This window comes from Paenibacillus sp. GQ49 (assembly GCF_059759055.1).
In genome coordinates, this window is sequence record NZ_JCAXEL010000003.1 from 1 (window position 1) to 115,343 (window position 115,343).

General features: G+C 48.6%; 99 protein-coding genes and 1 pseudogene (1 of these 100 running past the window's edge). 81 read left to right on the plus strand and 19 right to left on the minus strand.

Going from position 1 to position 115,343, the window contains the following annotated elements; all coding sequences use genetic code 11:
- Positions 1-64 precede the first annotated feature (64 nt).
- On the minus strand, positions 65-832 hold the full coding sequence (locus tag AC6CIF_RS07190) for a class I SAM-dependent methyltransferase (protein WP_498198746.1): 768 nt from the start codon (positions 830-832) through the stop codon (positions 65-67).
- Between the two features lie 227 nt (positions 833-1,059).
- Here AC6CIF_RS07190 and AC6CIF_RS07195 point away from each other — a divergent pair, with 227 nt between their 5' ends.
- The 8 genes from AC6CIF_RS07195 (at position 1,060) to AC6CIF_RS07230 (ending at position 13,022) form a co-directional block, all read left to right on the plus strand.
- Positions 1,060-1,488, plus strand: coding sequence for an SRPBCC family protein (locus tag AC6CIF_RS07195; RefSeq protein ID WP_076213967.1), 429 nt, complete (start codon positions 1,060-1,062; stop codon positions 1,486-1,488).
- Between the two features lie 240 nt (positions 1,489-1,728).
- The gene (locus tag AC6CIF_RS07200) at positions 1,729-4,824 is read left to right on the plus strand and encodes a hybrid sensor histidine kinase/response regulator (protein WP_498198748.1); all 3,096 of its coding nucleotides are present in this window, start codon (positions 1,729-1,731) and stop codon (positions 4,822-4,824) included.
- Between the two features lie 99 nt (positions 4,825-4,923).
- Positions 4,924-6,087, plus strand: a complete 1,164-nt coding sequence (locus tag AC6CIF_RS07205) for a response regulator (protein ID WP_076213972.1) — start codon at positions 4,924-4,926, stop codon at positions 6,085-6,087.
- Positions 6,088-6,122: 35 nt separating this feature from the next.
- Positions 6,123-7,469 (plus strand): cryptochrome/photolyase family protein, encoded by a 1,347-nt coding sequence (locus tag AC6CIF_RS07210; RefSeq protein WP_498198750.1) that lies wholly within the window; start codon positions 6,123-6,125, stop codon positions 7,467-7,469.
- A 281-nt stretch (positions 7,470-7,750) separates the two neighbouring features.
- A complete protein-coding gene (locus AC6CIF_RS07215; protein ID WP_339306157.1) occupies positions 7,751-8,926 on the plus strand; it encodes an acyltransferase in 1,176 nt (391 codons plus the stop codon).
- 380 nt (positions 8,927-9,306) lie between these two features.
- Positions 9,307-10,950, plus strand: a complete 1,644-nt coding sequence (locus AC6CIF_RS07220; protein WP_498198753.1) for an HNH endonuclease — start codon at positions 9,307-9,309, stop codon at positions 10,948-10,950.
- 269 nt (positions 10,951-11,219) lie between these two features.
- Positions 11,220-11,879: a TVP38/TMEM64 family protein gene (locus AC6CIF_RS07225; RefSeq protein ID WP_315372540.1), complete on the plus strand. Its 660-nt coding sequence runs from the start codon at positions 11,220-11,222 to the stop codon at positions 11,877-11,879.
- 63 nt (positions 11,880-11,942) lie between these two features.
- On the plus strand, positions 11,943-13,022 hold the full coding sequence (locus tag AC6CIF_RS07230) for a DUF1835 domain-containing protein (protein ID WP_498198755.1): 1,080 nt from the start codon (positions 11,943-11,945) through the stop codon (positions 13,020-13,022).
- Positions 13,023-13,298: 276 nt separating this feature from the next.
- Here the strand turns inward: AC6CIF_RS07230 and AC6CIF_RS07235 are convergent, their stop codons facing one another.
- Positions 13,299-13,817, minus strand: a complete 519-nt coding sequence (locus AC6CIF_RS07235; RefSeq protein ID WP_498198757.1) for a cupin domain-containing protein — start codon at positions 13,815-13,817, stop codon at positions 13,299-13,301.
- Between the two features lie 152 nt (positions 13,818-13,969).
- Here AC6CIF_RS07235 and AC6CIF_RS07240 point away from each other — a divergent pair, with 152 nt between their 5' ends.
- On the plus strand, positions 13,970-14,971 hold the full coding sequence (locus AC6CIF_RS07240) for an NAD-dependent epimerase/dehydratase family protein (protein ID WP_498198759.1): 1,002 nt from the start codon (positions 13,970-13,972) through the stop codon (positions 14,969-14,971).
- A gap of 166 nt (positions 14,972-15,137) precedes the next feature.
- Here AC6CIF_RS07240 and AC6CIF_RS07245 read toward each other — a convergent pair whose 3' ends face one another.
- The gene (locus tag AC6CIF_RS07245; protein WP_498198761.1) at positions 15,138-15,314 is read right to left on the minus strand and encodes a CsbD family protein; all 177 of its coding nucleotides are present in this window, start codon (positions 15,312-15,314) and stop codon (positions 15,138-15,140) included.
- 192 nt (positions 15,315-15,506) lie between these two features.
- On the opposite strand from AC6CIF_RS07245, the gene AC6CIF_RS07250 reads away from it, so the two are divergent.
- The 13 genes from AC6CIF_RS07250 (at position 15,507) to AC6CIF_RS07310 (ending at position 30,361) form a co-directional block, all read left to right on the plus strand.
- Complete coding sequence (locus AC6CIF_RS07250; RefSeq protein WP_498198763.1) at positions 15,507-16,439, plus strand: YobF C-terminal domain-containing protein; 933 nt, start codon at positions 15,507-15,509, stop codon at positions 16,437-16,439.
- Between the two features lie 35 nt (positions 16,440-16,474).
- The gene (locus tag AC6CIF_RS07255; protein ID WP_498198765.1) at positions 16,475-18,274 is read left to right on the plus strand and encodes an RNA polymerase sigma factor; all 1,800 of its coding nucleotides are present in this window, start codon (positions 16,475-16,477) and stop codon (positions 18,272-18,274) included.
- Between the two features lie 688 nt (positions 18,275-18,962).
- On the plus strand, positions 18,963-19,409 hold the full coding sequence (locus tag AC6CIF_RS07260; protein WP_124116740.1) for a DUF1641 domain-containing protein: 447 nt from the start codon (positions 18,963-18,965) through the stop codon (positions 19,407-19,409).
- 24 nt (positions 19,410-19,433) lie between these two features.
- Entirely contained in the window at positions 19,434-20,615 is a 1,182-nt protein-coding gene (locus AC6CIF_RS07265; RefSeq protein ID WP_036606574.1) for an NAD(P)/FAD-dependent oxidoreductase, read from the plus strand.
- 317 nt (positions 20,616-20,932) lie between these two features.
- On the plus strand, positions 20,933-21,577 hold the full coding sequence (locus tag AC6CIF_RS07270) for an SDR family oxidoreductase (protein WP_498198768.1): 645 nt from the start codon (positions 20,933-20,935) through the stop codon (positions 21,575-21,577).
- A gap of 55 nt (positions 21,578-21,632) precedes the next feature.
- A complete protein-coding gene (locus tag AC6CIF_RS07275) occupies positions 21,633-22,388 on the plus strand; it encodes a response regulator transcription factor (RefSeq protein WP_498198770.1) in 756 nt (251 codons plus the stop codon).
- Positions 22,385-23,761 (plus strand): sensor histidine kinase, encoded by a 1,377-nt coding sequence (locus AC6CIF_RS07280; protein ID WP_498198771.1) that lies wholly within the window; start codon positions 22,385-22,387, stop codon positions 23,759-23,761. Before AC6CIF_RS07275 ends, AC6CIF_RS07280 begins: the two co-directional genes overlap by 4 nt.
- A 374-nt stretch (positions 23,762-24,135) precedes the next feature.
- Positions 24,136-24,936: a PepSY domain-containing protein gene (locus AC6CIF_RS07285; protein WP_498198773.1), complete on the plus strand. Its 801-nt coding sequence runs from the start codon at positions 24,136-24,138 to the stop codon at positions 24,934-24,936.
- Positions 24,937-25,172: 236 nt separating this feature from the next.
- A complete protein-coding gene (locus AC6CIF_RS07290; protein WP_307541344.1) occupies positions 25,173-25,802 on the plus strand; it encodes a PepSY domain-containing protein in 630 nt (209 codons plus the stop codon).
- A 138-nt stretch (positions 25,803-25,940) separates the two neighbouring features.
- The gene (locus AC6CIF_RS07295; protein ID WP_498198775.1) at positions 25,941-26,129 is read left to right on the plus strand and encodes a hypothetical protein; all 189 of its coding nucleotides are present in this window, start codon (positions 25,941-25,943) and stop codon (positions 26,127-26,129) included.
- Positions 26,130-26,269: 140 nt separating this feature from the next.
- Positions 26,270-27,673, plus strand: coding sequence for an RICIN domain-containing protein (locus tag AC6CIF_RS07300; RefSeq protein WP_498199189.1), 1,404 nt, complete (start codon positions 26,270-26,272; stop codon positions 27,671-27,673).
- 233 nt (positions 27,674-27,906) lie between these two features.
- Positions 27,907-28,692 carry an ABC transporter ATP-binding protein gene (locus AC6CIF_RS07305; RefSeq protein ID WP_036606587.1) on the plus strand — a complete coding sequence of 262 codons (786 nt, stop codon included), beginning with the start codon at positions 27,907-27,909 and terminating at the stop codon, positions 28,690-28,692.
- A gap of 1 nt (position 28,693) precedes the next feature.
- Positions 28,694-30,361, plus strand: coding sequence for a hypothetical protein (locus AC6CIF_RS07310; protein ID WP_498198777.1), 1,668 nt, complete (start codon positions 28,694-28,696; stop codon positions 30,359-30,361).
- A 438-nt stretch (positions 30,362-30,799) separates the two neighbouring features.
- Here AC6CIF_RS07310 and AC6CIF_RS07315 read toward each other — a convergent pair whose 3' ends face one another.
- A complete protein-coding gene (locus AC6CIF_RS07315; protein ID WP_498198779.1) occupies positions 30,800-32,014 on the minus strand; it encodes a Leu/Phe/Val dehydrogenase in 1,215 nt (404 codons plus the stop codon).
- Positions 32,015-32,360: 346 nt separating this feature from the next.
- Between AC6CIF_RS07315 and AC6CIF_RS07320 the strand changes: the two genes are divergently transcribed.
- From AC6CIF_RS07320 to AC6CIF_RS07330, 3 genes are all read left to right on the plus strand, one after another.
- Positions 32,361-32,876: a DUF2179 domain-containing protein gene (locus tag AC6CIF_RS07320; protein WP_036606590.1), complete on the plus strand. Its 516-nt coding sequence runs from the start codon at positions 32,361-32,363 to the stop codon at positions 32,874-32,876.
- A 256-nt stretch (positions 32,877-33,132) separates the two neighbouring features.
- Positions 33,133-34,593 carry a pectate lyase family protein gene (locus AC6CIF_RS07325; RefSeq protein WP_498198781.1) on the plus strand — a complete coding sequence of 487 codons (1,461 nt, stop codon included), beginning with the start codon at positions 33,133-33,135 and terminating at the stop codon, positions 34,591-34,593.
- 328 nt (positions 34,594-34,921) lie between these two features.
- The gene (locus AC6CIF_RS07330) at positions 34,922-35,599 is read left to right on the plus strand and encodes a hypothetical protein (protein ID WP_498198783.1); all 678 of its coding nucleotides are present in this window, start codon (positions 34,922-34,924) and stop codon (positions 35,597-35,599) included.
- A gap of 75 nt (positions 35,600-35,674) precedes the next feature.
- On the opposite strand, the gene AC6CIF_RS07335 is transcribed toward AC6CIF_RS07330, so the two are convergent.
- The 3 genes from AC6CIF_RS07335 to AC6CIF_RS07345 all read right to left on the minus strand — a co-directional run bounded on the left by AC6CIF_RS07335 (position 35,675) and on the right by AC6CIF_RS07345 (position 39,262).
- Positions 35,675-36,751, minus strand: a complete 1,077-nt coding sequence (locus tag AC6CIF_RS07335; RefSeq protein WP_498198785.1) for a substrate-binding domain-containing protein — start codon at positions 36,749-36,751, stop codon at positions 35,675-35,677.
- A gap of 139 nt (positions 36,752-36,890) precedes the next feature.
- Positions 36,891-38,075: a glycoside hydrolase family 130 protein gene (locus tag AC6CIF_RS07340; protein ID WP_498198787.1), complete on the minus strand. Its 1,185-nt coding sequence runs from the start codon at positions 38,073-38,075 to the stop codon at positions 36,891-36,893.
- A complete protein-coding gene (locus AC6CIF_RS07345) occupies positions 38,072-39,262 on the minus strand; it encodes an AGE family epimerase/isomerase (protein WP_498198789.1) in 1,191 nt (396 codons plus the stop codon). The genes AC6CIF_RS07340 and AC6CIF_RS07345 overlap by 4 nt, the downstream gene beginning before the upstream one ends.
- A gap of 451 nt (positions 39,263-39,713) precedes the next feature.
- Between AC6CIF_RS07345 and AC6CIF_RS07350 the strand changes: the two genes are divergently transcribed.
- The 10 genes and pseudogenes from AC6CIF_RS07350 to nikE all read left to right on the plus strand — a co-directional run bounded on the left by AC6CIF_RS07350 (position 39,714) and on the right by nikE (position 50,732).
- Positions 39,714-41,027, plus strand: coding sequence for an ABC transporter substrate-binding protein (locus tag AC6CIF_RS07350; protein ID WP_498198791.1), 1,314 nt, complete (start codon positions 39,714-39,716; stop codon positions 41,025-41,027).
- Between the two features lie 196 nt (positions 41,028-41,223).
- On the plus strand, positions 41,224-42,111 hold the full coding sequence (locus AC6CIF_RS07355) for a carbohydrate ABC transporter permease (protein ID WP_017691677.1): 888 nt from the start codon (positions 41,224-41,226) through the stop codon (positions 42,109-42,111).
- A gap of 2 nt (positions 42,112-42,113) precedes the next feature.
- Complete coding sequence (locus AC6CIF_RS07360) at positions 42,114-42,947, plus strand: carbohydrate ABC transporter permease (protein ID WP_498198792.1); 834 nt, start codon at positions 42,114-42,116, stop codon at positions 42,945-42,947.
- A 21-nt stretch (positions 42,948-42,968) separates the two neighbouring features.
- Positions 42,969-44,006, plus strand: a complete 1,038-nt coding sequence (locus tag AC6CIF_RS07365) for a glycoside hydrolase family 130 protein (protein WP_498198794.1) — start codon at positions 42,969-42,971, stop codon at positions 44,004-44,006.
- A gap of 201 nt (positions 44,007-44,207) precedes the next feature.
- Positions 44,208-45,148, plus strand: a pseudogene (locus AC6CIF_RS07370) (glycoside hydrolase family 113).
- Positions 45,149-45,443: 295 nt separating this feature from the next.
- Positions 45,444-47,078, plus strand: coding sequence for a nickel ABC transporter substrate-binding protein (nikA, locus tag AC6CIF_RS07375; RefSeq protein ID WP_498198796.1), 1,635 nt, complete (start codon positions 45,444-45,446; stop codon positions 47,076-47,078).
- A gap of 74 nt (positions 47,079-47,152) precedes the next feature.
- On the plus strand, positions 47,153-48,097 hold the full coding sequence (gene nikB, locus AC6CIF_RS07380; RefSeq protein WP_076212175.1) for a nickel ABC transporter permease subunit NikB: 945 nt from the start codon (positions 47,153-47,155) through the stop codon (positions 48,095-48,097).
- Positions 48,094-48,924, plus strand: a complete 831-nt coding sequence (gene nikC, locus AC6CIF_RS07385) for a nickel ABC transporter permease subunit NikC (protein ID WP_036606611.1) — start codon at positions 48,094-48,096, stop codon at positions 48,922-48,924. Before nikB ends, nikC begins: the two co-directional genes overlap by 4 nt.
- A 39-nt stretch (positions 48,925-48,963) precedes the next feature.
- Complete coding sequence (locus AC6CIF_RS07390) at positions 48,964-49,770, plus strand: ABC transporter ATP-binding protein (protein ID WP_498198799.1); 807 nt, start codon at positions 48,964-48,966, stop codon at positions 49,768-49,770.
- Between the two features lie 161 nt (positions 49,771-49,931).
- Entirely contained in the window at positions 49,932-50,732 is an 801-nt protein-coding gene (nikE, locus tag AC6CIF_RS07395) for a nickel import ATP-binding protein NikE (protein WP_498198801.1), read from the plus strand.
- Positions 50,733-50,849: 117 nt separating this feature from the next.
- On the opposite strand, the gene AC6CIF_RS07400 is transcribed toward nikE, so the two are convergent.
- Positions 50,850-51,428, minus strand: coding sequence for an NAD(P)H-dependent oxidoreductase (locus AC6CIF_RS07400; protein ID WP_498198802.1), 579 nt, complete (start codon positions 51,426-51,428; stop codon positions 50,850-50,852).
- A 188-nt stretch (positions 51,429-51,616) separates the two neighbouring features.
- Positions 51,617-52,207, minus strand: coding sequence for a TetR/AcrR family transcriptional regulator (locus tag AC6CIF_RS07405; RefSeq protein WP_253504069.1), 591 nt, complete (start codon positions 52,205-52,207; stop codon positions 51,617-51,619).
- 160 nt (positions 52,208-52,367) lie between these two features.
- Here AC6CIF_RS07405 and AC6CIF_RS07410 point away from each other — a divergent pair, with 160 nt between their 5' ends.
- The 12 genes from AC6CIF_RS07410 (at position 52,368) to AC6CIF_RS07465 (ending at position 62,646) form a co-directional block, all read left to right on the plus strand.
- Entirely contained in the window at positions 52,368-53,351 is a 984-nt protein-coding gene (locus AC6CIF_RS07410) for a phosphotransferase family protein (protein ID WP_498198804.1), read from the plus strand.
- Between the two features lie 18 nt (positions 53,352-53,369).
- The gene (locus tag AC6CIF_RS07415; protein WP_047840852.1) at positions 53,370-54,368 is read left to right on the plus strand and encodes a glycosyltransferase; all 999 of its coding nucleotides are present in this window, start codon (positions 53,370-53,372) and stop codon (positions 54,366-54,368) included.
- A gap of 53 nt (positions 54,369-54,421) precedes the next feature.
- Positions 54,422-54,706, plus strand: a complete 285-nt coding sequence (locus tag AC6CIF_RS07420) for a YesK family protein (protein WP_237177906.1) — start codon at positions 54,422-54,424, stop codon at positions 54,704-54,706.
- A gap of 114 nt (positions 54,707-54,820) precedes the next feature.
- Positions 54,821-54,982 carry a hypothetical protein gene (locus tag AC6CIF_RS07425; RefSeq protein WP_017691697.1) on the plus strand — a complete coding sequence of 54 codons (162 nt, stop codon included), beginning with the start codon at positions 54,821-54,823 and terminating at the stop codon, positions 54,980-54,982.
- 98 nt (positions 54,983-55,080) lie between these two features.
- The gene (gene abc-f / locus AC6CIF_RS07430) at positions 55,081-57,162 is read left to right on the plus strand and encodes a ribosomal protection-like ABC-F family protein (protein WP_498198807.1); all 2,082 of its coding nucleotides are present in this window, start codon (positions 55,081-55,083) and stop codon (positions 57,160-57,162) included.
- Between the two features lie 274 nt (positions 57,163-57,436).
- Positions 57,437-57,904, plus strand: coding sequence for a hypothetical protein (locus tag AC6CIF_RS07435; protein WP_083657402.1), 468 nt, complete (start codon positions 57,437-57,439; stop codon positions 57,902-57,904).
- Positions 57,904-58,188: a hypothetical protein gene (locus AC6CIF_RS07440; protein WP_076216812.1), complete on the plus strand. Its 285-nt coding sequence runs from the start codon at positions 57,904-57,906 to the stop codon at positions 58,186-58,188. The genes AC6CIF_RS07435 and AC6CIF_RS07440 overlap by 1 nt, the downstream gene beginning before the upstream one ends.
- Before the next feature lie 4 nt (positions 58,189-58,192).
- The gene (locus tag AC6CIF_RS07445) at positions 58,193-59,593 is read left to right on the plus strand and encodes a glutathionylspermidine synthase family protein (protein WP_498198808.1); all 1,401 of its coding nucleotides are present in this window, start codon (positions 58,193-58,195) and stop codon (positions 59,591-59,593) included.
- Positions 59,575-59,979 (plus strand): DUF350 domain-containing protein, encoded by a 405-nt coding sequence (locus tag AC6CIF_RS07450; RefSeq protein ID WP_498198810.1) that lies wholly within the window; start codon positions 59,575-59,577, stop codon positions 59,977-59,979. The genes AC6CIF_RS07445 and AC6CIF_RS07450 overlap by 19 nt, the downstream gene beginning before the upstream one ends.
- 245 nt (positions 59,980-60,224) lie before the next feature.
- Complete coding sequence (locus AC6CIF_RS07455) at positions 60,225-61,172, plus strand: nucleoside hydrolase (protein WP_498198812.1); 948 nt, start codon at positions 60,225-60,227, stop codon at positions 61,170-61,172.
- Positions 61,173-61,332: 160 nt separating this feature from the next.
- Complete coding sequence (locus AC6CIF_RS07460; RefSeq protein WP_017691704.1) at positions 61,333-61,662, plus strand: PadR family transcriptional regulator; 330 nt, start codon at positions 61,333-61,335, stop codon at positions 61,660-61,662.
- Between the two features lie 6 nt (positions 61,663-61,668).
- Entirely contained in the window at positions 61,669-62,646 is a 978-nt protein-coding gene (locus AC6CIF_RS07465; RefSeq protein WP_498198814.1) for a permease prefix domain 1-containing protein, read from the plus strand.
- A gap of 70 nt (positions 62,647-62,716) precedes the next feature.
- Here the strand turns inward: AC6CIF_RS07465 and AC6CIF_RS07470 are convergent, their stop codons facing one another.
- Positions 62,717-63,244, minus strand: a complete 528-nt coding sequence (locus AC6CIF_RS07470; RefSeq protein ID WP_498198816.1) for a heme-degrading domain-containing protein — start codon at positions 63,242-63,244, stop codon at positions 62,717-62,719.
- A 178-nt stretch (positions 63,245-63,422) separates the two neighbouring features.
- Between AC6CIF_RS07470 and lspA the strand changes: the two genes are divergently transcribed.
- From lspA to AC6CIF_RS07580, 22 genes are all read left to right on the plus strand, one after another.
- Positions 63,423-63,914 (plus strand): signal peptidase II, encoded by a 492-nt coding sequence (lspA, locus tag AC6CIF_RS07475; protein WP_036606631.1) that lies wholly within the window; start codon positions 63,423-63,425, stop codon positions 63,912-63,914.
- A 313-nt stretch (positions 63,915-64,227) separates the two neighbouring features.
- A complete protein-coding gene (locus tag AC6CIF_RS07480; protein WP_498199191.1) occupies positions 64,228-65,415 on the plus strand; it encodes an ABC transporter substrate-binding protein in 1,188 nt (395 codons plus the stop codon).
- 24 nt (positions 65,416-65,439) lie between these two features.
- Positions 65,440-66,306 carry a carbohydrate ABC transporter permease gene (locus tag AC6CIF_RS07485; protein WP_498198818.1) on the plus strand — a complete coding sequence of 289 codons (867 nt, stop codon included), beginning with the start codon at positions 65,440-65,442 and terminating at the stop codon, positions 66,304-66,306.
- A complete protein-coding gene (locus AC6CIF_RS07490; protein WP_036606635.1) occupies positions 66,306-67,133 on the plus strand; it encodes a carbohydrate ABC transporter permease in 828 nt (275 codons plus the stop codon). Before AC6CIF_RS07485 ends, AC6CIF_RS07490 begins: the two co-directional genes overlap by 1 nt.
- 351 nt (positions 67,134-67,484) lie before the next feature.
- Positions 67,485-69,257, plus strand: coding sequence for a cache domain-containing sensor histidine kinase (locus AC6CIF_RS07495; protein ID WP_498198820.1), 1,773 nt, complete (start codon positions 67,485-67,487; stop codon positions 69,255-69,257).
- A complete protein-coding gene (locus AC6CIF_RS07500) occupies positions 69,247-70,041 on the plus strand; it encodes a response regulator transcription factor (protein WP_498198821.1) in 795 nt (264 codons plus the stop codon). Before AC6CIF_RS07495 ends, AC6CIF_RS07500 begins: the two co-directional genes overlap by 11 nt.
- Positions 70,042-70,155: 114 nt before the next feature.
- Positions 70,156-71,475, plus strand: coding sequence for an extracellular solute-binding protein (locus AC6CIF_RS07505; protein WP_339788044.1), 1,320 nt, complete (start codon positions 70,156-70,158; stop codon positions 71,473-71,475).
- A gap of 38 nt (positions 71,476-71,513) precedes the next feature.
- A complete protein-coding gene (locus AC6CIF_RS07510) occupies positions 71,514-72,395 on the plus strand; it encodes a carbohydrate ABC transporter permease (RefSeq protein WP_307415700.1) in 882 nt (293 codons plus the stop codon).
- Positions 72,396-72,449: 54 nt separating this feature from the next.
- On the plus strand, positions 72,450-73,313 hold the full coding sequence (locus AC6CIF_RS07515; protein ID WP_498199193.1) for a carbohydrate ABC transporter permease: 864 nt from the start codon (positions 72,450-72,452) through the stop codon (positions 73,311-73,313).
- Positions 73,314-73,549: 236 nt separating this feature from the next.
- Positions 73,550-74,959, plus strand: coding sequence for an MATE family efflux transporter (locus AC6CIF_RS07520; protein WP_249913758.1), 1,410 nt, complete (start codon positions 73,550-73,552; stop codon positions 74,957-74,959).
- Between the two features lie 178 nt (positions 74,960-75,137).
- Positions 75,138-76,034 carry a helix-turn-helix transcriptional regulator gene (locus tag AC6CIF_RS07525; protein WP_498198822.1) on the plus strand — a complete coding sequence of 299 codons (897 nt, stop codon included), beginning with the start codon at positions 75,138-75,140 and terminating at the stop codon, positions 76,032-76,034.
- Between the two features lie 251 nt (positions 76,035-76,285).
- A complete protein-coding gene (locus tag AC6CIF_RS07530; protein WP_498198824.1) occupies positions 76,286-76,996 on the plus strand; it encodes a response regulator transcription factor in 711 nt (236 codons plus the stop codon).
- A complete protein-coding gene (locus AC6CIF_RS07535; RefSeq protein ID WP_498198825.1) occupies positions 76,993-78,498 on the plus strand; it encodes a sensor histidine kinase in 1,506 nt (501 codons plus the stop codon). Before AC6CIF_RS07530 ends, AC6CIF_RS07535 begins: the two co-directional genes overlap by 4 nt.
- 60 nt (positions 78,499-78,558) lie before the next feature.
- Positions 78,559-79,665, plus strand: coding sequence for a TolB family protein (locus tag AC6CIF_RS07540; RefSeq protein WP_498198827.1), 1,107 nt, complete (start codon positions 78,559-78,561; stop codon positions 79,663-79,665).
- A gap of 239 nt (positions 79,666-79,904) precedes the next feature.
- On the plus strand, positions 79,905-80,792 hold the full coding sequence (gene trhO, locus AC6CIF_RS07545; RefSeq protein ID WP_074092685.1) for an oxygen-dependent tRNA uridine(34) hydroxylase TrhO: 888 nt from the start codon (positions 79,905-79,907) through the stop codon (positions 80,790-80,792).
- A 12-nt stretch (positions 80,793-80,804) separates the two neighbouring features.
- On the plus strand, positions 80,805-81,452 hold the full coding sequence (locus AC6CIF_RS07550) for a helix-turn-helix transcriptional regulator (protein ID WP_498198829.1): 648 nt from the start codon (positions 80,805-80,807) through the stop codon (positions 81,450-81,452).
- 158 nt (positions 81,453-81,610) lie between these two features.
- On the plus strand, positions 81,611-81,943 hold the full coding sequence (locus tag AC6CIF_RS07555; RefSeq protein ID WP_498198831.1) for an Rpn/YhgA-type helix-turn-helix domain-containing protein: 333 nt from the start codon (positions 81,611-81,613) through the stop codon (positions 81,941-81,943).
- Positions 81,944-82,265: 322 nt separating this feature from the next.
- Positions 82,266-83,315 carry an ABC transporter substrate-binding protein gene (locus AC6CIF_RS07560; RefSeq protein ID WP_498198833.1) on the plus strand — a complete coding sequence of 350 codons (1,050 nt, stop codon included), beginning with the start codon at positions 82,266-82,268 and terminating at the stop codon, positions 83,313-83,315.
- A gap of 194 nt (positions 83,316-83,509) precedes the next feature.
- Positions 83,510-84,370, plus strand: coding sequence for an ABC transporter permease (locus AC6CIF_RS07565; protein ID WP_051154091.1), 861 nt, complete (start codon positions 83,510-83,512; stop codon positions 84,368-84,370).
- A 2-nt stretch (positions 84,371-84,372) separates the two neighbouring features.
- On the plus strand, positions 84,373-85,167 hold the full coding sequence (locus AC6CIF_RS07570) for an ABC transporter ATP-binding protein (RefSeq protein ID WP_036606660.1): 795 nt from the start codon (positions 84,373-84,375) through the stop codon (positions 85,165-85,167).
- A gap of 192 nt (positions 85,168-85,359) precedes the next feature.
- A complete protein-coding gene (locus tag AC6CIF_RS07575; protein ID WP_498198835.1) occupies positions 85,360-86,538 on the plus strand; it encodes a winged helix-turn-helix domain-containing protein in 1,179 nt (392 codons plus the stop codon).
- Positions 86,539-86,712: 174 nt separating this feature from the next.
- Positions 86,713-87,954: an MFS transporter gene (locus AC6CIF_RS07580; protein WP_498199195.1), complete on the plus strand. Its 1,242-nt coding sequence runs from the start codon at positions 86,713-86,715 to the stop codon at positions 87,952-87,954.
- A gap of 118 nt (positions 87,955-88,072) precedes the next feature.
- On the opposite strand, the gene AC6CIF_RS07585 is transcribed toward AC6CIF_RS07580, so the two are convergent.
- Positions 88,073-88,654 (minus strand): hypothetical protein, encoded by a 582-nt coding sequence (locus tag AC6CIF_RS07585; protein ID WP_133386209.1) that lies wholly within the window; start codon positions 88,652-88,654, stop codon positions 88,073-88,075.
- A gap of 30 nt (positions 88,655-88,684) precedes the next feature.
- Positions 88,685-89,218, minus strand: a complete 534-nt coding sequence (locus tag AC6CIF_RS07590; RefSeq protein WP_133386208.1) for a hypothetical protein — start codon at positions 89,216-89,218, stop codon at positions 88,685-88,687.
- 198 nt (positions 89,219-89,416) lie between these two features.
- Here AC6CIF_RS07590 and AC6CIF_RS07595 point away from each other — a divergent pair, with 198 nt between their 5' ends.
- The 5 genes from AC6CIF_RS07595 (at position 89,417) to AC6CIF_RS07615 (ending at position 97,567) form a co-directional block, all read left to right on the plus strand.
- A complete protein-coding gene (locus AC6CIF_RS07595; protein WP_133386207.1) occupies positions 89,417-89,914 on the plus strand; it encodes a DUF6385 domain-containing protein in 498 nt (165 codons plus the stop codon).
- Between the two features lie 46 nt (positions 89,915-89,960).
- Positions 89,961-91,100 (plus strand): DUF6385 domain-containing protein, encoded by a 1,140-nt coding sequence (locus AC6CIF_RS07600; protein ID WP_498198838.1) that lies wholly within the window; start codon positions 89,961-89,963, stop codon positions 91,098-91,100.
- Positions 91,101-91,178: 78 nt separating this feature from the next.
- Positions 91,179-93,461, plus strand: coding sequence for a glycosyltransferase (locus AC6CIF_RS07605; protein WP_498198839.1), 2,283 nt, complete (start codon positions 91,179-91,181; stop codon positions 93,459-93,461).
- Entirely contained in the window at positions 93,418-95,394 is a 1,977-nt protein-coding gene (locus tag AC6CIF_RS07610) for a glycosyltransferase (RefSeq protein ID WP_498198841.1), read from the plus strand. The genes AC6CIF_RS07605 and AC6CIF_RS07610 overlap by 44 nt, the downstream gene beginning before the upstream one ends.
- Positions 95,395-95,506: 112 nt before the next feature.
- Positions 95,507-97,567 carry a glycosyltransferase gene (locus tag AC6CIF_RS07615; RefSeq protein ID WP_498198843.1) on the plus strand — a complete coding sequence of 687 codons (2,061 nt, stop codon included), beginning with the start codon at positions 95,507-95,509 and terminating at the stop codon, positions 97,565-97,567.
- A gap of 282 nt (positions 97,568-97,849) precedes the next feature.
- On the opposite strand, the gene AC6CIF_RS07620 is transcribed toward AC6CIF_RS07615, so the two are convergent.
- The 4 genes from AC6CIF_RS07620 to AC6CIF_RS07635 are packed head-to-tail and all read right to left on the minus strand — an operon-like array spanning position 97,850 to position 102,345.
- Positions 97,850-98,521 carry a class I SAM-dependent methyltransferase gene (locus AC6CIF_RS07620; protein ID WP_498198845.1) on the minus strand — a complete coding sequence of 224 codons (672 nt, stop codon included), beginning with the start codon at positions 98,519-98,521 and terminating at the stop codon, positions 97,850-97,852.
- Positions 98,518-100,059 (minus strand): glycosyltransferase family 4 protein, encoded by a 1,542-nt coding sequence (locus AC6CIF_RS07625; RefSeq protein ID WP_498198847.1) that lies wholly within the window; start codon positions 100,057-100,059, stop codon positions 98,518-98,520. The genes AC6CIF_RS07620 and AC6CIF_RS07625 overlap by 4 nt, the downstream gene beginning before the upstream one ends.
- A gap of 1 nt (position 100,060) precedes the next feature.
- On the minus strand, positions 100,061-101,056 hold the full coding sequence (locus AC6CIF_RS07630) for a glycosyltransferase (protein WP_498198849.1): 996 nt from the start codon (positions 101,054-101,056) through the stop codon (positions 100,061-100,063).
- Positions 101,053-102,345, minus strand: coding sequence for a tetratricopeptide repeat protein (locus AC6CIF_RS07635; RefSeq protein ID WP_498198851.1), 1,293 nt, complete (start codon positions 102,343-102,345; stop codon positions 101,053-101,055). Before AC6CIF_RS07635 ends, AC6CIF_RS07630 begins: the two co-directional genes overlap by 4 nt.
- Positions 102,346-102,728: 383 nt before the next feature.
- Here AC6CIF_RS07635 and AC6CIF_RS07640 point away from each other — a divergent pair, with 383 nt between their 5' ends.
- From AC6CIF_RS07640 to cydC, 4 genes are read left to right on the plus strand one after another with little or no spacing between them, the layout of a single operon-like run.
- A complete protein-coding gene (locus tag AC6CIF_RS07640; RefSeq protein WP_047840834.1) occupies positions 102,729-104,144 on the plus strand; it encodes a cytochrome ubiquinol oxidase subunit I in 1,416 nt (471 codons plus the stop codon).
- On the plus strand, positions 104,089-105,144 hold the full coding sequence (gene cydB / locus AC6CIF_RS07645; protein WP_498198853.1) for a cytochrome d ubiquinol oxidase subunit II: 1,056 nt from the start codon (positions 104,089-104,091) through the stop codon (positions 105,142-105,144). The genes AC6CIF_RS07640 and cydB overlap by 56 nt, the downstream gene beginning before the upstream one ends.
- A 1-nt stretch (position 105,145) precedes the next feature.
- On the plus strand, positions 105,146-107,074 hold the full coding sequence (gene cydD, locus AC6CIF_RS07650; protein ID WP_498198855.1) for a thiol reductant ABC exporter subunit CydD: 1,929 nt from the start codon (positions 105,146-105,148) through the stop codon (positions 107,072-107,074).
- 1 nt (position 107,075) lies between these two features.
- Positions 107,076-109,013, plus strand: a complete 1,938-nt coding sequence (gene cydC / locus AC6CIF_RS07655) for a thiol reductant ABC exporter subunit CydC (protein ID WP_498198857.1) — start codon at positions 107,076-107,078, stop codon at positions 109,011-109,013.
- Between the two features lie 391 nt (positions 109,014-109,404).
- Here the strand turns inward: cydC and AC6CIF_RS07660 are convergent, their stop codons facing one another.
- A complete protein-coding gene (locus AC6CIF_RS07660; RefSeq protein WP_036667984.1) occupies positions 109,405-110,436 on the minus strand; it encodes a LacI family DNA-binding transcriptional regulator in 1,032 nt (343 codons plus the stop codon).
- A 472-nt stretch (positions 110,437-110,908) separates the two neighbouring features.
- Between AC6CIF_RS07660 and AC6CIF_RS07665 the strand changes: the two genes are divergently transcribed.
- From AC6CIF_RS07665 to AC6CIF_RS07675, 3 genes are all read left to right on the plus strand, one after another.
- The gene (locus AC6CIF_RS07665) at positions 110,909-112,252 is read left to right on the plus strand and encodes an ABC transporter substrate-binding protein (protein WP_498198860.1); all 1,344 of its coding nucleotides are present in this window, start codon (positions 110,909-110,911) and stop codon (positions 112,250-112,252) included.
- A gap of 138 nt (positions 112,253-112,390) precedes the next feature.
- A complete protein-coding gene (locus AC6CIF_RS07670) occupies positions 112,391-113,284 on the plus strand; it encodes a carbohydrate ABC transporter permease (protein ID WP_076320327.1) in 894 nt (297 codons plus the stop codon).
- The gene (locus tag AC6CIF_RS07675; protein ID WP_074092669.1) at positions 113,284-114,102 is read left to right on the plus strand and encodes a carbohydrate ABC transporter permease; all 819 of its coding nucleotides are present in this window, start codon (positions 113,284-113,286) and stop codon (positions 114,100-114,102) included. Before AC6CIF_RS07670 ends, AC6CIF_RS07675 begins: the two co-directional genes overlap by 1 nt.
- A 120-nt stretch (positions 114,103-114,222) precedes the next feature.
- Here AC6CIF_RS07675 and AC6CIF_RS07680 read toward each other — a convergent pair whose 3' ends face one another.
- Entirely contained in the window at positions 114,223-115,182 is a 960-nt protein-coding gene (locus AC6CIF_RS07680; RefSeq protein ID WP_237177487.1) for an MraY family glycosyltransferase, read from the minus strand.
- 124 nt (positions 115,183-115,306) lie between these two features.
- Positions 115,307-115,343, minus strand: the final stretch of a protein-coding gene (locus AC6CIF_RS07685) for a hypothetical protein (RefSeq protein ID WP_498198862.1). Its footprint extends 776 nt past the window's final position; only the last 37 of its 813 coding nucleotides appear in the window; its start codon lies off the right edge, out of view; the stop codon is at positions 115,307-115,309.

Here is a 115,343-nt window from a genome sequence, read left to right on the forward strand (position 1 = left end):
AAACCTCATGCTGTGGCCTTATCTTTGATGAGAAGCATCAGCATATCCATCCAATTACGGATGACTACGCTCTTCTAGTTGCTTCGTATACGAATTTTTGATTCGACTGCGTGGGTGGCTGATTCGGGTTAAAGTCAGCGTACACTTTAATATCGGAGAAACCAATGTGTTCGAGAATTAGGCGTAACTCTTCTATGCCGTACCAACGTAGGGTAAGTTGTTGCAGCTCCGTAGCAACAAGAGCACCCTGATGCCATTGCTCATAGCGAATGAGACTTACTTTGTACTGTTGAAGAAGGTTCACTTCAATGGTTTTCACTTCTACCGTGATCGTATCACCATCGGGTAATGAAACGGTTGATGTTTCTACGGAAAAGGGTTGTGTCACATCGGGCAGAAACAGATCAAACACGAGCTTGCCGCCAGGTTCCAAATGCTGAAATAGATTACGTAATACGTTAATCGACGCCTGTCTGTCTTGGATGAGGAGCAGAGAACCTCCGGGAATGATAATTGCCTCGTATCGATATGGAAGGTCAAGCTTCTCCAGATCGGCAACGAACAGCTCAGGCATGGGTAATGCTCGCTCCATACAACGAGAACGGCAGGAGTCAATCATATCCATTGAATAATCAATTCCATCCACCTTCAAGCCTGCTTCAAGCAAAGGAATGAGCACTCGGCCTGATCCCGACATGGCTTCAAGGATACGTCCTTTGCAGCGCTGAAGATAATGGCCATAGAATTCAATGTCTCCTCCCAAGGAGTGTCCCACAGGTTTTGTTAGATCATAAACGGCGGTGCATAATGGACCGTAATAACTGAATGACATAGTATAGGTGTCCCCCACATTTTGATATAATGAATTGCAAACGTGAAAGGGAACTCGTTAAGATTATCCCTTCCGGCAACGGTTGGAAATGGATTTTTCAGAGCAGACTATCATAGGATTCACGCACCTTTTATGGAATATGTTCCAATTATAGGGTGGGGATAAAGCGGAGGTCAACTTCTATTCGGGTAGTCATACGAAATGAAATGTATAAGGAGGTGATTCGAATGGATTCATCATCAAATTCATCAAGCGCACTGCCAGATATCCGGCAGGAACTGGTACTTCATGCACCTGTAGAGAAGGTGTGGGAAATGGTCTCGACCGAGCAGGGACTGAAAACCTGGTTCATGCCAGGCAATCTGGAACCCGTGGAAGGTCACGAGTTTATATTGGAAGCAGGCCCCTTCGGCCAATCACCATGTCAGGTGACGGAAGTTCATCCGCTGCACAAGCTGTCATTCCGCTGGGGTAAGGACTGGACGTTGACGTTCCAACTGAATGAACAGCCCGAAGGTACGGATTTCACACTGATTCACAGCGGTTGGGATGCGGATAAACTGACTGAGTTTGGACAGGCCCACGCTATCGTACGCGAACGTATGGAACAGGGATGGGCCGGAATCGTTCAGAAGCTTGCCCAAGTTGTTAAATAAATCTTCATTCAATCACCCCCAGGTCATTTCGCCCGTTCATTCCGGTGAAATTCGGCCTAGGGTTCTTTGGTGTACCAAGAACTGACGAAAACAGATAGAGATCCTTAAAATTATAAGGAAGTTGACCGATTTTGATACGGAAACTATTTCCGTGAGCACCAGAAACGTGTAACATGAATTATAGTGATAAATCGACAAAATTAGACGTCTCTCGCCATTGTGAATGGAAGGAATACATAGATGAGAAAACACTGGATTATGCTGACCATAAGTTTCATATGCATTGTCATTGTTCCGCTGGGTTGGATCGCCCAGACGTTAATTAGTGAGCGGAGTAACCCCCAGGCTGCGGATGGAAAAATTGACCTGACCGAATGGGACTTTGATCGCAAGGGGGCAGCGTCTCTAAAGGGTGTCTGGGATTTCTACCCTGGGCAGTTGCTGAGTCCGGCAGATATTGAAGCAAGTGTATCCGGTCGCAAGCCTTTGCCGGCTTCGTCTGGCACTCAAGTTCCTGCCCGATGGAACAAATCTTTGGGGCAGGCGCATGGGTATGGAACCTATCATTTGCAAGTCCAACTTACACCCCGGACGATGAAAAATGATTATGGTATACGCACACAGAATATACGCATGGCCCACCGGGTATTTATCGATGGTAAAGAGGTTGGCGGCAAAGGTCTGCCAGGAAAGACCAAGGCGACAGATATACAATTAAATCTGCCCTTTACAGGATTCACGTCCATTGAGGGCAACACGGCTGACATTATCATTCAGGTATCAAACTATAGTTATTCTTCCGGGGGCATAGTAGCGCCCATTTTGTTTGGAGACGAGCATAGTATTCTGAAAAGCCAGCAACAAGATTGGCTCAGGGATCTGATGGCCTTATTCGGTTTTATCTTGCCAGCCGCCTTTTTCCTACTTCTGTTCAGATTACGACGTACGGAGAAGGAGCTTCGTTTTCTCGGATTATTCAGCCTTTCTGGTGCGGTGTACGCTCTGACACATGGGGAGAAGTTACTGGGTACGTTTGTACCGTTCCTGACCAATAATGAGATACTTCGGATTCAGCTCCTTAGTTCAGCCTTTGCCTATTACTTTTTGCTTCGATATATGGATGCCCGTGTGCCAGGAGCAGTTCATCAGTGGTTTGTTCGTCTGGCTGTAGTGCTAATCATTACTCAGACCATTGTGGGTATTACGCTTCCTCCAACGCTTTTCTCGTCTCTTGAGCTTCCCATGTTACTGATCTCGCTTGTTGTCATGTTGTATACGCTGCGAGCCATGTTCTATTGGTTGAAAGGCCGGCCGAATGACAGCCACTTTGCATTGGTGAGTATGATGAGCATACTCATGGTTGTTGTGTTGTATACGCTTGGTGCGTTCACTACCCTAGACACAGCGTTCTTTGCGCTGATTGAACTTTTATTATTTGTATTTGCCCAGATGATAGTGACCGCAATCCGCTTCGCACAATCATTCCGAGACGTGGAAGCCCTGTCAGAGCGTTTGCTGGCCATCGACAGCCTGAAGGACGAGTTCATGGCAAATACGTCTCATGAGCTGCGAACTCCCCTCCATGGCATCATTAATATTGCGCAATCCATGCTGGAAGGGGCGGCTGGAGCAGTCACGCCCAAGCAAGCCAAAAATCTCTCCATGATTACTTCAACCGGCAAGCGCCTTTCACTGCTGGTTAACGATATTTTGGATTTTTCCAAATTAAAAAATAGTGAGATCGAGTTGAAACGGGTACCTGTTGATCTGGAATCCGTTGCTCATACTGTGGTTGAAGTCTCGGGTTTCACGTTTGAGGATAAGCCGGTTATATTGATTCAGCAATGGCCCCAGTCGTTGCCACTTGTTGAGGCAGATGAAGATCGCCTAAGGCAAGTTCTGTATAACTTGCTGGGTAACGCCTATAAGTACACTGAGCAGGGTGAGATTCGATTGTACGCCAGTGTTGAGGGGGATTGGGTGAAGGTATCGGTCGCTGATACAGGGGTAGGCATTGCCTTGGACAAACAGGAGGATATCTTCCAGGCGTATGAGCAGAGTAACGGCACGATCGAGCGATTAAGCAATGGAACCGGACTGGGTCTGAGTATTACGCGAAAACTCGTTGAGCTTGGCGGTGGTGAGATCTGGGTTGAATCGGCGCCGGGGCAAGGTTCGACCTTTCATTTCACCCTGCCTGTTATGAAGCTGCCTATGTTGCAATCTCATTCGAAACCAGTTGCCGCCCGATATGTTGCTGCACAGGGGGCAGGGGCGAAGGAGCTTGTGACAAGAGAGTCAGATGAGCCGGATGATCTTCCGGAAGCGGAGCATACGATTCTGATTGTAGACGATGACCCTGTGAATCGACAGGTATTGCTCAACCTATTGTCGACAGAACGATATCGCGTGATTGCAGCGGACAGCGGGTCCACTGCATTGAAACTCCGTGAGGAGTTCCCGTCCATTGATCTTGTTATTACGGACTGGATGATGCCTAAGATGTCCGGGCTTGAGTTATGTCGCAAACTGCGCGAGCACAGTTCCTTGTCGGAGTTACCGATTCTGATGCTGACCGCCCGTGGGTTGCCTGAGGATATCAAACACGGATTCCAGGCGGGAGCCAATGACTTCCTGAGCAAACCGGTGGATGCCGGTGAATTGCGTGCCCGGGTTCGGACGTTAATTGAGATGCGGAGTTCTGTGCAGGAGGCTATTCGGACCGAAATGGCCTTTTTGCAGGCCCAGATCAAGCCACACTTTCTATATAATGCACTCAATGTCATTATCGCGACCTGTGCAGTGAATCCGGACAAAGCAACCGATCTGCTGATTGAATTGAGTCATTACCTGCGCGGAAGTTTTGACTTCCAGAACAGGGAGCAGCTTGTTCCTTTGACCAAAGAGCTGGAATTGGTGGAGTCTTATGTGCATCTGGAACAGGCGAGATTTGAGGAAAGGCTGGTGGTTGAGTATGAGGTGGAATCGGACGTGCATCTGTATCTGCCACCTCTCAGTATTCAGCCCCTTGTGGAGAATGCCATTCGCCACGGCGTGATGGAGCGGGCAGCCGGCGGGACTGTTCATCTTAGGATTTTCCAAGAGAGCGAGCATGTAGTCGTCCAGGTCCAGGATGACGGTGTAGGTATCCCTCCTGAGCGTATGGCTCAGGTCAAGTCTGGGCGCACCGAAGGTCCGGGAGGTGTCGGGCTGCAAAATATAAACCGTCGCCTGATGTCTCTCTATGGTCAGGGACTGGAGATTCATAGCCATGTGGGTAAAGGCACGCAGATCCGATTCCGTATCCCTGTGCAAAAGGTGGATTATTCCAATTAGTGTGCCGAGTTAAGCAATTATGGTTAACAGACTAATAAGCGGATGCCGATAAAATCGGTATTCCTATTGAATCTTTCATGGCAGGAGGCTGAAAGAACGGTGAGAGCCATTGTGATCGATGATGAGAAGCCAGCGCAGCTTCATCTGGAGCGACTACTACGAACGGACGGACGAATTACACCCGTGCAATGTTTTTCAACAGCTCGTGATGGTCTTCATTTTCTGGCAAAGGAACGTGTAGATGTTGTATTTTTGGACATTGGAATGCCCGAGATGAATGGCCTGGAAGCGGCTGAATATATACAGCAATTGGATCAGAGTATTCGTATCATCTTTGTTACGGCTTATGCGGACCATGCAGTGGAAGCATTTGAGTTGCATGCACTGGATTATGTACTGAAACCGGTAAGTTCCGCCCGATTGGCCAAAACCATTGATCGAGTAGCGGGCATAATGTCGCATAATTCCCAAGTTGCAGCCACCGCCGAGGTGCAGGAATCGGAACCTGTATCTGTGGAGTTGGATACTGAAGTTCCGGGGCTGCTAACGTTCAAACATCTGGATATCTACAGAAGCTTGGATCAGGGAGCCAAGAAACATAAGTGGCGTACAACCAAATCACAGGAATTGTTTGCTTTTTTGTTTCATCACAGGGAAGAATGGGTAAGCAAGGAGATTCTGCTGGATAAGCTATGGGGTGATGTTTCCCAGGAAAAGGGATTAACCCATCTACATACTTCCGTGTACCAGATTCGAAAGCTGCTTAAGGAATGGAACATGACAGGCAAGCTTGAGTACAATATGAACCGCTATCGTCTGTTATCAGGCAATCTGGTAAGTGATGTGGATCAATTTGAAAAAGCCATGGTCTACAACGTCATCACATCAGACAATGTTGAAGACTTGAGACATATGATTCCGCTTTATCGTGGCGATTATCTGGAAGAGCATGATTATCATTGGGCACAGGCCAAAGCAAGGGAACTCAGACGCAAGTATACAGCGCTGGTTATGGATATCGCGAGATGGGATATGGAGCATGGTCGTGGCAAGGAAGCGATTGAGCAATTAACGATATTGCAGGAACGGGAGCCTTATTCGGAAGAGATCTGCCGACTCATGATGGAAGTGTATGCATCCATGGATGATCAGCAAGGCATACTTCGTTTATATCGTTCATTTACATTGACATTAAATGAGGATCTGGGATATCAGCCGGAGCCCGAAACAAGCAGGTTATATCAGAACCTGACGGATAAATAAACGTATGTAATGTAAGTTCAGACAGGAGGGTGAGCATGAAGCTATTCATACACCGCAAAGATTTGCGTACGGATGATTTGGCCGCATTCGATTATTTGCGGGAACACCAGGAAGAGAGTGTGCATGTTCTCATCTATGATTCATTCCTCCTGCGGCAAGGCCGAGAGAAGGAACACAGCGGTGTGAATTTCAGGCAGCACGCAGCGGAATTAGGCAGACAGTATCTTGAAGCCAAACGAAAACTGCATGTTGCTTATGGCAAACCGGCTGAAGTGGTTGATTTCATCCTGAACGAATTCGAAGGTGAGATTAACGAGATTGTGGTCCATCGGGACATGACGCCATATGCAATCGAGCGGGAAAGGGCCATACGCAAAGTTAGTGAGGCGCACGAGGTTTCGTTCACACAACTGACGGATCATCTGCTGATGGATCTGAATGGATTTTCCAATTTTACAGGCAAGTCGGAGCCTTATAAAGTATTTGCGGCTTTTCATCGGCGGTGGGTGGAATTCATGAATGAACATCCCAACCCTCCTTCGGCAACAACGGTTGCAGCGTTGAAGGTGAGTGATCGTCAGATTGAATGGCCGGATGCAATGCAGGTACCTCCAGAGTTGCTGGAGGGCAGTCTTTCGAATGACGAGGACCCACATCTGCTGTTGGATCAATTTTTGTCGGATCGAATTGCTGAATATGGGGATCATCGGGATGAATATGAGGCGTACGAGCCAAGTCATCTCAGTTCTTACGTAGCTGTGGGGGCTGTATCCATTCGCAAAATGTATGATGCGGCGAGTCGCACGGCTGAGGCTGGGGAATGGATCAGGCAGTTGTGCTTCCGCGACTTCTATCTGTATCGAGCGGTCTATGAGAGTCACTATTTTACATATGAAAAGGTGTACGATCTCTCGGCTCTCCATGATGATCACTTTGAACGGTGGTGCAAGGCGGAGACAGGCATTCCGATTATTGATGCAGCGATGACGGAACTGAATGAAACCGGACATATGCCAAACCGGCTGCGGATTCTCACGGCGATGTTTCTCACCAAAAACCTGCAATGCCCATTCACCTTGGGCGAAGCTTATTTCAGGCGCAAGCTGCGTGACTATGATAACATTCAAAACCGTGGTAACTGGTTATGGTGTGCCTCGCTTGGGGAGAATGCGGCTCCGTATTTTCGCGTGAACAATCCAGTAACGCAATCCGAGAAGTATGATCCGCAAGGTGATTATATTCGCAAGTGGTTGCCTGAATTGAAGGATCTGCATAGCAAGGACATCCATCAGCCGCGCAAGGATGCCATTGTTGATCTGAAGGCATCGAGACAGGCAGCGATTGACGTGTATAAACAGATTCTGGCGAGTCGTGGGAAGTAGACTCAGTCAGGGGCGTGATCATGCCCAAACCCAAATTTACCATTCTCATCCGGTTGATCCAATATTCATTTGGTTGAGAGCAGGATGTTCCACAGACCGTGTACTCGCGGTCTTTTTTACATATATAGACATGAAAATAGTGTGAAATGTGTTGAAAATTTAGGAATTGTTAAGAAAATGGACTATCCATCTTAAGCATTATGGCTTTTAATAGATAGAGAGCTTTATTGTATTAAGTCATATCTGACATATTGACGAACACATTAAGGAGAAACGTAAACATGAGTGAAACACTGAAAAGAGAGCGAATTCCAGAGCTGAATCTGGTGCGTGCCATGGCAATTATCGGCGTACTGTGCGTGCATTCCACGTCCTATGCGACGGTGGACATGACAGGTTCAGGCTACTACTGGCTGTACAACTTTATTAATATCTTTATGAAATATGGTACGCCAACCTTTATTTTTATGAGCAGTTTTGTACTGTTCTATAACTATTATTCCCGTCCGCTGGATAAGAAACTCGTGAGTAACTTCTACAAGAAAAGATTTGTGTATATTTTGCTTCCATACTTCCTGTTTTCATTAATGTATTTTGTATTGCTGCATTTCACACATTATCAGGGCCGACCTTTCGGCGAATCGGCAGTAAGTTTTATCACGAAATTGTTTACGGGCAAGGCCTATACCCATCTGTACTTTGTGTTTATTAACATGCAATTTTATCTATTATTCCCATTGGTGTTATGGTTGCTTAAGAAATATCCTTCTGTGGTGAAATGGTCTGTTCCGATTGGACTATTGATTCAATGGGCATTCATCGTAAGTAATAAATATGGATTCCAGGTACCCAACAAGGGAAGCTGGGCGTTCTCGTACTTCTCCTATTTCATGCTGGGTGCTTTTATCGGGGTGTATTTCCCTAAAATCAAGCAATGGTTTGTCATCAGTCGGGCCAATGCCACCAAAGGACGCGTAGCTTCATGGATTCTGCTCTGGGCGGTATGGATCATTGCCGGACTTGGCCATGTGTATATCTATTATCTGCTGCGTCTGAAGATCGCAACGTACAACACACTGTGGTATGAATTCTTCTGGAATGTGCATACCTTTGCTTGTGCGCTGGTACTTATCCAGGTCGCTTATCTGCTCTATCGCAAAGGACCATCACTGATCGTCAAGCCGCTGAATCGGCTGGGGGCATTGTCCTTTGGCATCTACCTGATTCATCCCTTCTTCCTGCTGGTGTATCGTGAATTTCCACCGCAAACAGGTGTTTCCTGGTTAGTGCATCTGTGGTATGCCGGAGGATTCGGTGTAGCTCTGATCGCTTCGTGGATTGTCGTTGGATTGACGGCAAGGTTCGTTCCATATGCATGGGTCATCTTTGGCAATCTGCCAAAACCGAAACCACGTCTCGCGCCACAACAGAACTCGGGACAATTGGACGTACGTTAAGATACATTTCCAATTAGAGGAATAATAAACCGTTTCTTGGTCGACCTTAGGGGAGAGCGGGGAGCGGTTTTTTCGTCTATATAGATATGCTAGATGTGGGGAACGAGTGTTTCTTTTTCATGTATAAGGGGTAATCATAAGGCGGAACGATAATACATTATGGATAACAGGATTAAGGTGAATATAATGACAACATGCGAAAAATGCGGGAGACCGATGCAGGATATATTGGAATATGTGGAACACATTCTTCACGAATGCAGTGAACAGACACAGGAGTACAACTCGAAAGATTATCAGGCCTATGGCCATGAGGGTGTTCACGAGCAGATGTGATACAATAGAAAGAAACCGGATTCATACGGAACCGAGGTGACAACATGGAGACGGGTCCAGCCCCTTTCCGGCAAGGAAAGACGGAACAAGAAGCGCGACTGAGCAAAACGTGTATGTATTGCGGACAACAGCGGCCAATGTCCGAATTCCGGCGCAGAACCGGAAAGCGGGCAGGTCCCGGAGCCAGGCGGGGAGCCTGCCGTAGCTGTCGCCAGCTTGGTGGACAGGCTGACCACGAGGCAGGTTCAAGTGTGAGCGGGCGAACGAATGAACGGATGGAGCGTCAACGGGATGGCTTGGAGACACGTGCTGTTACTGCCAGACCCTCTGCATCTGCAAGAAATGAGGCAAGTCATACCTCCCATGGTATGGAGCAGGGATCTGCTACGGTGTCTGAGTCTGAAAAAATTTTGGTGTCTCAACCGTCAGCAGGCTCGTCATCTTCGAATGACGATGAACATGCTGACTTGGTGACTTCCTCACCCTCTTCTTCGGGTATTCGGAAGAAGAGGAGAAGACGGAGGAAGAGCAAGCGTTCAGAGAGCATAACGGGCAATGAGCTGAGAGAGACGAGTCTGGAGCAGGATGGCTCGGCAGGTGAGGTAGGAGATGAGCCACAGCCAGGTGAGCGCTGGCGTGGGGTAGAAGGGCATTCGCAGGGGCATGCTGCTGCGAATGATAAGGGCACTGCACAGCGGGCTGGCGCGCGAGCAACCGCTGCAGTGCAGGCCGCCGAGCAGACCGCGGCGGCCCACCAAGCTCTGCTGCCGGCTGAGCCGCAAGGCCCGGCAGCAGAGCCCATGGCTGCGGATCAACCGACCGCAGCCAAACGCAAGCGCAAGCGGCGCCGCAAGCGTGCTGCCGCGCTCGCGCCCGGCGCAGGGCAGGCCCGCAGCGTAGCTGCTGAGGCCCATGCGCCGGCCCTGAGCGACCGTGGCGATGCCACCACGGTCGCTGCACCTACGGCGGCGGAGGCACAGCCTGCCGCCACCAGTCGCGAGCCCGGGCAAGCGCCGGGGGATGCTGCGGAGGCAGGGCCTCCTGCGCCCGTGCGCCAGCCTGGCTCGCCAGGGTCCAAGCCGCGCCAGGCGCGCAAGGAGCGTGCGCCCAAGGCGAGCGGCGAAGACGCTGCCCGCGGTGCATCCGGGCAGCGACCCGCGCACGCCAGCCGCAGTCACGGGGCTGGCACGGATGGCCGTCCCCGCCGCCAGACCCCATCGGCCCCGGTAGCCATTGACCCGGAGGATCCGGCTTCGCTCCGGACCAACCGGCAAGGAATGGTACGGATGCGAGGCAAGACGGACAAGGGCAGACGATGGCATCAGGAAGTGGACATGGAGCTTGCAGTCACACTGGTGAAGGAAAAAGCCGCTGTGGTGGTCAATCGGTACACGATTCGCCGATTGTTCAGCAACAAGGATTTCAAACGGTATATACTGACCCGGGATCACTACACCTGTCACTTCTGTGGATCGTATGGAGATACGATTGACCATCTGCTGCCGCGTGCCAAAGGTGGACATACCACCCCGCTCAACTGTGTCTGCGCCTGCAATCTGTGCAACCAGTCCAAAGCAGCGATGGATGCCGAAGAGTTCATGCGTTCCGGTATTCCCGAATGGAATGCTGCACATCAGGCAGAGTTGATTGAACTGGCCATGCAGGAAGCGCAGCTGGAAGAAGGATAAATACCCCCGAAGATGGAATCGGGGTTTTGATATAAAGAGCACACCAAGACCACAGAGGTCAAGGTGTGCTTTTTTTGATTTAATTTTGATTGGGGTGGGAAGTGAGTTTGCCGTGCAATAATTTCTTCAAATTGACATCGGTGTTCATCGAAGATGTACGTTATACTGGGAGGGAGTTGCTAAAGAAGCCTCATCATCCATAAGAATGATGAAATGTATAGTGAACATCAAGCCTGAGAACTTAGAATGTATAGATTGGATGGATGCAGATGACCCCGGCAGCATTGGACATTATGTCATATATTACGGAAGAAAATATTCGTTTCTGGCTGGAGAAGTTTCGCTCCCTGGGCCCGTTACCGGGAATTTTGCTTACGTTTATGAAATCATTTGTACCGCCACTTCCGACGCTATTAATTGTAGGCGTGAACGGTGCAGTATATGGTCTGTGGGCAGGATTTATATATTCATGGATTGGCATGGTGCTCGGTTGTACCGTTACGTTCCTGATCGTACGAGAGATCGGGAAATCCGCTTTTGTGGAACGATGGGCACGCAAACCTCGTGTGCAACGCAGCATGGTATGGATTCGAAGGAATGCATTCAGTTATGTTTTTCTGCTGAGTATCTTCCCGGTAGGTCCGTTTGTCATTATTAACGTGGCGGCAGGTATCGCGCGAATGCGATTGTTATCCTTCCTGCTTGCGGTAGGTTGTGGCAAAGCGATAATGATCTTCTCAGTTACGTATATCGGCTCCAATGTGGAACAATTTCTGGAGCACCCTGTACGCTGGGTAGGCGTATTGCTGTTTATTGCGGTATCCCTGTGGGCAAGCCGCAAACTGGAGCGACACTTTACCCGGTCATCGTCAGATGGAGAAGATCTGCATGATCTGAATCAACCAACTGGAAAATCGATTTCCTCTTAAAAGAATTATCAGTGAGCAGATATAGGATGTCAGTAATCTCGTTAGCTCGAAGGAGGACCTAGCATGAATGATAATATCTATGCATTCAGCCGAACGATAAATCGTATGAGTGAAGATGAACTTCGTTCAGTACTGCGTGTGCTCTATATGAAGTCAGGACATGTGGTCAAGCGGCAGGAAGAGCAAGGCGAAAAGGTGGATTTTGCGGAAGCGGTACAGTCACTGTTTCGTAATATGGATACCCCATTTGATCTGGGTCGTCTGGAACAACAAGCTCTCGCCGAGGTCGACAAGCCAAATGAAATTCATATTACGTTTGGAGAATCACCTCTAAGTAGTCTGAAAATGGGAATGAGTACATTGCCTGATCAGGAAAAACGGAGTTTTTTCTCTATAGATGATAATTATGCGGTAGGGCCGTTGGGTGATCTGACCCGGCGTGCAGACTTGCAACGCAGGCATCTCTGGCTGACCGAACGAATGTGTCTCAATGACCGTGAGGCATATGGCATGCATGAACTGGAATCATTATTTGAGCTCAACGCCACAATACAGTCCTTTGATTCCAAGACGTCGATCATTATCTGGTATGCGAATAATGCACGGGAGAAGACGGGACTGCTCTACGCCCTGTATCTATTGCGGAACAGCGAGAGCCCCATATATCTTATCGAGACGAGTGGCTTATATAAGCAATTATTTGATAGACCTGACGTTCAATACGATGTGCTCCACACAGGCGAGATTCTTCCGCAAAAGCTTCTGGCGATGTGGCACGTTTGCTCTGAGCAAGAGCCACTGTCCAAGCAAGAGCGCCGCCAACTGGAGCAGGATTGGCTGGAACTTTCGGTACAGCCTGGGCTATTACGTATGATGGAGAATGGCGTGATTCGGAGCTTAACTGAAGATGCGTTGGACGAGTACATTATGCAGAAGGTGAGGGAGCTGACACCGAACTGGGAGCCAGGCAAGTATATCCGAGCAGCTCGTATTGTGGGTGAAGTGATTGGTACAAGTAGCCAGCATATAAGTGATGCGTTCGTGGAGTACCGTCTACGGCAACTGGTGCTGCAAGGCCAACTTGAAATGGATGGAAAGCCACTTGCAATGAGGTATTACAGTATTCGGCTTACCGAGCGCTGAAAGGGACTAAGGCTGAAACGCATGGATAGAAAAACAAGCGACGAGATCACAAAATTTGAAATAAGACGGAAGATTTGAGCAGTTCCTTGCCCATATAGGAAGATGATCACGAAGTGCCTCCGTTACCACCTGTTCAGATTTAACACTTAAATAGACTGTTCCACCGGTGAGTAACTTCTACTTGTCCGGGGAACAGTCTATTTTTCTCGTTAAGTACCGAACCAGCTTCGCTTGTGCATTGTCCAATAACATGCTTCTTGATTATCTCCATATCTATTATGATTTCTTCCCATTCCAGATTTCTAGTAACGGTCCGTGCTGCCCATAGACCGGATCGGTATCCGGGATCGGAACCTCTCGGATTTCCTGAAGAGCCTTGGCACGATCGTCTTCTTCACCTGTGCGTGTGTTGTAACTCATGCCGCCCGGATAAGCTCCGGCAATACGAAAATCAGTGCTGGACTCCAGACGTTTATGCCCTGTTCCAGCAGGAAGAACGACAACGTCGCCTGTTTGAAGGTAAACTTTCTGACCGTTTTCTCCGCCTAAAATCAGTTTCACGAATCCACTCACCACAGCAAGAGCCTCATGAGCATTACTATGATAATGATGATAATTGAACACACCATTCAACCAGCTATTTCCCCATCCGTTACGGTTCAGCAACGATTCTGCATGAAGAGCCTCTTCAGCCCATACATTCTTATACAAAAGCACAGGCAGGGTCGGATGATTGGGAATTACACCGTCATCCTGAAAGAATAACGTCTCTATGTCCTTTTTCCGTTCGTTCATCTCACATCACCTCACTATAAATTACCCTATAACCTCAAGGACGAACAAAAAACAATTGTAAAATGATACAAAATGTATCATTTTAAGGTTATACTCAGTACATAAACTCTCTTCAGTGCACTCGTTGTATAAATCGCAAGGGGGAATCGTGTGTGAACATTGTTATTACAGGGGCTTCTGGATTTGTGGGATTTAATCTTTCACAGTTTTTGGCGCAAAAAGGGCATCGAATTACCCTTCTGGATCGGGATGATTATTGTCAGAGGCTGGTTCATATCTCTCCTCTGCATGAGATGCCGTTCATCTGTTGTAACCTTGCATCGGACCGGATTCATCTACCTCCAGGAACAGATTACATAATTCATCTGGCGGCCATGCCACACGTGGATTATTCGTATCATCAGCCAGGGGAAGTTTTCCGCAATAATACGCTCAGCACACAGGCCATCCTGCAATATGCTACGGAACATCACATTCCAGTCTTGCTGGCTTCATCCGTTGAAGTGTATGGCGGTGATTGGGGCATAGTCTATCACGAATCAGATCCGTATGCACCCGTCTCTCCTTATTCCGCGTCCAAAGTTGCGTGTGAAATGCTGGCTCACTCATACGCTCAATGTTACCAGCTTCCAGTCAAACTCTTTCGCTTGACCAACCTCTATGGACCTTGGCAATTACCAGACCGTATTATTCCCCGAAATTTTGGTCGGATGTTGGACGGACTGGCTCTGGATATTCAGGGATCGGCAGTGCGTGATTTCTTGTATGTAGATGATGCCCTCCGGGCCATTGAACAGATCATGCTGAAAGGCAAAGACGGACAGGTCTACAACATATCGACAGGGCTTGGAACAACCATGCAGGAAATAGGGGAGATATTGAAACCGATGGATCGATCCTTAGCCGCTGTAGAGATCCGGGAGCAGGAACCAACCCAGTCCAGAGGGTCCAGTCTGGTCGTACATTCAGGCAGATTGCGAGCGGAATTGGGATGGTTACCGCAAACCACGTTGGAAAAGGGATTGGAAAAAACCTTTCGTTGGTATCAGGAACATCCCGAATGGGTCAGACAGTTCAGCCGTGAATACCATAAAACAAGGGAAACGCGCAGTTTCATTATCGATATGGCAAGATACGCAGTTCCAGCAGTATAAAATACACAAAAAAAGCCAGGGAAGGGTGTATTGAGTAACACCTTCCTTGGCTTTTTTGCGCCTCCGTCTCACATTCGGATAACTTCCGAACACGGACGGTCAGGCTATTTTAAAACGATCTATTGCACGAAATCTTCGTGCTTTCTGAGTTTTACATCAAAAGGATCTAGTGATGATCTTTTTTAATGTCGGCAATTTTATCCTGTACAGCACCTTTGGCTTTGTCTTTTTTACCCTCAGCCTGAAGGGATCTGTTATTGGTTGCATTACCGATCTGATCCTTCACTTCGCCTTTGGCCTTGTTTACGCCTGCTTTGACTTTATCGCTAGTTGAATTACTCATATCGAACATCTCCTTCGTTTCTGGTGTAGTCCTTATTAACCGGGATGTCTCCATTCTAAACGTTCACAATTTCAGGGCGGTCAGAAATTTGTTCTTGATATTCTGTCAGAAATGATCTGTACGAAGAGTCAGTATAAGTATAGGCATTGCTTAATCGCGTGCTTCATTAAAGGAATGAGAGGATGTTATGATATGAGCAATTATATTGGAAATGGTGCGTATTGCTACGCCAACTCAGCTTCAATGCTGCTGTCGTCCATTGGAGAAAAGATAGATCCCGGTCTGATTGAAACCATCGGTGGCTTTTCACTAGGGGCCTTTCGAACGCAGGAAGATATGCTTTTTTTTGATAACTGTACCTCCAGTCCTGATCTGGCCATTAGCAAGGCGATGAGCATTCTGGGATTTAGTGTGCGCGAAAGTGTGCAAGCACGGGGTACGGAGATGCCTGTAGATGAGCTAAGAGAGGTTTTGAAGCAGGGCCCTGTGATGATGGGGCCGCTAGATATGGGCAAACTTGTCTACAATCCCAACTCTCCCAATCTGGGTGGTTGCGATCATTATGTAGTGGCGCTCAATATGAGTGGCGATGAAATATGCCTGCATGACCCGGCTGGATTTCCGAATGTCTTCCTGACACTGGATAAACTTGAGGAAGCATGGAAGTCTGAATTCCCATGGAGTAGCGGTGTGTATCGACGATGGTGGGGTCCTGAACGCATTGAACATCCTGATCGGGAGGAGATTAACCACCGGGCTTTCACTTGGTTCAAATCAACCCTGACAGAACAGACCCATGATATTGCTGCACAGGAAGGACGAACCGGAGCTTCAGCCATTCTGCATAAGGCGGAACAGGTTCGTACTGGAGCAATCGATGATAATGAGTGGGCTCATTATGTGTATTTTGCTCTGCCAGTAGGCGCACGTCGTGCCCATGATTATGGTTTGTTTTTTAACACAATCCATCCTGACCTTTCTGCTTTGAAATATGCACAATCCCGCCAATTCGGGGAATGCCAATCCCGTCTTGTCTCTCGGAACTGGGAGGCTGCTGCGACAATCATGGTGGCAATCGCGGAGACGGAAGCCATGATCGAAGCTTCTATTTTGAAGATGGAGTAATGAAAGTGTAGACGTTATAAGAAAGGGAGATATACATGGATGGATTAACTAACAATCGCCATATCAGGCCAGGGTTAGATGAGACATTAGAGGATGGGCAAAAGGAGCCCGATATCGCGCTTATCCAACGAGCCCAAACGGGGGATACAGAGGCCTTTGGAGAGTTGATTCACCGTTACCGTGGGCAATTGTTTCGTTATGTGCGAGCACTCACGTATGATTCTTATCTCGCAGAAGACATTTTACAAGATGGGCTTATTCGTGCGTTCATTCATATGGGACAGCTTCAGAATGCTGAGCGTTTTATGGCCTGGATGCAGCGCATTGTGCGTAATCAGGCATACTCACATATGCAGCGCCAAAAGCAGCAGCGGGAAGAACATTTTTCTTCGTTCTTTGCATTTGGATTTGGAGCCGATGATGCCTCATGGAGCGATCAAGACTCGCTCGACATGACGCTGAATCATCTTTTGAATGACACAGATCGGAGATCGCAGGATACAGGCTATGATCCGTATCAAGCTGTTGCTCAGCAGGAAATGAGGAACAATCTCCACAGGCTGTTGGGTTGTCTGAATGAAAGAGAACAACAGGTCTTCACATCATATTGGATGGAGCAGCTGTCACCGCAAGAAATAGCCTGCAAGTTCAATCTGACAAGTGCCAATGTGTATCAAATTCTGTCCCGTTCACGTAAAAAAGTGTCTCAGCTTCATATTCATTTATCTGTAGAAGAAATGCTGGCAGAGTGGAATACACTCGGGCAAAATCGAGTGACTCTGGAGGAACCCCTTTCGTTTCGGGCTCCCCAAACCTGGAACTCGGCAGCAGCATCCATTCACGAGATGTTAGGTTATATCGGTCCATCTCCGTCTCTCCCCATGGTTATGGGGATGAGTGGACTTTCTTTTCGTTTGACCATCCTGCCTCAGGACATACATATTGCTGGACCTACTGCCTATAACTTCAAAGAGGTGCTTACAAGAGGATTGCAACATATGGGTTATCGTTCCCATGCGGTTGAGGCTTTGGCGAGCGAAGCGGGACTCAATGCCAATCTGGTCGATCCTTCGATGCTAGAGGAGAAAGCGAAGGGGAAAAGGTTGCTTAATCCAAGACTTGTTCAGGCACTCTCCCTGATACGTTACGCCATTCATCGGGGAATTCCGGCCGTCGTGTGGGACCTGAATATTCCCGAATTCGGGTTGATCTATGGCTATGATGATGCAGCCCGGACCCTATACGGTACCGATTTCATTAAATCAGGAACAATTCCCTATGATCATGTAGGCCGGGGTGTGAATCAGGAAGTATTTGTACTGGCAGCCGAATCAGATGGCATGATACGAGAAATGAACTTGCACGCGGCACTGACAGCTGCGTTGGCTCATTATCGTGGAGAGGACCCGTATACCTTGCCGAACACAGTCAGTGGTGTGGCTGCCTATGCAGTCTGGAGAGAAGCCTTAAAATACAGACGGGTAGAACCGAACGGTCACGCCTATAACATTGCGGTTTTGTGGGATGCAAGACGTTATGCAAGTGAGTTTTTCAGAGAAATTTCTCTAAAGTGGGCTTCGACTGCCTGTTATTCCAACTTGATTCCATTCTGTCTTCAGGCAGAAGAGTTATATCGAAACATGTCCCAAAAGTTAAATACACTCACAGAATTATTTCCTTTTCCAGATGGAGGACTGCCTAATGAGAAGCTTCATGCCGATCAGGCTATCTCGATACTTCTGGAAGTGGAGGAATTGGAGCGAGCCGCCGTTGTTGTAATAAAAGTGTTGCTTGAAGGAATGGAACAGCATTCCCCAGAAATAGTTATGGTGTGACCTAATTGTAACAATCAGATTGGACATACAGTGAAAACAAATATCAGGAGGCAGGGCGATCCGTCAGGCCTTCTTTTTGTCTTTTTTGCATTCGTGACGCAAGAGGTTCATACTTGAAATAGAAAAGATGTCTCAATGATGGAATAAGGCTGAGCCCAACGCTGCATAATAACGACAGTGACCAATTTCGTTGCATGATTATCTTGATATTGGAAAACAATTCCTGAAATTTTCGATAAACGAATCCTTCCTTGTGTACATATCGCACATCTGGTCATATGTGATCTTGTCTTAATACCACATGTGGTAGGAATACGGATCTTGGACAGGAGGATCGGCGGCGTTAGCTTGCCTTCATGGGTTGACAAAAAAATCGATTTTGTTACAATGTTCACAATATCTTCACAAGTGTAAAAAATTTCTTTTTCATGTTCATGTGTAAGAGGTGTAATATAAGGGTATAGAGTTCGGTTTCGGCCTGCTTGTCGTTTTGTGCGTCAACACATGTTGTCCGCAATAGATCCAAGATACAATGCATGATATGGGAGTGGCCCTGAGCTACGCTCATCCTATTGTGTGAAATTTGGTACATTTAAATGTATTCGATGTATTTTGTGGTTCGGCTCTGCTTGACAGGCATCATGAAAGTCGCGGACTTCTATCCCAAAGTAAAGGAGGACTTTCTCTTATGTCACAATCGCCTACTCAACAAGAGGTGCCAGTTACAGAAGGTGCCAACGTTTCCGAGCGCCAGTCCTTGGACGTTCTGGATCAACTGATGAAGCCTGAGGTACAGGAGTCTTTAACCGTTCTGGTGGAGAACCTGCCTAAATTGGCTGAAATGGTTACTGCTATGACAAAAGCTTATGACTTTGCACAAAGTGTAGCAACAGACAAAGTTCTGATCAGCGACACAATGAGCGCAATGGGCGAGTTCGCTAAGCCTGTTGTAGACAAAGCTAAAGGTGTAGCTTCTGCTGCCATCGAAGCCAATGACCGTGCGCAAACAGAGCAAACTTCAGTTGGCTTGTTCGCTATGCTGAAAATGCTCAAAGATCCAAACGTACAACAATCGCTTCGTTTTGCTCAATCTTTCCTGAGCATCCTGAACGAGCGTCAACAACAGAAACGTTAAGACTTAGAAGAACGGAGGATGGATATGTCGAAGCAAATTTTGATCTTGGGTGGAGGATACGGCGGTCTGTTGACTGCATTGACTGCGCGTCAATACTTGTCTCCGGAAGAAGCGACAATTACTGTCGTGAACCGTTACCCTACACACCAAATTATCACGGAACTGCACCGTCTTGCAGCGGGAAGCATTGCTGAACAAGCAGTTGCTCTTCCACTCGAAAAATTGCTGCGTGGCAAAAACGTGAACTTGAAAATCGATACGGTGGATACAATCAAGCCGGACGAGAAAAAAGTTCTGATGACCAGCGGCTCCACATACTCTTACGATGCACTTGTCGTTGCCTTGGGCAGCGAAACTGCCTTCTTCGGAATTCCGGGATTGCAAGAGTACAGCTTCACGCTCAAATCGGTTAGCGATGCAAACCGTATTCGTGCACACGTTGAAGCACGTCTTGATGCTTACAAACAGTCCGGCAACAAAGCAGACGCTACGTTTGTTATTGGTGGCGGCGGCTTGACAGGTATTGAGCTTGTTGGCGAATTCGCTGACCTGCTTCCTGCTGTATGTCAAGAAAAAGGCATCGACTTCAAAGAAGTATCCCTGTACACAGTTGAAGCAGGTCCTTCCATCCTGGCAGGATTCCCGCCAGAGCTGGTTGAACGTGCTAAATCAAGTCTTGAGAAACGTGGCGTTAACTTCATCGTTGGCGTAGCGATTACCGAGATGAAAGAAAACGAAGTTCTGCTGAAAGACGGCAGCTCCATCCCTACGAACACACTCGTATGGACAGGTGGCGTACAAGGCAACGCTGTTGTTGCTAACAGCGGAATTGAAGTGGATCGTGGCCGTGCGAAAGTTACGGAAGTTCTGCAATCTACTTCTCACAAAGACGTGTTTGTTGCTGGTGACAGCGCAGTGGTCTTCCCTAGCGAAGGCGCTCGCCCTTACCCTCCAACAGCACAATTGGCTTGGCAAATGGGTGAGACTATTGGTCACAACTTGGGCGTTATGTTCAAAGGTGGCGCAATGGAATCCTTCACACCAGTATTCTCCGGTACGCTGGGAAGTCTGGGTCGTAAAGATGCTGTCGGCATGATCGGTGGTAACCAGACTCGTCTGAAAGGTCTGCCTGCAACCATGATGAAAGAAGCAAGTAACATCCGTTACCTGGCTCATATTCACGGTTTGTTTGCACTGGCTTACTAATCTTAATGCCATTCAAGGGCGCCCTTTTGGGCGTCCTTTTTGGTTGTCACGATTACAAAGGATAACAGATATTCAGATGGAAAAAAGGTGCGGCAGAAGTGGTCAAATGTGAGGTGGCGTATAAACCACCTAGGGTATATGGCATATTAATGGGACAACGGAAGAATTCACATTTCATAGATGTACTGAACGGGCATGGACATGAAGCCGGCGCTTAGAAGCGCCGGCTTTCGTTTAAATTATAGGATGAGTATCTTTAAATAAAAAGAACGGGGAGCAGCAACAAGCCATCCGTTCAACTGAGAGGAGAATGACGTATGAACGTTTTAGTTATAGGAGCAAATGGACAAATCGGAAAGTTTGTGGTGGAACAGCTGGCCCAGGAAGGCAAACATAAAGTAACGGCTATGATCCGCAAACCGGAGCAGGCGGATGCACTGAAGAAACTCGGTGCAGATGTGGTGATTGGTGACCTGGAGGGTAGTGTAGAGGATTTAGCTGAGGCAATGAAGGATCATAATGCGATTGTGTTTACGGCAGGTTCTGGCGGATCTACCGGTCAGGACAAAACACTGCTTATCGATCTCGACGGTGCGGTGAAAACGATGGAAGCCGCAGAGCAGCAAGGAATCTCCAGATATATTCTGGTCAGTGCGTATGGCGCAGATCAACGGGAGAAATGGTCAGAGTCCATTAAGCCTTATTACGTGGCGAAACATTATGCAGATCGTGCATTGTTTGCAAGTGATCTCAATTACACGATTATACGTCCAGGTGGTCTCAAGAATGAACCGGGCATAGGCAAGATTGCAGTTGGAACCGATCTGGAGCCGGGAAGTATCCCGCGTGAAGATGTAGCCCGCGTCATCGTGGCTTCTTTGCAGGAAGAGAAGACGTACCGAATGGCCTTTGATCTAATTGCCGGGGAGCATCCGGTTGAAGATGCCTTGGGCAAATTGTAGATGTTATTGTAAGATAACGGGAGAATGAAATGATGGGGATGAGGGGGAGCGCTGCATGAACGGAGCCGTGCTGGTCATAGAGGATGAGCCCAAAATAGCACGTCTGCTGGAACTGGAGCTACAGTATGAGGGATATCAGGTAGGCAAGGCAGGCAGTGGAACAGAAGGATTGGAGAAGTATGCAGACGGACAATGGGATCTGATTCTGCTGGATGTGATGTTGCCTGGTCTGAGTGGAATTGAAGTGTTGCGGCGAGTTCGGGCCAAAGATGCTACGGTTCCGATCATTATGCTCACTGCCAAAGATTCGGTAGAAGACAAAGTATCTGGCCTGGATCTCGGAGCCAATGACTACATCACCAAACCGTTCCAGATTGAAGAGCTGCTTGCCCGAGTTCGGGCTGCATTGCGGCTTAGTGCAGCGGCGTCTGTTGTTTCTTCCGCTTCTTCGTCTACACCTGCTGATCCGGGGAATGACTCTTCTGGGCATCAGGCTGAAGCTGAGGCAGGCTGGTTAACGGTTGCCGGGTTGAAACTGAATGAAGGAACGCGAGAGGTATCCCGGGATGGTGTGGCCATTGAGCTTACTCCACGTGAGTTCGACCTGCTCGTATATCTGCTGCAGAATCAACGTCAGGTGCTCAGTCGTGATCAAATTGTGCAGGCCGTGTGGGGATACGATTATTATGGAGATACCAATGTGGTGGATGTGTACATCCGTTATGTGCGCAAAAAGGTGGATAACGGATTCACACCGCCCTTAATACATACCGTACGGGGCGTTGGATACGTCCTGAAGGAACAGTTATGAGCCTGCGCAGTAAAATCTACGGATATTCGTCTGTATTATTTGCTGTGCTGTTAATCGCGGTGAACCTGTCCGTCTACATCGTGTTTGAACGGATGTCGATTGATAACGAGGTTAATCGGGTGGAAGCGGAAGCAGAGTCTATTGTCAAAGGAGTGCGTCAGTCTGCCGGCTCCATACCGCCGGATGACTTGCTGCGGGCCTATGCGCCTGTGAACGGCATGCTTCGGATCGTTAATGAAGACGGCACCAGTTCCCCGGTGACAACAACAGCAGCTTCCGAGCAGCTGAGCAAGCTGCCCTATAAGTACGAAAGTGAGAAGAAATCGGAGTATACCCAAGTTGAACAGATTGGTTATGTGTGGGTATCAGTTCCGGTCATCTGGCCTGATGGCGAGGTGGTGAATGTGCAGGTGACCGAGAGCATTGCAGAGACGGAGAATCGCCTGTCTGTACTGCGAACTGTGCTTGTGGCGGTCACGATTATTGCTCTCATTCCAGCCATTATCTCCAGCCGGATTCTGGCGAATCGGATGACCAGACCGATTCAGCAGATGACACGTACAATGAGTGACATTCAGTCCAGCGGCCAATTCAAGCGTCTTCCACTGGAGGAAGGGTCGAAGGATGAACTGAAAACAATGGGACAGACGTTTAACCGGATGATGGATCTGCTCGAATCCAACTTTGAACGACAGGAACGATTTGTATCTGATGCATCTCATGAGCTCAAAACTCCACTGACCATTATTGAGAGCTATGCCAGCCTGCTACAGCGGCGAGGAAAAGAGCGGCCCGAGGTATTTGATGAAGCGGTAGAGGCGATTCTGTCCGAATCGGTTCGTATGCGGGAGATGACCGAGCAACTGTTACTGCTTGCGAAGCAGCCAGAGCAGTGGAATGTGCAGTTGGAGCGTGTGGATATCACGAGACTGGCTACAGACTCCACACGTGCGTTTCGGGAAGCCTATCACCGTGAAGTCCGGTGTGAAGATCCAGATTCAATCTGGGCGATCAGCGATGAGAGCAAGCTGAAGCAGCTTTTGTTTATTTTGCTGGATAATGCCCGGAAGTATAGTGAAGATGCAATTGAAGTCAGGTTGGAAGCCAAGGGGCAAGAGTGCCGAATTCGGATTGTGGATACCGGGATTGGTATGCGGGAGGACGAGCTGGAGAAGGTATTTGACCGATTCTACCGGGTTGATCCGGCCAGAACACGCAGCTTAGGTGCAAGTGGTTCAGGTCTGGGATTGTCACTTGCCAAAGAGCTTGCAGGAGCAGTTGGAGCACGGATCGAACTGACCAGCACCGAGGGTGAAGGCACCGAGGCTTCGATTATTTTGCCTTTATCGGTTCAGAACGGGCCGCTCTCATGAAATTCTCATTCTTCTCTTATATACTATATAAACTGAACTAAAGATTGTTCACACTGACACTACGATGACAGAAGAACCTCCCAATCGCTGTTATCCCCAGATTTTTCGATCCCCTTTTCTCAAGGGGAAAATCCGGGGATAGCGTATGCTTCCGATGTAGCTTTCTTTCAGAAAGCTTTTAGGCGAAGTGTATGCTTTCGAAGTAGCTTTCTTGCAGAAAGCTTGTAGCTTCGCTTTTTCAGGTTATTTCTGTCCTCTCCGTTACTGTGTAAAAGATTAGTTCATTTTATGTAGTAGCCATTGGGAACTAAACTCAGACCGAATATATAACAGATGAACTTGGGCTATTGGGAGAGTTATAAGGGGGAAACGTGATGACAGAGCATGAGCAGCGACCACCGGAGATGAAACGGCATGAACAGACGAACAGTGGGTGGGCAAAATCGCGAAGATCACTTTGGTGGGGTGCAGGGCTTCTCGTTGTGCTGATTGTGGCAGTAGTTGCTTGGTGGAAGCCTTGGCAATCGACGGGTGCGGTACTTACGGCAGATGCGGCAGCCCAGTCCGTACTGGATCAATATCCAGGAGAGATTGTGAATTCCACGTTGAAGGACGGGACGTATATCATGCAGCTCCGTTCGGAGACCGGCCTATATGATGTGCAAGTGGATGCCGTTACAGCTGCTGTGAATTCCATTAAACGGCTGGAATCGAACCCGCAAGCGGAAGAGAAGACGTTATGGAGCCGCGAGCAGATCAAGACGGCGTTGTTAAAACAACAAGCAGATAACCAATTGGTCTCGCTTGAACTTGTGGAGCAGCAAGGCAGTCCGGTATACACCGCGGTATTAAAGGCGAAGGATAACAGCCGTGAAGAACTCACGATTGATCCATACACGGGAGAGACGATAGCTTCCAAAACAATAACAGCCCCGACAACTGAACCAACCAAGGATGATCCCAAACCTCAGTTTCTGAGCGAGAAGCAAGCCAAACAGAAGGCACTTGCGGAGGTTCCGGGGGAAGTGGACGACATCGAACTGCGTGGAACCAACAGTGGGAATCCGTATTATCTGGTTGAAATTGATCTGGAGGATGGCCGTGAGGCTATTGTACAGGTGAATGCCATCTCGGGAGCGATTCGTTCCGTGACTTGGGATGAGGACGATGATTAACATGTTGCAAGGAACACATTAAATATAGTGTTAAACTGCTTTAGAGAGATGATTCCTAGTTTAGGGGTCATCTTTTTCATTTAGTTTAGATTACATGCAGAATGAACACCTGTTATATGAGTACTCTCCTCATTTTCTCATCAAATTCTAATCTAACTCTCGCTGATCTCTCATTCCTGCAGGTTATTCTATAAATGTAGACGAGAACGAAAACAACAACAACGAGGAGATGGATAATGATGAACAAACATAAACTTTGGATTGGTAGCTTGTCAGCAGCAGTATTACTTGGTGGATCGGCCGTAGCGGCTAGCGGGAATGTGAACGGACAATCGGTGCAAACTACACCAACGTCAACAACACAATCTGCAACACAGAATCAGAACAGCACAGGTAAAATGCTGAATGCATCACAAGCGAAAGCGTTGGCGTTAAAAGCAGCCGATGGTAAAGTGGATGACGTGGATCTGGAGCGTAGAAACGGCCAAACGTTCTATGAAGTTGAGATTGACAGAAAAGGAACCCATGATGTTGTCGTTCGTCTGGATGCTTACACAGGCAAAATCCTTGCGGTCGTGAATGATGAAGACTACGATGATGACGACGATTATAAAGGTACTGCAACAGGCAACACGTCTAATAACTCTGCTTCCAAGCAGGTCAAATTGACGGCCTCCCAAGCTTCAAACATTGCGTTGAAACAAGTTACGGGTGGTAAAGTAACCAAAGTCGAGCTGGATCATGATGATGGTCGCTATGTGTATGAGATCGAACTGAGAACCGCTCAAGGTGAAGCAGATGTAGATATCGATGCCAACACAGGTAAAGTGTTATCGTTTGACCAGGATTTTGACGACCAAGATTAAGCAATAAGGGCGAGTATACGCCGATAAAACATCATATAAAAACCTGCCTATGAACAGCCTTACACAGCTAGAGATCGTTACATCATGGAGGGGTAGGGCAGGTATAGCAGAGGACGCTTCGGGGGAAGCGTCTTTTTGTTGTTGATCGAGAGAGCGGAGTATAAAATTGTACATCTTCCGCCGGATTGTTCACTATTCGAGCAGGAACGTGGCGGATACAATCGGAATCAGGGAGGTGAACGCCCAGCCAGTATTGCCAGGAATTCTAATGCTGAAATGCATCATCGATCGGAGGCAGATGAGACATATCGATTTTCTTTTATGTAAGCGCTCCACAAAAAAACATGGAGGTGCATTACGATATGGCTATGAACGATGGATGGTTGAAAAAGAATACACATTCACGTCGCTTTACCTGCCGCTTAAGTTATCTGCTTGCTTTGGTTTTGGCGCTGCAATCAATAGGTATGCTGCTCGCACCCGGACCGAATGCTTTAGCTGCTCCGCTCAGTGTAACGAACGGGGTACAGTTCAAGGATACTAATGGCAATGTCGTTCATGCTCATGGGGGCGGGATGATTAAGGCAAATGGGTATTATTACTGGTTTGGGGAGAACCGTAATACGAATGGAACGTTCAAGGCGGTATCGGTGTATCGTTCATCGGATCTGAAGAGCTGGGAGTATCGCAATGATGTGCTGACCAGCAGCTCGGCTACCGAGCTAAATATCTCCAACATTGAACGCCCAAAAGTCATCTACAACAGTGCTACCGGCAAATATGTGCTGTGGATGCACAAGGAGAATGGTCTGGATTATGGCGAGGCCCGAGTGGCGGTAGCTACTTCGAATACGGTGGATGGCAACTACACGTATGTGGGCAGTTATCGTCCACTTGGGTATGATTCCAGAGACATGACGGTATACAACGATAACGGAACCGCTTATCTGATCTCTGCGACCCGAGTGAATGCTGATCTGAATATATATAAGCTGACCCCGGATTTCCTGGGTGTGGAATCCCTAGTCACAACGCTGTGGCCCGGACAATATCGTGAAGCGCCTGCCCTATTCAAAAAAGACGGCGTCTACTTCCTGATTACTTCGGGTGCGACCGGCTGGAATCCAAATCAGGCCAAATATGCGACAGCCTCCAGCATTACAGGCACATGGAGCGGCCTAAGCAATTTTGGAGACAGCACAACGTATGGTTCCCAATCCACCTATGTTGTTCCTGTAGAAGGTTCACAGACCACATCCTATCTCTACATGGGTGACCGCTGGGCTGGTGCATGGAGCGGACCTGTACAGGATTCCAAGTATGTCTGGCTGCCACTTTCATTCCCAAGTGCAACCAGTCTGGCGATGAACTGGGCCAGCAGTATTACGATTGATACAGCAACAGGGACCGTGACCGGAGTGAGTACACCGGATGTCTGGGACCCGAATGCTTCATATCAGCTGATTAGCCGTAAAAGCAACAAATTGCTGAATGTCATTGGGGGTTCTTCCGCCAACGGTGCGGATCTGGAGCAGCGAGCAGATGGGGGGATGACAAGTCAACAGTGGCAGATTACCGATGCGGGTGGCGGTTATGTCAAAATCATCAACCGTTCCAGTGGCAAGTTAATTGGTGTGGAGAATGGTGCCACGACGGATGGGGCTGTCATTGAACAGTGGAATGATGGTGGCTGGGCCAGCCAGCAATGGCAGCTCGTCCATGTAGGTGGTGGTTATTATAAACTGAAAAACCGCAGTACAGGCAAGGTATTGGATATCTCCAGTCAATCCCTGGCAGATGGGGCTGCGGCCATCCAGTGGACAGATAATGGCGGCACGAATCAGCATTTTCAGATTGTTAAGGTGCAGTAAGACGTTTTAAATATTAGAAAATAAGGTTCAGCATAAAATGGAAGCCCTTGTCTCTTACCATAAGGTGGGACAGGGGCTTTGTGATGTATTCACGCATTTAAGTGATGCTTTTACTCGTAGGGGATGTCCAGACGATGGCTGATATCGTGACCTTTTTCCGATCATTACCATCCCAATCTGTGGTAAACTAGTAGAATTGTAGAAAAAGATAGAGACAGGAGCTGGATAACGAAGTGAGTGAACAACAAGTGCTATCAATTGAAAGCTTGCGTATGAGATACAACGGACGTTATGTGTTGAATGGCATCGATCTGGAAGTAAATCGCGGTGAGATGATTGGATATATTGGCCCAAACGGGGCTGGCAAAAGTACGACGGTTAAGATTTTACTCGGGCTGGTTGAAGGATATGTAGGCACGGTGCGAATCTTTGGTAAAGATATTGCGGATGGCGATGTAGAGTACAAACGCAGAATCGGCTATGTTCCGGAGGTGGCGGAATTGTATGAACAATTAACGCCTGCGGAGTATCTGACTTTTACAGGAGAGTTATACGGTATGTCCTATGAAGATGCGGATTACAAAGCCAAGCTATTGATGGATTGTTTTGGAATGGAAAAATCATATCATTCCCGCATTGCATCCTTTTCCAAAGGTATGCGTCAGAAAGTGCTGTTGATCTCTGCGCTGCTGCATGACCCGGATCTGTTGTTCCTGGATGAACCGCTCAGCGGATTGGATGCCAATAGTGTGATGGTAGTCAAAGAGATTTTGTCACAATTGTCAGCCAAAGGCACAACGATCTTCTATTCGTCACACATCATGGATGTGGTGGAGAAGATCAGCAGTCGAATTGTACTGATCGCTGAAGGGCGCGTAGTGGCAGACGGAACGTTCAAGCAGCTCCAACAGCAATCCATGGAAGGTACGCTGGAGGAAGTATTCAATCAATTGACGGGCTTTAATGAACATAAAGCCATTGCGGAGCGTTTTGTATCCATTGTGCAGGAGGTGTACTGATATGGAGGAATCCTCCGACTTCCGCACACTCAAGATTCTGGATCGCTTTCGTCCGCTCATCGCCAGAACAGGGGCGGATTATGATGTGCTGCGCCTGATTTTGCGAGTGAAGTTCCAGATGGATCAACGCAGAGTACCTACCATTTTATCCAACAATTCAGGGAAAAAGGAGCGCAAGGAAGGTAATCAGTTTCTTCGATCCCTGTGGTTGTATGGATTAATGGGACTGATGATGGTTCCCTTCATCGTCTGGGATACGGGGCATTTCATGCTTCAGATGGGCCTTGTGTTTGGCATCTTAATGTTTATGATCATGACGTCCATGATCTCGGATTTTTCCTCCGTACTGCTGGACATCCGGGATCGTAATATTATTATGACCAAGCCCGTTAATGGACGAACGGTGGGGATGGCCCGAGCCATCCATTCGGGCGTATATCTGCTATTGCTGACGGGTTCATTAACCGGTATACCGCTAATTGCCGCGTTGGTGACGCATGGGATCGGATTCTTTCTGATTTTCCTTGTGGAACTGATTCTGATCAATATGCTGATTCTGGTGACAACGTCTCTGATCTATCTGTTCATGATGAAGTTTCTGGATGGTGAGAAGCTGAAGGATATGATCAATATGGTGCAGATTCTGCTGTCTGTGGGGATTGCAATTGGTTATCAGCTGGTCATCCGTTCGTTCAGCATTATTGACTTTGGTATGGTATTTACCCCGGCATGGTGGCAGTTGCTGTTGCCTCCGTTATGGTATGCGGCCGCATATGAATGGTTATTTGCAGGGGGCGGGAATGTCTGGATCTATACGTTCACAGCACTTGCAGTCTTGGTTCCTGTGTTGAGTATGATCGTATATGTGAAGCTTATGCCTTCCTTTGAATTGTATTTGGAAAAAATGGCACATTCGGGTCAGTCCTCTGGACGTAGACGTGGAAGATGGGATCGGTTGATCTCCAAGGTGGTCAGTCGTTCGAGAGAGGAGCAGGCTTGCTTCCGTCTGTCAGCCAGCATGATGCGTAATGAACGGGAATTCAAGCTGAAGGTGTATCCATCGCTTGGTTTATCATTTGTCTTACCTTATGTATTTTGGTTTACTGAATTGCAATCCTCCTCCTGGGCGGAGTTTAGGCAAAGTTCGTTCGTATACACCTTTTACATCGTGCTGATGCTGGTTGTAACGGTGGTGGTCATGCTGAAATTTTCAGGACAATACAAGGCATTCTGGACCTTTCGCGCTGCACCGATGGCGAATGATAGCGCGTTATATAAAGGCGCTCTGAAGGCATTCTTGTGCAACATGTTCCTGCCTATATTTCTGGCAAATGCCGTTTTGTTCACCTGGACATTTGGATTACGGATACTGCCGGATATTGCGATTATTATGCTTACAGCTACGGCGCTTGTCCCACTGGCAGGCAAATTGTTGTTGCGTAAGCCGCCGTTCTCCCAATCCTTCAGTATGGCGCAGCAAAGTGATGGTTGGTATGTATTCGCCGCCCTTCCTGTACTTGCCATGTTATGGGGAGTCCATGTCTTTTTCCGCTCGGTATCGGGGGGAGTGTGGATCTATGGCGCGCTACTGATTGTAGCGAATGTATTGCTGTGGACGCTGCTGTATCGGGAGAAGAAGACAGCGAAGAAGAGGTCGGTTGCAGTTTGAAGTTGCAGCAGAGCTGAAGAATAAAAGAGTAAAAGAAGGAAATAAAAAGAGGGTGGATTACGTTGAGAGGGACGGTTTACAAGAAAACTCCATGTAATCCGTACAGAGAGCGATTGGAAAAAATGAGCCAAAGGGTCAACGTTCTAGAGAAGTAATAGATTAGAGTACAGTACACCATAGAAGCATGAATTAAACATCGAAGAACGAAGAGCTAAGAACCAAAGCGATAAGGGATTAGAGATGAGAAGGACGAAGTGATAAGAGCTTAGAAGAGTTATGAGTGCTAAGAAGAACTAAGAAGAACTAAGAAGAGCTTAAAGGAGCTAACCTAGACGCTGATGTCAGGGTTAGCTCTTTTTGTTAGGTGATGCTACCCCAAAGAAACTTCATCATAGCTAAATGGAGTGAAGCAGTGTAGGCTCCCCAGGAGGGGGCACCCTATCTCGTATGGCCTGCTCGGAGGATGGATTCCGCTAGCCGATCGGCTGCATCGGCTGTAGAGATTGCAGATTGCGCAGCTTCTGCGTATACCTTGCTCAGCGTGCCTGCAATCCCCGCCACCTTTTGGCGGATCAGGTCAGGCCCGGCGCCTTCCAGCTCGTAGGCGGTAGAGATGATTCCGCCTGCATTGAGCACATAATCAGGCGCGTACAGGATGCCGCGCGCCTGCATGCGGCCTGCAACCAGCTGTCGTTCACTCAGCTGGTTGTTGGCCGCCCCGGCAACGATGGAGCAGCGCAGCTCCTCCACCGTTGCCGGGGTCAGTACGCCCCCCAGGGCACAGGGGGCGAAGACCTTGCAGTCAGCGGCGTGGATATGGGCCGGATCGGCCGAGATGGCGCCGCTGAACTGCCCAAGGGCACGTTGTACACGCTCCGGTACAACGTCTGCCACATTGAGCCGTGCCCCGGCTGCATGCAGGTAACGGCACAGGGCATACCCGACCTTGCCCAGTCCCTGGACGGCAACGGGAATGCCCTGCAAAGATGCAATGCCTTGCTGGCGCAGCGAGGTCACAATGCCGATGTGTACGCCATAGGCGGTCATCTCGGCAGTAAAGTCATCCTGCGCCCCAAGCGAACCCGTGGTGTCCGTCACATGTGCGGTCTCCAGTCGGATCTGGTCCATGTCTGCCGCCGTGGTACCCAGATCAAGACCGGTCACGTATCGCCCGTTCAGCCGCTCCAGACAACGACCCAATGCACGAAAGCGCTGCGCCCGCTTGGATACATCCGTATCCAGACTTTTATCTTGTGAATGTGTCATCTCATCAGCGGCGACTTTCCGTTCAGCGGCAGCGCCCTTTTGCTGCTCTACCCCTAGATTTCCAACGACCTGCTTACCACTTTGAGACCCGCAACCATCCTCATCCGGTTTTGCATTCTTGGCAAAAGGTACATCCCATATGACCACTTTCCCGCCACCATACGGCAGTCCGGAGATTGCATTTTTGTACGTCATGCCTTTGGCAAGCTTCACAGCATCCCGAACAGCTTCTTCCTCGGATGCATACGTCCAGTAGCGGCATCCTCCGAGCGCAGGCCCAAGGACCGTGTTATGAATGGCAATGACCGCCCTCAATCCACTAACTGCATCATGGCAAAAAATGAGTTCCTCCATGCCTTCCCGCTCCATCTCCTGCCATAGCTGCATGACGGTACCCCCTTTTTGTTTTGACCCATCCATCCTCGTTTTGACCTGATACCCTGTGCCAGCGTGCTTGGCTTTATGATGATACAGCATATTCACAGGTACCGATTTTCGACCCTGGGACCTCCGCCGGGTTGATAATCGGTACAAACGGTTCTATAATGGCAGTTCCGGCATGCCAGAGAGCAGAAAATGCCTACGGATTTACATCCAACCGTTTAGAATGAGGGCATAACGTCCAATGATGGAGATAGAGCGAACATACAGGAAGCATAGATGATACGAAATCGTCGAGGATATGCAGCAAAGGGCCGATTCCGTTGCGAAGGCCAGGAAAGAGGGATTGTGATTGTTTAAAATATTGGTATTTATCTTTTTGATCCAGATTGTGTACGTATCCGCTTATACACTCCGGATGATTCTGACACTCAAAGGCCAGAAATACATCGCCGCACTGATCAGCATGGGTGAGATTGTGATCTATGTACTCGGTCTGAATCTGGTGCTCCAATACCTGACTCAGCCTTCGGCCCTGATCGTGTACGCGGTGGGTTATGGACTCGGTGTATTACTCGGGGCCTGGATTGAAGAGAAGATTGCCCTCGGTTACGTTACCGTTAAAGTCATCTGTAACCAGATGGGCAACAACGTCGCGAATGCCCTGCGAGATAAAGGATATGGTGTTACTGCATGGGTGGGCAGTGGACGTGATGGAGATCGGCTTGTGATGGAGATTCTGGCAAAACGTAAAAACCAGAAACTGCTCTATCAAACAATTCTCGATCTGGACCCCAAAGCATTTGTTATTACCGTGGAGCCCAAACAGTTCCATGGCGGCTTCTGGACACGTTCCATCAAAAAGTAAAATCGAGCAGGTCTGCGGCAGATGCAGTCCTGCTTTTTTAATTTCATCCCATCTGGAATGTTCTTGTTGCCACGATATATCCCTGAAACCTTACTCCCCAAGTTAACTCTGTACGATTCAAGGTTGCTTACAGTACAAACCCTTACCATACCAGCCTTTCCTAACCACATGTGAGATAGGGATTATTGTTGTAATCGCTCTCAACACTTACATTGAGAACATGTCCTTCGTAATTTGGCATGGCAGCGATGGACGAATGTTATCATCATATATTGGGAGGAATGGAATCGTGAAAACTAAATTTCGAAGCTTATGCAGCACAGCCCTGGCTCTAACGTTGGGGTTAACTTTATTGTCCGGCCCGGCAAGTGTGCAGGCGGCGGGTAACGCAGACTACAATCTTACAGGCTTCTCCCAAGGGAACGCGGGCGGCGGCATCATTAGCGAATCCAACACAGCGACGTATAAGAAAGTGTATAATGCGACCGATCTGGCACTGGCGCTGAAAAAGAAATCCGGCGTCAAAGTTGTTGAGATCATGAACGATCTGAATCTGGGATGGAATGAAATTCCGAGTGCAGCGAAGACATCTCCTTTTGCCAAGCATAATGATGCGCTGACGCATCCCGTATTAAAACAGACAGGTGTCAGCAAGCTCACCATTGATGGTTTCAATGGACTCACGATTTTCTCCGCCAACGGCTCCAAAATCAAACACGCAGCGATCAGCGTGAAACGAAGCTCCAATGTCATCATCCGCAACCTGGAATTCGATGAGTTATGGGAATGGGATGAATCCACCAAAGGTGATTACGACAAGAATGACTGGGATTACATCACCCTGGAGGAGAACAGCAACGTATGGATTGATCACTGCACATTTAATAAAGCCTATGACGGACTCGTCGATTCGAAAAAAGGAACCAGCGGCGTGACCATCTCCTGGTCCCTCTTCAAAGGGGATGACGGCAGCTCGAACAGCTGGGTTACCCAGCAGATTAACGAGTTGGAAGCAAACAAGGCTTCCTATCCCATGTACAACTACCTTCGCAGCAGTGCTGTAGGTCTCAGCAAAGCCGATATTATCGCCATCTCTGGACCGCAAAAGAAAGGACATCTGGTCGGTTCGACCAGCCTGGAATCAGCTAACGCCAACCTGTCCATGACCCTGCACCATAACGTGTACAAAGATATTCAGGATCGGATGCCACGCCTGCGTGGAGGCAACGCACATGCATACAACATCGTGATGGATTCGACAGGGGCGCGTGCCGCTAAAGCCAAAATTACAACGGGGATGGCAACAGCGATTGCGTCCAAAGGTTATAAGTTCGATATCATTGGCAATGGGGCAATCTCCACAGAGAGTGGAGCCGTATTGGTCGAGAAATCAGTCATCAAGGACGTGCTGTATCCTGTTCGCAACAATCAGACCGATCCGGCAGATCCAACCTATACCGGCAAAATCAGAGTGACCGATACTATGTATTCTTTGGATGGAAGCTCATTCCGTGGCAGCAGTGATACGTCTGGCAGTCCACTGGCGCCAATCCCGGCCGTGGTGAAATCGTTCTCCTGGAACGGCTTCTCGACACTTCCTTACAGCTATACCACGGATGATCCATCTACGTTGAATGCACGCCTCATTGCTTCCAATGGCGCGGGTTCAGGTAAATTAACCTGGTCCAAGGACAATTGGTTGAAGACAAGTTATTGATATCAGAGTACCCTGTTGCTTTTCATCTTCAAATAAGGAAAAGAGTGCTCCTGCAGCTACGATAGCCGGGAGTGCTCTTTTTATATAATTTAGCTCCAGATACAGTTTGGCGGGCCGCTTGAAAAGTGACTCCTTGTTAGGGTGGATCATCTCCAGCTAAAGCATGTGTTAGTCTCGCCGGTGATCGTTGTGAATCTTTATTTATTTATCTTCATTACCTTTGTGAGTAATTTATGACAAATTAACCATTTATACAAGTACGCCTTGTAATTTTACTTACCGGTAAATATAATTTATTAGAATTGACTCATAAGGATGGTGAAGCAGCTTGGATGTATGGATATATTCCGCACTTACGCTTGTTTATTTGATACTTGTTGTTTGGATGGCCGTCGATTTAACCCGGAGGAAGCAATGGCTCACGTATTGCAGTTTTCAGCTATTTGTAGCGTTCAGCCTGGCATATGATAATGGAATTATTGCTGTAGGTAATTTGATAGGGGAAGGGGAAGTGTTAATGGTTCTCAGTAGCCTTCGATTTTGGCTACATGCCTTTGCTACCCCTACCCTTATTCTTGTTGGCTACCATATCTTGCGCAGCTCAGGTGCCAGGTTTGCCAATAGAAGTATAACGAGTGTGGTGGCATGGCTGATAACTTTAGGTTTGGTTATCTACCAGATTGTAGGCTTTACTTTGTCCGAGGTTCAAAATCTCAAAGTTACAGAAGAGTATGGAGTACTGAGATATATGGCAGAAGGTCATGGAGGTCCGCCAATGATGGTGATCATCGTGGGGCTTGTACTCTTATTTGTTAGCCTGGTCGTTCTTTTCAAACATAAATGGGTTTGGCTGTTTGTTGGGACTGCATTATTGTTCGCAGGGCAGTTAATCTCCCTGCCAGTGGAAAGTGGAACTTTAACCAATGTGTATGAGCTGATCCTCATCCTCTCAATTTGGCGAACGACTACATTTTTGAAGAATTCAGCAGATCATCGCCGTCGTTAAGCTCCAATGCATCAGAAAAGACTGGCCCGTAAGATAAAGGCCAGTCATCTGTGTTCCTATATTTCATTTTTTAATTCACATATTCATGGTATCTGATGAGGCAGACACAGCACTCACCGAGTCGCGATAGATGATGTTGCCTTTCACGTGTACACGGCCGAAACTGCGGTTTGGGTTGTCGACCTTTTTGAGCATGGACTGAACTGCGGTACGCGCCATCTGTTCCACATCCACTTCAACAGTTGTGAGCTTGGGATCGGAGAGCATCGCATAGATATCATTATCAAAACCAACAACAGAGCATTGGCCAGGCACCTGAATATCCATGGAAGTCAGTTTTTGAACGAGCAGATGAGCGACCTGATCACAGTTGCATACAAAGGCTGTTGGCAGCTGCTCCGGCAGATCAATCTCAATAAACGTACCCCGTTCATCCCGATCATTCAGAACCAGATCCGGATTCATCGGCAACCGATGTTCCAGCAAGGATTTGTAATATCCGAGGAATCGGTCCTGAATACTGCTCGTGGAATACAGGTTCCCCACGTAAGCAATGTTACGGTGGCCCTGCTGAACCAGATAGTTTGTCAGCTCATAGGCAGCGTAAAAGTTATCGGTAACGACGGAATCGATATCGGAATGTTCATCGTAAAAGTCGAGAAACATTTTGGGAACTTCCATCGATCGCACCAGTTCAATATACTCTTTGCTGATCTGCCCGAGCACGATGAAACCATCGACCTTGTTGTCACTGTACAGCTTGGGCAACGTTAATTCTTCCTCATCCTCCACATTCAGAATGTGCAGAATGCCGTAGTAGCCCTGTTCCTCCAGATGTTTGGTGATGCGCTGGAACACGCGTACATAGAACGACTGCGTAGGTCCGGTAAAACGCTCCGGGATAATTACGCCAATATTATGGGTTAAGCCTTCCTTCATCGAACGGGCAGCGGCATTATACCGATAGCCCATTTCAACAGCAAGCACTTTAATTTTTTCCTTTAATTCGCCACTCACGCCATCTTTATCATTCAATGCTTTCGAGACGGTCACACTGCTGACCCCGAGCCTGTCGGCGATATCCCGCATGGTGATATTGTTCTTCAGTATGGTCGCCTCCTTCAAGCCGGTATAGGCACAATGTGCTGTCATTATGATGAGCGCTTTCTCCATACATAATAACAATCCATATCAGTATACATCGTTACCAACTTGGAATAAAGCCATTCTGACTGTTGTTTCGCTATTTTCGGCATTTTTCAGGTTTGCATGAAAGGTTGTTATAGCGATGTTATGTCAATTGTTTCTGTAAAAGCTTTTCATTCTGTTCTATCAGCTGACCCCGCTGGCTGGCACAGTCCAGTGAACGATATGGATCAGCCGGTGTATTGAACGTATAATCGACTAGTTTTTCCAGCGTGGTTGTTGCCACATGACAGCGGGTATCACTGGATGCGTAATAGATAAAGACTTCGTCCTTCTCATTGACCACAGCTCCGTTGCAGAAAATAACATTGGATACATCGCCTACACGCTCATCGTCATAAGGGGCAATGAAGTGGCCGCCCGGCTTGGCGATAATACGCGCCGGATCATTCAGATCCGTAGCGAAGGTGTATAACACATAACGAAGGCCTGCCGCGGTGTTCCGAACCCCGTGAGCAATGTGAATCCAGCCACGATCCGTCTTGAGCGGAGCAGGGCCCTGGCCGTTTTTGACCTCATATACCGTATGATATTGCCGTTCGTCGATAATGGTCTCTTCATGAATGACAGGGTTCAAGATATCCTCACACAGACCAAAGGCGATTCCGCCGCCGCTGCCTGTCGAGATGAATCCGTCCTGTGGACGGGTGTAGAAGGCATACTTTCCATCCACGAATTCCGGGTGCAATACGACATTGCGCTGTTGAGGGGAATTCGTTGTGATGTTGGGCAACCGTTCCCAGCTTGTAAGATCCCGTGTACGAACCAGTCCTGCCTGTGCGACTGCACTGGATGTATCAAATGCAGGAGCCTCAGGGTCTTTGCGTTCCGAGCAATAGATGCCATAGATCCAGCCATCTTCATGTTGAACGAGGCGCATATCATACTGATTGGTTTCATCCGCATCGATATCTTCCCAGACCAATGGTTTACCCGTGAAACGGAACCCGTCAATTCCATTGTCACTCTCCGCGAGCGCAAAGATCGATTTACGGTCCAATCCTTCCGTACGGATGACCATGACGTATTTGCCATTGAAATAGATGGCTCCTGGATTCAACGTCGCATTAATGCCCAGGCGTTCCATAAAATGCGGGTTCGTCGTCTCATCCAGATCGAATCTCCAATGCAGCGGTACATGATGGCGAGTGATTACCGGATATTGATACCGATCATATATGCCGTTGTAGAAGGAAGAATTGATCTCATTGGGGCGAGTAAGCAGCTGCTCCTGTTTCTCCAGTAACTCCTTGTATTTCGGGTGTATCATTCTGATCCCATCCTCTCGATTAATTCAATACAGAATCTGCTATTGTGATATGGGCATTTCCACGGTCCGGCAATTTCGCTCTGATCCGGTGTGCCGTTCCCGTCCACCGACCAGTACCATTCCCCGCCAGCACGCTGGTCAATGATGTTTTCTTGCGTATAGGTCCACAAGCGTTCCACTCTCTCCAGAAACAGTGGATCACCTGTACGCTGATACGCATTATAGAAACCGACCATCGCCTCAGCTTGAACCCACCAAATGCGCTTCTCATCGATATGTTCACCTTCTTGTTCATTTAACAGTGAACCATCCGCATTCACGGCTACATTGGAGATGTTATAGGCAATATCTGTGACCATCGCCGCATACTCTGGATGTTGTTCCATCCCCAGAACTTTCAGTGCTTCGTCGATCAGCCAGCTGGCTTCAATGTCATGTCCGAACGATCGCAGATCGATGATGGATTCCCACTGTTTGTTGAAAAATACCCCGAGAAACTTGGTGTCTTGGTCATACACCCGTTCATATAGAATTCCGAGCAGGCGTTCCAGCGCTGCCTTCACTTGTTGATCCGGCCACACGCGATAGAGCGTGGTGTAGGCCTCTAACACATGGATATGCGTGTTCATTGTGTAATCCGCAATCACCCCGTTTTCACTCAGCATTTCATTGGGCTGTTCCTTCCATGTACGATCAAATTGTTCCTTGTAAGCAGGTAGTTCGGCATCCAGACCTTTGTCCTCGATAAGAGCAAAAAGCGTTTTCGCAAGTTCTAATGCAGAAGCATCCCCGGTTGCACGATAGTACTCACTGAGTGAATACACACCGAATGATTGCGTATACACATGTTTGCTCGTGTCCAGCGCTTCCCCTGTGTAATCTACCATCCAGTACATACCGCCATATTCGGTGTCCATCACATGATCAGCGAGAAACCGATAGGCGTGCTCCGCGTGATCGCGCCATCTTTCGTTTCCGGTAACTCGATAGGCTGCTGCAAAAGACCAAAGTTGCCGTGCCGTGGCGATCCCGCCTTTGGGCGCCTGTTGATTCACTTGAAGATCATTGCCGACCCAACCGTAGAATCCACCGTAGGTTGTATCCTTAAGGTTGGACCAGAAGGGTAAAATTTGCTTTTCCCAATGCGCCTTAATTTCTGATTGAAGTTCGGTTGTTTTTGTATTCATAAGTGAGCGCTCCTTCAACGTGTTACATAAATCTTAATATATAAATTGAACTAAAGAATATTTACACTGGCCACTCCGATGACAGAATAACCTTCCGATCGCTGTTATCCCCAGATTTTTTTGATTCCCTTTTTCAAAGGTGAAATTCCGGTGATAGCGTATGCTTCCGATGTAGCTTTCTTTCAGAAAGCTTTTAGGCGAACGCTCCGCTTCTTCAGGTTCTTTCTGTCCTCTACGTTTTGTGTAAATGTTTAATCAATATATATAGTTAAGTTAACGATAACTTTATTAATCAATATTAGTGCTCTGAAAAACAGATGTCAACGAAATGCATCGCAATTTTTCTTGTTAAGTTATAAATAATTTAATTGACAGGTAAGCGTTACCATAATAGAATTCATTTTGTAACCTTAACGATAACTTAATTTATTTAAGAGAGGGGCCGAAACAATTGAGAAAAAACAAAGGTTGGATGATGTTGCTGACGATGCTGCTCATCACTTCACTACTTGCTGCATGTTCATCCGGAGGTGGATCTTCGCAGGCAGGGGAGGAGATCAGTACAGATCCGGCAGATATCAAAGGTGAAATAACCGTTCTGACGCAACGGACAGATATTGTGGATACCGTGTTCAAAGACTACGCTGCTGAGTTCAACAAGGAATATCCCGATGTGAAAGTAAATTTCCAGGCACTGGCCGACTACGAAGGACAAGTGAAGATCCGTATGAGCACCAAGGATTATGGTGATGTACTGATGATCCCGACCAGTGTTCCGATCGCAGATATCCCGGACTTTTTCGAGCCGCTCGGCACGTACGATGAATTGAAAGACAAATACACCGCCATTGAAGAACGCATGGTGGATGGTCAGGTCTACGGTATCCCTACCGTGATCACGTTCTCCGGAATCATTTATAACAAACAGGTGTTTAAAGAAGCAGGCATTATGGAAGTTCCCAAAACACCGGAGCAATTCCAGGCTGCGCTTCAACTGGTCAAAGACAATACAGATGCGGTTCCACTCTACACCAACTATGCATCCGGCTGGGCTCTCACCCAATGGGAATCGGATCTGCCAACCGTTGCAGGCAGTGTGGATTACGTTAACGTGGATCAACCGAATACAGATGAGAACTTTGTGCCTGGTCAGCCGCACTATGAACTATATAAGGTGCTCTATGATGCAGCCAAGAACGGTCTAATCGAGAAAGATCCAACGACAACGGACTGGGAAAGCTCCAAAGCGGATCTCGCCAAAGGCAAGATCGCTACGATGGCACTGGGCTCTTGGGCGATCACACAGATCCAAGGGATGACGGATACTCCGGACGACATCGGATTCTTACCTTTCCCAACCAATGCAAGTGAGGTTGTGGTTCCGCTCTCCGCAGACTATAACATCGGCATGAACGTGAACAGTGAGAACAAACCTGCTGCCAAAGCGTGGATCGACTGGTTCCTGGCGAAATCAAACTATGCAGTTGAACAGGGCGGCGGTATGGATGCAGACAAGAATGCTGAATTGCCACCGATTTTGGATCAATATAAAGATGTGAAATTTTCCACGCTTACACCTGCCAAAGAAGGTCAGGAAGGTCTGGTCGACAAGATTGATAACGAAGGCGAAATCGGTCTCTGGCAGCCTGACTTCAAGAAACGCATTATCGAAGCAGGTATTGGGAACCGCAAGGAATCGTATGACGACATCATGAAAGATCTGAACGACAAGTGGGTAAAAGCAAGAGCAGAACTCACGAAATAATTGGATTAACGTAAGTGGATCAGGTGATGAATGGACTGCGGGGATATAGGAATCCATATATGAATGGAGCATGGAGTATGTGGTATTTGAAAGCATGATACCCATGCTCTTCCCCCGGCAGTTATTCCGCAGGAATTCCATTGGACGGGAGTCTTTCGATATATAGGCGGGAGAACCGCTTGGAGGTGTGGAGAGCATGAAGTACTTAAAACTTTCGAATTGGGGCTACTCAGCGCAACGCATATTTATCATCTGTGCCTTCTCAATTATTCCGCTGGCGTTGCTATTCACGTTTGCATACTTACCGGTCATCAACATGTTCAAATACAGTTTCACCGATTGGAACGGATACAGTAAAAGGTTTGATTATGTTGGATTTGAGAACTATACGCGCATATTCAGTGATCCCGAATACTTCAAAGTATTTATTGTCAGCTTGTATTACTTCGTGGCCACGTTCTTACAGATGGGCTTGGCGCTTTACTTTGCCACCATTCTGAGTTTCAAAGTTCGAGGCAAAAACTTCTTCAAAGGCATACTGTTTTTCCCTTATTTGCTGAATGGGGTAGCCATCGGTTTTATTTTCCTCTTTTTCTTCAAACCGGACGGCACACTCGATATGCTCATGCATGCTGTCGGGCTGGGACAATACACACAGCTCTGGCTCGGTAACCCCAATATTATTAACGTGTCACTCGCAGGTGCATCGGTATGGAGATACATGGGCTTCAACTTTATCATTTTCCTGGGTGCAATCTCCTCCATTCCGAAGGACGTGTATGAAGCATCTGATATTGATGGCGCCAATCGCTGGCAGCAATTCCGCCACATCATCCTGCCAAGCATTACACGTATCCTGCAGCTCAACCTGATCTTGGCGATTAGCGGCGCAATTAGTGCGTTCGATATTCCATATATCATGACTGATGGTTCCAACGGCAGTATGACATTTGTAATCCAGACGGTTCATTTGGCGTTTAAATATGGCAAGCTGGGACTGGCATCCGCCATGGCTGTGGTGCTGCTCTTGATCGTTATTCTCGTTACGCTTGTGCAGCGCGTCACCATGAAAGGGGAGGAATAAACGTGACACAACTCAAATACACCCTTGCGAGCGTGGTTAAATATGCTTCCCTCATCCTTGCAGCGTTTATCGCACTGTTACCCATCGTGGTCATCCTGTTTGCATCTCTCAAAACGAATGCGGAATACGCTACCAGCAGCCCGCTTGCCCCGCCAGTCAACTGGCTGAACTTCGCGAACTATGCGCAGGCTTTTGTGGATGGCAACATGCTGGTTGGTTTCAAAAATACAATTATTATCCTGATCATCTCCATTATAGGTGCAACCTTAACGGGTTCCATGATCGCGTATGTACTGGATCGTTTCAAATTCAAAGGTAAGAAAATTATGGTCGCGGCATTTCTGCTCGCTACCCTGATTCCAAGTGTTACGACGCAGGTCGCCACCTTCCAGATCATCAACGCGCTCGACCTGTTCAACACACGCTGGGCGGCCATCGTGATGTACCTGGGTACAGATATCATCGCGGTGTATATTTTCCTGCAGTTCCTTGGCTCCATCTCAAGTGCACTGGATGAATCCGCCATGCTGGACGGCGCGTCGTACTTCACGATCTACTGGAAAATCATTCTGCCACTGCTGAAACCGGCCATTGTAACGGTCATTATCGTGAAGGGTGTGAACATCTATAACGACTTCTACACACCGTTCCTGTACATGCCAAAGACCGATCTACAGGTCATATCCACCGCCTTGTTCAAATTCAAGGGACCGTTCGGATCGCAGTGGGAAGTCATCAGCGCCGGCATCATGATCGCCATTATTCCAACCATGATCATCTTCCTGCTGCTACAGAAGTACATCTACAACGGCTTCGCGCAAGGCTCAGTTAAATAAAACCCGAAGGGAGAAATGAAAATGTCAGTTGCTGAAACGAAAAACGTACACATTGTTGGGGATGCTTTGCCAAATATGCCGTGGGAAGCCAAACCGGAGGGAACGGAAGGCCCGGTATGGAGACATTCGGCTAACCCGGTGGTTCCGCGTAACCCGGTCAAAGGTGTTGCCCGCATTTTCAACAGTGCTGTTGTACCGTATGAAGGAAAATTCATTGGGGTATTCCGCGCTGAAACTGTTAATGGACGTCCGCACCTCCACATGGGAGCGAGTGAGGATGGTCTGGAGTGGACGATTGAAGAGGAACGTATTGCATTTGTAGATGAAAATGGCGATCCGTTTATGCCGAACTATGCGTACGATCCACGTTTGGTCAAAGTCGAAGACACGTATTACATCATCTGGTGTACAGACTTCTACGGCGCAGCACTCGGTCTAGCAAAGACGGATGACTTCAAAACGTTTATCCGCCTCGAAAATCCAATGCTGCCGTTCAACCGTAATGGCGTGCTGTTCCCGCGCAAAATCAACGATAACTATGTAATGTTGTCCAGACCAAGTGACAGTGGACACACTCCATTCGGGGACATTTTCCTGAGTGAAAGCCCTGATCTTGTGTACTGGGGCAAGCACCGTCATGTGATGAGCAAAGGCGGTCAGGGCTGGTGGCAATCGGTCAAAATTGGTGGCGGTCCTGCTCCGATCGAAACGTCCGAAGGTTGGCTGATGTTCTACCACGGCGTCACGGGAACCTGTAACGGATTGGTATATAGCATGGGTGCGGTCATTCTGGATCTGGATGAGCCGTCCAAAGTCAAATATCGTTCCTCCAACTTTGTGCTGACACCGGAAAAATGGTATGAAGAACAAGGTTTCGTTGATAACGTCATCTTCCCATGCGCAACACTGCATGATGCTGATACCGGACGTATCGCCATCTATTACGGCGCTGCCGACACGTATGTGGGTGTGGCGTATACGACCATCGAAGAGATCGTGAACTATGTGATCGAGACGGACGAGGTTATTGCAGGTGACAGCGAGGAAGGCAAGCTGTAATTGTAGTAAAACCTAAAAAAGTTAATTCACACACTAACGGAGAGTGCAGAACCAATCTGAAGAAACGGAGTGTTCGCATTTATCAACGGATTTTACCCTTTTTAAAGGGAATCAGAAAATCTGGGGATAACGGCGATCGGAAGATGGTACTGCACTCGGAGTGACAGGAACGGTGAAAGGGGCTTTACAGTGCAAACATATATGGATTACATCAAAGGATTTACATTTGGCTGGATGAGTGGCAGGGGCGACTTCCGCAAGCCGGAAGCCAAAGAGTCTTTGCGCCTGATGGCCGAACGTACAGGCAGTTCACATGTTATTTTTGCACTGGCCGCACATCAGGGTCATCCGCAGGCGGTAGAAGTGAAGTATCGGGGTGAACATCTGGTCGAGGATGATGAACTGGTCGACATGATTCGTTATGCCCGTACACTTGGGCTGCGTGTCATTCTGAAACCAACCGTCAACTGCACCGATGGCACGTGGCGTGCACACATTAACTTTTTTGATATCGATGTGCCGTGTGAGCCAAAGTGGAAGGATTGGTTCCGCAGCTACACAGAATTTCAGAAGCATTATGCAGCGATTGCAGAGCAGGAAAAGTGTGAGATGTTCATTGTAGGCTGTGAGATGGTGCAATCCGAGCGTCGGGATGAAGAGTGGCGCGAGGTGATCAAAGGTGTGCGTGAAGTGTACACGGGACTGGTGTCATACAACACGGACAAATATCAGGAAGATCATGTGAAATGGTGGGATGCAGTGGACGTGATCTCTTCCAGTGGGTATTACCCCATCGGAGATTGGGAGGCGCAACTGGATCGTATTGAACAGGTGATTGCTCCCTATGGCAAACCCTTTTTCTTTGCGGAAGCAGGTTGTCCCAGCCGCAGTGGATCAGCCCAGGTACCGAACGATTGGGGACTGGAAGGTGAAGTGAGCGCGGAGGAACAAGAGCATTTCTATGAGACCATGTTCCGGCATGTTAGTCAGCGTGACTGGGTACGCGGATTCGGTCTATGGATTGGAGCGCACATCTGCATGCAGAGAAGGAGGCGCTGACCGATGATGGATATGGTGTTTACGGCAAGCCAGCAGAGCAGTTGATTCGTCGGTTCTATGAGGGCATCGCTGTAGACGTTTAAAATGAGAAACAAGAAGGCGTATGAAGATGGATTTCAGTAATATATCTGCATATGTACTTTCGTGATTTCCATGCTGTGAGCAAGGAATAACAGATTATTGTGGAACTTATTTTTGCAGTTGCGATTCATATTCAGGTCGAGAGGCTCTTCCTCCTATAGGAAGGGCTTTTTTGGCTATTTTAATAACAACACATACAATGTCGAATTATATTGACAAAAGGAGGTCTCCTGCCTATTCTTAATGGATGAATATGATAATCATTATCATAAAATAGAGAAAAGGGGTTCAACATCCATGTCTGTACAACATCGCAAATCTTCAGCCCTCACACTGGCAACTATGCTCTTGTTGTTATTCGTTATTGTGGGTTGCAGCAATACAGGAAGTGGAGATGAATCCTCATCTGCTGCTTCGGATCAAACATCTACGAAGTCGATTACGATGTCATGGCCACGTGATATCGGTACAATGAATCCGCACACGTACAATCCTTCGCAATTATTTGCCCAATCGATGCTCTATGAGCCGCTGATCAGTTACCAGAAGGACGGAAAACTGGAACCTGCCCTGGCAGAATCATGGACCATCTCCGATGACGGCAAAGTATATACATTCAAGCTTCGCCAAGGTGTGAAATTCTCAGATGGTACGCCATTTAATGCTGAGATTGTGAAAAAGAATTTTGACGCTGTAATGAAAAATAAAGACACACATAGCTGGCTGGGCATTGTAGGTGTGCTCGACAAGACGGAGGTTGTGGACGATCAGACTTTCCGCATGACACTCACAGAGCCGTATTATCCTGTTCTTCAGGACTTGTCGGTGGTTCGTCCTTTCCGCTTCTTGGGTGAAGCCGGATTCCCGGATGACGGAGATACATCCCAAGGCATCAAAGAGCCGGTTGGAACGGGCCCGTGGATGCTGGCTGAATACAAGCAGGACGAATATGCCGTCTTCAAGCGTAACCCGAATTATTGGGGAACAGCGCCGAAGGTAGATCAGATTACGGTTAAGATCATTCCTGATGGGGAGACCCGTGTCCTTGCTTTTGAAAAAGGCGATCTCGACTTGATCTATGGTGAAGGTATGATCAGTCTGGATGCATTCCAACAACTTCGTGACAACGATGAGTATGTAACCCAACTGTCTGATCCGGTAGGCACTCGCAGCTTGCTGTTGAATTCCTCCAATCCAAAGCTGTCCGATGTCAGAGTGCGGATGGCGCTCCAGCAAGGGTTTAACAAAAAGGCGATGGTGGAAGGCGTGACTTCCGGTTTGGAAGAACCAGCCGATACCGTATTGTCCAAAAACTATCCGTATACCAATGTAGACTTGGAACCGATCACGTATGACGTGGAGAAATCCAAAGCTTTACTGGATGAAGCGGGTTGGAAGTTACCGGCTGGTGGTACGGTTCGTGAGAAAGATGGTCAGCAGCTTGATTTCGAGATGATTTTTGATAAGACAGACCCGATTCAGAAAGCGATGGCTGAGACCATTCAGGCAGAATGGAGCGAGCTTGGGGTTAAAGTAAATCTCACTGGGCTGGAACTTACGGTTCAGATCAAACGTCTAAAAGCCAATGATTTCGACCTGTATTTCTGGTACAACTACGGCGCTCCATATGATCCACATTCCTTCATTAACGTTGTAGCGAGCCCTGGATTCGGGATTTCCGAGACCCTGAGTGCGTTGCCGATGAAAAAGGAACTGGACGATCAGGTGCATGCAGCCCTGTCATCTACAGACGAGACGAAACGCCAGGAGTTATATGGCTCCATCCTGAAAACACTTCAGGAGCAATCGGCGATCGTACCGATCTCTTATATTAAGAAAACGGCTGTTTATCAGAAGAAAATTTCCAACTTTATTTTCCCGGCAAACCGTGATGAAAATCCGTTTGTAGGCATTGAGTTGGGCAATCAATAAGTAGTAAATACTTTAATTTCGGAGTGGTAAGGCCTTGGTAAGGTCATGTAGCTTGATAAAGGGAGGAACGTTTGGTGATCGGTTATATTGGTAAACGAATGATCGCGATCATTCCTATCGTTTTTATCGCTACACTTGTTACCTTTGCGCTTATTCATATTTCACCGGTTGATCCGGCCGAGGCTTATCTGACAGCCGCTCATATCTATCCAACACCGGAGCTGCTTGCGCAAAAACGGCATGAGTTCGGTCTGGATCAGCCTTTATTAACCCAATATGTGCATACGATTCAGAAGATTGCCAAGCTCGACTTCGGAACTTCGTATCTCACCAACAAACCCGTATGGGATGAAGTGAAACTAAGGATTCCCGCTACGGCTGAACTAGCCTTCTGGAGTATGCTGTTATCAATTTTGGTGAGTATACCTTTGGGAATACTGGCGGCGGTGTATAAGAATAGCTGGATTGACATGGTCAGCCGTGCGATTTCCTATTTTGGAGCGTCGATTCCGCAATTCTGGCTCGGTTACCTGCTGATCTTCTTTTTCTCGGTGAAGCTGGACTGGCTGCCTGTGGAGGGACGTGGATCGTGGGAGAATCTGGTTCTGCCTACGATTACACTCTCCATGATCCTGATTGCGGTCTACACCCGATTGTTACGTTCCAGTGTACTGGAGCAATTGCAGGAGACATATGTACAGTACGCAAGAACACGCGGGATTCGCGAACGAGTGATTATGCTCAAGCATGTCCTGAAAATCGCCATATCGCCCCTTATTACGGGGATGGGGATGAGTATGGGCAAGCTGCTCACAGGCACCATTATTGTAGAGCAGGTGTTTTCCTGGCCGGGGTTCGGGCGTTATTTTGTCGATGCGATATTTAACCGGGATATTCCCGTTATTCAATGTTATGTCTTCCTGGCGGCCTGCCTGTTCATCGTATGCAATCTGCTCGTTGATCTGGTGCAGCTCGTTATGGACCCACGGATTTCAGCGAAAGGACGGGCAGAACATTGATAAACAAATGGCGTGCGGTATTTAAAGGACAGAGAGCCATCCAGATCTGCTCGGTGATCATATTGCTTTTCTTCGTGATTGCGTTATTAGCCCCATGGATTGCTCCTCATGACCCGGTGAAGGTGAATCTGTTGCAGAAGCTGGCGAGTCCATCGCTTGAGCATTGGCTGGGGACGGATCATCTGGGACGCGACAATCTCACCAGGCTAATGTATGGAGCGCGGGTGTCGCTTGGTTTTGCTACCCTGATCTTCCTGTCATCTTTACTCATTGGTGTCATTGTAGGTTCAATCTCCGGTTACCTTGGTGGCTGGGTGGACAGTCTGCTGATGCGCTTGTGTGAAGGCATTATGGCGTTTCCGAATCTGGTGCTGGTGCTCGGTATTGTAGGGATCTTTGGTCCAGGTTTGATGCAGGTGCTTCTAGCCCTCATGATGGTACAGTGGGTGTATTATGCACGTATCTGCCGGAATATGGTCGTTAGTCTGAAAGAACGGAACTTCATCGCAGCGGCGCGGATTAGCGGCTCCTCTTCATGGACGATTATCCGCAAACATATCATCCCCAACGTGCAGCGTCCCATCGTTGTAATGGGCACGCTGGAGATGGGATGGGCGATTATGGATATATCCGCTCTGTCCTTCCTGGGACTCGGTATTCAACCACCGAATGCAGAATGGGGAGCCATGATTCATGAAGGAACGGGTTATATTCGCAGTCATCCGGAGTTGATGATCTATCCGGGTGCATTGATTCTGCTGGTGGTCATTACGTTCAACATCTTGGGAGAAGCGTTATCCGAGCGTTATGGCATTGCAAAAAGGTAGTGGTTCGGAATCGAAGGCATATGAGGGGTGAACGTAACGATGGATGATGCAGCGAAGGTACTCGAAGTTCGTGGTCTGCAAGTGAATCTAAGAACAGCGGAGGGTTCAGTCCCGTTACTGGAGCCCATTGATTTTGAATTAAAAAAAGGTCGTGTCTTCGGTCTCGTCGGTGAGAGTGGCAGCGGTAAGACCGTTACATGTAACGCGTTGCTCCATCTGCTTGATCCGCGCAGGATGGAAGTGTCGGGCAGCATCCACCTGAATGGACGGGAGCTTGGCTCGTTGTCAGGTGAGGAGATGCGGCGCATCCGCGGCAAGGAAATCGGATTTATTATGCAGAATCCGATGAATGCTTTTACACCCGTATATACGATTGGATCTCAATTCATTGAAACTTTGCGTACGCATTCGGGAATGTCCAAAGTGGCGGCCCGAGAGCGGGCGATTGCAGCCTTGGCAGACATGAATTTGCCCGAACCAGCTAAACTGATGAAGCGATATCCCTTCCAACTGAGTGGCGGTATGTTGCAGCGTGTGATGATCGCCATATCGATGTGCCTGCGACCGGCTTTGGTTATTGCGGATGAACCAACGACGGCACTGGATGTCGTAAATCAATTGAAGGTGCTTCAGGAATTGGATCGTTTACGTACGGAATACGGCACATCCATCTTACTCATCTCTCACGATCTGGGTGTGATCTCGCAAATGGCAGATGAAGTGGCGGTTATGCAGAATGGACGGATTGTGGAGCAGGCAGATGTGTACCAACTGTTCGATCACCCGCAGCATGAGTATACACAGATGTTGTTAAATGCCAGACCCAGTATGTCTTTGAGACGATAGCGAATGGCAGATGAGATGAATCGTTCAGTGAATGTATGTGTAGAACGGGTATGAACTGTATTTTGAGTGGGTAGGCGTAGGGGTGGAATGGACATGGTAATGTGTAATTTCGTCTTCTTCGGAGATTACTTCTGCCAAGTACAAGAGAGGAGGATGACCTGATGCTTCAGGTACGGGAAGTAAGCCATAGCTATGGCAAACGCAATTGGCTTGATCGTTCGGGAGCGCGTCCTCCTGTGCTGACAGACATCTCACTTACGATTGAAAAGGGTGTTTGTCTGGGACTGCTGGGTACAAGTGGAGCGGGTAAAAGTACTTTGGGTAAAATCATCCTTGGTCTGGAGAAGCCCAGCCAGGGTCAGGTTTTATTTCAAGGTCAGGATATCTACCGCTCCAGCAAACCCGTCCTTAAGGGATTACGACGTGATCTGCAGGTCGTTTTCCAGGACTGTTATTCGGCTGTGAATCCACTCATGACTGCCGCGCAGATCATCGGGGAGCCGCTGGATAATTACGAGCATTTGTCGGCCAAAGAACAACTTCGTGTGATTGGACAACTGCTTGAGCAGGTCGGACTTACACCAGAGGATGCAAACAAGCTTCCGCACCAGTTCAGCGGTGGGCAATTACAGCGAATTAACATCGCACGAGCTATCGCGCTCAAGCCAAAGTTAATCGTACTGGACGAATCAATCAGCAGCCTAGACATGGTGCACCAGACGCAAATTCTATCCTTATTGGCGGAGCTCAGGGCGTCCTACGGGTTGTCGTACCTCTTTATCACGCATGATATTCGGGCTGCCATGACGATCTGTGACCGCATTGCGGTAATGGATCAGGGCAGGATTGTCTATAGCGGTGATGCGGGGGATTCGGTGATGAAGTCGGATCATCCGGCTGTGCAGCAGCTGGTTACAGCTATTTTGCCTGAGCATCCATCAGGTCGTATTTCGTTTGGGTAAATAATGTGCGCAAGGTTCGTTAGACTATAATAAACGCAACAAAGGGGTGTCCCGTCTTGAACATGACGTAGGGGACATCCCTTTTTTGTTTAGGATTAGGCAATTTTATCTTCTGTCTTACCCCATCTTCCGCCCAAGCTGTTCGATCTTATCCAACCAATTCTTTCTCTGTTCATCTGATTTCTTACCCACTTGATCTACAGTTGTTATCCGCACAGGTTTGATACCAGTCAGTCCAAATGTGGAGATTTTCATCATCTTGTGTGCAGGCTCACCTTGGAACCATTTGAAGTACCAGCTCGGACCATCCATCGTGGTGATCATGCGGGCGGTGCGGCCTTTGAGCAGTTGATCCGGGAAAGGTTTTCCTTTTTGATACTTGAAGGCGTAACCTGGCATGAAGATTCGGTCAACGAAACCTTTCAACAGGGCAGGTGGTCCTCCCCACCAGATTGGGAATACCCATACGAGATGTTCGGCCCACTTGATCGCTTCTTGGGTCTCTAGCAAATCTGGTTCAAGTGGAAGTTTATTACGATATCCTCCCTCCAGATTCATGTTGAATGCCAACTCGTTCAGGGTGATCATGCGGACGTCGGCACCCGCCTGCACCGCACCTTTACGGTAAGCTTCGGCTAGTGCGCCGTTGTAACTGGGGGAGACGGGATTGCCTTGAATAATTAATATTTTTTTCATGGAAGATGACACGTCCTGACTATTTTAGTTAATGAACACTAACCTCATGTGCAAAAAGAAAAGGTCACGTATGACCCGGTGATCCATCTGTATATCCTGATGGTATGCTGACGATTCTCTTTTTATAACGTGTAGCCCCAAACCTTACTTGGTTTTCTGCGAGGTCAAATGGCTACCACTCTCCCTCGCTACTCCTGAGGTACGTTTCCCAACATCGATGCAAGTCGGTGAACCGTCTCCCCAGTGTAGGGTACCAACAACTCCGGTAGCTCACCTTGCATACTGGAGACCGCCATGCGTGTAATTGCACCGATCACCAGAACGGCTGTAAGCCGTGAATCCTGCTGAGGCAGTTCACCCCGCATCATTCCCTGATCGATCAGATCCATTAACGCATCCAACGGCTGACGGTAATCCTCGCTGCTTCCGGCTTCAATGAATATTTCGTGATTCTGTGAAATTAGTAGCAGCCCGTAGGGATCTTCATCATGCAGATGGAGAACCTCGGTAACCAGTTGCTTGAAGCGTTCCAACACTGGACCTTCCTGTCGAACATACCCGTCAATCAGTGCAGTATAGTCGACACAGTATTGGGTGAAGGCTTCCAGGGCAACGGCATCCTTGTTTTTAAAATGTTTGTAGATCGCCGCGTCGGTTACTCCGGCGGCGTCACCGATCTCTTTGACGGATATGCCGTCAACGCCTTTGGTTGCGAACAAGCGCATCGCCGCTTGTAGGATATCTTTCTTTTTGCTGTCCACATGAGATTTGTTCTTCATGATTGTATAGTAAGTGATTACTAACCAAAATGCAATAAGCAATTTTGAAACTCTGAATGGAGACACTGAATAAGCGCTTACGACCAAAGCTTGCAGGCTTGTGAGCGGCAACGTATGATGAATAGAAATCAACATCGGAGTAGCAGGGAGAACGAAATGGATGGTGGGTAGCGTGAACGAAGAGTTGGATGCATACAGCTGGGTGACGCCCGAAGGAATGCTGAATGATCAATATATAACAAGCCGTGAACAGTTGTATAAAGGAATGAACGGACGATATGTGGAGCGATTCACTGTTCCTAGCGGTGAAAGTTATATTTTCAAACCGTTGACGAATCCTGTACAGCATGGACGGGAACGATGGATGTACGAGCGTGTGATGTCTGGCTTACCACCAATCTATCCGCAACTCATTGCAGCGTCGGATCTTACCATTGCTCCAGCACAGAGCTGGATGATCTACGAGGATCTGGGGCAACTGATGCATGATTCGCAAGAAGCGACGATGCTCGGCGCAGCGGCACATATGGCAGCATGGCATGCATTGTCTGTTACGAATTGGAGCGAACTGCCTCGCGTGGGCCAGAAACCGTCCATTCGCACAATGTTGGATGAGTTGCAAATGCATAGGCAATCTACCGATGAACTGTTATCCAGATTGGATATGCAGCTATCCGCATCCGATTGGGACAAGATCTCAAGGTTGATCCTCACGGCAGAGGAAGAACTTCCAACCGTTTTGTGTCACGGAGACCTGCATCCAGGTAACATGGCGGAGGTGGACGGCAGACTGGTCATCTTGGACTGGGAGCATGCCCATCTGAATACGCCACTGTGGGATATAGTTCACCTAGTTGATCTCTCGCATCCGCTGTTTCCCAGAACGGTTACGCCTGTATTGCGAGAGCGGGTCATGGATGTTTATTTGGACAAACTGGGGAGCCTGGGCATGCAGATTGAACGGGTTTCTTTTGCAGAATGGTACGACGCCTATGCTATTGTATTCTCACTCTGGATGCTGCGTTTGATTGATGGTGACCTGAGAAGTGAGGAATGTGTATGGCCGAAGGAACAGTTGCGTAACCAGTGGCATGAGACGGCAGCGACGCTGGAACAGTGCATGAGGCACATGCGTGAGGAATAGAAATGAGGGGTGAGAAGCTTGCGTAAAGTCGGACTTGTTATGCGTAAAATTCAATTCACGGAAGCACAGGGGCCACGCGTATTTGCGGATCGGCTGAAGCAGATTGGTCTGGAGCTGGGCGTGGATATTGTGTTCATCTCGCCGGAGCGTCATGTCAGCGGATATGACTGGTTGCCCGGTTACGAGCATGAGAAAGGCGACCTGGTGAATTACGATATCGTGCTGGATCAGATTCATAGCCAAAATATAGAACATGTCATCTACACCGTGTCCGGGTTTACGTTTTTGAAGATGTTCTTACCGAAGAGCGTGTTGTTCCCGCACAGTTTCCCCGATCCCGCGCTAACGGGATATGAGATGATGAAGCCATTTTATACGATGGTGGATAAAGCAATTGTACAGACGGAGTTTTTGAAAACAGAGCTGGGTCGCAATTTCGGTGTACATGACGTGAATGTTATTCCGATTGGCTTTAGCGAAGAGCTGGCGAACCGGCACTATGATCCGAGTCAGGTTGTGCATAATCGGGTGCTCTGGATCGGTCGGGATGAGGCGAACCGTCGCCCGGATCTAGTTTTGGAATACGCTCGGCAGAACCCGGACAAGGAAGTATATATGGTGTTTGGCGGTGTACGCTATAAGGAAACCATGAAGAAGTACGACATTCCTTCCAACGTGAAGCTGAAGTTTGCGCTCACGCAGGATGAGATATTTACGTTGATGAACTCATCCAAGGTGTATTGGAATTGTTCGGCCTTTGATACGTTTGCGATGCCGTTGACGGAAGCGATGGCGATGGGCAAAATGGTCGTGAAGCCGGAGCATGCCTGCTACGGTCACATTCGATCCACGCATGCCTTTGCAGGCAATGAGGATAACTGGTTTGAACTGGTGAACATGGCTGCGGCTGCGCCGCGCAGTGTGTCAGAAGACAACCGGGAGTATGCGTTTGGTGCTTTTTCGCGCACGAAAATGAAAGAAGGGTACCGGAACTTTTTCTCAGATTGGTTGAAGTAACGTAAGGTCTGTAACAAAGGGCTTAATCCATCCAGCAACAGGAGGGGAACCTTATGGAAGTACTGATCTTGTGGACATTGGGAATGTGGGCGGTGCAGCTGCTGATTGAATGGCTTATCTACCGGTTGCAAGGACGACGAATGACGTGGGTACAATATATATTGCCATGTGTGGCCCTGCTTGGCGGTGCCGTTGTAATCATGATCAGCATCGATATTGGCGGGTGGAACGGCATCGGATATGCCCTGCTCGGCGCATCACTGGGTACCTCGGGAATGTTAACACTTATTACGGTGGCGATCAGGGATGTAATGCTTCGGCGACAGGGCAGGAATTAAGCGTAAGAATGAAACTACTATACAGTAAGATTTGAATTGGGCGATGGGCTGGTTGCAGGGACACAGCCTTCTGTGATATATTGGCATTAATTATGACAAGGGAGGTGAAGACAGGTGAATCACGAGATGCTTAACAACCGTATTAGCCAGCTGCCGATTGCTATGGCTGGCATTGTTCATACTTTTCTGACCAACGGGAGAAGTCTGTCCAATTTTGAATATACGGAAGTTAACATTTGCGAGAAGATGCCTGCCTTGACCTCATTCGGACGATAAGCGATAGTGCTTGAATTCTGAAGGGCCGCGGAGCTAACCTCCTGCGGCTCTTTTTGTGTTGCGGTCAGGATCTTCCATACCATAGGAGGAACCTTATTATGATGATGATTAGCGCGCAACAACTGACTCAATACCACGGAGCACATCTGGTGCTGGACGGCATTACGTTTGAAATTATGGAAGGTGACAAGGTCGCCCTGATTGGCCGCAACGGAAGCGGCAAGACCACACTTATGCGCCTGATGGCAAGACTGAACAAGCCGGATGAAGGGCAATTGATGATCAAGAAAGATACACGAATGGGATATGTGGCTCAGGTTCCAGAAGGAATGGATGACCATACCGTACTGGATGTACTGAGTCTTGGATTCAAGGAGCTTATGATATGTCGCACGCAAATGAAGGAAATGGAGCAGCAGATGTCCGATCCGGCATGTGCAGCAGACCCTGATCAATTGGAGCGCCTGTTGAAACGCTACGCGGCACTGCAAGACCAGTTCGAGCGTGAGGGTGGATACGAAATGGATGCCCGGATCGATCAGGTGGCGGACGGTTTGGATATCGCCAAGGCACACTATGGTTGGCGCTTTGGTTCCCTGTCCGGTGGGGAGCAGACTCGGGTGGTGCTGGCTTCACAGCTAATTGTAAGACCAGACCTGTTATTGCTGGATGAGCCGACAAACCATCTTGATCTGGAGCGGGTTGAGTGGCTGGAAGGATTTTTACGTGAATATCTCGGTACCATTGTCCTGATCTCGCATGATCGCTATTTTTTGGATCGGGTCGTGAATCGAACACTGGAGCTGGAGGATGGGGAAGCGGAAACGTCTGCTGGCGGTTATACGGAATATATGAAAGTAAAGGAACAACGGCTGTTGCAGCAATTCGAGGAGTTCAAGGAGCAGCAGAAGGTTATCAAGAAAATGAAGGAAACGATCCGCCAGTTAGAGGAGTGGGGCCGGGTTGGTGGGAATGAAAAGTTCTTCCGGCGGGCCGCTTCCATGCGCAAGGCGCTGGAGCGGATGGAACAGGTGAAGCGTCCTGTACTGGAGCGCCGCAATGCCGAGTTCGATGTGCGTCCTACGGATCGAACGGGAAAGCGGGTAGCAATATTGGAACAGGTCGAGAAGAGCTATGGCGAGCGTGAAATCCTGCGCGGAATCTCGGGTCTGCTGGAATATGGGGATAAAATTGCACTCATTGGCCGGAATGGTTCTGGCAAGACGACCCTGTTCAAGCTGTTGCTTGGTGACGAGCAACCCAATGCGGGCAAGCTGGAGTGGGGGGCGCGTGTGGATGTCGGATATCTGGCTCAACAGGAGGAACCCACGAATCCAAAGCTGAACGTACTTGAATACTTCCGTCTGGAAGCGGGTGTGGAGGAAGGCGAGGCTCGCGGGATTCTGGCCCGATATCTGTTCTATGGAGCGGATGTATTCCGCTCTGTTGGGCAATTATCTGGTGGGGAATGGACGCGTCTGCGGCTAGCTCTTCTGGTGCAACGTAAACCCAATGTACTGCTGCTCGATGAGCCAACCAACCATCTGGATATCGCATCGAGAGAAGCGCTGGAAGAGTCGCTGGTTGATTTTGAAGGGACCGTACTTGCCATCTCACATGATCGGTACTTCGTCAATCGCCTCGCTTCCCGTGTCTGGGAACTGGAGGACGGACAGATGACCGCTTATCTGGGAGACTATGAGGCGTATCGTGAGAAGAAGCTTGATTTGCAAGCTCGTGCGGCGGTGACAACTCAGGCTACAGCAGGCGTGGGCGTTTCTTCTCGTGGGAATGCCAAGTCAGAGATGAAGTCAGGGTTAACGTCCGCGCCCGGCGGGACTGCCAGATCAGGAAAGAAACCAGAAACAAACTCGACAATGAACGGTTCCACTGTTGCGGCTCCCGATGGAAGTCGTGATTATGAAGTTTCCACAGGATCAAGCAAGGCGTTGACCCCTTCGGCAACAGCTGCATCGAATCATAGAAGTGGCAATGGCAACAAACCGTCTGCGGAGAAGCTGGAACAGACGTTGGCTCGTCTTGAGGCACAGATTCAGGTGCTGGACCAACAGCTGGAAACGGTGGAGAACAATCCGCTTGAACTGGAACAAATCTGGAATGAACGTGAGCAATTGTCCAATGAATACAATGATGTATTGGCCCAGTGGGCTGAGTTATAAGTCAGAATAGTATAAGCATAAGATTAAACAAGTGCGGTCGGAGAGTCTTCTCCGGCCTTTTTGAACTGGATTGCGTACCAAAACAAAAGTAGAAAACAGTATGTTATTTCCTGCTTCGTTAATCGGAGAACGAAGGTAGCCAACATGTTCTTTATTACATGTCATGGTGAATAGTGTAACTTTTTTCCTTCTGATGCGTTAAATACGTTTGTATGAATTGAAACGGCTCACCTAAGAGCTCGCAAAAAGGGAGGTTATCGGTATCTATTATTCATTGACTTATCGGAGTTGGTCGGATGATCGACAGGCGGAGACGGGGGTGCTGGAACAGACTTCAGTCACACGAGATGAACTGTTCATGCGCAAACTGGTGGATGCTACCTTGGTGAAAAACAAACTCTGGGCGCATCTGTCCAATGAATGCCAAGATGGGCGGGAACATGCAGTATATGTGACGGCGTATGACCAACAGATGCCGGACGAGTACGGTGCAGCCATTGCTGATGCTGCGCTGGCGATGTGCAAAATGTCTTCCATGTATAGCGCAGAGTATATGCTGTGGAATGGAAGTTCATTTCAGGAGTTGGAACTCACAGCGTCATCCACTTATACAATGGAGCTTGCCGAGCAACTGCTGGACCATTACATGGTTCGCGGTGGCAAGACGTATGAGTTCCTGTATTCTGTGCTAGATGCGGATCGTAAGAAAGTATTGTTTTATATGAAAGAGGTGGATCTGTGATGAGTGACCAAGAGCGGGGGCAAGCATCCAAACCCGGATCGAAAGCAAAGCTGGTTGCTTTCTCCCTGATGCTGGCGGTTCCTGCCGTGTTATCCGGTTGTGGCAGCAACAATGATGAATGTGACCCGGAGTATGATACCGGATGTGAATATGATTCCAGCAGTGGGCACTATTACTACGGTGGGTCGTCGTATCGAAGCAACAAGGACAGTAACAGCTCCTATAGCAAACCCAAGTCCAAATCAAGCGGCTTCGGTAGCTTCTTCCGCAGCTCGGGAGGATAACCGGATGAGGCAAGTGGTTCAACTGCCGTTAAGTCACGAAGAGGTATTTCAGGGTGAAACGGAACAACAGATTCCATATCATCGAATGTATGGGAAACAATATTGTGTGCCTGCATTAACGGTTTATTCTCCCTCGGAGGTACAAGAGCTGCGTACCGCAGCCGAGGCGGTAGACGGCATTTACTGTAAAGTGATGCAATTTATCCAGCAATATATGCCGGATTCTTTTTTGGAGCATCAGCTGGGTATCCATCCGGGGCTTATTCCGGCAGCACGTATGGAGTTGGTAACTGGAGGCATTACCCGTCAGGACTGGATTATTGGAGAAGCTGGGCCGAAGTGTATTGAAAATAATACGGACACTCCAACGGGCATACCGGAGGCTGCTGCATTGGAAAATATCCTGGTCGGTCTTGCTGAGGATGCTGCGCTAACTGCACCATCTGCCGAGATGGATACACTTATTCGGGAGTGTTTCAGGATATGGCTGGAATTCTATGCAGAGCAGGGATTACAGGGTCCGGTGACATTCACTTCTTTTGGCGAACATGTCGAAGATCGAACAAATACGGAATACCTGATGAAACGTTGTCAGGAAGCTGGATACGAAGTCTTCTATGCTGCACTTGAGGAACTGGAGATTGTTCCAGGGGAGGCGCTTTACCATCAGGGTCGGGAGATTAACCTACTGTATCGCCTTTATCCACTGGAGTATCTGATTGATGATCGGGATGAGACGACAGGGGTGGAGATTGGTGCTGAACTGCTTGAACTTGTACGTGATGGACGACTGGGCCTGATGAATCCGGTTCAGCATGTACTGATGCAGAGTAAAGGCTTCATGGCGGCAATCTGGTCGCTCTACGAGCGGAACGAGCAAACTCCGGAATATTGCGGGTTTACCCTCTTTGATGAAGCAGAGATGGACGTGATTTCCCGATATCTGCTGCCCACCTATTTTTCTGCTGAGCCTTTCGAACTGAACGTCATACCATATGTAGCCAAAAGCTATTGGGGGCGCGAAGGTAGAGGAACGCTTTTACTGGATGGAGGAACGGACAATGCCCCTGGAAAGCAGGATACGGAGCATCCTCTTAACGAGGCGCTGGAATCCAATCTTGCATCTGGGGCAGCAGACGAGGATGAAGAAATTACAGCTTATTACGAAAACCAGCCCAAAATCTATCAGCAGCTGGTTCCGATGGAACAGGCCGTGATCGAGACAGAAGATGGAGCGTACAGTGGTTATCTGCTTACAGGGGTGTTTGTTATCGGTGGGCGTTTGGCTGGGTTGCTGCCACGGGTCGGGGAGAAAGTAACTGGAGATATGGCCTATTATTGCGCGGCTACAGTTCGTGAACGGATGAATGATGAGGAGGAGAAGGAATGGAGAACTTGGGATTGAACTTGCTGAATGTTGCGGTGGGTATAGGCATTCTGCTGGTGGTATTGGTGTGTGGATATTTCGCTTTTAGCAAATTGACCCGGTATGACGATAGTGAGGAAATTGCCAAAGGTAACGAAGCGGCAGGCATGTATATGGGCAGTAAATTGCTGGGACTGTGTATTATCGTAGGCATGGTGTCTTTTTCGACGCATTCGTGGCTGGATATGCTGTTGTGGTCGGCGCTTGGAATTATTGTGTTGTGCCTGGTCTATATTATATTTGATTTCCTTACGCCTAAAATGCGAGTATGCGAAGAAATCGCACGAGGCAATATGGCAGTAGCACAGCTGCTGCGTTCGATTATCATTGGCGTTTCCATCGTCATCGGTACATTTTTGATGTAAAATAGGCCTAGAGATAAACGATAATTTAGAATCAATATAGTGTTTACACGAAAACGAAGAGGACAGAAAAAATCTGGAGAAGCGAAGCGTTCGCCTTTATCATCTGATTTTTACCTTTGAAAGAAGGTATATAAAAAAATCTGAGGGTAACAGCGATCTTAAGATTGTTCTGTTCGCAGAGTTATTAAGTGTAATGTTGTATTTTGTTCTAAATGAATATCAAACGGAAGAAGGAGCGCGGCATCATGAGAAGAGTCATCATCGATACAGATACAGCAGGAGACGATACGATTGCGATCCTGACGGCATTGCATCACTTTCAGGTGGAGGGCATTACGATTACGGGCGGTAACGTACAATTCGACCAGGAGGTTGAAAATGCCCTGTACACGGTACAGGTTGCTGGACATGGCGGCAAGGTGCCTGTGTATAAAGGTTGCGAGCGTCCGCTAATGGCCTATGGAAAGGCTCAGCACCGCACAGTGGAAGATGTGCATGGCGATGACGGCATGGGCGGCGCACATTTCCCAAAGGCGGATCAGCGTCCCGAGAGCGGGCATGCGGTTGATTTTATCATTGAGAAGGTGCATGCACATCCAGGTGAAATTGAACTTCTGGCGATTGCCCCTTTGACTAATATTGCGATGGCTATCCAGAAGGACCCAACCATTATTCCGCAGATTGCTCACCTGTACATCATGGGCGGAACGAATAATGCACTGGGCAATATCACACCGGCAGCGGAGTATAACTTCTATGTGGACCCGGAAGCAGCGAAAATTGTACTGCATGCAGGCATTCCGATTACTATGGTAGGCTGGGAGATGTGCACGCAATATTCAGTTATGGACGATGATGATCATGCAGAGATTGCGGCTCTCGGTACATCGGGTGCCGATTTCTTCACTGCAATCAACAAAGTGGTTATGCAGTTCAACAAGTCGGTACATAAGTTGAATGGCACCACTCATCCTGATACGTTACTAATGGCTGTAGCCGCAGATGAATCCATCATGACCAAGTCAGGTCAATATTATGTGGATGTGGAAGCGGCCGGAGAACTGACACGTGGATACAGTGTGGTTGATATCAACGGACGTTTTGGCAAAGAGCCGAATGTACGTGTCTGTGAAGCCATTGATCGGCCCAAATTCAAATCTATGCTTCTGGACGTTCTCTCAGCGATCCAATAAACGCAGTAATTTAACTACAGGAAAAAGAAGAAAATCCGTGCCTATCCCAGGTGCGGATTTTTTATTGCCCATTTTTGGAATAACTACTTCACCTGTCGTAGTAAATTGTGCTATACTTCAACTACTACGACAGATGAAGTAATGAGGAGGAGTATCTTTTGTGATCAGCAGTGACGTTATACGTGGCTACAATGATACGCTGATCCTCTACATGCTGCTCGAAGGGGAGTCGTACGGCTACGAGATTTCCAAGAACATCAGGCAGCTGACAGAGGAAAAGTACGTCATGAAGGAGACGACATTATACTCGGCCTTCACCCGATTGGAGAAGAACGGTTATATTGAATCGTTTTACCTGGATGAGAATAGTTTGGGAAAGCGTCGTACCTATTACCGAATTACGCCGCCCGGCCTCGACTATTACAGAGAAAAGTGTGAGGAATGGAAGGTTACACAGGAGGTTGTTAATCTATTTATCAGGGAGTTGTGACGGAACATGGAGACAATTATGGTGTATCTGGAGAACATGTTTGCTGGTCTACCGAAGACACCCGAGGTGGAGCATCTGAAGCAGGAACTCCTTTCGGGGATGGAAGATAAGTACCTGGAGTTGAAGCGGGAAGGCAAGTCGGAGAATGAAGCCGTCGGTATTGTGATCTCAGAATTCGGTAATATCGAGGAGCTAACTGCAGAACTCGGTATTCAACCAGTTAGTGCGGAAGAGGCAGTACCTGTGCTGACGGAAGAAGAAGCCTACGCATATACCACTGCCAAAAGAAATGCCGGATTTTGGATCGGGCTGGGTATTTTATTGTGCGCGTCGGGTGTGGCGTTTCTGATTTTCATGGATACTTTATTTGAGAACTATGCCACTTCAGATGCAAACCGTTCGGTGGAAACGGGGGCTGTACTAGGCCTGATCGGCATGTTCGTGCTGATTGCGATTGCGGTAGGCATGTTCATTCACAGTGGCATGAAGCTTGAACGCTTCAGTCATATGGAGAAGGGCTTCCAGCTTCCTTATACACTTAAAATGAGTATTCAGCATAGTCGGGAGAGCTTCGCTCTGACTTATCGTATAGCCATCATTACGGGTGTCTGCCTGTGCATTCTGTCTCCTGTGTTTATTTTCGCAGCCTCCTCTATCAATGATAACTACGCCTCTTATGGTGTATCTGCCTTTATGGTTATGGCTGGGGTAGGAGCATTCCTGTTTGTATATTACGGTAATATTCAGGGGGCTTACACGAACTTGCTGGAGAAGCACCAGTTGACGGTAGAGAAGAAGCAAGAAGTAAAGGTTGTGAGAGCCGTGGAAGCGATTGTATGGCCGCTGGCGACAGCCATCTTCTTGTTCACAGGCTTTGTATATCAACGGTGGGATATCAATTGGGCCATATTCCCGATTACAGGCATTCTCTCCGGCAGCTTTAGCAATGTGTACCATATTATGAAAAGCAAAAATCCGTCCTGAGCACTGCTTTAGCTAGTAAAGCCCACTTGATCTATATTGATCAGGTGGGCTTTATTTTGCTCCATTTAATCTAGTTTTGCTGCAACAAAAACGAGCGGATACCTGTCGTGACCAGATCATGGTCCTCCTCATCAGGCAAACCCGATACTGTAATGGTGCCGACCTGTCCCTCATTTTCCAGAATCAGCGGGAAAGCGCCACCAGCCAAGACGTAGTCCGATGAAGGAAGATTAAAATCCTGTTCAAGCGTTTGGTCCTCGTTTCTCAGGCGCAGAGCCGTGTGCCAAGAGCTGGAGGAGAAATGATTCACCACGTTGTTTTTACGTCGAATCCAGTCTTCGTTGTCGGGATGAGTGCCTTCCATCGCATGCAAAAAGAGACGATGCCCCTTCAGGGTAATGTCGATGGTCACGGCTTGAGAGCGACGCTTCGCTTCTTCAATTAGATGCAGCCCAAGGTTAAGCGCCGTTTCAGAATCAAATTTGCCAAATACCAAGTCCTTTTCTTCCTGCTGCATTTCCTTTAATTTCTCTGTCATGATCAGGTTCAAATTACAGGCATCCCCTTTACGTATATGATTGATGTCTACATTCGACATGGATTGGTGTAGTCCCTTCTCAATGCAGTCTGAACGATGTTAGTGGACGTTATTTGCGTGTTTAAAGACCGTTCATTTGGAGACCGTACATCGGCTGTGTTAAAGTGAAGGGAACCTAATATACATAACTCTTAAAGTTAAAATAAGTTATTGCTACGTAGGTAGGAGGAGAAGCACGATGCTGTTTTATTTTGTAGCACTGCTGGTGACTTTGGTGGACCAGGGAACCAAGATTGCAGTGAGGATGTATATGGAAGTTGGCGACGTCATGAGACTGGGTAACTCGGGCATGCAGTTACAGCATTACGAGAACAGTGGAATGGCGGGCAGCATGTTTCAGGGAAATGCGCGTCTGTTCGGTGTGATTGCTGTTCTGTTCATAGCGGGTATGTTGTATTATCGGAGTAAAGGTGAGATTCGCGGTTTCTGGATGCAAGCTGGCGCGGGTTTTATGGTCGGCGGAGCCTTGGGAAATGCGATCGATCGATTTATCTATGCCCGGGTAACGGATTTCCTCGTGTTTCCGTCAGGACGCGGGATTTTGAATCTCGCTGATGTCGCAATTAACATCGGTGTGGTCATGATCATCATCGGCATGTTGATTCGTGCATATCAGAGTTATCGAGCCAAGCGTTTACGCAATGCTTTGCCGAAAGCAGAACGTTCGTAATAGGTTGGACAAAAGTGTTATAGTGGCTGAATATAAGCTTATTAAATGAGGGGCATTGGATATCATCCAGTGTCCTTTTTGTTATGCCCAATTCGGGTCATGGGAAAAACTGCCGTGATTCATTTTTATCGAAACCGTTTTAGAAATAATAAAGACGTATATCATCCATTCAGATTGAAGTCGGTTTGGAAGGATTAACCAAATGGTTATTTCACCGTCTGAATGGGTAAATTTTTACGTATAAAGCTGAGGGAGGTACAACATGAGAACAACGCTTACCAAGGCTCTCGGGACAATGTTGCTGTGTGGAACGATGGCTGTACTTTTATCTTCCTGTACCAGTGGAGATAGCGCGAATGGCAAAGTGCAGATTGAATTTTTCCAGAACAAGCCTGAAGCCAAAACAACCTTTGATGAATTGATCAAGACGTTCAACGCGCAGCATGACGATATCCAGGTGACCCAGGTGAATCCGCCCGATGCGGAGACAGTACTGAAGACGCGTGTCGTCAAAAATGATATACCGGATATTATGGCCATGGGTGCAACCGACACCTATTCCATTCTGGCTCAGAGTGATATTTTCACCGATCTGACGGACAGCTCATTACTCCAGACGATTGATCCGAACTACATACAAATGCTGAATGATCTCACAGGCATGGACGAAGTGACTGGTATTCCTTACGCGACTAATGCAAACGGCATCATGTACAACAAAACGCTGTTTAAGGAAATGGGATTGGACGTGCCCAAGACGTGGGATGAACTCATTGCAACCGCCCAAAAGATTAAGGATGCAGGTGAGACTCCATTTTACTTCACATACAAGGATGACTGGCAGACGAGCCTGCCGTTCAATGCACTAGCCTCCAATCTGGTTGGTATTGATTTCTACCAAGAGCGACGCGATAACAAAGTGACGTTCAAGGAGAAGTACCGCGAGGTAGCCGAGAAGCAGCTGGAACTCATGAAGTACGGTCACGGCGATAACTTTGGTAAAGCTTATTCGGACGGTAACCGTGCTTTTGCTAACGGTGAAGCCTTTATGTACATCCAGGGAACCTGGGCCATCTCGGAGATCCGCAAAGCGAACCCAAATGTCGACATTGGTTTCTTCCCATTCCCTACGGGCAACGATGCAAGCAAGATCAAGCTGGTGAACGGGATCGACTCCCTGTTTACCATTGCGGCGGACACGCCTAATCGCGAACAGGCAGAGACGTTTATTGCGTTTCTATTAGAGCCTGAAAATATCGGAAGATATATTGACGAACAGACGCTGTTCTCTGCGGTAGAAGGCGTGAAGCAGGATGATCCTGCCGTACAGGAATTGATGCCATATATCGAGCAGGGCAAGGTTATTGACTTTCCCGATCATTATATCCCGGCTGCCGTGCAGCTGAATTCCATCGTACAGTCCTTTTTGCAGAACCAAAACATCGACAACTATCTAGATACACTCGACAAAGAATGGGACAAGGTCGCGAACCGGCGTTAAGCCTTGTCTGAAGGAGGATGGAATATGAACAAGCGTATCGCACCTTATTACTGGATGACGGTTCCGGGGGTAGTATTGTTCTTTGTGTTTATGACGCTGCCGGCCCTCCAGGGCATCTATTATTCATTTACGAATTATAACGGATTCGGGAAAGAGTATGATTTTGTTGGTTTTAAAAACTATTTCAACTTGTTTCAAGATGACAATGTAGGTAACGCCTACTGGTTTACGTTCAAGTTCGCGATCGTGGTGACGATCCTGACCAATATTCTGAGCCTGCTCATTGCACTCGGGCTGAATGCCAAGATTAAGTTCCGTAACTTTTTCCGCGGCATCTACTTCCTGCCCAATATTCTGAGTGTACTGATCGTAGGTTACATATTTAACTACCTGTTCTCTAACGTATTCCCGATCTGGGGACAAAATCTGGGCATCAATGCGCTATCCACCAACATTCTCGGCAGCGAGAGTCTGGCTTGGATCGGTATCGTCATTGTTGCAGTATGGCAATCGGTGGCCCTGAATACGATTCTGTATTTGGCTGGTCTGCAAACGATACCAACGACACTGTACGAGGCATCCAACCTCGACGGCGCAGGTAAATGGCGTGAATTCTGGAGCATTACTTTCCCGCTTATCGCCCCATTCTTCACCATTAATATGGTGCTGGCCATGAAAAACTCGCTTATGGTCTTCGACCAAATCGTAGCCTTGACCAATGGTGGTCCCGGACGGGCGACGCAGTCCATCTCCCATCTGATCTACACCGGTGGATTTGAAGGCGGCGAATATGCATATCAATCTGCGAACTCGGTTATTTACTTCATCGTTATTGCGGTGATTTCAATTCTGCAAATCCGGTTCCTGCAAAGAAGGGAGATGGATCTGTAATGAGAAGCCGTACACGAATCAATTGGCTCGTTATGCTGCTCGTTGTACTGGGTACCCTGTTTATCCTGTTCCCGTTGTATATGACTGTTACGATTGCTTTGAAAAATCCGGAACAGATGGCTCAATCGGTCTTTGCCATTCCGACGACGCTTCACTGGGAGAATTTCGCGAGGGCCATCGACATGACAAACTTCTTCCAATCGTTCCGTAACAGTGCAATCGTTACCGCATCAACTGTGCTCTTGACGTTGCTCAGTAACTCGATGGTGGCCTATGCGATTGCGCGGAATATGGAGAAACGCAAGTTTTTCAAAGGGCTGTATTATTATTTCGTCAGCGCGATGTTCATTCCGTTCCCGATCATCATGCTGCCGATTGTTAAGCTGACCGCATCGCTGGAGATGACAAATCTGGTAGGTCTGATCCTGCTTCACACGGTCTATGGTTTGGCATTCAACGTATTTGTGTACGTTGGATATATCCGGTCCATTCCGGTAGCGCTGGAGGAAGCGGCGTTTGTGGATGGGGCGACAACTTGGGGCACGTTCTGGAAAATCATTTTCCCGCTCATGGCACCCATCAGTGCCACGGTTGGTATTCTGACTTGCCTGTCCACGTACAATGACTTCTTGCTGCCACTCATTATTATCAGTGATCCGGGACAATACACGTTGCCGCTGGTACAGTATGTATTCCAAGGACAGTTCAATACTGAATTTAACCTTGCGTTTGCATCCTACCTGCTCGCGTTGCTGCCGATGATTATCATCTACCTGTTTGCACAGAAGTGGATCATCAACGGGGTTACACAAGGGTCTGTGAAATAACTGAAGATGTGTAGGGAAGAAAAAGATAGATGTAAAAGAAATGGATATATGTAAAGGGAAGATGAGTAAAGAGGGGGGGACTGTAAAAGTCCCCTCTCTTTTTTTTGATCATAGCTATTTAACGTTCGGAACGCTACAGGAGGATTGATTAACCTGTAAAACTATGCTATTTTTTAGTCGTTAGTTTAATCGATAAACAAAGACTAGAAGAGAAGAAGAGTAAGGTTTATTTCTGCAAGCGCTTTAACGAGAAGAACTGAATACGTAGATAAATCCGGCATCGTTTGTACCCAGTCTTCAAGAGCACGGGCGTAGGTGGTGGGTTCTTTTACATGCCAAAAAGAGAGGAGAATGGGGAAGTTGCACGGGAAAAAAGGACATTTTAACTCACTTCGCAATCAGATCTTCATTGGTTTTGTTATGGTGATGCTTGTTGTTCTGCTGCTCGCAGGCATATCGGCTTATGATCGGGTAGCTGCTCTGCTGAAAAGCAATGCGGAGAAACATATTCACCAAACCGCCGTCCAAGCCAGTGGCAGATTGGATGCACTCATTGCACAAGTGAATTCACTGACCGCGCAGGTGGCGGATGATTCATACGTGCAGCGTCTGCTTAGCGATGAGAAGCAAGGCAACCCGGCTACCTTTAATCAGCGCCAAGCTCTCTTGCAGATTGCAGGCAGTTATCAGTCTTTCATCAACGGAGCGCAAAGTATGGAGATATACACTACGGGTTATAACCGCATATTTCCGATGGATGACCGATCCCTCGATCTCAGAGTGGAGCGCAACTGGATCAACCTGGCGGATGAAGGAAAAGGCAGACTGGTATGGGCAGGCGCTGACCCTGAAGATCCGGGTGTGCTTCTGGCTATTCGGCGGATTAACCTGCTGGATCATTCTTTCGAACATGGAGGTTATGTGGTGGTACGGATGCAACGCAGTTTTTTTCAACTCAATGATTCGAATGGGTCAGATGGTTCGCAGGACTCTATCATGCTCTTGGATGGTGCAGGAGAAGTGGTGACTTCCGATCTGGAGATCAATCTCGATCCCAAAGCCATATTGGACAGCGGATCAGTCGTGCAGAACGGGGAGGAATCCTATATCGTCGTCCGGCAAAAATCGGAGTTAACGGGCTGGACACTTGCTGTCCTGACCCCGCTGCGGGAGACAACGGAAGGTGTATCCATCCTGAGGACAGCGCTGCTCGTCTCGGGAATGATTGGTGTGGTTCTATTCCTTATCATGTCCTTCTTTCTGTCCACAATGATTACACGTCCACTCATACGGCTGATGCGGGCCATGCGTAGTGCACAGCCGGGAGCAATGAGACCTAATCTAATGGTCAGTTCTACGACGGAGATCAATGAACTCAACGACGTATATAACCAGATGGTCTACAGGCAGAATGAATTGACCCGTGTGGTTCATGAGAAGGAAGTCATGCAGTCCCGGGCTGAGCTGAAGGCGTTGCAGTCTCAGATTAATCCCCATTTTCTATTCAACACACTGGAGGCATTCTATTGGTCCCTTGAGGAGAAGGGAGACGAGGAGATGGCACGTATGGTTGTGGCGATGTCCCGATTATTTCGCTACATCATCTCCAGTTCGCAACAGGATGAATGGGTTACGATTGCCGCCGAGCTGGAACACGCCGAGCGTTATCTTCAAATTATGCAGATGCGGTTGGGAGAGAGAATGCAATGGGAGATTCAGCTGAGCGATGCGGTACGTGAGGTCCACATCCCGAAACTGCTCATACAGCCCTTAGTTGAAAATGCGATTCTTCATGGGGTTGAAAGTAAACTGGGCCCGGGAAAGATAAGCGTCCATGTGGATGCTTCGACCGAGGAGAATCTGGTTCGCATTGAGGTTCGGGATGATGGTCCCGGTATGGATGAATTACGGATTCAATCTGTCATTCATGCTTTACATGGCGGGCCCGCTGTATCTAACAAGGGTACAGGCGTAGGTCTAATCAACGTACATCGGCGACTGAAGCTTTACTTTGGCAGCCAACTTGGCGAACGTTGCAAGCTTTCCATAACAAGTAAGGTTGAGGAAGGAACTGTCATTTGCTTTGAGATTCCCATGGGAACGGAGGGTGCATATGATTCATGACAAAACAATTCTTATCGTGGATGATGAGCCGCGTACAAGAGAGGGTATTCGCAAAACACTGGAAGGATGGTCGGCAGGACGAAATCACATTCAGACTGCAGAAAGTGGCGTCGAGGCCGTGGAATGGCTCAAGAAAAAACCGGCAGATCTGTTAATAACGGATGTTCGCATGCCGGAATTCTCTGGCTTGTCTCTGATTGAAGCTATTCAGCACTTTTCGAACAAGCCTGTTGTCCTGATTATGTCGGGGCATGCCGATTTTCAGTACGCCCAGCAGGCCATTAAGCTGGGTGTTGTGGAGTATATGTTGAAACCGATTGATAAGGAACAGTTGCTGCAGACCGTCGAAAAAGCCCTAAAGTTCAGCGAACAACAGCGACGTATTCAAACGATGCAAGAAATGGTTGACCCCAAGCTGCTGGATGTTAAGGAGCGCGGAGAACAGAGGCTCAATAGCCAGATCAGTGAAGCTTTGACCTATGTGGATACTCATCTGGGTGAACATGTGACCATGCGTGAAATCGCTGATTTACTCCATCTCAACTCCAGTTACTTCAGTGTATTGTTTAAGGAACAGATCGGCATCAATTTTAGTGAATACCTTACCCGCAAACGCATTCAACGCGCGAAGGAGTTGCTTGTGCAGACAACGATGCCAATCTCGGAGATTGCGGAACAGGTGGGTTATCAGACGGATAAGTATTTTATCACGGTATTTAAAAGCCTTGAGGGGCTAAGTCCAAGCAAATATCGGCATTCCCTATCTGAGCAAGATAACAAATAACCTCAAAAAAGTGGAGTTTTTCCAAATTGTTCTGGTCTTATAGAGGCAATAGGCCCGTGCTACAATTTGGTTAAAGCGGTTACATTAACCGAAAAAACCAAGGGGGTTGGGATTATGAGCAAAAAGACGATGGCCATTCTTCTGTCATGGACGCTGGTTCTCGCCGTAATTTTATCCGGATGTAACAGTTCAAGTTCGGATCAAGAGGGTGAAACGGGCAGCAACGGCACAGATGGGAAAGTAACCCTCAAATTCATGCACCTCTGGCCAGCAGGCAGTTCCGCACAGCAAAACAAACTGGTCAACGATATCATCAAGCAGTATCAGACGGATCATCCCAATGTGACCATTAAGCAGGAAGTGCTGGAGAATGAACAATATAAGAACAAATTGAAAATTCTGTCGGCATCGAATGAACTTCCCGATGTTGGTGTAACTTGGGCTGCTGGATTTCTGGAGCCTTATGTGAAGGGGAATCTGTTTGCACCGGTCGATGATCTGCTGAGCGGCTCGCTGGGAGAGAAATTCATAGCCGGAACAACAGAAGCCTATGCCATAGACGGCAAAACGTATGCGTTACCAATCGAGTTGAATATCTCCCCCATTTATTATAACAAAGCCATTTTTGCGAAATATAACTTGCAGCCGCCAGCAACGTACGATGAATTCCTGAGTGTGCTGAAGACACTGACAGATAACGGTGAGGTTCCGATCGCACTGGGTAATAAAGACCGCTGGACCGGCTCACTCTGGTATATGTATCTGGCGAATCGGTTAGGTGGAGATGCACTGGAAAAGGCGATCAATGGCTCCGGCAAGTTTGACGATCCTGCTCTGACTCAAGCTGCTGCCGAGGTACAAAAGCTGGTGGATATGAATGCCTTCAACAAAGGCTTCAACGGGTTGTCCAACGATGAGGGCAAATCCGAATTCATGAACGAAAAGGCTGCCATGTACCTGATGGGCACCTGGGAACTGCCAAACTTCACGACCAACCCGGACATCCCGCAGGAATTCAAGGACAAGATCGGATTTTTCAAATTCCCAACAATGGAAGATGGCAAGAGTGATATTAACAGTTGGGTAGGTGGACCAGGCGTAGGGCTGTTTGTGGCCCAGAACTCCAAAGTGAAGGAAGAAGCGGCGAAGTTCGTGCAATACTTTGTGGAAAAATGGGGTGAAAGTTCGGTGACTGAAGCAGGCGTCATCCCGGCAACCAAAGTGGATACAGCTGCAGTACAGCTGCCACAGCTCTATATTGACCTGCTGAACGAATTGAATCAGGCCAGCAGTCTCACACTCTTTGCAGACGTGCAGATGAAACCGGCAGCCGCTCAGGCACATCTGGATATGATTCAGGCGCTGTTTGGCAAAGCGGTAACACCGGAGGACTTTGTGAAGAATCATCAGGCTGCGATTGATAAAGGCAATTGACGTACACACGTTTGAACGCTTGAAGGGAGGATAATGTGATGGACAAAGTCATGTCCAACCGTCTCGTTGCTGCGTTGTACGTGCTTCCTGCACTGCTTCTGCTGCTGGTCTTGGTCTATATCCCGATCGTGCTCACCGGGTATTATGGGTTGATGCAATGGGACGGGATCGGTGCAATGACCTTTATTGGATTGGATAATTACACCAGACTGCTTCAGGACGGAACATTCTGGCAGAGTGCGAACCATACTTTTTTGCTTGCTTTGTTCTCTGCGCTGAGTCTGATCGGTTATCTGATGATTGCTTTGGTGCTGTCAGGCAAGATCAAGGGGGCCAATCTGTTCCGCAAAATATATTTGATCCCGATGCTGCTGTCTTCGGTCGCGATCGCCCAGTTATGGCTGAAGATCTATCATCCCAGCAATGGTGTACTGAACACCTTTCTGGAAGCGATCGGCTTCAGCAATCCGCCAGCTTGGCTGGCGGAGCCATCCCTGGTGCTGTATGCACTGTTCGTACCGATTCTATGGCAGTATGCAGGCTTCTATATTTTGATCTATTATGCGGCCCTCAAAAATATTCCGGAATCTCTGGTGGAAGCAGCCCGGATTGATGGGGCAAGTCCTTGGCAGATCGCTTTTCGAATCAAGCTGCCGCTAATTACTGAAGTCATCAAGGTGACCGTTGTACTGGCTGTGGTAGGCTCGCTCAAGTATTTTGATCTCATCTACGTGATGACCGATGGCGGACCAAATGGTTCCAGCGAAGTGATGGCCTCCTATATGTATCGTCAGGCTTTCCGTAGCTTCGACTTTGGTTACGGCAGTGCTGTAGGGTTCTTCCTGCTCTTGATCTGTCTGCTGGTTACCTGGCTGCTTCGTAAAGCGACGGCATCCAAAGATACGATCCAGTATTCCTGACGAAAGTGAAATGAAAGGAGGTCCATCCCGGTGAAGACGGATACCGCCGTTAGATTGCCAACTTACCCGGGGACAAGCCGAGGTTCGGCATGGTTAAGGAGATTCGGATATGTTCTGCTGTATTTCCTCTTGTCCCTGGTAGCTTTGCTGCAAATTTTACCTTTGGTATGGCTACTGTTATTCTCGCTTAAAAATAATCAGGAAGTATTCGACATGGCGCCTTTTTCCCTTCCTGCGACTCCGCGTTGGGAAAACTATGTCAAGGTATGGACAGAGGGAAATATCAGCTTGTACTTCTTCAACAGTGTATGGATTACGGTGGTCTCGGTGTTGGTCACCGTGCTGTTTGCCAGTCTGGTGACCTTTGCCATTACACGTATGCGCTGGAAGGGTCGTTCGCTGGTGCTGGGGCTATTTATGGTGGGTCTGATGATCCCTGTGCACTCCACGTTGATTCCGCTGTTCAGCTTGTTCCTGAAGCTTCATCTCACCGATCATCCTTTGTCAGTCATCTTGTCTTACATTGCTTTTAATATGCCAATTACCATTATGATTCTACTGGGATTCTACTACGCGCTTCCCCGGGAAGTGGAAGAAGCCGCAGTGATGGATGGTTGCTCCGTGCATCGGATTTTCTTTCGGATTGTGCTGCCGATGACGTCTTCGGTCATTTCCACAACGGCGATCATTAACATGATCTATAACTGGAATGAATTCATCTTTGTTAATACGTTCATCAGTACAGATTCGTACAAGACCCTGACAGTTGGGGTACAGAACTTTATCGGTCAATATACAACGGATTGGGGAGCCATTGGTGCGACGCTGATGATTAGCATTATGCCGATCCTGATTGCTTTTCTCATCCTGAGTAATCGAATCGTGGAGGGAATTGCTGCGGGTTCTGTTAAAGGTTAAAAGGTTGAGGTTCCAAGGTCCTTCCATTACTTGCTTAAAAGGCGAGTTGGGAGGGCCTTTTTTGTCTTCTAAAACCTCTGGCAGGCGTACGGAAACGGAGCTTGATGAAAACGCTGAAAATACCTATTTATGGAATTACAAAAAACTTTCAACTATTTTCGCAAAACTACTGCATTTTCAAACCACCTGTGCTAACATACCCTAAGAATTAAAGCCCACATGGGAAAGGTGAGAAAATGACAGCAATATCCTCAACCAAAGAGTCCCTTCGTTCTGATGCCAAGGATCTGAATCTGATTCGACTGACATGGCCTATTTTCCTGGAACTCTTCTTATTTATGTTGATGGGGAGCGTGGATACGCTCATGCTCAGCTCGGTATCCGATAATGCGGTCTCCGGCGTTGGAGCAGCCAATCAGATTATTTCTATCGCTATCCTTGTATTGGAAGTCATTGGACATGGTGCTGCGATTGTAGTCGCACAATATATCGGATCGAAAAAGTTAAGTGAAGCAGCACAAGTTACGGGTAATGCGATCACACTGAACCTTATTGTAGGTCTGGTCCTGAGCGGAATCTTCCTTCTGTTCGGAGGACAATTGCTAACACTTCTGAATATTCAAGGCGAAATTTATGATTTTGCCCGTTCGTATATAAATATCGTTGGTGGCGGAATCTTCCTCCAGGCACTTATTAATGCGCTGGCTGCGACGATCCGTACACATGGTTACACCAAAGAAACGATGTATGTTGCTGTATTCATGAACGTGATTCACGTTGTTGGTAACTATGCATTGATCTTTGGTCACTTCGGCCTGCCGAAGCTTGGGGTGGAAGGGGCAGCAATCTCTACGGTGGGAAGCCGGTTTATCTGCCTGCTGATCTTCTTCTGGTTGTTGTATCGTGTGAGCGAGGTACGGGTGGATTTCGAATACTACATTAAGTTGTCCAAACATTTTATTGGCAAAATTCTGCGGATTGGCATTCCGTCTGCGATGGAATCCATGGTATATCATTCCTGCCAACTCGTGTTCACGCTGTATGTGACCTATCTGGGCGCAGAAGCTATGGCAACCAAACAGTATGCGGGTAACATCTCCAGCTATATCTACTTGTTCAGCATGGCGATTGGTATGGGGACATCGATCATTGTAGGTCGGCTTGTGGGTGCGCGGCGCAAAGACGATGCGTACAAACGTGTTTTTGACAGTGTAAAATGGGCCCTTCTGGCCACGGTTATCATTGATGTAATCATCATTTTTTTCCGCGTGCCGCTGATGAGCATCTTTACGGATAATCCGGAAATTATCAAGCTGGGGGCTCAAGTAATTCTGCTCAGTCTGTTGCTCGAAACCGGGCGTACCTGCAATATTGTCATCATTGGTTCCCTGCGTGCGGCAGGGGATGCAAAGTTCCCGGTATACATGGGTCTGATCTCCATGGTCTGCATGAGTCTGCCACTGGGGTACCTGCTCATATTCCAGCTTCATCTGGGGCTCGCGGGTGTGTGGCTTGCCATTGCGGCGGATGAGTGGACGCGTGCGGTCATTATGTACTTCCGCTGGAAGAGTAGAGCTTGGGAGAAACATGAACTGGTGGAACATGATGACGAAGAGGTTGGTGCACAGCCGGTACCGGCTGTTTGACGAAGAATGTTGTGCAAATAGATAAAAGGAGAGTCAATTACGGAAAGGATTCAATCCGTGATTGGCTCTTTTTTGCGTTCGGGATAGAGGCCAACCGAAGTGAAGATAGCAAAAATGATCAAAACGGCGGTTACATCCTTCACGTATAGTAAGGATATGGAAGGGGGCTTTACCTCAGTTGAGCCGTTACCGTGCAATGATTCAGCAAAGTTTGTTCTATATTGAGACTCATCTGCATGAGCAGATTGGACTGGAAGAAGTGGCATCCGAGGCGTTGTTGTCGCCATATCACTACCATCGAATTTTCCGTAATGAGGTGGGCATGACCATCGTGGATTATATCCGAAACCGTCGGATGAGTCTGGCGTCCACCACCCTCCGATCGACGGATGCGGGCATATTGGACATCGCCCTGGCATGTGGTTTTGAGAGTCAGGAAGCCTTCACCCGTGCATTTCGCAAATTATATGGCATGCCACCGGGACGTTTTCGCAAATTATTTGATCTGAAATTATTCGAAGGAAGAACCAGAGGAGGAGAATTACAGATGAATCAGACGTCAACAATTACAGGTTGGATGTTAACCGGAAGTCATCCGCAAAATTATGAGATGGGCATTGATCCGGCCGAAGTGCATCAGGGGAAGGCATCAGGATATTTGAAGGCAGTTACGCCAATGGAGCCTAACGAGTTTGCAACAATGATGCAACAGTTCAGAGCGGACAAGTATGTGGGTAAGCGAATGAAATTATCGGGATTCGTGAAGACCGAGCATGTGGATGCGTTCTGCGGATTATGGATGCGTGTGGATAATAACGTTCAAGATGTGCTCCAATTTGATAACATGCATGATCGGCCAATTACGGGTACGCAGCCATGGAATCAGTATAGTATTGTGCTTGATGTACCGGAGGGTAGCGCGGTCATTTCATTCGGGGTTATTCTGAACGGTAAAGGAAAAGTGTGGGTCGACAGCTTCCGCTTCGAGGAGGTTGATCTGAACACACCACTGACACATATGGAGACAGAGTACGAGATGTCGGACGAGCCGCTGAACCTGTCATTTGAGGAGTAAATGCTGAGGTGATCAATAAGTGGTTGCCTAAACAGTAACATGAAACGGGAATCTATAGATCAAGGGCTGATCCAATCACGGGTTGGCTCTTTTTGTTACCTTTAGGGTATAAAGAAAGTAGAGCCAAGTCCAAGCTGAGAGGATACAAGCTTCTCATACAAATTGCAAACTCATCCATAGCTAAATCGCACGGACCTTGCTAACATAGACCCATAAACTAACTCATGACATAGATAAAGAGGATGAATTCCATGAATAAAAAGGTGCTCGTGGTGGATGACGAATCAAGTATCGTCAGTGCCATTGCTTACGCGCTTCGGCGGGAAGGATATGAAGTAGATACTGCGAGTGACGGCGAAGAGGCCTTGGTCAAGGTCGCATCATTTCACCCACAGGTCATGATTCTGGACGTGATGATGCCCAAGCTTGATGGATACGGGGTATGCCGCAGGCTGGAGGACCGCGAGGATATCGGCATTATTTTGCTGACCGTCAAAAATGATATCGTGGACAAAATCGTTGGCCTGGAAATGGGTGCCGATGATTACATGACCAAACCGTTCGAGATCCGCGAACTGCTTGCAAGGGTAAAAGCATTGATGCGCCGTGTCGAGAAAAGCAGTCCACCACCTGACGATTCGAAGAATCAGGCCATTGTGAATGGCACACTGCGTATTCATGTTGCTCACCGCACAGTGACCGTGAATGAGGAGAAGCTGGATCTGACACCAAAAGAGTTCGACCTGCTGACCATTCTCATGTCCAATCCCGAGCGTGTGTACACACGAGACGATCTGCTGGACCGGGTCTGGGGCATGGAATATGCAGGTGGCACACGGACCGTAGACATTCACATCCAGCGTTTGCGTAAGAAAATCGGAGATACAGATCAGCAAAAATTGCAGACCGTGTACGGGATTGGTTACAAAGCATCTGCGCCTGAAACAGGCGGGGCCATATGAGAGTCAGCATCAAGCTGAAGTTCAGTGTTTTTCTGGCAGCCTTGCTTATCCTGACCGTGGTTGTGCTTAGTTCACTGGTTCTGCGCGGTATTGAACGCAATCAGCAGTCACAGATTGAAGGTATTTTATCACAGCAGACACGGCTGGTGAATCTGAATGTGAGACAGTCCTACTACACCGAGTCCGTTCATCTGGATCAGGAAGTCTTTTTACAACAAAACGGCCGAAGGCTTGCACAGGAACTGGCCAACTCTACCGGATTGCCTATAGCACTCTATAACATGACAGGCCAGCAGGTGGGAGCATCCTTCGCCTCCGGCGAGAGTGAACTTGTTCAGGAAACGCTAGACTATGCACTGCAAAATAAAATTGCCTATCATGAACAAGGGGACACCCTGCTCTACGCTGCACCATTGGACGGTCCGGATGGACAGATGGGTGCCGTGTGGATACAGTATCCGGTCCAGAGTTACCAAGATTTTTATGCCCGTATCCTTCAACTATTTATGTGGGCAGGGATTGCGGTTGTGGCGCTGAGCTTCATATTAGGTTATCTGTTCTACAATCGGTTTGCCGTTGCGATTACCCGGCTGAAAAAGTCCGCAGATTCCATTCGCGAAGGCAACTACATTATGGAGTCTCCGGTAAGAAGCAAGGATGAACTGGGAGAGCTGGGACAGGGCATTTATTATATGAGTACATCCATCCAGCAAAATATCACAGCCATGCATGCGGAGCAGCAGAAGCTGCAACTTGCGATTGAGAAACTTCAGGCGTTGGAACAGCAGCAGAAACAATATATCGGTAACATCAGCCATGAGTTCAAGACACCGCTGACATCGATCAAAGCTTATGTGGAGCTGCTCGACATGTATAAGGATGATCCGCAACTGCTTGATGATGCCACGAGTAACATTGGCAAAGAAACGGAGCGGCTGTACGAGATGGTCGAGAAAGTCTTACATTTATCTGCCCTGGAGAAGTATGACTTCGAGAACCAGGCCGAAGATGTAGAGGTCAGCGCTCTGCTGAAGGATGCCTGTGGCCGGATGCGGGGGAAAGCCGAGAAATTTGGGCTGAACATGGAACTGGATCTTGAACCGGCGGTGATCCGCAGCGATCGGGAGAGTCTTATGCATATTTTCATCAACATGCTGGATAATGCCATCAAATATAACGTTCCGGATGGTGTGATCCGGGTGAAGAGTGAACTGCGGATGCAGGAGCGTCAAGCGATCATTCGCATCTATAACTCGGGTACGCCGATTCCGGCAGAGGCGCGGGAGAAGATTTTTGAACCCTTTTACACCGTGAACAAAGACAGAGCCAGAAAAACCGGTGGAACCGGACTGGGGCTATCTCTCGTGAAGCAGTTTGTTGAAAAACAGGGCGGTACAATCACCCTGCTGTCGAGTGATCCAGAAGATGGGGAAGGTGTGACGTTCCAGCTCATGTTCCCTTTGGCTGATTCAAGTTTACAAGTTCGAAACAAGTCTGAATAACTTTGGAAGTATGCGATGTGTATGCTTGGTCTATAGCAAGAGAAACCAGGGGGGACCATCATGAATTGGAAACAAGCAGCTATGGGCACGTTGGGAGCCATTGCCCTGCTAACGACAGCGGCATGCGGAGGAACAACGGAGCCGGGAGGCAACGCACAAGGTGGGAAAACGGGCACCGACATTACAGTAAAAGATAATACCAACACGTCCGTGTACCAGAGCTTCAAGCTGGAGAAAATTGATAAGCTGCCGAATATGCGCGGGATTACATGGCTAAGTGACGACTGGATTGTATCCGACAAGGAGAACAAGTCCTTGAAACCCATCACCGTTGAAGGCCAGGAAAGATACCCGCATAACTTATATATGTATGATCTGACTAAAGGTACAGACACGCCGCTCAAGGAAAGTGAAACCAGTCTGGGTGCACCGCTGGTGTCACCGGATGGGCAGTACCTGTTCTACCGGGAGCCGGAGGAAAGTACAGGTAGAGGCTACATTCTGAACTTGCATAACGGGGAGACAACCCCTGCTGGTAAGGAGGATGGCTTCATCCAAGAGGGCGCATGGTTGGATAATGAACATGTCGTTTTCCCCAATATGAAGGGTGATCTGATCTCAGCAAGCGTGGACGGCACAACGAAAGTGCTGGTGGAGACAGGTAATTTCAATGTACGGAGTATCAAGGTGTCAGGCAATATGCTCTATTATATTACGGGCGAGGACGGCCAGTTGAATGCATACGATGCGAAGACGGGTGACGTAAAACAGGTGCTGAAAAGTGTGGAGTGGGTCATCCCATCTAATGATGGAACAAGGCTTGCGATTGTGAAAAGAACGGCGGATACCAAACGTGCGCTGGTGCTCACCGATCTGGAAGGCAATGAGAAGGCCACACTCGCCAGAGGCACACAGATTTTCGGCACAAGCTGGTCGGGTGATGATACCAAGATTGCATACACCATCAATTCCGAGAATGATAATGAGAAAGGGCTGTTTGTCTCCAACACGGAGTCGGCAGAACAGTTCCAGATCTCGGCGGATATGGACAACGCTTCTGACCCACTCGCCTGGAGCCCGAAAGGAAATAAAATCCTGTTATCGCAGGCGGTATTGGAGAACGAATCATATCACTTTATAACCTCAGTCATTACGATCTCGGAATAGGATGATTGTTACGGACAGATATGTTCCATATCTTTCATCCCTTTCTATACATTTATATTGACTAAGCTATTCCGCTTCCGATAAACTAGAATGCAGGAATAAAAGTCGAATGTCAGGCAGCAGTTCGAGACGATGTTTCGGGCAGCTGTTTATTTTCTTTTTAACAGTAAGGGTGCAACGTAGTCGTCTTGCCGGATGATCCGGCTAATAACAACATGGAATAGGAACAGGTGATATACATGTGTAACAGCGCGTACCGCGTGCTTTTATATTATAAGTTCGTGAAGATTGAAGACCCCGAGACGTTTACACAAGAGCATCTGCAATACTGCAAGGACCTCGGTGTGAAAGGTCGTATTCTGATCGCATCCGAAGGCATCAACGGTACCGTATCCGGTACGCCTGAACAGACGGAACAGTACATGAAAGATATGCTGGCTAATCCGCTATTCAGCGACATGGTGTTCAAGATTGATGATGTCGAGGAGCATGCGTTCAAAAAAATCTTTGTTCGTCACAAAGCAGAGCTGGTAACCTTCCGTGTGGAAGATGAACTTGACCCGAATGTGACTAGCGGCAAACGCCTTTCACCAAAAGAGTTCCATGAGCATCTGCAACGTGATGACGTCATCGTTATCGATGGTCGCAATGATTACGAATACGAAATCGGTCACTTCCGCGGGGCCATCCGTCCAGATGTTGAGTCGTTCCGTGAGTTTCCGGAGTGGATTCGGGAGAACCTGGGTGACATGAAGGACAAAACGATTATTACCTACTGCACTGGCGGCATTCGCTGCGAAAAGCTGACTGGGTTTATGATCAATGAAGGATTCCAGGACGTGGCTCAATTGGACGGCGGTATTGTCACGTACGGTAAAGACCCTGAAGTACAAGGCCATCTGTTTGATGGCAAGTGTTACGTGTTTGACGAGCGAATCTCTGTACCGATCAACCGGACAGACGAGGATATTGTCATTGCCAGCTGTTATCACTGTGGAACGACACATGACCGATATATTAATTGTCCAACCTGCAACCTGCAGCACGTAAGCTGTGAGGATTGCGAAGAGACGCATAACCGCTTTTGCTCGGATGCCTGCCGGGAGGCAGCACCGGTACACGCATAAGCAGGAGAGCAGGTGCTGATCGTGAAGCGCGAAGAGGAACGAACGACGCGTGAACGGATTTTGTTCATGCTGAAGCAGCAAGGTACATTGACCGCAAGGGAAATGACAGCTGATTTGGGTCTGACTGGCATGGCCATTCGCCGTCATCTGACGGCACTGGAGCAGGACGGATGGATCGAGGTTCGGGAGGCCCGGGCTACGGCCGGACGTCCGTCCTCGGTGTACCAGCTGACGGTACGCGGGGACAGCTTTTTCCCAAAATCATATTCGTCCCTTACGCTGGAACTTCTTGAAGAATTGTCTGACTCTGCCGGTAGCGGTGTGGTGGATGCATTGTTCGAGAGTCGCCGGGACAAACTGCTTCGTAGCGGATTGCCACAGATGGAGGGCCAGGATCTGGCTGGACGGGTGGAGGAACTCGCGCGAATCCAGAATGCCAACGGATATATGGCCGATGCGTCCAGAGAAGCCGATGGAACCTACGTCATTACGGAAATGAACTGTCCGATTGTACAAGTCGCAAGTGTCTACAAGCAGGCTTGCCGCTGTGAACTGGAACTGTTTCGCTCGCTACTTCAAGCTGAGGTGGAGCGTACCGAATGTTACGCCGATGGCGGCAAAAGGTGCAAGTATGAGATTCGCGAAGCGTCGGGGAATTAACTGGTTTATACAAAGAGATTGTTTCGATTCGTCGAAATAGTCTCTTTTTTTGAATAAAAATGACGTAAACACGTTATATATGTGGTGAGATGCGTGATATAATTTAAAATAACATCCAGATGTTTTATACATAACTCAATATTAGATGGGAGGCGTTAATGATGCACGAACCCGAACCGGCTTTGAAAAAGGCCATGAATCTATTGAAGGAACTGAGCGAGGATGAAGAGTTCCGACAACAATATGAAGCACGTCAAAAGTTTTTACGGGATCAAGAATCCATGATGGAAGGCGCACGAGAAGAGGGTCTCAAGAAAGGCATGGAGGAAGGAATTGAAAAAGGAATCGAAGAATGGATCAAAGAGGGTGAAGCTGAGAGCATGCGGAAAATCGCAATGAATATGCTCAATTTAGGTCTTGATCGAGAGATTGTTGTCAAAGCGACGGGACTAACCTCTGCTGAAGTGAAAGCAATCCAGCAAGAAAAATAAGCTATATATACTAGGCAACTCGCATAGCTTGCGGGTTGCCTTTTTGCCGTTATGTAATGTTTTCTATCACAACCATACGATGAAAGTAAATTGGAAGCGGTTCAACCATTGACGGATATCGGGACGCCCCTTAATATTAGGGGAACAATAAAACACCAACACGGGTCATGGACTTCAGTCGCATGAGAAAAGTCTATATTTGTCTGCTTTTGTCGATCAAAGCAACAATGCGTTGAAGCGTTTGTTTTGTCCCGCCCTATCGTGCCAATGGACTCTCGATAAGGGTAACCACATTTTATAAGATGGAGAGGGGTTCTCACACATGAAAAAGAAATTTTGGATGTCACTGATGATGGTTGCTTCAATGATCGTTGCTGCAGGTTGCGGAAATAACAGCGGTACAGGCTCGGAATCCGAAGGATCGGGGACTACAACAGGTGGAGGCAGCGAGGAAAAATCATATCAGATTGCCATCTCGCAGATTGTTGAACATCCATCTCTGGATGCTACACGTGAAGGATTCATCGCAGCCCTGAAGGAAGCAGGCATTGAAGAGAACAAGAACCTCAAAATCGATTACAATAACGCGCAAGGTGATTCGACGAACAACTTGTCCATTGCACAGAAGATCTCGGGTGATTCCAAAAATGATCTCGTACTCGGCATCGCAACACCATCTGCGCTGGCTCTGGCTCAACAAGTGAAGGACAAGCCATTGTTGTTTGCAGCAGTGACAGACCCACTGGGTGCCAAACTGGTGACCGATATGGATAAGCCGGGCGGCAATGTTACAGGTGCATCTGACACGAATCCGGAGGCTATCGTACAATTGGCTGACTTTATCGCTAAAAATCTGCCGGATGTGAAAACGGTAGGTTTGGTCATTAACGAAGGTGAACCAAATGCGGTGGTTATGGCAGATAACGCAGAAAAAGCGCTGGCAACACATAATATCAAGCTGGTGAAAGCACCAGTTACGAATACATCAGAAGTAAAACAGGCTACGGATTCCCTCGTTGGCAAAGTAGATGCCTTCTACATTACCCTGGATAATTCTGTCGTGAGTGCGGTTGATACGATCATTCAAACGGCAAACACTAATAAAATTCCGTTCTTCTCCAGTGATCGGGATACCGTTGAAAAAGGAGCTTTTGCAACGGTTGGCTTCAAATATTATGACCATGGATATCAGGTGGGTGAGATGGCTGCAGACATTCTGAAAAATGGTACAAAACCTGGTGATATGAAAGTCACCGTTCCGGACAAACTGGATCTGATCCTGAACCTGAAAGCGGCTGAAGCCCAAGGTATCACGGTTACGGATGAGATGAAAGCGGAAGTAAAAGACCAGGAAAACAACATTATTCAATAGAATCAATTCATAAATTTAATGAGTTATGAGATTGATTCAATAATCTGACCGGAATGCAAATTCGGCAGTATGGATGCGAGGCGAACATGCAACGGGTTCGCCTCATTCTTTTCGATAGACAGGGAGGAAGTAGTGTGAGTATAAGCTGGAATTCAATTGAAGGGGCGATCGAGCTGGGGCTTTTATATGCACTGATGGCACTTGGTGTATATATTACGTTCCGCATACTCGATTTTCCTGACCTTACCGTAGACGGAAGTTTTACAACAGGAGGCGCAATCGCGGCGGTTATGATCTCCAATGACTTCTCTCCTTGGCTTGCCTGTTTGGCGGCAATGGCTGGCGGCATGGTGGCTGGGGCTTGTACAGGTCTGCTTCATACCAAAGGCAAAATCAACGGATTATTATCCGGGATTTTGATGATGATTGCGCTCTACTCCATTAATATGCGTATTCTTGGCGCACCGAATAAATCCATTATGGGTATGGATAATCCATTCTCAGGTGAGCATGTCATGGTGTTAATTATCATCGTGGTGCTGGTGTTTAAAATTATGCTCGATCTGTTCATGAAAACAGATGTTGGACTGGCACTCCGCGCGACAGGTGATAACAAACGTATGATTCGCAGCTTTGGTGCAAATACGGATGTGACTACCATTGTAGGTGTCAGCTTATCCAATGGATTGGTTGCCCTGTCTGGTGCATTCATTGCACAGCAATCAGGTTTTGCAGACATTACGATGGGCATCGGTATGATCGTTATCGGACTGGCTTCCGTCATTATCGGTGAGGCCATTCTTGGAGCAAGAACGGTATTCTGGGCTACACTTGCAGCGATCGTTGGTTCAATCATTTACCGGATTGTGGTCGCGCTTGCCCTTCAAGTCGAATGGTTCGATACATCTGATCTGAAGTTGATCACCGCGGTGATCGTCATTATTGCTCTTGTATTCCCAACGATGCAGCGCTCCATGAAGCAGCGAAGTCTGGCTCGCAAACGAACGGAAGAGTTGATGCGATCCGGCGGTCATCAGGCGAAGGGAGGTATGTGATCATGCTGGAGATTACACAAGTAACCAAGCTGTTCAACCCAGGCACAACGGATGAGAAGACCGCGCTGGTCGGTGTGAATCTGACGATGAATCCGGGAGACTTTGTGACGGTGATTGGCAGTAACGGAGCGGGTAAATCCACGCTGATGAACATCATTTCGGGTGTGATGAAGCCGGATATGGGCGATGTGCTGATCAATGACCGTTCCATTAAAAACCTGCCGGAGCATAAACGCAGCAGCTGGATTGGCCGGGTGTTTCAGGACCCGATGGCAGGAACAGCACCACATATGTCCATTGAAGAGAATATGGCGATGGCATACAAACGTGGCAAAGGACGCGGACTGGGCTTCGGCGTGACCCGTGCCAGACGGGAGATTTTCAACACGCAACTGGAGAAGCTGGGAATTGGACTGGAAAAGCGGCCGAATGCAAAAGTGGGTCTCTTGTCTGGCGGGGAGCGGCAAGCACTTAGTCTGTTAATGGCTACGTTTACCCAGCCGCAAATTTTGCTATTGGATGAGCATACGGCGGCCCTTGACCCATCACGTGCCGAACTGATCACGGAACTAACGGAGACACTTGTGCGTGAGATGAGACTTACTACATTGATGGTGACGCACAATATGGAGCAGGCCATTCGTCTGGGTAACCGTCTAATCATGATGGACAAAGGCCGAATTATTCTGGATGTCAGCGAAGAGCGCAAGCGTACGTTGACTGTGCCTGAGTTGCTTGGTGAATTCGAACGTATTAGTGGCAAAAAAATGGCAGATGATCGTGTCGTGCTGGGTTAAGGCAAGGTAATACTTGTTGGAAGAACAGATATACGTAGCGTCTGCAATCTAAGCTATTTATAAGATAGACGATAAAAACCTTTTGCGTTCTCGCAAAGGTTTTTTTTGTGGTATGTTGAACACGTTGAAGAAAATGGAATGAATCTATATTATATCGGAATAGCGAATTATACATAGTAGGAGGAACCAGGCATGTCTTTGCATTTAGATGAAGGGACATATACGGTCACGCGGCGTACAGAGTCCATTCGCCTGCTCGCCAAGGAATTTGCACTGTTGCATTTTCTGTATGAAAACAAGGAAAAAGCCTTCACCCGCAGTCAACTGCTGGATCGGGTATGGCCGCTGGAATATCCGGTTGAACGCACCGTGGACGATCATATCTATCGCCTGCGCAAGAAATTGAAACGCTGGGATGAGATCAGTCTGGACACGGTACGGGGCTATGGATACCGGCTTGCTGTGCAGGAGAACAAGTCCGCTCTACCCGCTAGCCCCTCTGCTCAGGACCCAGAAATGCAGGAAGTCATTCACGGATTACTTCGTAAATATCACTTGTTTGGGCAGGGAAATGCCATACAGACCCTGGTTCAACAGCAAGAAGCGCTTGGCATTCAGATTGTCCCGTATTATCAGTTGTATATCCGTTTTATACAGGGAGATCTGGAATGGCTGATTACAACGAAAGAAATTGCTTTTGAAGAACGAATATACTGGTTATTAATTTTTGTCCATTCGCTAATTGAACCATCAGAAAGCTTACCCTTGTATGAGCAGGCATTGAGTTCATCTGCATTATCTGCCGATCAGCTTCGGGAACTCCGCATTCTGAACATCGTTGAAGTCTATGTAGAGGTGGGCCAGTATCAACGTGCCAAAACGCAGCTTGAAGAAACGTATCGTGTAATAGAGACTGACGAGCTGAAGAATTTCAGACTTCCTGTAGCACTTGCCGCGTTGTATGTGGAACTGTGGGGTGGCAGCGGTGAAGCTGTTGAGGCTCAGATGGCAGTCCTGCGGTCAGGATTGAAGGATGCCCCATATCTGCGGGAGATCGGACGTTTTCAGGTGATGGAGGGGTTATGGTTGCTTCGGCAAGGACGAGTTCGTGAAGCGGAACTTAGAATGGATGATGGCCTGGACGTATTGAAGATGTCGCTGAACGCACCGCTATATCTGAATGCTGCATTTCAGATTCTCCTATTCCTGGGTCATCATCGAATCGAAGGCAGACTTCGGAGTAAGTATCGTCAAGTGTACGCTGAGATCGGCAAAAGTTACGGTGTTCCCTTATATGGACAACAAATTGCAGATGAAGTACGTAACTTTTTATCTCCTACCTCCCCATCCTCTGATCTTCCTCTGATATAACTCCTTTATGATTACAGCCAAGGAACATACAGACCACAAGCGGCTGTAATCAAGGGAGGAAGTACATGTATGACCGTCATTTCAAATGAACCCACATCCAATGAACCCACCGAATCACCCGCCTCATCTGCGCAATCTTCCAAAAGCTTAAGGACTAACCTCCGGTTTGTCCGCATGTTTATCGCATACTCGCTGGCTACGTTTGGAGATTGGTTCGATGCACTCGCCATCCAGGTGATGGTGGCCTACCGCTGGGGTGCTGATCCGCTGATCATTGCGCTTATTCCTGTATGTATGGCTGTCCCGGGTATACTGCTGGGCTCCTTTGCTGGTGCCCTTGCTGATCGACTGCACAAAGTGAAAATCATGATGCTGTGTGATGTGATCACCGTGGGATTAACCGTTGCTATTTTATTCGCACCAAGCCCGGCATGGTTGCTTCCGCTTCTTGCTCTGCGGGCCATGATGGGAGTTTTTCACGTTCCAGCTCAGCAGGCGTTAACCCGTCAGGTGGTGGCAGAGGAGCATCTGTTTCAGGCATCGTCCCTAAACGGTTTTGTGAGCCAGTGTTCGAAAGTGGCGGGACCACTTCTGGGTGCAGTCATTTTGGCCTTTTTCTCACCACAAATCTGTATTGTCATTAATGCCTGTACCCGCCTGTTGTCGGGTGTGGTATTGTGGCCCTTGCGGCGTTTGGTGGAAAAGTCGGAGTCCGTAGCCTCAGACGGAAGTGCTGCTAGTGAAAAGGATGGATCGGAATCCTTGTTCTCCCAATGGAAGCAAGGCTGGCATTTTATACGGAGCAGTCGCACCGTGCTGAGTACGATTTTGTTCGGCTGTTTTGGACTGATGGCCATTCTTATGATTGATTATCAGTTTACGACCCTGTTTCGAGAGATCAAGCCAGGTAACGAATCACTGCTCGGCTGGTTGGGGTCGTCGGCAGGAGCAGGGGCAGTAGTCATCATTTTGTTATTAAATCGCTTGCCGAGAATTGGGTATGGGTGGGGACTGGGTGGTGGATATCTGTTCGTAGGTGCCGGAATCGCTGCGTTGGGGTGGATTGGCACACAAACACCTGAAATTTGGGTCATTATCTGGGGCCTCTGCATTGGGCTGGGTAATGGGCTCTTTATGGTAACTCTGAATTATTTGTTGCAAAAAGAGACCCCTCCTGCCTATGTAGGGCGCGTTTTTGGCATTCAAAATTCACTATCCAGTGTTGTACTGGTCGTAGCTCCACTTGCAGGTGGAGCGCTCATCCGAGTTGCAGGGCCGAGCCCTACCTTTCAATATATCGGTCTCGCTACGCTGGTGATTGGTCTTGCCGGCATACTGCTGCAACGCATTTTGTGGGAAGGGAAGCAGCCTCTCGTGTCTGAAGCAAAAGAGAAAATTACACAGGAATCGGCCTGACAGCCTTTGCCCGGACATTTTTAATCATCATTACATCTACAATATAACGAACAGCCGCTTTCGGTATCATCCGAAGGCGGCTGTTTGCACATTGCATTGTTAAGCACGATTAAGCGAATTACACTTCCCACCAAGCAAAATAAGCAGTAGAAGCCATCAGTCCACCAACCGAAAGTGATCCGCTGACAGAGAGGTTAATGGCTTGACCTGGAGGAACCACATAACGGCCAAATTCATTGGATAGAAACGGCCCTGCTTGAAGGGGCATAGCCATCAATGGGGTCGCTCCTGAAGGCGCAGCAGCAGAGAATCGTACGATGGCTACGCTGGTATTGCTGCTGGAAAGATTGCTGTTTACCGGCGTGAGTGTGGTGGGCGATGTCAGTGTTCCATTAGCGCTCAGACTCATGGAACCGCTGAAGGATGACAACAGATTCAGTGCAACCGTGATTCCACCGGAGAGCCGTGATACGTATAGGGTTTTCCCACTCCCTGCTGGATTGGCCAATTGTACGGTGGCGATAACCGTTCCTCCCAGCAAGCCCAGTGTTGTGGAGTTGGTGGAACCCGCATTGTACAGATTGCCTGTACTGCCAGCATTATTCTCCGGAGGTGCAACAATGCCGGGAGAAATATACGTGTTTGTGTTGGACGTATAGACGGGCTGGCTTAACGGGTTGAATACATTATTGTTTGGCAATGTGTGCACCTCCTTTTATCAGGATCAAACTCAGAATTCCCACCAGAACAGATTAATGGCTGCCGTCTGATTCCCCGTGCCTACGCTAATGGATAATGTTTGTCCCGGTGGCACAATAATGGAGCCATTCAGATCCAGTGAATACATTCCTGCGGTGAGCGGAATACTTGCAATGCTCGTGAAGGTTCCCCCCAGGGTCCCTGTATTTTGTCTTGTGGTAACGACACTGGCGTTGGTATTTCCAAGTAACGTATTGACGGGCACTGGTGTGCTACCAACAGTCACGGTTCCTCCAGAATAGATAACAAGAGTAGCTGCCGCTGTTGTGCCTCCTGTGAGGCTGGATATGCGTATTGTTCGGCCGCTGCCGGCCGCATTCAGGATCTGTAGAAGAAGGTTCTGGTTGGAAGGAATCGAGGAATTGTTGGTCGTCAGGGCAAAAAAACTGCCTGCAGCAGCTGCACCGCTGTCTGGTGACGCTTCAATGCCCGGGGCTGAGAAGGTATTGGTCAGTTGAGTAAACAGGGGACGATTAGATTGGTTGAATACATTATAGTTGGTCATCTCATCCACCTCCCATAGACCAGTTCATTTGAGCAACATTCCGATTGATTCGCATTTCATTGTACTTGCAGTGTATGTGAAAAGAAGCAAAATGGATTGGGGACTGAGCCGTATATCTGGAAATAACGGCAGATGCCGTGCCCGCATATACAAACCGGGCATACGATGCGTAAGCACATTTTTTAAGGGGAAATCGAGATGAGTCGAACAGCGAAGCGAAGCAAGAAGAGAACGAAGCAACCAACTAAATATGTCAGTCGCCGCCGCTCCCGTCATTCCTGCCGCGCTAAATTGCTGAAACCCCCTTGTTCCCGGATTACTCGTCCCCGATTCAAGCAGGGTGCTTCCTCACGTACGAAACTCCCTGGTGCTATTCATTGTTTTACAGAGCATACGTATGTCGGAGCCGAAACCAGTAGCAGCATGGATTCACTCCCGGCACAAGACACCTCATCACTCAGTATGTATACCTATGGCGTTGTGAATCGGGGAAAACATCCGGCTCTTGTACAGATCCAGATCAGCCCAAATGCCGTGGATTATGCTGTGGACAGCCAGGAGGTGGTCGCGGGAGGCCAGACCAAAGCGCTGGTACCATTGCGATTTTTGCACTATACCCGGCTTGCAATTCGATCCGTTGAACCGGATCAGCCGACCCGGCTCGATGTTTACTTTCAGGCACAGCGTATGCCGTAAGGGAGTTATGATCTCACAGATTTGACCAGGGAGGAGGACGAGGCACATGCCTAACTTTACAACGTTTAATACGAATCCGGATAATCTGAGAACGTTGATTTTTGGCCAGGATAGTACAGGCACAGCCCAGCCTGTCAGAACGGATACGAGCGGGAACGTGGTTGGTATTATTTTGGACGGAACCATCAGTAACATCTCAGGTCTGACCACGGTTACAATTAACGCCGGAACCATTACCAACATTCTGAACGGAACGATCACGAGTGTACTTGGAGCGACGATCACGGCAGGTACGATCACCAGTGTGCTCGGAGCCACGGTGACAGCGGGAACCCTGACGAACCTGCTGAATGGTACGATCACAAGTGTATTGGGAGCAACGATTACCGCCGGAACGATCACGAGTGTGCTCGGAGCAACGGTGACCGCAGGAACGCTGACGAACTTGCTGAATGGTACGATCACAAGTGTATTGGGAGCGACGATTACCGCCGGAACGATCACGAGTGTGCTCGGGGCCACGATTACAGCGGGTACCATCACAGGTATACTCGGAGCGACAATAACCGCAGGAACACTGACGAACCTGTTGAACGGAACCATTACCAGCGTACTCGGTGCAACGGTAACAGCGGGTACGTTGACGAACTTGCTGAATGGTACGATCACGAGTGTATTGGGAGCAACGATTACCGCAGGAACACTTACAAATTTATTGAACGGAACCATTACAAGCGTACTTGGCGCAACGGTAACTGCAGGAACGTTGACGAACCTGCTAAATGGTACAATTACCAGCGTGCTGGGTGCTACAATAACCGCGGGAACACTTAGCAGTGTGACGTCCATTTCACAGAAGAGTTTTCAGGAGTCCCAACTCATAAGCACCCCGACCGCAAACACCTTCACAGCGCTCCCGGCGGTTACGACCAGTGTATTTGGCACGTATTCTTTCTTTGTATATAACCGGGGGCCGGGTGTGAACCGGGTAGATGCTCTTGTTGAGATCAGCGCCAACGGAACGAACTGGTACATGGATGTGACGACGGTAACGGGCATTTTGTCCGGGTCAGTCGATGTATTGGTACCGCAGCGTTTTCTCAAATATACGCGTCTTTCCTACCGCTCCAGCCTAATCGGCGCACCAAGCACGATTGATGTGTTCTTCAATGGACAAGGCACATAACCCATTTATTTGTCATATAGGTACATGGAGTTCCTTTGGTGGACTTCATGTACTTTTTTGTATTGGAGGTGGTTGCATTTGAAGAACCGTTTACTTGGAATTCATATGATTGTGCAAAATGAAGAACATCATCTGCCCCGCTGTCTCGACAGCTTGAAGCATATCAGCACGGAATGTTTTATCACTGATACTGGCTCATCTGACCGTACACCCGAGATCGCCAGAACGTATGGAGCAACGGTGTTGCACGCCTGTTGGGAAGATGATTTTGCCCATGCACGAAATATCAGTCTGCCTCTGGCGAGCACGGAATGGGTCCTGTGTTTGGATGCGGATGAGTACGTTACGCAGGGATTGGAAGAACTGCTGAATTATTTACCTAAAGTCCATAAAAGCATTTCGAGATTACGTATTACCATAGAAAATCGATACGGTGAAGGGGTGGAAGAGAGCGTTATCTCTCAGCCAGTGAGGCTGTTCCGTGCTCATCAGGGATATCGATATGCGGGACGCGTCCATGAGCAGTTGGTTCGTTGTATGCCAAGCAAGCTTGTCCTGGATGAGGCTGCTGATATGAATAAGAGCGAGACCTATACAGATGAACAAAGCCAATTGATCGAGACTGAACCGCTTGCTCCACTATGTCTGGTTCATGATGGATATCTGGCCTCAACGATTGCGCAAGAGCATAAGCCAAGACGTAATTTGAAACTGATTGAGCGGGAACTCGCAGATAAGCCTACACAGCCTTTTCACCTGTACAATCTGGGAGTAACGTATTGCCAGCTTGGTCAGGTCGAAAAGGCAATTGAAGCGTTCCGTGAATCATTGCGCCTGGCAGAGTCGCTCGCGCCATATCGTTCTACACTGGTTAGAGATTATGCAAAGACCCTTGTAGGATCGGAACATTACGACGAGGCGCATGCAATTCTGGCTGTGGAAAGACAGCGTTATCCATCCTATGCTGATCTGCATCTGTTGTATGGGGAGACGTTGGAGCAGCAAGGTTTGGAGGAGCGTGCATATCAATCGTATGCCCGAGCAACGAACTGCCGGGAGGGAATAGACCGTGTTGGACACAGTGATGGCGGTAGCGCTTTAGACGCGTCATATGTAACGGAAGCAGGTTCTGACAGTTACAGAGCTTATACCGCCATGGCAAGACTTGCACAGAAACGGGGATTCCTGAATGAGTCTGCACATCTGTACGGGCTGGCTCTGGACAGCATGTTCACATATGCTCCGGCATGGGCAGGGTTGGCAGATGTGCTGCAACAATCCGGTGAAACCGATGAGAACATAGCAGAAACATTGCTCGCCAGACGCCGGGGATTCGAGGAATCGGGTCACGGTAATTCGATTCGTGGTGAAATGCTCCATTCATATGCAGTGACAAATGAGGACCATCTGGTGAAGGTGATTTATGTTCTAGCAGGCTGTGGGGCATATGATCAGGCATTGAAAATGCTGGATACTGATGTGCGTACCGCTCGTATCCATGTAGCGGATCGAATACATTGGATGTTATGTGCGAATAGGGTTTCCGAAGCACTACAACTGGCAGAAGAACACTGGAGCGTAGGGTGTGTAAATGAAGTCAATCTGCCGGCTGAGCACAGAATGGATTGGGCACTGGCTTGTTGGACCAACGGATTACGATTATCCGAGGCGTTCCTCGCAACTACGCTTCCACAAGAAAAAAACGTATGGAAGGTCATGGATCGACTGCTGAATCAGTTAACCAAAGAGCCGCGAAGCATAAAACCTGCTTCACAAGAACAAAAGCTTATGCAATGGGGTCCGCAGGCAGAGATGGTAGCAGAAAAGGTTGTGCAGCAAGCCGTAAAGACAGGACAGCTTACACTTGCTGAGCAACTGCATGAGTTGCGGGCCATGATGATGCGTGACCATTGGGGAACGGCTATAACTTTACGACGGGAGTTTGCAAGTCTGCTGTATCGTCAGGGGTATACCATGGTAGCCGCGAACATCCTCATTCAGTGCATGACCGAGAGTGAACTGGATGCTGAAGGTTTATTCTGGCTAGGTGAAACGCTGTATGCCAAAGGCCACAATGATCATGCGCTGTCTCTGTTCGAGCAGGCTCTGGAGCAGAAGCCTGATATGCGGCAGGCCCGAGCTGGAGCTGCTGTATGTTACATGCAATTGGCAATGGAGGAGATTCGGCAGGAATTGGTTCGTTCTCCGTCGGTAGGGTCACTCGCGGCACAGCATGCTGCACTGGAAAAAAGGCTGCGAACGACCGAAGGCATCCCATGGCGTACGCTTTTCCATGCAAAGGAAAGGAGGAATCAGCTTGCGAGCGGAACGAATTTCCCTATGCATGATCGTGAAGGATGAGGAAGAGTTGCTGCCTCATTGTCTTGCCAGTGTCCAGGGAGCGGTGGACGAAATTATTGTGGTGGACACCGGTTCGTCGGACCGAAGCGCGGAGATTGCGCAGCAATATGGAGCGGTGGTTGTGGGGTTTGAGTGGTGCGAAGATTTTGCCGCAGCACGGAATGCTGGCCTGGAGCGCGCTTCCGGCGACTGGATTCTCTTTCTTGATGCGGACGAGGCGCTCGATAGGGCTGCGCGGGAGCAGATCATGAGCTGGACGACGGTCAGCGGATGTGACGGATTGTTTTTAAACATTCATAACTATACAGGTACGGGTCAGCAGGGGGTTACCGTGAATCCGGTTTTGCGTCTCTTCCGTAATGCCCCGGAGCATCGGTTCGAAGGTCGAATTCATGAGCAGATTGCGGCGGCGATTTGCCGTAGGAATTCAGAGGCTGCTTTTCATGTGACGGACATGGTCATCCATCATTATGGGTATCAGACGGCGATTGTGGAGCGCAAAGATAAGGTGAACCGTAATGTTCGCCTGCTGCAACAGGCAGTGGAGGAAGAACCGGATCAACCGTTCCATCATTATAATCTGGGTGTCGAGTATCTGCGTGTGGGGGAAGCGGAGCAGGCATTGGAGACGTTTGGTGTGGCTCGGACGGGAATTGATCCTGCGGTCACCAGTTACGCGCATCTGCTGTTCAAATATGAAATTCGTTGTCTCCAGCACCTGAATCGCTGGCAGGAGGCATTAGATCGCATCGATGCTGCGCTTGAACTCTTTCCAGAGTACACGGATCTGATGCACCATCGCGGGGTGTGTGCAGACGCATTGGGCGATGCAGATCAGGCAGAATATTCGCTCCGTGAAGCTGTTCGCATGGGGCCACCTCCGCCCATATACCATACGGAAGAAGGCATCGGCACTTATCAGACGTGGTATACGTTAGGGCGATTGCTCGAAGGAAGGGCAGATCTGGAGGGTGCGGTGGATGCTTACGTGGAAGCGGTACGTGCCAAATCGAGTCTGTTACCGCCGCTCTATCGGATATTCCGAATTATGCGAGTCTCCGGGCAGGAACATCAGATTCCAGAGCTGGTGAGGGAGCGCTTTGCGCTCAGTTCGGAAGAGGCTACACACAAAGTATTGGGCATTCTGGAGCAATCTCGTTGTTATGATGCGGCTTTGCAATTGTTATCGGTTATATCCTCACAACCTTCCGCAGAGATGAGGGAGCGTTTATCTGTGGCGGAGGCGATGCTCCAAATCCAACAGGGAAGATGGAACAAGGCGCGTCTGAAACTGGAACCTGTGCAGCGGAAAAAAGGGCTGCTCGCGATCTCGTCTGCTCAATGGCTCGAACGTTTGGAGTGGATAGAAGGCAAGGAAGTCAACGGAGATGATCCATTAACCTTGTGGTTGAAGCTTAGTTCGCAGGTGGGTGAAGGAACGAATGAGGAATCTGCTGTGCAGACAGGGAGAACGGTTGGTCTGAGAGCGACAAAGAAGAAGGATATGGACTCCAGCATGGACGTAACGGTTGCGGGAGCAGAGTATGATGGCTGGCAGGCGCTCGGACTGTTGATGGAAGGGTGTGTACAGTCAGGGAGATGGAAAGAGCTGCATAGCCTGATTCAGATGTGTCGACAGCAATTGGCTGGAGATGATTTATCTGTTGGGGAAAGCGTTCGGGTGGAAGAGGAAGAGAAAGAGAAAGAGATGGAAGGGAAAAAGGAAAACGGGAAGGCCGGTGACATGGAGTCGTTCCCTGGGGCTTCGGATACCCTGACGGGAACAAGCTGGCTGGTGAAAGGATTGGTCAGTGCTGCGGATCATCATCTGGAGGTGTTCGCTCAGCATGCAGATGGACAGAGGCACCGTTGTTGGCCTGTCGTTCAGCATATTCGGCTGGAGTTACCGGGAGCGGACGGGTTTGAGAGCTGAGAGGGTATCAGGCAGGTCCGGGAGTTCAACTTAATTCAGCGGGCTAATGGGTGGGGCTGAACTTCGTTGGTGAGGGGTGGTGATGAATATGGGCATAGGGATTAGCTTGTGTATGATCGTGAAGGATGAAGCCGGGTCACTCCAGCGGTGCTTGAATGCAGTCAGGAATGTTGTGGATGAGATCATCATCGTGGATACTGGATCGGTGGATAATACAATCGAAATTGCCCGCCTTCATGGTGCCGTTGTAATCCGAACGGAATGGAACGGAGATTTCAGTGAAGCCCGTAATCTGTCGCTGGCCGCTGCTACGAAACCGTGGATTCTGGTGCTTGATGCGGATGAAGTATGGGCACAGACTCCGCAGATGAAGACAGAACTCATGCAGTTGTTAGCGACAAGCAGGGACGACGTATGGGGGTACTGGATACAGGTCACAAGTCTGCTGGGTGTGTCCGGTGAAGAGCGTGTGACGGATGCGGTATGTCGATTGTTCCGAAATGATCCCCGAATTGCCTTTCAGGGCAGAATTCATGAAGAGATCGCTTCATCTATCATGGCACTGGCTCCGCAAGGTGTGCTTCATTCTGGGCTTGAGGTCATTCATTATGGATATCTGGAGCAGGCGATTACTGCCAAAAATAAAGGTGCACGCAACATGCAGTTGATACGTTCCGCGTTGAATCAGGAGGGAGATCAACCGGAGTTGTTATATGCTCTGGCTGCCGAGTGGTTTCAGCAAGCGAAGTATGATGAAACACTCCGTTTGTTGCAACCATTATTGGCACAGCTTATGCCGGAGTGTGGATATCACTCAGATCTGGTGCTGAAAACGGCTTACGCTTGGCGAGAGAGTGGTAGCCCGGAACGGGCGCTTGCTGTGGTGGAAGCATGGGCGCCCGTGTATGAGGATTTCCCGGATTTGTTGGAGCTTGGTGCTGTACTAGAACTGGATCAAGGGAGAGAGGATGTGGCCTTGAACTGGTTAAAACAGGCTAAATCAGCTGCTTCTACAGCCAGCAGGTATACATCAGTCTCTGGTGCTGGGACCTATCGCAGCCTGACGCTGGAAGGCATGGCATATGAGCGGGCTGGCCGCTGGGTAGAGGCAGAAGCCGCGTACATAGCGGCGCTGGGCATGCAATCCGGCAGCTCGCCTGCATGGCAGCGGCTGTTGTTGCTCGCCGCAGCCACAGGACGGCCGCACGCCATCGCCAGCGCCGCGGCTCGGGTAGGCTTGCCGCCTGCGGCATGGCAAGCGTTGATCCCGGCCGCGCTTGCCGCGCATCGGCCGGAGTGGCTGCTGTGCCATGCGGCGGCACTGGCTGGCCCGCTGCGGGCACAGCCGCTGGCCGCCGGGCTTGCGCTAGCCCAGCTGGGCGAGGACGCCGCGGCTCGGGCGGCTTTGCAGCCCTGGGCGGCGCATGCGCAGCACGGGCCAGAGGCGGCCCTGGCGCTGTGGGCGCTGGGCCACAAGCAGCCCGGCAGGCGCAACGCCCGAGCTGCGGCTCGCCAGCAGGCAGCGCTGCCCGCCGCGGCCCACGCCGCCGAGGCGTTGCTGCAGCGCGGGGCCTTGGCCCGCGGCAGCGGCAGGGCATGCAGCTGCGGCAGCCTGCCCTGCGGCGCAACGCCCGGCGGCTCGCCTCGCGGCCCGGCCGCGTCTGCGCCCGGCGGCGTGCTCGCCGCTGCGCAAGCGCTCGCCAGCGTAGGCGCCTGGGCCGCATGGCTGCGCCTGCTGCAAGCCCTGCCGCCTCGCGGCGCGCTGGCGTTGCTCGCAGCGCTTCCGCCTGCGGCACGCTGCGGGCTGCTGCGCGCACCCGCGAGCGTCCGCGAAGGGCTGCTGCGCGCACCCGCGAGCGTCCGCGAAGGGCTGCTTGCGCTAAGCGGCACGCCTGACGGCGCGCAGCAGCCCCACGCGGACGAAGTGCCCGCCTCGGAGCGCACCGCTCACGCGCTCCTCGCGGGCACGCTCGCGCTGCTCGCCGGGCGGCAGAACCTGGCCCGTGAATGGGCCGAATCGGCCCAACTCACTGTGCGGGAACCTGCCGCCACAGGTCGCCCGCCGACAGCCATCCCGCCGGGCCTGCACACCCTGCTGCGCCTGACAGCACCCGGCGCAGCCTCTGCTGATGAATACACCAACCAGTGCAACATGTTACTGGTACACCTATAATTTCCTTTAATCTTTAATCTTTAATCTTTAATCTTTAATCTTTAATCTTTAATCACTAATCACTAATCACTAATCACTGATTTCTAGTCTCTAGTCCCCAACCTCCATCCCCATATATTCCCGAACTAGCCCATCCGATTGAAATTGCAAAAGCAACGGAGCTACCGGTAATCGGAGCATTGGCCGAACCGTGTATTGTTCCGTTGCTAATGGGTCGAGCCCTCGAGCCCTCAAGTCCTCAATTTTCCACTCTGCACTTAACTCAACGTAACCCAATTCGTCTCAACCTTTGCATATCACCGCTCGAAAACAGCGGATCGGCGTGCCGTACATGTCAGACCAGATGGCATCGTCCGGCTCTTCCACATTCAGCTTATCTTCAATGGTTAAACCGGTGACAGCCATGATCGTCTCCAGCAGATCCGGCCGCATCTCGGGTACATCGAAGGTAGCGATCAACTGTCCGTTTGGCTTCAGCACCCGGGCGAATTCACGGAACGCCCGCAACATCGTGCCCGTATCCAGATGCTCCAGTACAGAGATACAGAACACCCGATCAAACTTACAAGACTCATACGGAAGCTGGGCCAGATTGGCCTGCGCACGGTGCAATCGGACGAGAGTTGATTCCGGCAGATCCTGGGCGGCTTGCTCGCCAAAATCAGAAACAATATCCAGTCTTATCGCCTCTTCAGACAAAATACGTTCATCCCAGTCGCAGGCGTGAACCTCGCGGCAGTGTTCGGCGAGCCAGAATTTGAATGGATGGGAGATGCCGCAGGCTGCATCAAGGACAACATCATCTGGACGTGCAAATCGCCGGGCCCATTCATATTCGTAGGGACGGCTCCACCATGCCGGATGCAGCGGGAAGACCAATGTGTCCGTTTTAGGGTCACTTTGCCGAATGTATCTTGATTCCATGAATTCCGTTGCCTTGGGCGTATCCATCATCCCCGAATTCCCTCCTTTAATCCTGTCTCTGCCAAAAAAGATTCCAACACCGTGCTCCACCGGCTCCGCCACCTGGCAAGATCATACGACAGTGCAGTCTCTCGCGCATAGATTCCCAGTCGTTCTCGCTCGGCCCGATCCTGTACAAGACGCACCAGTGCAGCGGTTAGTTCCTGCTCATCAGGAGGTACCAATAGCCCGTTAAACCCATCCTGAATCAGATCATTCAATCCGCCAACATTGGAGGCAATCACCGGAAGTCCACAGCTCATTGCTTCCAGACAGGCATAGGATGTGCCTTCCGAGAACACGGTTGGAATTACGGCAATATCTGCCTGATGGTAGGCCTCCCGAATATCCCGGAAATCATACGTGCGCTGGTTAATTCGCTCCGCATGTGGATGAGTACGATGCCAGTAACGAAAGACTCTCCCTACCGTACTACCTTCGACCAGTTCCCCGGCAAATTCAACCTCCAGATCCGGAAAGGCTCCAAGTAGTTTATCTGCCGCCAGCATCATTGGAATAATGCCCCGTTCCATGCTGATTCGGCGCGGATAGATAATGCGAATTGGACGAGGAGAGGTCACACGAGCATCAATAGCTTTCTTTTCAACCTGTCCCTGAATTGGACCACTAACCTGATACTCAGCATCTGCTTCTACTAGAATCTCCGTAGCCCAATCCTTTGAATTTCGGTGGTTATGAGCAAACCTATACGTTTCGCCATCTGCCCTGACTTCTTCTAGATTCGATAACTGCAAATGGAGATCTACCGTTTCTTTCCCCTCTGGTTCTTGATCGCTATCTGTATCCCCACCTCCATCTCCGTTAGCCTTCCTACTGTTCGCTCCATCACCACTCGTTCCACCCTTGCCTTCCACAGCTTGCATCCCTGATATAACTGCACCAACATTTTCTTCATGACTCGCCAGATCATTCTTCCATGCGACAAGCCATTCGTCTTCCTGTTTTTGCTCGAAGGTTCGCGTTGGTGGGGCAGGTGTGAAATAGGACGTATCCACTGCGTTGGGAATCAGGACAACCTGTCTTGGATCGGTATAGGTGCATGCAGCTCGGCAAAAGGTCTGGAAATGAGAATCCACCGATACAATGCGCACGAGTCCATCCAGAGCCAGTTGAATATGTTCCGCCACTTGTTGTTTGGTCTCCAGTGGCAGTCCGGGACGATCCCAGTTAATGCCGTGACAGATGCCAAGACTGCCCGGTTTGTAGGTGATGGGTTGCCACAGACAGCTGGCATAGATCACTGGGCCGCGCGCTGCGGCTGCCATCCGATCAAAGGCTTCCGGTACATTATCCATGTCGTACGAATAACCAAATACGTCAATCTGCTCCGTCCGAGTCTGGAATGCTTCAAAATAAGAGAGCTGATGAACCTCAGGAATATGCCCGAGTCCTCGGATGACACTGCACAGATCCAGAATATATCGCTCCAGTCCACCCCCAAATACACGACCGAATTCCCGGTTGTACCCGTCGGTGAAACTATGCGTCAGAATACTCACCACGCCCATCTCACGGTCCCTCCTTCCAGGGAATCAGCCGAGGTTCCGGATCGAGAATAGACTCGTAATGTGCAAGATTGCCCCACTCACCGCTAGGATCAATGCGCTTGTAACGCAAATATTTACGAACCCGGTCCTCCAGACTGCCTGCCCAGCCGAGATGCTGAACCTTCAGTTCCGTACTGACTCCAGGCAACACAGTGCAGGACAAGGGAAGACGGGGAACATGATGATTCTGTTGTGGATAAAAATAAGGATATCCAGGCATATACCGTACAAGTGAAGCCGTATGCCGTTTATGCAGACACCAAAGTTCATCTTCCCGGTAGTGGGTCCGACCACCCCACATGTCGTAGAAACGGAATGCAAACCAGTCTGCATACTCCTGATTAATCAGAGTGCGTATGGCTTTCTTGGCCTCTGAGCTGTACAGCTCATCCGCATCAACCGAGAGCAACCAGTCGGGACATGTTCCCGCAGCCGCTTGCCATAAGGTGTTGCGAAGCCGCCATTCCTCGGCGAATAGCGGTTTCTCCAATACCTCCAGACGGACCACCTTTGGATAGGCTTTGCATAGATCCGGTGTTCCGTCTGTGCTGGCATCGTCTACAATGACGATCTCATCCACGAACTCACTCAGATCATGCAATACTTCTTCAAGGTATCGGCCACGTTCGTTGCGAACCTGGAGCATGGCGGTCAGCTTGTTACCTTTGCTTTTGCGAACCCGACGAATGGAGAAGGGCTCTTTGAATACACTTGTTTCCTCTTGTGTTATAGCTGCATTCTGTTCTGCCTGACCTTGTGAATCACCCCAGTGATGCACTTGGCTTCGGATGTCCTGCGTTGGTTGTGCATGATCCGGGGTGTGATCGTCATTTCCCAATGCGTCTGTATGTGTTCGATCGACTGTTTCGGTTGGCGTGTAAGTGGTTTCGGTTCGGATATCCCTGTGCACCATTGGCCCATTCAACTGTTGTCTACGCTTCTTCGGGTCCAGCATCATGGCACCTCCCCAAGCAATTGCTGTACAGCATGATCCAACAACTCCAGTTCGACAATCCAGGCGAGCGCATCTTCATCCTCCAGTGCCGTTTCGAGAAAATGTCGGACTGCCCCGTGCCGTTCCCCTCGCAGTGCCAGCGCACTGCCGGATAATTGCTGATAATCCCGGCGACTGGCATCATCCTGAATATCGACTGCATGCACGAGAGCCAGTGCTTCTTCCACACGTCCAGTCTCCTGGTAGATGCGGAATTTCCAATGTCTCGCCGTTTCTCCGCCAAGTTCGTCCAGGATACGCAGGGCGTTTCCGTAATCATCGTTCATACGCAGTAGTTCTGCTCGTACAAGTTGATCTTCTCCTGCCTCAAGCCAGCGACATAACTGTTCATAATGATGCCGTTCTTGTTCATCTGCTGCACTAATTCCGTACACCCGCAGGGCGTCCTCCAACTGTCCGGCCCGGGCATGAATGGCAGACAGGAATCGATAATGGGAAACCACACAATCACTGCGACCGTTCATGACCGCGTGGGTGAAGGCCTCTTGCAGCGAATGGACGGCCCGCCGATCTTCAAGCAAGTACTCATAGGCTGCCAGCAAAAAGGATATCGTCTCATGTGCACCTGCTTTGGCACGAAGCTGGCGGTAGAAGTCGGCACGTACACTGCATTGAAGCAGGGTGACGCTATCCGGAGTGCCTGACAGGACCTGCCGCAGCGCATGCAGGAAGAACAGTTCGTAGTCCCGGAGAGGGACTTCGAGATCATCCTTTTGCATCGTACCCGCAGGTGCAGGGTCTTCGCCGCCCAGCCAGATAACACGTACGCCTTGGAATAACAGCTTCATATAACGTGTTTCGGAGGATGTGCCTACCAGATCGGCGATGCCGACCAGTTTGGAAATACTGCTCTCCCATAGCGGAGATTCTGCTTCGTTTCCAGCAGGCTCAGGGAGCAGGGCAATACATAGCTCAGGCTCCAGCGAAGCTGTAGCCATTAGCCAGTAGGGATGGGCGATTACGGCTACGGTGCGAGGTTCCAGCAATAGCTGCTCGGCTTCAGGGAGGGAGATGACACTGATGACCGGAGGTACATCTTCTGTTTGCGTCAGGCTACTGACATAGAAGACCTCTCCCTCGATCGACAGCAGTGCAGCAATATCGGGATAGGGAAAGGATGACCAGCCACCTTTGCGAGGGAAGAGAACATATCGGACAGGGGACTGTGCTGTACTGACCTTATCCAGGCTGGCTTCGGTGTCTTCACCTGGTAGTGGTGCAGGTTTTTCCATGAATAGTTCACCTCACCTTGACTGTAATATGGAGCGTCATTCGCTCTGCATGTGCTTCATGCTTTCACTTCATATGTAAAGCCCTCACGGTACTTCGCATGATATGCCTGAGACTAACATATGGGCATTCCATCCCAAACATGAGTATCTTCCATGAATAGATGCAGTTGGCAAGCTGTGATAATAGGCTGAATTTTATCTTTTGTGTGACTAGGATCACTTTTTTTTGCTCTAGAGACGAAGATTGTGATAATTCTCACATGTATAAAATAGGTAATCTGGCACAATACGTTCATCAACGTATTTGGCGGACAGACAGCGAAGGTGCAGCTTCAATGCCAGATACGCATACTGCGAAGTGAACAGAAAGAAGGGGTAACGGTATGGATCCGATTATGTTATCGCGTATCCAATATGCACTTACAACGATTTTCCATTTCTTTTTTGTCCCGCTATCCATCGGTCTTGTACTGTTGGTTGCGATTATGGAGACGTTGTACGTTGTTAAGGGGAAGGAAATCTACAAAACGATGGCCAAGTTCTGGGGCAAGCTGTTCCTGATTAACTTTGCCGTCGGGGTTGTCACAGGTATTTTGCAAGAGTTCCAGTTCGGTATGAACTGGTCCGAGTACTCCCGATTTGTCGGGGACGTGTTCGGTGCGCCACTGGCTATTGAAGCGCTACTGGCGTTTTTTATGGAGTCTACATTTATTGGTTTGTGGATATTCGGATGGGATCGTTTGTCCAAAAAAGTGCATCTGGCCTGCATCTGGCTGGTGTTTGTCGGCACATTCCTGTCCGCGCTGTGGATTCTGGCAGCCAATTCATTTATGCAGCATCCTGTCGGGTTTGAGATTAACAACGGCCGAGCCGAGATGAATGATTTCTTTGCACTCATCACGAATGGTCAGCTTCTCGTCGAATTCCCACATACGATTTTTGGGGCATTGATGACAGGGGCTTTTGTCGTAACCGGGATCAGTGCTTACAAATTGATGAAAAAGCAGGATGTGGAGATCTTCCGCAAATCGTTTAATATTGCGATCATTATCGCTCTTGTTTCCTCGTTTGGTGTAGCTTTCTCCGGACACTTCCAGGCTCAATATCTCGTGGAGACACAGCCGATGAAGATGGCAGCCAGTGAAGGCACATGGACAACGACAGAAGATCCGGCACCATGGACGGTGGTCGCTTTTATTGATCCGGATAAACAGGAGAGTACGGGTGAGATCAAAATCCCTGGATTGCTCAGTTACCTGTCCTACAGCAAGTTCTCCGGTAGTGTCAAAGGCATGAAGGAGCTTCAAGCTGAGTATGAACAGACGTATGGACCGGGGGACTATATCCCGCCAGTACGGACAACGTTCTGGAGTTTCCGTATCATGATTGCAGCGGGTGGTTTGATGATTGCACTGGCGCTATACGGTACGTTCCTAGCCATGCGTAAGAAGCTGGAGGTCGCTGGGAAGTGGTTTATGCGTCTGATGGTATTCGCTATATCCTTGCCATTTATCGCTAATACATCAGGTTGGATTATGACCGAGGTTGGAAGACAGCCATGGACGGTATTTGGTTATATGACCACCGAAGCCGGAGTCTCACCGAATGTATCCGCAGGAATGATCCTGTTCTCGACCATTGCTTTTACCGCTGCGTATACGGTTCTCGGAATCGTGATGGTATACCTGTTCGTACGTGAGATCAAGGCAGGGCCATTTGCGGTCGAGAAGCCAGAAGATCACGATGAATCGGCCGATCCGTTCGGCGTGGATGGAGGTTATTCCGTTGTCACTAAGTGAGTTGTGGTTTTTGCTGATTGCCGTATTGTTTGTTGGTTTCTTCTTTTTGGAAGGTTTTGATTTTGGTGTGGGGATGTCTACAGGTATTATCGCCAAAACAGATCGTGAACGCCGGACTCTGATCAACTCGATTGGTCCGTTCTGGGATGGTAATGAAGTATGGCTGATTACAGCAGGGGGCGCGATGTTTGCCGCCTTCCCGCACTGGTATGCCACATTGTTCAGTGGTTTTTACCTGCCACTTGTAGTGGTGTTACTCGCCTTGATTGGTCGCGGAGTTGCTTTCGAATTCCGCAGTAAAATGAAACAGCAGCGCTGGCGCAAAACGTGGGACATCATCATTGTTGTCTCCAGCGCGCTCTTGCCTTTCCTATTCGGCGTGGTCTTTGCCACATTGATGAAAGGTCTGCCCATTGATGGAGAGATGCAGCTGCGTGCAGGATTCCTTGATATTGTTAATCCGTACACCGTGATTGGTGGCATGAGTGTAACGCTGCTGTGTCTGGTTCATGGATTGCTGTTTGCATCACTACGAACAGTAGGTGATCTCAGAGAGCGTGCCTTGAAGACAGCGCAAAAATTGATGCTGCCGCTGGCTGCACTGCTCGCTGTTTACGCGTTAATGACGTATTTCATGACCGATGTGTTCGCCGTACGCGGCTGGGCTCTTTGGATTATGGCTGTACTCGGCGCAGTTTCGCTTGCACTTGCGGCATACTTTGTTCGTCAGAAGCGGGAAGGTTGGGCTTTTGGGATGACAGGGGCTGTGATTGCAATTGCCTTTGCCTCGGTCTTTATTGGACTGTTCCCAAGAGTGATGGTGAGTTCCTTTGGAGCGGCATATGACCTGACCGTATACAACGCCGCATCCGGCGCTTATTCATTGAAAGTAATGACAATTGTAGCCTGCACACTGCTGCCGTTTGTTCTCGGTTATCAGATCTGGAGTTATTATATCTTCCGCAAACGTCTGAACGAGCAGCACCACCTGGAGTACTGATATGGGACGGGGGCTGCTGAAGCTGCCGGGCATCCGGCCTGTACTGGCGCTGGCATCAGCGCTGGTACTGTTGCAGGCGATGACGATCATTATGCAAGCCAAATGGCTGGCACAGGCCATCACGGCATTGTTTGAAGGTTCATCCGTAACGGAGCAGTACCCGGTACTGCTGCTGTTCCTGGCTGCTTTTGCCGCCCGCTACGCCTTATCCTTCTGGTTACAACTCGTGACATCACGATATGCGGAGAGGACAGGGACCGATCTGCGCAGACAGATGGTGGAGCAGTGGTTCAGGCTCGGGCCGCGTTATGCCAAGACGGAAGGCACAGGCCATCTGGTTACCCTGGCACGTGAGGGAACAGCTCAATACAAGACGTATCTCGAACTATTCATTCCTCGTATGCTGGGCATAGGATTCACACCTATCGTCATTCTGCTGTATGTGTTTAAGCTGGATCTGATGTCCGGGGTTATTCTGATGCTGACACTCCCAATCCTGATCGTGTTCATGATTCTGATTGGTTTGGCTGCGCAGCGCAAGATAGATGGACAATTCAGGTCCTACAAAGCACTCGCTAACCATTTTGTTGATACCTTGCGGGGTCTGGAAACGCTGAAAACGTTGGGACAGAGCAAAACACACGAAGGGTCCATTCTGCGGGTCAGTCAGCGGTATCGGAAGGCGACGATGTCTACCCTGCGCATGGCTTTTCTTTCTTCGTTTGCTCTCGATTTCTTCACCATGCTGTCCGTTGCTTCCGTGGCAGTTGGTCTGGGATTACGTCTGACGGAGGGACATATGCTGCTTGGCCCTGCGCTGACGGTACTAATTCTGGCACCTGAATATTTCCTGCCTGTACGTATGCTCGGCGCTGATTACCATGCCACATTGGACGGTAAGGAAGCCGGAGCGGCTATCAACCAAGTGATTGAACGGGGGAAAGTCGCCGAACAGAAACAAAAAGAAGCCTATGCAAATGTTGTTGCACATCCCGTTACGGCAGAGGACGAGGCTGGATCTACACCATCATTATCTTTGGGTAAAAGGAAAGCCGCTACTTCGACCATACGTGTCGTGTTGAATGATAAAACGGCTGCGGGGCATCTTGCTCCTGCTCCTGATCCTGATCCTGCTTCTGTTTCTACTACTCCTGAGCTTGTTTCTTCCTCTTCCTTAGTGTTCTCTTGGAATGAGAATAGCAGATTGGCTCTAACGGATGTACAGGTACGGCATGATGATGAAGGTCCTTATTCGCTAAAGGATGTCACATTTCAGATTACAGGTCTCGGCAAAATCGGTATTATTGGCGCCAGCGGAGCAGGCAAGTCCACGTTGATTGATGTGTTGGCTGGTTTCCAATTGCCTACGTCGGGTCAAGTTTTGGCTAACGGACAGCCAGTTACATCGGATATGCTCGAATCCTGGCGAAGACAGACGGCAGCTATCCCGCAGCATCCGTATATCTTTAGTGGAAGTCTGGCCGATAACGTTCGTTTCTACATGCCGGAGGCTTCGGATGCGGAGGTGGCTAAGGCCATTAGCGCAGCTGGATTAACCAAGCTACTGTCTTCATTATCCGGTGGACTGCATGAACTTATTGGGGCTGGTGGCAGACAGCTAAGTGGTGGGCAGGAGCAACGGGTGGCGCTGGCAAGAGCTTTGCTTAGTCAACGGAACATCCTGCTGCTTGATGAACCGACAGCTCATCTGGATGTAGAGACAGAGTATCAACTGAAACAGACGATGCTGCCGCTGTTTGAAGGAAAACTTGTATTTTTGGCTACCCATCGCCTGCACTGGATGCTGCATATGGATCGAATTATTGTCATGGATGGCGGCACAGTGGCAGAGACGGGAACACATCAGGAATTACTGGCACGACAAGGTGTATATTATAAGATGATTCAGGCCCAGATGGAGGCGATATAAAATGAAGTCCGGATATGAGCATATGGAGACCGTCCGTAACGGAAAAGAAAAAAATAGCTGGATCGCTCCGTATGTGGCACAGTACCGCTGGAGATTCATCGCAGTCATTGCGCTGGGCACATGCGCTGCCTTGTGTGCGGTACTGCTGCTGTTCACCTCCGGATTTCTGATCTCCAAGTCTGCGCTGCGTCCTGAAAATATTCTGATGGTGTATGTACCTATTGTTGGTGTACGTGCATTTGGGATATTCCGCGCTGTCTTTCGATATATCGAGCGATTGGCAGGACATGATGCCGTACTGCGGGTGTTGGCCGATCAACGGGTGAAGTTATATCGCATTCTGGAGCCACAGGCCCTGTTCCTGCGGTCTCGCATGCAGACCGGAGATGTACTCGGAGCACTGGCCGATGATGTGGAGCGGTTGCAGGATATTTATCTGCGTACAGTCTTCCCTGCGGTTACGGCGCTCGTGATGTACGGTGGGGCTGTGATTGCTTTTGGCAGTGTTGATCTGGGATTTGCGGTGTGGATGGGCTTGTATATGTTATTTCTCGTTGCCGTGTTACCTGCGATCTCGCTGAAAGTGACGTGGAAATGGCGTATACGGCTAAAAAAGGAAAACAGCAGGTTGTATACCCGTCTGACTGACGGTGTGCTTGGACTGGGAGATTGGCTTGCAAGTGGACGAGCGGCCGAATTTGTTCAGCAGCAGGAAGAGGCAGAAGAACAGGTCGACGCGGTTCGTCGCAAGTTGCGGCGCTGGACACGCTGGCGTGATCTGATGGCCCAGTGCGTCATTGGCCTGATGGTATTATCGGTTACGTTATGGGCCGGGAACGCCGCTTCTGTCGGGCAATTACCTGCCGTGATGATTGCTGCTTTTGTACTGGTGTTATTTCCACTTACGGAATCACTTCTGCCTGTAGGGGATGCTGTGGAGCATCTTCCACAGTACCGGGAATCGCTGGATCGCTTGAAACAGCTCGAAGGGAAAGAGCATCTTCCGTTGCAGAATGGAGCCGGTGATGCGGATGGAACGGGCGACTTGATCTCTGTAGTAAATAACGGCAACGTGATGGCTGGACAGCCATCCGAGTCCTTGCCAGCTGCGAATGTTATCCCGGACAGACGAATTCGTCTTCGCATTCCACCCAAACTCAGAGCAGACATCGAGATTAATCGCGTAAGTTACCGTTATGCAGCAGATAATTCCTACGCTGTACAGGACGTATCCCTTCATCTGCCACAAGGCAAACGATTGGCTATTCTTGGACGAAGCGGCGGCGGCAAATCGACATTGTTGAAGCTGATTCAGGGGGTATTACTTCCGTCTGCGGGGAAAGTTCATATTAATAATATGCCTGTGCAGATCCTGGGTGAGAGTGTCACTGATGTCATCGCAGTGTTGAATCAGAGTCCTCACCTGTTCGACACCACGGTAGCCAATAATTTGCGGATTGGTCGTCCACATGCAACAGATGAGGAGATTCGTCAGGTGGCCGCCCAAGTAGGGTTATCCGGTCTGATCGAATCCTTGCCGCTGGGATATGATACACCGATGCTGGAGACGGGGCTGCGTTTCTCTGGTGGGGAAAGGCAACGGATCGCTCTGGCCCGGGTACTGCTTCGGGAGACACCTGTTATTATATTGGATGAACCAACCGTAGGGCTTGATCCGGTGACGGAACGCGAACTGATGCGGACTATCCTGGACAGCTTGCAAGGCAAAACGATGATCTGGGTCACCCATCACCTGATTGGTGCGGAACAGATGGATGAACTTATTTTTATGGAAAATGGAAAGATTGCCATGCAGGGTTCTCACGAACAATTGCTGGCTGGGGAAGAGCGATACCGCCGTCTCATCGAACTTGATCGACCCGGATGGTCTGACTTGCAGACAGTAGAGGGCAAGCTGCCTACTGCCGCTTCCAGATAGCAGGAACTTTCTCGGCAAATGGAAGCGAATAGCGTGTCTCAGGTTCATTAAAACAAAATAACACAACAAGGGATGTCCCCTGTCATATTCATGACTTATGGGACATCCCCTTTTTGCTTCCTGGTGTGGACTATATAAATTGAACTAAAGAATATTTACACTTGCCACTCCGATGACAGAACAACCTTCTGATCGCTGTTATCCCCAGATTTTTTATATTCGGCTTTACAAAGGAGAAAATCTGGTGATAAAGGCGAACGCTCCACTTCTTCAGGTTATTTCTGTCCTCTACGTTCTCGTGTAAATGTTTAGTTCAATTTATATAGTATTAAAAATCGCTACGTCTATGATGTGAATTGATCTGCAGCAGCCAGTCCCAAGGACTTAACACTCAGATTTCCTGTGCCAGCAGCATGGCTGTACCACAGGATTGACGCACAACCAGTTCCGGCTCTACTTTAATGCAACGATTATCCATTTGTTTGTTCATCAGATCGAACAGAATCATGGCAGCAAGGCGTCCAATTTTGTCCGTATCCTGCTTGACGGTTGTGAGCGGTGGATCGGTATAACGGCAGGCTTCGATGTCGTCACAACCTGCCACTGCTATATCTTCTGGAATGCGTAACCCCACTTCCTTAAAGGCGCGAATAGCTCCAAAGGCAAGTAGATCTGTGGCTGCAAACACGGCACGTGGCAGAGTCTTGCAGGCGAGCATTTTCTTGGCCGCTTCGTATCCATCCGCTGCGGCATAATCTTTGCTGTACACAACCCACTCGGGCTTTTCATCAAGACTAAACTGATTTAGTGAACGTTTGAAAGCCATCTCTCTCTGTTGCATCACAAGAGAGGCGCGCTCCAGCCCGATAAAACCAACATCTCGATAACCGTTCATATAAAATTGTTCTACAACTTTGGTTGAGATCTTATCGTTATCGGACATGATGTAACAGGAGCTTTGTCCTGTTAGCTCGATATCTATTCCGATACAAGGAATCGGGCTGGCATCCAGGTCGAATATGCTGCTCTCGACCTCATCCCCCGCAATAATAATACAGCCATCCACTTGAAAATACTTGGATCTCGCCAAGTAGTCCTCACCCTGATCCAGAAACTTCTCATTCGAGAAGAAGAGTAGATCGTATCCAAGCAAGCCAATTTGTTTCTTAAACGCATTGATAACCTGTACGAAGAAAGGGTGGCTGAAATCCACGTTCAGCTTCCCTGCAAACACAACGCCAACGAGGCTGGATTTTTTGGTTGCAAGTGTTTTGGCTGAAGAAGATGGACGATAGCCTGTCTCTTCCATAATTTTAAGCACACGCTGGCGCGTTTCCTCGCTAATATCTGGATAGTTATTGATAATTTTGGACACCGTGGCTACAGACACGCCGGCTAAACTCGCTATCGTTTTGATATTCATAAACATCCCTCGGATTCCTAAACTGGTTTCGCAAACTGGGGCTGTATCGGTTTTTTCGCTTTCTTGCAAGTATTCTATGCTACATAGACCGGAGAGTCAACAGCAGAGAGAGGGTTTCACACTTGAAATGATATGCATCCATCGGTTTGAAGTGATCAAGGATGTTTGTTGCGAAAATAAAGACGAAATTTAGCTCGTAATCTTAATTCTTTTACAGATTTTGAGTCCATTTCTGGGGCTGTATATGAAATTATGTCATGTGCTGTGTTTCGTAACTTTCGTAACTATCGTAAAGTTTACATTGATTTCAACGTATACAGCAATAAATAAAGCTTTTATCAGGCGGTTTGGAGCATGGAAATCAAAAAAACAAAATGACTATTTACAAAATAAAGATCTGAAGTCATAATAAGGGTGAAATTAACGAAACTAATTTCGTAGATTTAATTCAAAAATTTGGGGGACAACGAAAATGAGGAAAATGACGTTAGCCATTGTACTTGTAACCGCTTTATTATGTGTGCTCGCCGCTTGTAGTAACAGCTCTTCGGAATCAGAAGGAACTCAGGCTACAGACAGCAGCAAAAAAGTTACCTTGAAGATCATTCACTGGCAGCAAGAGAATATTAACAACTACATCAAAGCGTTTAATACGAAATTTGAAGCGAAATATCCGGACGTAAAGGTGGAGTATACTACCGTTCCGGCAGACGCGACTTACGATCAGTTGATGCAAACACGGATGAACGCCGGAAGTAATGGGGATGTGGATATCATTCCACTCAAATCAAGCTTTGTAGGCGCTCCGCAGGAATGGTCCAGTGGTGCTGCTGATCCGATGTGGAAGCAATGGATCGATGCCGGGTTAATCAGTGATCTGTCCGATCAATCTTTTATCAAAAACTACAATGAATCGGATGTACAGAACGCAATGACATATAACGATAAGGTGTACGGTGTAAACATGGGCAAGGTGGCATTCACAGGACTGTTCTACAATAAGGAACTCTTCGCAAAATATAATCTGGAAATCCCTACAACCTGGGATGAATTGCAACATGTTATCAAAGTGTTCAAAGACAATGGTGTCGAAGCGCTGGGTCTGGCGGGTAAAGATGTATGGCCAATAGGTCTTGCGGTGCAAGGGCTTCAGGCCTCTATTCATGAAGATCAGCTTGCTTATATCAAAGGTCTATGGACAGGTGAAACCAAGCTGACTGATCCGGTTCAACTTGAAGTCTTGCAGAAATCTCAGGATCTGATGAACAATGCAATGCCTGGTTTCATGGGTATTGACTACGGAACATTGCCCAGTTTGTTCGCTACAGGCAAGGTGGCTATGATTGCTGACGGCACTTGGGATGCAACAACAATTCAAACGGCCAACCCTGATCTGAAGTTTGGATATTTCCCAATTCCAGGTAGCAATGATGCAGCCAAGAACAAAAATCTGGCGGGTAAATACGATATGACCTGGATGGTGGTGGATAACTCACCGAACAAGGATTACGCAATGAAATGGCTTGATATGTTATCGGAGAAAGAGAACTACACGGAATTTGTGAATGCAGCCGGCTTCCTGCCAACACAGCCTGATGTGGAGATGACAAGTGAGTTTATCCAAGGCATTCAGCCTTACCTGGAGGACTTTAAACTATCTTGGGATCAGTTGTTCATTAACCGTCAGAATGTAGGACAGTACATTTCTGAGGCCAGCGTTCACGCAGAGATGCTCAAGCCAGCCGGACCGATTGCAACACCGGAAGAGCTTGCAGGTAAATCCCAAGCGGACTGGGATGCTGCTGCTCCAAAGTAATTCATAATCATTCATATTCATGGCACAAGTTGGCCGCATGCGCCGGAATAGCGCTCGGGTCTGAGCCTTCAGGCCAGACAAGGCTGTTATTCCGGTTTTCTTATGTCTTAGTTTCACCCCATGAAAGGTGTGAGGATGATGTATCCGTTTGGGAAAGGTAAGGCAAGACTGATTCCTTATCTGTATTTGAGCATTCCGTTGTTACTTTATGTTGTGTTTGGCTTCGGTCCATCACTTGTGACGATACTGTTTTCGTTTACAGATGCTACTGGTGTTCGGGGCCAGGAATGGAGCTTTATCGGCTTTGAAAACTATAAAACATTTTTTGGTGCATCCAATGCTGGAGACCGAATGGATGCTATTGGGCGATCCTTATACTTTGCGTTTGCTGTTGTGATCATACAAAATGCAGTGGGTTTGTTTATAGCAATTTTGATCAATAAAAAGCTTAGAGGCGATAAATTATATCGCGCAGTATTCTTTTTGCCAGTGGTGCTGGGGGTTACTGTGTCTGGACTCATTTGGCAACTCGTTGCAAATCCGCTGGGCGGACCAGCCCAGTCCTTTCTGAATTTCTTTGGTACCAGTTCCAACTTTTTTGGCGATTATAATATCGCCTTTGAGCTGATTATTTTTGTTCAAATCTGGATGTACATGGGTTACTCCATGACGATTTTTCTTGCAGGTCTGCAGTCCATTCCGAGCGATCTGTATGAGGCGGGTTACATGGATGGTGCTTCGGGGTGGAAAGCATTTACGAACATTACATTCCCCATGATTGCTCCTGCATTCACGGTTAACATGCTCTTGTCTATCATAGGGGCATTGCAAACCTTTGATATTATCTATGTACTTACAGGCGGCAAGTTCAATACAACGACGCTTGCGTTTGATGTTTATGCTACGGCATTTGGCACAGGAACGGCTGATTACGGTTTGGCTTCTGCTGTTGCGATGATTCAGTTCCTCTTTGTATTTACCATATCGATGGTCGCTTTATTTTACCTTCGCAGAAGAGAGGTGGAAGCGTAATGAAACAGAGCCAAACGTCCAGAATGGTCAGCTACGTTATCGTTCTGCTCATGCTTGCGTTGTACGTTTTCCCTCTATTCTATCTGTTCAATGTATCCATGAAGACACAGACAGAGTATCTGCTCGATCCTGTAGCTCTTACTGAAGGGATCCGGCTTGAGAACTTTTCCGAAGCATGGAACAAAGGGAACTTCTCTCAGTATATGTGGAACAGTGTGCTCTATACAGGGATGTCCACCCTGCTGACGTTGATTTTATCTATATTTGCTGCATTCCCGCTCGCACGCAGATATGTTAAATTCAGCACACTCATTTATATTTTCTTTCTGATTTCCATGTACCTTCCCAACCCGCTCATTCCGCAGTTTTCCCTGATCAATAATCTGGGTCTTTACAACACCCAAATCGGGTACATCTTATTGAAGACGACAGGTACGGGCATTGCCTTTCTCATGTTTGTGGGTTATATCAAATCAATATCGCGTGAACTGGATGAGGCCTCTGCCATGGACGGGTGCGGGTATACAAGGTATCTGTTCACCATCCTTGTTCCGTTAATGAAACCAATCCTGGCAACAGGTATTATTCTTACCGCGATTGGTGTATGGAACGATATTATCGGGCCGACCATTTATTTATCTGATCCGAATTATCAGCCGGTAACCAAAGGACTCTTTACATTTTATGGACAGTACATGAACAACTGGCCGCTGCTCGCCTGTGGCATTCTGATTGTTACCTTGCCACTGGTTGTCCTGTATGTTGCTTTGCAACGTTTCATTGTTGGAGGTGCTATGGCAGGGGCTGTTAAATCGTAAGTTAGAATCACTCCGCTTTAACTGAAAAGAAAAAAAGGCAAGCGATCCAAAAAATATCATAAGAAAGCCACCCTCAACGCAATGAAGGTGGCTTCTATTATTTTCATCGTTATTTTGGTTTTATAACTCCACTAACATCAGAATAATGGAGGATAGACACAGACATGTGCTGACTAGATACAGCACACCCACCACCTGATTTTGATTCAATCCGGCACGCAGCAACCGATAATGGGCTTGACTCGCATCGGCCTGATAGATCGCTTTACCTTGAATGAAACGTTTGATAACGACAAAGATGTTGTCGAAGATCGGTACACCGAGCGCCAGAATCGGAATGAAGATGGACAACATGGTTGCTTGTTTGAATGCACCATCCAGAGCGATAACCGCCAGAATGAAGCCAAGGAACGTAGCGCCTGCATCACCCATGAACACTTTGGCAGGAGCTTTGTTGTACTTCAGATAACCAATCGTTACCCCGACCAGAATGATCGACATGAGTGCGGAATCAGTTTGACCTTTGGCAAGGGCCACGATGAACAGGGTAATTGCCGAGATGGCCGATAATCCGCCAGCCAGTCCGTCCATGCCGTCCGAGAAGTTGATGACGGTTGTCACCCCGAAGATCCACAGGATCGTGAGAATGAATTGCAGCCAGATTGGAAGCATGACATATTCCGCGTTGAAGGGATTCACGAATCCGGTGAACGCAATGCCAGAAGCAAATACGAGTACTGCCGCAGAGACCTGTACGAGCATTTTGGGCAGGGCAGGAAAATCTTTGCCTTTTGTTTTGTACCAATCGTCGACGGTACCAATCGTTAGCAGAAGCATACCACCAGCGACCAGAGCCGCTGTTTCCCATGTGATTTCTTTCGTCAGAGCAATGTATGTCAGGAAAAATCCAGTAAATATCGCGTAACTCGCCGTGAGCGGGATCGGTTGCCTGTGTAGCTTACGCTCCACATCTTCCCGAGGCTTGTCCACAAAATCGAGCCGGTGAGCCAGTCGACCAAGCGGCGGAATAAGCAGAACCACGACAGCAAAAGACACTATAAAAGCCAGTATATATACCATAAACTCGCTTGTTTCACTCCCATCTACCAATTTCCCCTTATTATACGAGTTAAACAGGAAATCTGTCGATGTCATTATTGTAACCAGACGTACGCAAAGGTGAGCAAAAGTTCAGGTTTTATCATCACATTTGAGGAAGATAGGAGCCGAAATAATGTTTT

Excerpts from the sequence above, each read along its gene's own strand:
- AC6CIF_RS07640 (WP_047840834.1), top strand. The coding sequence starts at position 102,729 with ATGGATCCGATTATGTTATCGCGTATCCAATATGCACTTACAACGATT.
- AC6CIF_RS07620 (WP_498198845.1), bottom strand. The coding sequence starts at position 98,521 with ATGATGGATACGCCCAAGGCAACGGAATTCATGGAATCAAGATACATT.
- AC6CIF_RS07510 (WP_307415700.1), top strand. The coding sequence starts at position 71,514 with ATGGACAAAGTCATGTCCAACCGTCTCGTTGCTGCGTTGTACGTGCTT.
- AC6CIF_RS07340 (WP_498198787.1), bottom strand. The coding sequence starts at position 38,075 with ATGATACACCCGAAATACAAGGAGTTACTGGAGAAACAGGAGCAGCTG.
- AC6CIF_RS07560 (WP_498198833.1), top strand. The coding sequence starts at position 82,266 with ATGAAAAAGAAATTTTGGATGTCACTGATGATGGTTGCTTCAATGATC.
- AC6CIF_RS07570 (WP_036606660.1), top strand. The coding sequence starts at position 84,373 with ATGCTGGAGATTACACAAGTAACCAAGCTGTTCAACCCAGGCACAACG.
- AC6CIF_RS07390 (WP_498198799.1), top strand. The coding sequence starts at position 48,964 with ATGGATGATGCAGCGAAGGTACTCGAAGTTCGTGGTCTGCAAGTGAAT.
- AC6CIF_RS07485 (WP_498198818.1), top strand. The coding sequence starts at position 65,440 with ATGAACAAGCGTATCGCACCTTATTACTGGATGACGGTTCCGGGGGTA.
- AC6CIF_RS07615 (WP_498198843.1), top strand. The coding sequence starts at position 95,507 with ATGATCGTGAAGGATGAAGCCGGGTCACTCCAGCGGTGCTTGAATGCA.
- AC6CIF_RS07420 (WP_237177906.1), top strand. The coding sequence starts at position 54,422 with ATGGAAGTACTGATCTTGTGGACATTGGGAATGTGGGCGGTGCAGCTG.
- AC6CIF_RS07590 (WP_133386208.1), bottom strand. The coding sequence starts at position 89,218 with ATGACCAACTATAATGTATTCAACCAATCTAATCGTCCCCTGTTTACT.
- trhO (WP_074092685.1), top strand. The coding sequence starts at position 79,905 with ATGTGTAACAGCGCGTACCGCGTGCTTTTATATTATAAGTTCGTGAAG.
- AC6CIF_RS07440 (WP_076216812.1), top strand. The coding sequence starts at position 57,904 with ATGAGTGACCAAGAGCGGGGGCAAGCATCCAAACCCGGATCGAAAGCA.
- nikE (WP_498198801.1), top strand. The coding sequence starts at position 49,932 with ATGCTTCAGGTACGGGAAGTAAGCCATAGCTATGGCAAACGCAATTGG.
- AC6CIF_RS07675 (WP_074092669.1), top strand. The coding sequence starts at position 113,284 with ATGAAACAGAGCCAAACGTCCAGAATGGTCAGCTACGTTATCGTTCTG.
- nikA (WP_498198796.1), top strand. The coding sequence starts at position 45,444 with ATGTCTGTACAACATCGCAAATCTTCAGCCCTCACACTGGCAACTATG.
- AC6CIF_RS07250 (WP_498198763.1), top strand. The coding sequence starts at position 15,507 with ATGAGCAATTATATTGGAAATGGTGCGTATTGCTACGCCAACTCAGCT.
- AC6CIF_RS07505 (WP_339788044.1), top strand. The coding sequence starts at position 70,156 with ATGAGCAAAAAGACGATGGCCATTCTTCTGTCATGGACGCTGGTTCTC.
- AC6CIF_RS07210 (WP_498198750.1), top strand. The coding sequence starts at position 6,123 with ATGAAGCTATTCATACACCGCAAAGATTTGCGTACGGATGATTTGGCC.
- AC6CIF_RS07255 (WP_498198765.1), top strand. The coding sequence starts at position 16,475 with ATGGATGGATTAACTAACAATCGCCATATCAGGCCAGGGTTAGATGAG.
- AC6CIF_RS07470 (WP_498198816.1), bottom strand. The coding sequence starts at position 63,244 with ATGTCGAATGTAGACATCAATCATATACGTAAAGGGGATGCCTGTAAT.
- AC6CIF_RS07290 (WP_307541344.1), top strand. The coding sequence starts at position 25,173 with ATGATGAACAAACATAAACTTTGGATTGGTAGCTTGTCAGCAGCAGTA.
- AC6CIF_RS07600 (WP_498198838.1), top strand. The coding sequence starts at position 89,961 with ATGCCTAACTTTACAACGTTTAATACGAATCCGGATAATCTGAGAACG.
- AC6CIF_RS07575 (WP_498198835.1), top strand. The coding sequence starts at position 85,360 with ATGTCTTTGCATTTAGATGAAGGGACATATACGGTCACGCGGCGTACA.
- AC6CIF_RS07345 (WP_498198789.1), bottom strand. The coding sequence starts at position 39,262 with ATGAATACAAAAACAACCGAACTTCAATCAGAAATTAAGGCGCATTGG.
- AC6CIF_RS07410 (WP_498198804.1), top strand. The coding sequence starts at position 52,368 with ATGGTGGGTAGCGTGAACGAAGAGTTGGATGCATACAGCTGGGTGACG.
- AC6CIF_RS07220 (WP_498198753.1), top strand. The coding sequence starts at position 9,307 with ATGGAGACGGGTCCAGCCCCTTTCCGGCAAGGAAAGACGGAACAAGAA.
- AC6CIF_RS07300 (WP_498199189.1), top strand. The coding sequence starts at position 26,270 with ATGCTGCTCGCACCCGGACCGAATGCTTTAGCTGCTCCGCTCAGTGTA.
- AC6CIF_RS07355 (WP_017691677.1), top strand. The coding sequence starts at position 41,224 with ATGAAGTACTTAAAACTTTCGAATTGGGGCTACTCAGCGCAACGCATA.
- AC6CIF_RS07265 (WP_036606574.1), top strand. The coding sequence starts at position 19,434 with ATGTCGAAGCAAATTTTGATCTTGGGTGGAGGATACGGCGGTCTGTTG.
- AC6CIF_RS07660 (WP_036667984.1), bottom strand. The coding sequence starts at position 110,436 with ATGAATATCAAAACGATAGCGAGTTTAGCCGGCGTGTCTGTAGCCACG.
- AC6CIF_RS07455 (WP_498198812.1), top strand. The coding sequence starts at position 60,225 with ATGAGAAGAGTCATCATCGATACAGATACAGCAGGAGACGATACGATT.
- AC6CIF_RS07200 (WP_498198748.1), top strand. The coding sequence starts at position 1,729 with ATGAGAAAACACTGGATTATGCTGACCATAAGTTTCATATGCATTGTC.
- AC6CIF_RS07595 (WP_133386207.1), top strand. The coding sequence starts at position 89,417 with ATGAGTCGAACAGCGAAGCGAAGCAAGAAGAGAACGAAGCAACCAACT.
- lspA (WP_036606631.1), top strand. The coding sequence starts at position 63,423 with ATGCTGTTTTATTTTGTAGCACTGCTGGTGACTTTGGTGGACCAGGGA.
- AC6CIF_RS07665 (WP_498198860.1), top strand. The coding sequence starts at position 110,909 with ATGAGGAAAATGACGTTAGCCATTGTACTTGTAACCGCTTTATTATGT.
- AC6CIF_RS07540 (WP_498198827.1), top strand. The coding sequence starts at position 78,559 with ATGAATTGGAAACAAGCAGCTATGGGCACGTTGGGAGCCATTGCCCTG.
- AC6CIF_RS07450 (WP_498198810.1), top strand. The coding sequence starts at position 59,575 with ATGGAGAACTTGGGATTGAACTTGCTGAATGTTGCGGTGGGTATAGGC.
- AC6CIF_RS07555 (WP_498198831.1), top strand. The coding sequence starts at position 81,611 with ATGATGCACGAACCCGAACCGGCTTTGAAAAAGGCCATGAATCTATTG.
- AC6CIF_RS07405 (WP_253504069.1), bottom strand. The coding sequence starts at position 52,207 with ATGAAGAACAAATCTCATGTGGACAGCAAAAAGAAAGATATCCTACAA.
- AC6CIF_RS07280 (WP_498198771.1), top strand. The coding sequence starts at position 22,385 with ATGAGCCTGCGCAGTAAAATCTACGGATATTCGTCTGTATTATTTGCT.
- AC6CIF_RS07275 (WP_498198770.1), top strand. The coding sequence starts at position 21,633 with ATGAACGGAGCCGTGCTGGTCATAGAGGATGAGCCCAAAATAGCACGT.
- AC6CIF_RS07325 (WP_498198781.1), top strand. The coding sequence starts at position 33,133 with ATGTTATCATCATATATTGGGAGGAATGGAATCGTGAAAACTAAATTT.
- AC6CIF_RS07230 (WP_498198755.1), top strand. The coding sequence starts at position 11,943 with ATGAATGATAATATCTATGCATTCAGCCGAACGATAAATCGTATGAGT.
- AC6CIF_RS07315 (WP_498198779.1), bottom strand. The coding sequence starts at position 32,014 with ATGCAGCTATGGCAGGAGATGGAGCGGGAAGGCATGGAGGAACTCATT.
- AC6CIF_RS07190 (WP_498198746.1), bottom strand. The coding sequence starts at position 832 with ATGTCATTCAGTTATTACGGTCCATTATGCACCGCCGTTTATGATCTA.
- cydD (WP_498198855.1), top strand. The coding sequence starts at position 105,146 with ATGGGACGGGGGCTGCTGAAGCTGCCGGGCATCCGGCCTGTACTGGCG.
- AC6CIF_RS07235 (WP_498198757.1), bottom strand. The coding sequence starts at position 13,817 with ATGAACGAACGGAAAAAGGACATAGAGACGTTATTCTTTCAGGATGAC.
- AC6CIF_RS07445 (WP_498198808.1), top strand. The coding sequence starts at position 58,193 with ATGAGGCAAGTGGTTCAACTGCCGTTAAGTCACGAAGAGGTATTTCAG.
- AC6CIF_RS07580 (WP_498199195.1), top strand. The coding sequence starts at position 86,713 with ATGTTTATCGCATACTCGCTGGCTACGTTTGGAGATTGGTTCGATGCA.
- AC6CIF_RS07490 (WP_036606635.1), top strand. The coding sequence starts at position 66,306 with ATGAGAAGCCGTACACGAATCAATTGGCTCGTTATGCTGCTCGTTGTA.
- AC6CIF_RS07630 (WP_498198849.1), bottom strand. The coding sequence starts at position 101,056 with ATGATGCTGGACCCGAAGAAGCGTAGACAACAGTTGAATGGGCCAATG.
- AC6CIF_RS07225 (WP_315372540.1), top strand. The coding sequence starts at position 11,220 with ATGACCCCGGCAGCATTGGACATTATGTCATATATTACGGAAGAAAAT.
- AC6CIF_RS07670 (WP_076320327.1), top strand. The coding sequence starts at position 112,391 with ATGTATCCGTTTGGGAAAGGTAAGGCAAGACTGATTCCTTATCTGTAT.
- abc-f (WP_498198807.1), top strand. The coding sequence starts at position 55,081 with ATGATGATGATTAGCGCGCAACAACTGACTCAATACCACGGAGCACAT.
- AC6CIF_RS07260 (WP_124116740.1), top strand. The coding sequence starts at position 18,963 with ATGTCACAATCGCCTACTCAACAAGAGGTGCCAGTTACAGAAGGTGCC.
- AC6CIF_RS07520 (WP_249913758.1), top strand. The coding sequence starts at position 73,550 with ATGACAGCAATATCCTCAACCAAAGAGTCCCTTCGTTCTGATGCCAAG.
- AC6CIF_RS07530 (WP_498198824.1), top strand. The coding sequence starts at position 76,286 with ATGAATAAAAAGGTGCTCGTGGTGGATGACGAATCAAGTATCGTCAGT.
- AC6CIF_RS07310 (WP_498198777.1), top strand. The coding sequence starts at position 28,694 with ATGGAGGAATCCTCCGACTTCCGCACACTCAAGATTCTGGATCGCTTT.
- AC6CIF_RS07625 (WP_498198847.1), bottom strand. The coding sequence starts at position 100,059 with ATGGGCGTGGTGAGTATTCTGACGCATAGTTTCACCGACGGGTACAAC.
- AC6CIF_RS07270 (WP_498198768.1), top strand. The coding sequence starts at position 20,933 with ATGAACGTTTTAGTTATAGGAGCAAATGGACAAATCGGAAAGTTTGTG.
- AC6CIF_RS07480 (WP_498199191.1), top strand. The coding sequence starts at position 64,228 with ATGGCTGTACTTTTATCTTCCTGTACCAGTGGAGATAGCGCGAATGGC.
- AC6CIF_RS07495 (WP_498198820.1), top strand. The coding sequence starts at position 67,485 with ATGGGGAAGTTGCACGGGAAAAAAGGACATTTTAACTCACTTCGCAAT.
- AC6CIF_RS07565 (WP_051154091.1), top strand. The coding sequence starts at position 83,510 with ATGGCACTTGGTGTATATATTACGTTCCGCATACTCGATTTTCCTGAC.
- AC6CIF_RS07465 (WP_498198814.1), top strand. The coding sequence starts at position 61,669 with ATGGAGACAATTATGGTGTATCTGGAGAACATGTTTGCTGGTCTACCG.
- AC6CIF_RS07400 (WP_498198802.1), bottom strand. The coding sequence starts at position 51,428 with ATGAAAAAAATATTAATTATTCAAGGCAATCCCGTCTCCCCCAGTTAC.
- cydB (WP_498198853.1), top strand. The coding sequence starts at position 104,089 with ATGAATCGGCCGATCCGTTCGGCGTGGATGGAGGTTATTCCGTTGTCA.
- AC6CIF_RS07195 (WP_076213967.1), top strand. The coding sequence starts at position 1,060 with ATGGATTCATCATCAAATTCATCAAGCGCACTGCCAGATATCCGGCAG.
- AC6CIF_RS07365 (WP_498198794.1), top strand. The coding sequence starts at position 42,969 with ATGTCAGTTGCTGAAACGAAAAACGTACACATTGTTGGGGATGCTTTG.
- AC6CIF_RS07680 (WP_237177487.1), bottom strand. The coding sequence starts at position 115,182 with ATGGTATATATACTGGCTTTTATAGTGTCTTTTGCTGTCGTGGTTCTG.
- AC6CIF_RS07335 (WP_498198785.1), bottom strand. The coding sequence starts at position 36,751 with ATGACAGCACATTGTGCCTATACCGGCTTGAAGGAGGCGACCATACTG.
- cydC (WP_498198857.1), top strand. The coding sequence starts at position 107,076 with ATGAAGTCCGGATATGAGCATATGGAGACCGTCCGTAACGGAAAAGAA.
- AC6CIF_RS07285 (WP_498198773.1), top strand. The coding sequence starts at position 24,136 with ATGACAGAGCATGAGCAGCGACCACCGGAGATGAAACGGCATGAACAG.
- AC6CIF_RS07215 (WP_339306157.1), top strand. The coding sequence starts at position 7,751 with ATGAGTGAAACACTGAAAAGAGAGCGAATTCCAGAGCTGAATCTGGTG.
- AC6CIF_RS07245 (WP_498198761.1), bottom strand. The coding sequence starts at position 15,314 with ATGAGTAATTCAACTAGCGATAAAGTCAAAGCAGGCGTAAACAAGGCC.
- AC6CIF_RS07635 (WP_498198851.1), bottom strand. The coding sequence starts at position 102,345 with ATGGAAAAACCTGCACCACTACCAGGTGAAGACACCGAAGCCAGCCTG.
- AC6CIF_RS07535 (WP_498198825.1), top strand. The coding sequence starts at position 76,993 with ATGAGAGTCAGCATCAAGCTGAAGTTCAGTGTTTTTCTGGCAGCCTTG.
- AC6CIF_RS07500 (WP_498198821.1), top strand. The coding sequence starts at position 69,247 with ATGATTCATGACAAAACAATTCTTATCGTGGATGATGAGCCGCGTACA.